The organism is Leifsonia poae, assembly GCF_020009625.1.
Lineage (GTDB): Bacteria > Actinomycetota > Actinomycetes > Actinomycetales > Microbacteriaceae > Leifsonia > Leifsonia poae_A.
Genome location: NZ_JAIHLP010000002.1, coordinates 3714056 through 3827318 on the forward strand (window position 1 = coordinate 3714056; position 113263 = coordinate 3827318).

At 68.4% G+C, this 113263-nt stretch carries 104 protein-coding genes, 1 tRNA gene and 2 pseudogenes (2 of these 107 cut by a window edge); 58 read left to right on the plus strand and 49 right to left on the minus strand.

The genetic code is table 11. The annotated features are described in order from the left end of the window. Positions 1-1475, minus strand: partial view of an aldehyde dehydrogenase family protein gene (locus tag K5L49_RS18350; protein WP_223694981.1) — the 5' portion only. It extends 172 nt beyond the left edge of the window; the window shows 1475 of its 1647 coding nt (coding positions 1-1475); it begins with the start codon at positions 1473-1475; its stop codon lies beyond the left edge, outside the window. On the opposite strand from K5L49_RS18350, the gene K5L49_RS18355 reads away from it, so the two are divergent. Continuing rightward, on the plus strand, positions 1474-3003 hold the full coding sequence (locus K5L49_RS18355; RefSeq protein WP_223694982.1) for a GMC family oxidoreductase: 1530 nt from the start codon (positions 1474-1476) through the stop codon (positions 3001-3003). The two genes, K5L49_RS18350 and K5L49_RS18355, sit on opposite strands and share 2 nt — an antisense overlap. Positions 3004-3022: 19 nt before the next feature. Here the strand turns inward: K5L49_RS18355 and K5L49_RS18360 are convergent, their stop codons facing one another. The 5 genes from K5L49_RS18360 to K5L49_RS18380 form a co-directional block, all read right to left on the minus strand. Next, positions 3023-4201, minus strand: a complete 1179-nt coding sequence (locus K5L49_RS18360) for a multidrug effflux MFS transporter (protein WP_223694983.1) — start codon at positions 4199-4201, stop codon at positions 3023-3025. A 25-nt stretch (positions 4202-4226) separates the two neighbouring features. Further along, positions 4227-5210, minus strand: a complete 984-nt coding sequence (locus K5L49_RS18365) for an alpha/beta hydrolase (protein WP_223694984.1) — start codon at positions 5208-5210, stop codon at positions 4227-4229. 41 nt (positions 5211-5251) lie between these two features. After that, positions 5252-6283, minus strand: coding sequence for an alpha/beta hydrolase fold domain-containing protein (locus K5L49_RS18370; RefSeq protein WP_445158945.1), 1032 nt, complete (start codon positions 6281-6283; stop codon positions 5252-5254). 119 nt (positions 6284-6402) lie between these two features. Then, the gene (locus K5L49_RS18375; RefSeq protein ID WP_223694985.1) at positions 6403-7383 is read right to left on the minus strand and encodes an aldo/keto reductase; all 981 of its coding nucleotides are present in this window, start codon (positions 7381-7383) and stop codon (positions 6403-6405) included. A gap of 30 nt (positions 7384-7413) precedes the next feature. Further along, positions 7414-8523, minus strand: coding sequence for a zinc-binding dehydrogenase (locus K5L49_RS18380; protein ID WP_223694986.1), 1110 nt, complete (start codon positions 8521-8523; stop codon positions 7414-7416). 117 nt (positions 8524-8640) lie between these two features. Between K5L49_RS18380 and K5L49_RS18385 the strand changes: the two genes are divergently transcribed. Beyond that, positions 8641-10071 carry an amidohydrolase gene (locus tag K5L49_RS18385; RefSeq protein WP_223694987.1) on the plus strand — a complete coding sequence of 477 codons (1431 nt, stop codon included), beginning with the start codon at positions 8641-8643 and terminating at the stop codon, positions 10069-10071. A gap of 133 nt (positions 10072-10204) precedes the next feature. On the opposite strand, the gene K5L49_RS18390 is transcribed toward K5L49_RS18385, so the two are convergent. Further along, complete coding sequence (locus K5L49_RS18390) at positions 10205-10945, minus strand: SDR family NAD(P)-dependent oxidoreductase (RefSeq protein WP_223694988.1); 741 nt, start codon at positions 10943-10945, stop codon at positions 10205-10207. Between the two features lie 193 nt (positions 10946-11138). Here K5L49_RS18390 and K5L49_RS18395 point away from each other — a divergent pair. Beyond that, positions 11139-12016, plus strand: a pseudogene (locus tag K5L49_RS18395) (aldo/keto reductase). Between the two features lie 5 nt (positions 12017-12021). Here the strand turns inward: K5L49_RS18395 and K5L49_RS18400 are convergent. Then, positions 12022-12768, minus strand: a complete 747-nt coding sequence (locus K5L49_RS18400) for an alpha/beta fold hydrolase (RefSeq protein WP_223694989.1) — start codon at positions 12766-12768, stop codon at positions 12022-12024. Between the two features lie 156 nt (positions 12769-12924). Between K5L49_RS18400 and K5L49_RS18405 the strand changes: the two genes are divergently transcribed. Further along, on the plus strand, positions 12925-13914 hold the full coding sequence (locus K5L49_RS18405) for a methyltransferase family protein (protein ID WP_223694990.1): 990 nt from the start codon (positions 12925-12927) through the stop codon (positions 13912-13914). A gap of 74 nt (positions 13915-13988) precedes the next feature. On the opposite strand, the gene K5L49_RS18410 is transcribed toward K5L49_RS18405, so the two are convergent. From K5L49_RS18410 to K5L49_RS18430, 5 genes and pseudogenes are all read right to left on the minus strand, one after another. Continuing rightward, the gene (locus tag K5L49_RS18410; protein ID WP_223694991.1) at positions 13989-14582 is read right to left on the minus strand and encodes a TetR/AcrR family transcriptional regulator; all 594 of its coding nucleotides are present in this window, start codon (positions 14580-14582) and stop codon (positions 13989-13991) included. Positions 14583-14728: 146 nt separating this feature from the next. Continuing rightward, positions 14729-16383: pseudogene (locus K5L49_RS18415) on the minus strand (amidohydrolase). Beyond that, the gene (locus K5L49_RS18420) at positions 16383-17228 is read right to left on the minus strand and encodes a molybdenum cofactor biosynthesis F family protein (RefSeq protein WP_223694992.1); all 846 of its coding nucleotides are present in this window, start codon (positions 17226-17228) and stop codon (positions 16383-16385) included. Before K5L49_RS18420 ends, K5L49_RS18415 begins: the two are co-directional and overlap by 1 nt. A gap of 33 nt (positions 17229-17261) precedes the next feature. Next, entirely contained in the window at positions 17262-19247 is a 1986-nt protein-coding gene (locus tag K5L49_RS18425) for a primary-amine oxidase (protein WP_223694993.1), read from the minus strand. 105 nt (positions 19248-19352) lie between these two features. Next, on the minus strand, positions 19353-20834 hold the full coding sequence (locus K5L49_RS18430) for an APC family permease (protein ID WP_223694994.1): 1482 nt from the start codon (positions 20832-20834) through the stop codon (positions 19353-19355). A gap of 189 nt (positions 20835-21023) precedes the next feature. On the opposite strand from K5L49_RS18430, the gene K5L49_RS18435 reads away from it, so the two are divergent. Together K5L49_RS18435 and K5L49_RS18440 are read left to right on the plus strand one after the other, a co-directional pair. Beyond that, positions 21024-21779 carry an SDR family NAD(P)-dependent oxidoreductase gene (locus tag K5L49_RS18435; RefSeq protein ID WP_223694995.1) on the plus strand — a complete coding sequence of 252 codons (756 nt, stop codon included), beginning with the start codon at positions 21024-21026 and terminating at the stop codon, positions 21777-21779. Between the two features lie 23 nt (positions 21780-21802). Then, positions 21803-22603 (plus strand): SDR family NAD(P)-dependent oxidoreductase, encoded by an 801-nt coding sequence (locus K5L49_RS18440; protein ID WP_223694996.1) that lies wholly within the window; start codon positions 21803-21805, stop codon positions 22601-22603. On the opposite strand, the gene K5L49_RS20590 is transcribed toward K5L49_RS18440, so the two are convergent. From K5L49_RS20590 to K5L49_RS18460, 4 genes are all read right to left on the minus strand, one after another. Continuing rightward, on the minus strand, positions 22533-22757 hold the full coding sequence (locus tag K5L49_RS20590; protein WP_308116567.1) for an ATP-binding cassette domain-containing protein: 225 nt from the start codon (positions 22755-22757) through the stop codon (positions 22533-22535). The genes K5L49_RS18440 and K5L49_RS20590 overlap by 71 nt on opposite strands. A gap of 124 nt (positions 22758-22881) precedes the next feature. Further along, positions 22882-23856, minus strand: a complete 975-nt coding sequence (locus tag K5L49_RS18450) for an AraC-like ligand-binding domain-containing protein (RefSeq protein ID WP_223694997.1) — start codon at positions 23854-23856, stop codon at positions 22882-22884. Positions 23857-23961: 105 nt separating this feature from the next. Then, on the minus strand, positions 23962-24684 hold the full coding sequence (locus K5L49_RS18455; RefSeq protein ID WP_223694998.1) for an IclR family transcriptional regulator: 723 nt from the start codon (positions 24682-24684) through the stop codon (positions 23962-23964). 114 nt (positions 24685-24798) lie between these two features. Next, complete coding sequence (locus tag K5L49_RS18460; protein ID WP_223694999.1) at positions 24799-25101, minus strand: DUF1905 domain-containing protein; 303 nt, start codon at positions 25099-25101, stop codon at positions 24799-24801. A 107-nt stretch (positions 25102-25208) separates the two neighbouring features. Between K5L49_RS18460 and K5L49_RS18465 the strand changes: the two genes are divergently transcribed. Further along, positions 25209-25832, plus strand: coding sequence for a hypothetical protein (locus K5L49_RS18465; RefSeq protein WP_223695000.1), 624 nt, complete (start codon positions 25209-25211; stop codon positions 25830-25832). On the opposite strand, the gene K5L49_RS18470 is transcribed toward K5L49_RS18465, so the two are convergent. Together K5L49_RS18470 and K5L49_RS18475 are read right to left on the minus strand one after the other, a co-directional pair. Further along, positions 25826-27289: a lipase maturation factor family protein gene (locus K5L49_RS18470; protein WP_223695001.1), complete on the minus strand. Its 1464-nt coding sequence runs from the start codon at positions 27287-27289 to the stop codon at positions 25826-25828. The two genes, K5L49_RS18465 and K5L49_RS18470, sit on opposite strands and share 7 nt — an antisense overlap. Before the next feature lie 81 nt (positions 27290-27370). Then, the gene (locus tag K5L49_RS18475; RefSeq protein WP_223695335.1) at positions 27371-28093 is read right to left on the minus strand and encodes an endonuclease/exonuclease/phosphatase family protein; all 723 of its coding nucleotides are present in this window, start codon (positions 28091-28093) and stop codon (positions 27371-27373) included. 100 nt (positions 28094-28193) lie between these two features. Here K5L49_RS18475 and ligD point away from each other — a divergent pair, with 100 nt between their 5' ends. Next, the gene (gene ligD / locus K5L49_RS18480; RefSeq protein ID WP_223695002.1) at positions 28194-29216 is read left to right on the plus strand and encodes a non-homologous end-joining DNA ligase; all 1023 of its coding nucleotides are present in this window, start codon (positions 28194-28196) and stop codon (positions 29214-29216) included. A gap of 35 nt (positions 29217-29251) precedes the next feature. Here ligD and K5L49_RS18485 read toward each other — a convergent pair whose 3' ends face one another. Further along, positions 29252-30319, minus strand: a complete 1068-nt coding sequence (locus tag K5L49_RS18485; RefSeq protein ID WP_223695003.1) for an ATP-dependent DNA ligase — start codon at positions 30317-30319, stop codon at positions 29252-29254. 129 nt (positions 30320-30448) lie between these two features. Here K5L49_RS18485 and K5L49_RS18490 point away from each other — a divergent pair, with 129 nt between their 5' ends. After that, complete coding sequence (locus tag K5L49_RS18490) at positions 30449-30901, plus strand: SIP domain-containing protein (protein WP_223695004.1); 453 nt, start codon at positions 30449-30451, stop codon at positions 30899-30901. Positions 30902-30956: 55 nt separating this feature from the next. On the opposite strand, the gene K5L49_RS18495 is transcribed toward K5L49_RS18490, so the two are convergent. The 7 genes from K5L49_RS18495 to K5L49_RS20295 form a co-directional block, all read right to left on the minus strand. Next, positions 30957-31805, minus strand: a complete 849-nt coding sequence (locus tag K5L49_RS18495) for an SDR family NAD(P)-dependent oxidoreductase (RefSeq protein WP_223695005.1) — start codon at positions 31803-31805, stop codon at positions 30957-30959. Further along, complete coding sequence (locus K5L49_RS18500) at positions 31802-32167, minus strand: Fe-S oxidoreductase (RefSeq protein ID WP_223695006.1); 366 nt, start codon at positions 32165-32167, stop codon at positions 31802-31804. Before K5L49_RS18500 ends, K5L49_RS18495 begins: the two co-directional genes overlap by 4 nt. A 4-nt stretch (positions 32168-32171) precedes the next feature. Next, positions 32172-33620, minus strand: a complete 1449-nt coding sequence (locus K5L49_RS18505) for a dihydrolipoyl dehydrogenase family protein (protein ID WP_223695007.1) — start codon at positions 33618-33620, stop codon at positions 32172-32174. 75 nt (positions 33621-33695) lie between these two features. After that, a complete protein-coding gene (locus tag K5L49_RS18510; RefSeq protein WP_223695008.1) occupies positions 33696-34481 on the minus strand; it encodes a crotonase/enoyl-CoA hydratase family protein in 786 nt (261 codons plus the stop codon). A 22-nt stretch (positions 34482-34503) separates the two neighbouring features. After that, the gene (locus K5L49_RS18515) at positions 34504-35427 is read right to left on the minus strand and encodes an arginase family protein (protein WP_223695009.1); all 924 of its coding nucleotides are present in this window, start codon (positions 35425-35427) and stop codon (positions 34504-34506) included. Between the two features lie 166 nt (positions 35428-35593). Next, on the minus strand, positions 35594-36370 hold the full coding sequence (locus K5L49_RS18520) for a PspA/IM30 family protein (protein WP_223695010.1): 777 nt from the start codon (positions 36368-36370) through the stop codon (positions 35594-35596). Between the two features lie 34 nt (positions 36371-36404). After that, positions 36405-38432 (minus strand): TPM domain-containing protein, encoded by a 2028-nt coding sequence (locus K5L49_RS20295; protein WP_263298905.1) that lies wholly within the window; start codon positions 38430-38432, stop codon positions 36405-36407. Positions 38433-38610: 178 nt separating this feature from the next. Between K5L49_RS20295 and K5L49_RS18530 the strand changes: the two genes are divergently transcribed. Next, a complete protein-coding gene (locus K5L49_RS18530) occupies positions 38611-39363 on the plus strand; it encodes a gamma-glutamyl-gamma-aminobutyrate hydrolase family protein (protein WP_223695011.1) in 753 nt (250 codons plus the stop codon). A 126-nt stretch (positions 39364-39489) separates the two neighbouring features. Here K5L49_RS18530 and K5L49_RS18535 read toward each other — a convergent pair whose 3' ends face one another. The 8 genes from K5L49_RS18535 to K5L49_RS18570 all read right to left on the minus strand — a co-directional run bounded on the left by K5L49_RS18535 (position 39490) and on the right by K5L49_RS18570 (position 49014). Continuing rightward, complete coding sequence (locus K5L49_RS18535) at positions 39490-40500, minus strand: N-acetylglucosamine kinase (RefSeq protein WP_223695012.1); 1011 nt, start codon at positions 40498-40500, stop codon at positions 39490-39492. Then, complete coding sequence (locus K5L49_RS20595; RefSeq protein WP_223695013.1) at positions 40488-41759, minus strand: 6-phospho-beta-glucosidase; 1272 nt, start codon at positions 41757-41759, stop codon at positions 40488-40490. The genes K5L49_RS18535 and K5L49_RS20595 overlap by 13 nt, the downstream gene beginning before the upstream one ends. A 3-nt stretch (positions 41760-41762) precedes the next feature. After that, positions 41763-42668 (minus strand): carbohydrate ABC transporter permease, encoded by a 906-nt coding sequence (locus K5L49_RS18545; RefSeq protein WP_223695014.1) that lies wholly within the window; start codon positions 42666-42668, stop codon positions 41763-41765. Beyond that, on the minus strand, positions 42665-43642 hold the full coding sequence (locus K5L49_RS18550) for a carbohydrate ABC transporter permease (RefSeq protein ID WP_223695336.1): 978 nt from the start codon (positions 43640-43642) through the stop codon (positions 42665-42667). Before K5L49_RS18550 ends, K5L49_RS18545 begins: the two co-directional genes overlap by 4 nt. Before the next feature lie 2 nt (positions 43643-43644). Next, positions 43645-44982: an ABC transporter substrate-binding protein gene (locus tag K5L49_RS18555; protein WP_223695015.1), complete on the minus strand. Its 1338-nt coding sequence runs from the start codon at positions 44980-44982 to the stop codon at positions 43645-43647. A gap of 103 nt (positions 44983-45085) precedes the next feature. Continuing rightward, entirely contained in the window at positions 45086-46267 is a 1182-nt protein-coding gene (locus tag K5L49_RS18560; protein WP_223695016.1) for an ROK family transcriptional regulator, read from the minus strand. A 273-nt stretch (positions 46268-46540) separates the two neighbouring features. Continuing rightward, positions 46541-47536 (minus strand): SDR family oxidoreductase, encoded by a 996-nt coding sequence (locus tag K5L49_RS18565; RefSeq protein ID WP_223695017.1) that lies wholly within the window; start codon positions 47534-47536, stop codon positions 46541-46543. Positions 47537-47616: 80 nt separating this feature from the next. Further along, positions 47617-49014 (minus strand): hypothetical protein, encoded by a 1398-nt coding sequence (locus K5L49_RS18570; RefSeq protein ID WP_223695018.1) that lies wholly within the window; start codon positions 49012-49014, stop codon positions 47617-47619. 128 nt (positions 49015-49142) lie between these two features. Between K5L49_RS18570 and msrB the strand changes: the two genes are divergently transcribed. Beyond that, on the plus strand, positions 49143-49604 hold the full coding sequence (gene msrB / locus K5L49_RS18575; RefSeq protein WP_223695019.1) for a peptide-methionine (R)-S-oxide reductase MsrB: 462 nt from the start codon (positions 49143-49145) through the stop codon (positions 49602-49604). Beyond that, positions 49601-50116 carry a peptide-methionine (S)-S-oxide reductase MsrA gene (gene msrA, locus K5L49_RS18580; RefSeq protein ID WP_223695020.1) on the plus strand — a complete coding sequence of 172 codons (516 nt, stop codon included), beginning with the start codon at positions 49601-49603 and terminating at the stop codon, positions 50114-50116. The genes msrB and msrA overlap by 4 nt, the downstream gene beginning before the upstream one ends. 13 nt (positions 50117-50129) lie before the next feature. Here the strand turns inward: msrA and K5L49_RS18585 are convergent, their stop codons facing one another. After that, complete coding sequence (locus K5L49_RS18585; protein WP_223695021.1) at positions 50130-50957, minus strand: DeoR/GlpR family DNA-binding transcription regulator; 828 nt, start codon at positions 50955-50957, stop codon at positions 50130-50132. A gap of 100 nt (positions 50958-51057) precedes the next feature. Here K5L49_RS18585 and melA point away from each other — a divergent pair, with 100 nt between their 5' ends. The 7 genes from melA to K5L49_RS18620 all read left to right on the plus strand — a co-directional run bounded on the left by melA (position 51058) and on the right by K5L49_RS18620 (position 57647). After that, complete coding sequence (gene melA / locus K5L49_RS18590; protein WP_223695022.1) at positions 51058-52374, plus strand: alpha-galactosidase; 1317 nt, start codon at positions 51058-51060, stop codon at positions 52372-52374. Positions 52375-52541: 167 nt separating this feature from the next. Continuing rightward, positions 52542-53438, plus strand: a complete 897-nt coding sequence (locus tag K5L49_RS18595; protein ID WP_308116568.1) for an SIS domain-containing protein — start codon at positions 52542-52544, stop codon at positions 53436-53438. A 34-nt stretch (positions 53439-53472) separates the two neighbouring features. Next, a complete protein-coding gene (locus tag K5L49_RS18600; RefSeq protein ID WP_223695023.1) occupies positions 53473-54789 on the plus strand; it encodes an ABC transporter substrate-binding protein in 1317 nt (438 codons plus the stop codon). Between the two features lie 20 nt (positions 54790-54809). Next, positions 54810-55760, plus strand: coding sequence for a carbohydrate ABC transporter permease (locus K5L49_RS18605; protein ID WP_223695024.1), 951 nt, complete (start codon positions 54810-54812; stop codon positions 55758-55760). Then, a complete protein-coding gene (locus K5L49_RS18610; RefSeq protein WP_223695025.1) occupies positions 55760-56002 on the plus strand; it encodes a hypothetical protein in 243 nt (80 codons plus the stop codon). Before K5L49_RS18605 ends, K5L49_RS18610 begins: the two co-directional genes overlap by 1 nt. Positions 56003-56151: 149 nt before the next feature. Continuing rightward, on the plus strand, positions 56152-56652 hold the full coding sequence (locus K5L49_RS18615; protein ID WP_263298906.1) for a carbohydrate ABC transporter permease: 501 nt from the start codon (positions 56152-56154) through the stop codon (positions 56650-56652). Next, entirely contained in the window at positions 56649-57647 is a 999-nt protein-coding gene (locus tag K5L49_RS18620) for a carbohydrate kinase family protein (protein WP_223695026.1), read from the plus strand. Before K5L49_RS18615 ends, K5L49_RS18620 begins: the two co-directional genes overlap by 4 nt. On the opposite strand, the gene K5L49_RS18625 is transcribed toward K5L49_RS18620, so the two are convergent. Then, positions 57636-58658 (minus strand): aldo/keto reductase, encoded by a 1023-nt coding sequence (locus tag K5L49_RS18625; protein WP_223695027.1) that lies wholly within the window; start codon positions 58656-58658, stop codon positions 57636-57638. The genes K5L49_RS18620 and K5L49_RS18625 overlap by 12 nt on opposite strands. A gap of 116 nt (positions 58659-58774) precedes the next feature. On the opposite strand from K5L49_RS18625, the gene K5L49_RS18630 reads away from it, so the two are divergent. Then, positions 58775-59383 carry a TetR/AcrR family transcriptional regulator gene (locus K5L49_RS18630; RefSeq protein ID WP_223695028.1) on the plus strand — a complete coding sequence of 203 codons (609 nt, stop codon included), beginning with the start codon at positions 58775-58777 and terminating at the stop codon, positions 59381-59383. Between the two features lie 6 nt (positions 59384-59389). Here K5L49_RS18630 and K5L49_RS18635 read toward each other — a convergent pair whose 3' ends face one another. Next, complete coding sequence (locus K5L49_RS18635; RefSeq protein WP_223695029.1) at positions 59390-61711, minus strand: transglycosylase domain-containing protein; 2322 nt, start codon at positions 61709-61711, stop codon at positions 59390-59392. Positions 61712-61929: 218 nt separating this feature from the next. On the opposite strand from K5L49_RS18635, the gene K5L49_RS18640 reads away from it, so the two are divergent. The 8 genes from K5L49_RS18640 to K5L49_RS18675 all read left to right on the plus strand — a co-directional run bounded on the left by K5L49_RS18640 (position 61930) and on the right by K5L49_RS18675 (position 70883). Continuing rightward, the gene (locus tag K5L49_RS18640; RefSeq protein WP_223695030.1) at positions 61930-62625 is read left to right on the plus strand and encodes a phosphatase PAP2 family protein; all 696 of its coding nucleotides are present in this window, start codon (positions 61930-61932) and stop codon (positions 62623-62625) included. Positions 62626-62725: 100 nt separating this feature from the next. Next, a complete protein-coding gene (locus tag K5L49_RS18645) occupies positions 62726-63610 on the plus strand; it encodes a MurR/RpiR family transcriptional regulator (protein ID WP_223695031.1) in 885 nt (294 codons plus the stop codon). A gap of 89 nt (positions 63611-63699) precedes the next feature. Beyond that, positions 63700-65862 carry an outer membrane protein assembly factor BamB family protein gene (locus K5L49_RS18650; RefSeq protein ID WP_223695032.1) on the plus strand — a complete coding sequence of 721 codons (2163 nt, stop codon included), beginning with the start codon at positions 63700-63702 and terminating at the stop codon, positions 65860-65862. After that, positions 65859-66839: a carbohydrate ABC transporter permease gene (locus K5L49_RS18655; protein WP_223695033.1), complete on the plus strand. Its 981-nt coding sequence runs from the start codon at positions 65859-65861 to the stop codon at positions 66837-66839. Before K5L49_RS18650 ends, K5L49_RS18655 begins: the two co-directional genes overlap by 4 nt. After that, positions 66836-67657 carry a carbohydrate ABC transporter permease gene (locus K5L49_RS18660; protein ID WP_223695034.1) on the plus strand — a complete coding sequence of 274 codons (822 nt, stop codon included), beginning with the start codon at positions 66836-66838 and terminating at the stop codon, positions 67655-67657. The genes K5L49_RS18655 and K5L49_RS18660 overlap by 4 nt, the downstream gene beginning before the upstream one ends. Before the next feature lie 100 nt (positions 67658-67757). Then, entirely contained in the window at positions 67758-69056 is a 1299-nt protein-coding gene (locus tag K5L49_RS18665) for an extracellular solute-binding protein (protein ID WP_223695035.1), read from the plus strand. 55 nt (positions 69057-69111) lie between these two features. Further along, positions 69112-70206, plus strand: coding sequence for an ABC transporter ATP-binding protein (locus K5L49_RS18670; protein ID WP_223695036.1), 1095 nt, complete (start codon positions 69112-69114; stop codon positions 70204-70206). Further along, the gene (locus K5L49_RS18675; RefSeq protein WP_223695037.1) at positions 70203-70883 is read left to right on the plus strand and encodes an HAD family hydrolase; all 681 of its coding nucleotides are present in this window, start codon (positions 70203-70205) and stop codon (positions 70881-70883) included. Before K5L49_RS18670 ends, K5L49_RS18675 begins: the two co-directional genes overlap by 4 nt. Here the strand turns inward: K5L49_RS18675 and K5L49_RS18680 are convergent. Next, positions 70862-70937 (minus strand) — tRNA-Arg (locus tag K5L49_RS18680). The genes K5L49_RS18675 and K5L49_RS18680 overlap by 22 nt on opposite strands. A gap of 50 nt (positions 70938-70987) precedes the next feature. Beyond that, a complete protein-coding gene (locus tag K5L49_RS18685; RefSeq protein WP_223695038.1) occupies positions 70988-71617 on the minus strand; it encodes an iron ABC transporter ATP-binding protein in 630 nt (209 codons plus the stop codon). Positions 71618-71785: 168 nt separating this feature from the next. Here K5L49_RS18685 and argS point away from each other — a divergent pair, with 168 nt between their 5' ends. The 8 genes from argS (at position 71786) to prfA (ending at position 83009) form a co-directional block, all read left to right on the plus strand. After that, positions 71786-73474, plus strand: a complete 1689-nt coding sequence (gene argS, locus K5L49_RS18690; RefSeq protein WP_223695039.1) for an arginine--tRNA ligase — start codon at positions 71786-71788, stop codon at positions 73472-73474. 8 nt (positions 73475-73482) lie between these two features. Then, the gene (locus K5L49_RS18695) at positions 73483-74286 is read left to right on the plus strand and encodes an LmeA family phospholipid-binding protein (RefSeq protein WP_223695040.1); all 804 of its coding nucleotides are present in this window, start codon (positions 73483-73485) and stop codon (positions 74284-74286) included. Between the two features lie 182 nt (positions 74287-74468). Further along, positions 74469-75896, plus strand: a complete 1428-nt coding sequence (gene lysA / locus K5L49_RS18700; protein WP_223695041.1) for a diaminopimelate decarboxylase — start codon at positions 74469-74471, stop codon at positions 75894-75896. Then, complete coding sequence (locus K5L49_RS18705; protein WP_223695042.1) at positions 75893-77251, plus strand: homoserine dehydrogenase; 1359 nt, start codon at positions 75893-75895, stop codon at positions 77249-77251. The genes lysA and K5L49_RS18705 overlap by 4 nt, the downstream gene beginning before the upstream one ends. Next, entirely contained in the window at positions 77251-78366 is a 1116-nt protein-coding gene (thrC, locus tag K5L49_RS18710; protein WP_223695043.1) for a threonine synthase, read from the plus strand. The genes K5L49_RS18705 and thrC overlap by 1 nt, the downstream gene beginning before the upstream one ends. After that, entirely contained in the window at positions 78363-79325 is a 963-nt protein-coding gene (thrB, locus tag K5L49_RS18715; protein WP_223695044.1) for a homoserine kinase, read from the plus strand. The genes thrC and thrB overlap by 4 nt, the downstream gene beginning before the upstream one ends. A gap of 256 nt (positions 79326-79581) precedes the next feature. After that, positions 79582-81840, plus strand: a complete 2259-nt coding sequence (rho, locus tag K5L49_RS18720; RefSeq protein ID WP_223695045.1) for a transcription termination factor Rho — start codon at positions 79582-79584, stop codon at positions 81838-81840. Between the two features lie 89 nt (positions 81841-81929). Further along, a complete protein-coding gene (prfA, locus tag K5L49_RS18725) occupies positions 81930-83009 on the plus strand; it encodes a peptide chain release factor 1 (protein ID WP_223695046.1) in 1080 nt (359 codons plus the stop codon). 18 nt (positions 83010-83027) lie between these two features. On the opposite strand, the gene epsC is transcribed toward prfA, so the two are convergent. Both epsC and cysK read right to left on the minus strand, forming a co-directional pair. Further along, the gene (epsC, locus tag K5L49_RS18730) at positions 83028-83600 is read right to left on the minus strand and encodes a serine O-acetyltransferase EpsC (RefSeq protein WP_223695047.1); all 573 of its coding nucleotides are present in this window, start codon (positions 83598-83600) and stop codon (positions 83028-83030) included. Between the two features lie 20 nt (positions 83601-83620). Beyond that, positions 83621-84559, minus strand: coding sequence for a cysteine synthase A (gene cysK / locus K5L49_RS18735; protein ID WP_223695048.1), 939 nt, complete (start codon positions 84557-84559; stop codon positions 83621-83623). Between the two features lie 113 nt (positions 84560-84672). On the opposite strand from cysK, the gene prmC reads away from it, so the two are divergent. Continuing rightward, on the plus strand, positions 84673-85551 hold the full coding sequence (gene prmC, locus K5L49_RS18740; protein ID WP_223695049.1) for a peptide chain release factor N(5)-glutamine methyltransferase: 879 nt from the start codon (positions 84673-84675) through the stop codon (positions 85549-85551). Position 85552: 1 nt separating this feature from the next. On the opposite strand, the gene K5L49_RS18745 is transcribed toward prmC, so the two are convergent. Next, a complete protein-coding gene (locus K5L49_RS18745; protein ID WP_223695050.1) occupies positions 85553-86515 on the minus strand; it encodes a TetR/AcrR family transcriptional regulator in 963 nt (320 codons plus the stop codon). 120 nt (positions 86516-86635) lie between these two features. Here K5L49_RS18745 and K5L49_RS18750 point away from each other — a divergent pair, with 120 nt between their 5' ends. The 3 genes from K5L49_RS18750 (at position 86636) to K5L49_RS18760 (ending at position 90035) form a co-directional block, all read left to right on the plus strand. Continuing rightward, a complete protein-coding gene (locus K5L49_RS18750; RefSeq protein ID WP_223695051.1) occupies positions 86636-87514 on the plus strand; it encodes an ATP-binding cassette domain-containing protein in 879 nt (292 codons plus the stop codon). Continuing rightward, positions 87514-88335, plus strand: a complete 822-nt coding sequence (locus K5L49_RS18755; protein ID WP_223695052.1) for an ABC transporter permease — start codon at positions 87514-87516, stop codon at positions 88333-88335. Before K5L49_RS18750 ends, K5L49_RS18755 begins: the two co-directional genes overlap by 1 nt. Before the next feature lie 275 nt (positions 88336-88610). Continuing rightward, positions 88611-90035, plus strand: a complete 1425-nt coding sequence (locus K5L49_RS18760) for a hypothetical protein (RefSeq protein WP_223695053.1) — start codon at positions 88611-88613, stop codon at positions 90033-90035. Positions 90036-90042: 7 nt separating this feature from the next. On the opposite strand, the gene K5L49_RS18765 is transcribed toward K5L49_RS18760, so the two are convergent. Further along, complete coding sequence (locus K5L49_RS18765) at positions 90043-90669, minus strand: HAD-IA family hydrolase (RefSeq protein WP_223695054.1); 627 nt, start codon at positions 90667-90669, stop codon at positions 90043-90045. A gap of 62 nt (positions 90670-90731) precedes the next feature. On the opposite strand from K5L49_RS18765, the gene K5L49_RS18770 reads away from it, so the two are divergent. The 13 genes from K5L49_RS18770 (at position 90732) to K5L49_RS18830 (ending at position 101635) form a co-directional block, all read left to right on the plus strand. Continuing rightward, positions 90732-91469 carry an L-threonylcarbamoyladenylate synthase gene (locus tag K5L49_RS18770; protein WP_223695055.1) on the plus strand — a complete coding sequence of 246 codons (738 nt, stop codon included), beginning with the start codon at positions 90732-90734 and terminating at the stop codon, positions 91467-91469. Next, positions 91466-92716, plus strand: coding sequence for an MraY family glycosyltransferase (locus tag K5L49_RS18775; RefSeq protein WP_223695056.1), 1251 nt, complete (start codon positions 91466-91468; stop codon positions 92714-92716). The genes K5L49_RS18770 and K5L49_RS18775 overlap by 4 nt, the downstream gene beginning before the upstream one ends. Continuing rightward, complete coding sequence (locus K5L49_RS18780) at positions 92713-93210, plus strand: hypothetical protein (protein ID WP_223695057.1); 498 nt, start codon at positions 92713-92715, stop codon at positions 93208-93210. Before K5L49_RS18775 ends, K5L49_RS18780 begins: the two co-directional genes overlap by 4 nt. Positions 93211-93386: 176 nt before the next feature. Beyond that, positions 93387-94184: a F0F1 ATP synthase subunit A gene (gene atpB, locus K5L49_RS18785; RefSeq protein ID WP_223695058.1), complete on the plus strand. Its 798-nt coding sequence runs from the start codon at positions 93387-93389 to the stop codon at positions 94182-94184. Between the two features lie 48 nt (positions 94185-94232). Beyond that, complete coding sequence (gene atpE, locus K5L49_RS18790) at positions 94233-94457, plus strand: ATP synthase F0 subunit C (RefSeq protein ID WP_055892042.1); 225 nt, start codon at positions 94233-94235, stop codon at positions 94455-94457. A gap of 35 nt (positions 94458-94492) precedes the next feature. Beyond that, on the plus strand, positions 94493-95050 hold the full coding sequence (locus tag K5L49_RS18795; protein WP_223695059.1) for a F0F1 ATP synthase subunit B: 558 nt from the start codon (positions 94493-94495) through the stop codon (positions 95048-95050). After that, positions 95050-95847, plus strand: a complete 798-nt coding sequence (locus tag K5L49_RS18800; protein WP_223695060.1) for a F0F1 ATP synthase subunit delta — start codon at positions 95050-95052, stop codon at positions 95845-95847. The genes K5L49_RS18795 and K5L49_RS18800 overlap by 1 nt, the downstream gene beginning before the upstream one ends. Before the next feature lie 67 nt (positions 95848-95914). Beyond that, a complete protein-coding gene (gene atpA, locus K5L49_RS18805; protein WP_223695061.1) occupies positions 95915-97552 on the plus strand; it encodes a F0F1 ATP synthase subunit alpha in 1638 nt (545 codons plus the stop codon). Between the two features lie 51 nt (positions 97553-97603). Continuing rightward, the gene (locus K5L49_RS18810; protein ID WP_223695062.1) at positions 97604-98503 is read left to right on the plus strand and encodes a F0F1 ATP synthase subunit gamma; all 900 of its coding nucleotides are present in this window, start codon (positions 97604-97606) and stop codon (positions 98501-98503) included. 41 nt (positions 98504-98544) lie between these two features. Continuing rightward, positions 98545-100008: a F0F1 ATP synthase subunit beta gene (gene atpD, locus K5L49_RS18815; RefSeq protein ID WP_223695063.1), complete on the plus strand. Its 1464-nt coding sequence runs from the start codon at positions 98545-98547 to the stop codon at positions 100006-100008. Between the two features lie 2 nt (positions 100009-100010). Next, positions 100011-100271 (plus strand): F0F1 ATP synthase subunit epsilon, encoded by a 261-nt coding sequence (locus K5L49_RS18820; protein WP_223695064.1) that lies wholly within the window; start codon positions 100011-100013, stop codon positions 100269-100271. A 2-nt stretch (positions 100272-100273) separates the two neighbouring features. Further along, positions 100274-100831 carry an AAA family ATPase gene (locus K5L49_RS18825; RefSeq protein WP_223695065.1) on the plus strand — a complete coding sequence of 186 codons (558 nt, stop codon included), beginning with the start codon at positions 100274-100276 and terminating at the stop codon, positions 100829-100831. 120 nt (positions 100832-100951) lie between these two features. Beyond that, positions 100952-101635, plus strand: a complete 684-nt coding sequence (locus tag K5L49_RS18830; RefSeq protein ID WP_308116569.1) for a YaaA family protein — start codon at positions 100952-100954, stop codon at positions 101633-101635. A 431-nt stretch (positions 101636-102066) separates the two neighbouring features. Here K5L49_RS18830 and K5L49_RS18835 read toward each other — a convergent pair whose 3' ends face one another. Further along, entirely contained in the window at positions 102067-102663 is a 597-nt protein-coding gene (locus tag K5L49_RS18835) for a DNA-3-methyladenine glycosylase I (protein ID WP_223695066.1), read from the minus strand. Next, positions 102660-103157 (minus strand): methylated-DNA--[protein]-cysteine S-methyltransferase, encoded by a 498-nt coding sequence (locus K5L49_RS18840; RefSeq protein ID WP_223695067.1) that lies wholly within the window; start codon positions 103155-103157, stop codon positions 102660-102662. Before K5L49_RS18840 ends, K5L49_RS18835 begins: the two co-directional genes overlap by 4 nt. A gap of 166 nt (positions 103158-103323) precedes the next feature. On the opposite strand from K5L49_RS18840, the gene K5L49_RS18845 reads away from it, so the two are divergent. The 4 genes from K5L49_RS18845 to K5L49_RS18860 all read left to right on the plus strand — a co-directional run bounded on the left by K5L49_RS18845 (position 103324) and on the right by K5L49_RS18860 (position 108773). Then, entirely contained in the window at positions 103324-104286 is a 963-nt protein-coding gene (locus tag K5L49_RS18845) for an aldo/keto reductase (RefSeq protein WP_223695068.1), read from the plus strand. 76 nt (positions 104287-104362) lie between these two features. Then, complete coding sequence (locus K5L49_RS18850) at positions 104363-105052, plus strand: TetR/AcrR family transcriptional regulator (protein WP_223695069.1); 690 nt, start codon at positions 104363-104365, stop codon at positions 105050-105052. Between the two features lie 8 nt (positions 105053-105060). Continuing rightward, positions 105061-106794: an ABC transporter ATP-binding protein gene (locus K5L49_RS18855; protein WP_223695070.1), complete on the plus strand. Its 1734-nt coding sequence runs from the start codon at positions 105061-105063 to the stop codon at positions 106792-106794. Then, entirely contained in the window at positions 106791-108773 is a 1983-nt protein-coding gene (locus K5L49_RS18860) for an ABC transporter ATP-binding protein (protein ID WP_308116570.1), read from the plus strand. The genes K5L49_RS18855 and K5L49_RS18860 overlap by 4 nt, the downstream gene beginning before the upstream one ends. A 311-nt stretch (positions 108774-109084) precedes the next feature. Here K5L49_RS18860 and K5L49_RS18865 read toward each other — a convergent pair whose 3' ends face one another. The 3 genes from K5L49_RS18865 to K5L49_RS18875 all read right to left on the minus strand — a co-directional run bounded on the left by K5L49_RS18865 (position 109085) and on the right by K5L49_RS18875 (position 112475). Next, positions 109085-110473, minus strand: a complete 1389-nt coding sequence (locus tag K5L49_RS18865) for an NAD(P)/FAD-dependent oxidoreductase (RefSeq protein ID WP_223695071.1) — start codon at positions 110471-110473, stop codon at positions 109085-109087. A gap of 100 nt (positions 110474-110573) precedes the next feature. Next, positions 110574-111989, minus strand: a complete 1416-nt coding sequence (locus K5L49_RS18870) for an aspartate aminotransferase family protein (RefSeq protein WP_223695072.1) — start codon at positions 111987-111989, stop codon at positions 110574-110576. A 3-nt stretch (positions 111990-111992) separates the two neighbouring features. Then, positions 111993-112475, minus strand: coding sequence for an Lrp/AsnC family transcriptional regulator (locus K5L49_RS18875; RefSeq protein WP_223695073.1), 483 nt, complete (start codon positions 112473-112475; stop codon positions 111993-111995). Between the two features lie 88 nt (positions 112476-112563). Between K5L49_RS18875 and K5L49_RS18880 the strand changes: the two genes are divergently transcribed. After that, on the plus strand, positions 112564-113263 hold the beginning of the coding sequence (locus tag K5L49_RS18880) for a gamma-aminobutyraldehyde dehydrogenase (protein WP_223695074.1). 734 nt of this gene lie beyond the right edge of the window; 700 of the gene's 1434 nt are visible here — the first part of the coding sequence; its start codon is at positions 112564-112566; its stop codon lies beyond the right edge, outside the window.

Genomic DNA, 113263 nt, shown 5'->3' on the forward strand with positions numbered 1-113263 from the left:
CGCTGCGAGGTGGCGATGTCCTTCGTCCAGATGGTGGCGGCGAGACCGTACTCGGTGTCGTTGGCGCGGGCGATCAGCGATTCGAGCTCATCGGTGTCCTCATAGCTCGTCACCGAGAGCACCGGGCCGAAGATCTCGTCGTGCATGATCGTCATCTCGTCCTTGACTCCGGCGAACACCGTCGGCGCGAAGAAGTGGCCGTCGCGGTCGGCGCGCTCGCCACCGGTGATGAGCTCGGCGCCCTGCTGGCGGCCGGCAGCGACCAGACGCTCCACATGCCCGAGGTGCTTGGCCGAGACGAGCGGGCCGAGGTCGACGCCCGCATCCATGCCGTTGCCGAGGCGCAGACCGGCCACCCCGCCGGCGAGTTTCTCGACGAACTCCTGCTCCCGCTTCTTGTCCACATAGAACCGCGTGTACGCGGCGCACACCTGGCCGGAGTTGAGGATGCTGCCGGCGATGTTGCCGCCCACCGCGGCGTCGATGTCCGCATCCGCGGCGATGATCGACGGCGCCTTGCCACCCAGTTCCAGGGTGAGGCGTTTCAGGTTGGAGTCGGCGCTGGCCCGCGTGATGATGCGGCCGACGGCGGTCGAGCCGGTGTATGAGAGGTGGTCCACGTCATTGTGCTCGCTCAGCAGCGCACCGGTCGCACCGTCACCCGTCACGAGATTCACGACACCCGCCGGGATGCCCGCCTCGGCGCACAGCTCGACGAGGCGGATGCTCGTGAGCGGCGTCACCTCCGACGGCTTGATGACGACGGTGTTGCCGGTGGCGAGCGCGGGCGCGAGCTTCCACGCCAGGATCATCAGCGGGAAGTTCCACGGTGTCACCAGGGCGTTCACGCCCACCGGCTCGCGTCGGGTGTAGTGCAGGGTGTCGGGGAACGACACAGGGTTGACGGTGCCCTGGATCTTGGTGACCCAGCCGGCGTAGTAGCGGAAGTGCTCGGCGGCGCCGGTCACGCTGACCATCTTGGAGATGCCGAGCGGCTGACCCTGGTCGCGGGTCTCCAGAGCGGCGAGCTCGTCGTGGTTCTGGTCGATCAGGTCGGCGAGCCGGAAGAGCAGGGCGGCGCGCTGGATCGGGAGCAGGCCCGCCCATTCCGCTGTGCCGAGGGCCGCACGCGCGGCAGCGACGGCGGCATCCACGTCGCTGCGTGACGCCGTGCCCACCTCGGCGATGACCTCCTCGGTCGCGGGGTTCTCCGTGGGGATGGCGCCACCGGAGGCTTCCACCCACTCGCCGTCGATGAACAGTTTCGTCGCCACTTCGTGCTCCTTTGCGTAGCCGGACGGTACCGGGGCGTCGAGAATCGCGGCGTCCCTTCGGCCAGTATCCGTGCGCGCGGCCGTCAGCGTCTTGACCGCGAGGGCACGAGCGTTGACGCTGCGGGCATGGTCGGCTGCGAGTCGTGCCCGGCGGGCAGGGGCTGTGGGAGGGTCGTCACGGAACCGAAAGAGAGAATTCATGACGCGCATCCCTCGCACCGTGATCGTGATCGGCGCGGGCTCGGCCGGCTCCGTCATCGCCCGACGACTCGCCGACGCCGGCGACGAGGTCACCGTGCTCGAGGCCGGCGACGAGGACACCAATCCGGCCATTCACGACCCGAGCCGGATGGGAGAACTCTGGCACAGCCCCGATGACTGGGACTACTTCACGGTGCAGCAGCCGCACGCCGACGACCGTCGGCTGCATCTGCCTCGCGGGAAGGTGCTCGGCGGCTCGCACTCCCTCAATGCAATGATCTGGGTCCGGTGCGCTCCCGCCGACTACGACCACTGGGCCTCGCTCGGCAACGATGGTTGGTCGTGGCGCGATGTGCTGCCGGTCTTCCGCGATATCGAGCGGTTCTCGGGTGGTGCGTCCGAACTGCGGGGCGCCGACGGCCTGCTCGATGTGACCGACGACTACGAACTCGACCCCATCCAATCGTCGATCGTCGCTGCGGCGGTGCAGGAAGGCCTCGAACTCAATCGCGACTACAACGGCGACCACCTCGACGGTGTCTCGCAACAGCAGATCACCGTGCGCGACGGTCGCCGCCTCACCACCTACCTCGCGTACCTGAAACCGGTGCGCGACCGGGTGGACGTGCGGACCGGATGCTGGGTTCACCGCCTTCTCGTGGAGCGCGACGAGAACGGCCCCCGCGTCGTCGGGGTCGAGTTCGAGCAGAACGGCGAGCTCCAGGCGCTGCACGCCGACGAGGTGGTGCTGTGCGCGGGCGCGCTCGATTCACCGCGCATTCTGCTGCGCTCGGGGATCGGGCCGGCGGACGAGCTGACCGAACTCGGCATCGAGCCCGTCGCCGACCTGCCCGGGGTCGGCAGGAACCTGCACGACCACCTGCTCTCACCGGTGATCTTCACCACCGAGCGAGAGATCGGCGGCCCGCACGAGGGCGTCTCGGTGACCCAGGCGCACCTGTTCTGGAAGAGTGATCCCTCCCTCGACCGCCCTGACACGCAACCGATCCTGTTCAGTGTTCCGATGTACCAGGAGGGCATGTCCGGCCCGGCGGACGGCTTCTCGCTCATGGCAGGACTCGTCACGCCGAAGGCGCGCGGCCGAGTCCGGCTCTCGGGCGCGGGCGCGCATGACCCGCTGCTGATCGACCTGGATGCGCTCGGCCACGACGACGATGTCGCTTCGCTGGTCGCATCGGTGCGTCAATGCCGTCGCATCGGCGCCCAGCCGGCGCTGGCCGCCTGGGGTGCGACGGAGCTCTACCCCGGCCCCGCCGTCGGCGATGGCGATGACCTCGTGGACTACGTCCGCTCCACGGCGATCACGTATCACCACCAGGTGGGAACCTGTGCGATGGGGGTGGACGCGCTGGCCGTGGTCGACCCGCGCCTGAGGGTGCACGGTGTGGCGGGGATCCGCGTGGCGGACGCATCGATCATGCCGCGGGTGACCACCGGCAATACGAACGCCCCGTCCGTGCTGATCGGCGAGCGCGCCGCCCGCTTCCTGTTGGCCGACGCCGACTGAGCCATCGACCAGACGTCGCTCAGGCGCGCGCCGGGAGGTGGCGGACCACCAGGACGGCGAGGAGGGCGGAGACGGATGCGGCGATGCCGATCGAGAGGGCCATCGTCAGTGCGGTGGAGCCCCCGATCGAGGCGATCGGCGCCACGATCGGGCCGATCGTGAAGGTGACCGTTCCGAGCACGGCCGCGGCCGTTCCCGCCCGGGCGGAGTGGGCGCCGAGTGCCAATGTCGTGCCGTTCGGCCCGCCGACCCCGACCGCGAACAGGAAGAGGGCAAGGGCGCTGAGCACACCGGGCAGACCCCAGCCGACGATCACCGAAGTGACCAGGAGCAGCGCGGCGACGGCGGTCGCGAGTTGGCCGCCGAGGTACAAGCGTGCCGGGCCGAAGCGCAGCACGAGCACACGGCTGAGTTGGGCGCCGAGCAGATTGGCGACGGCGTTCACAGCGAAGAACAGGCTGAACGCCTGAGGGCTCAGACCGAACTGGTCCTGCAGCACGAAACTCGACATGGAGAGATAGCTGAAGAACGCCACGCCGCCGGCCGCCGCCGCGATCACGATCAGCACGAAGAGCCGGTCGCGGAGGAGCTCACGGAACTGGCGACCGAGCGGGCCGAACCCGGCCGGGTGCCGCTCTGCGGCCGGCAGCGTCTCTCTGAGGCCGGTGCCGGCCAGTATGAGGAGCGCCGCACCGATTCCGGTGAGCACGACGAAGATTCCGCGCCAGTCGAGCACCCGGGCGAGCTGCCCGCCCAGTACGGGCGCCACGATGGGGGCGGATGCGCTGACGAGCGCGAGCAGCGAGAGCATCCGTGAGAGCTCCGCGCCGCTGAACAGATCCCGGGCGACGGCCAACGTGATGACGAGTCCGGCGGCGCCGGCCAACCCCTGGAGCAGGCGGGCGACCAGCAGCACCTCGATCGTCGGCGCGAACGCGCAGGCGAGCGAGAAGACGGTGAAGAGCGCGACGCCGACCAGCAGGGGCCGACGTCGACCGTACCGGTCGCTGAGCGGTCCGGCGACGAGTTGGCCAAGCCCGAGGCCGATCATGCAGACCGACATGGTGGCCTGCGCGAGTGCGTCGCTGGTGTGCAGCGAGGCCGCGAGTTGCGGCAGCTGGGGTAGGTACAGGTCCATCGAGAGCGGACCGAACGCCTCCAGCAGGCCGAGCACGAGGAGGCTGCGTCGCACGCCCATCCCCGGGGCATCGGGATGCGCTCGGTCACGACCCTGGTCGCAGCCCGAGCGTTCGCCGCAGCCAGCTGTCGCGCGCGGCGACGGCCGCCCGCGAGACGATCGCGTCGGGGGAGAAGCCTGAGAACCCGTGGTACGCGCCCGACCAGACGTGCAGCTCGGCCGTGCCGCCGGCCGCCCAGATGCGCTGCGCGTAGGCGATGTCCTCGTCCCGGAAGACCTCCGCCGACCCGACCTCGATGTAGGCCGGCGGGAGCCCGGCGAGGTCGGTGGCGCGGGCCGCTGCCGCGTAGGGCGAGACGGCGTCGGTGAAGCGCATGTCACCCAGGATCGCTGTCCACGCCGTGTCGTTGTTCCTGCGGTTCCAGGCGCCGAAGCCGTCGTACTGCCGGCTGGAGACGGTCTCGTTGCGGTCGTCGAGCATCGGGCAGTTGAGCAGCTGCCCGGCCAGGTGTGGTCCCTGGCGGTCGCGGGCCATCAAGGCGACCGCGGCGGAGAGACCGCCGCCGGCGCTCGCGCCGGAGACGATGATGCGCCCCGGGTCGACGCCGAGTTCCCGAGCATTCTCGGCGAACCAGAGGAGCGCCGCGTAGCAGTCCTCGGCCGCCGCGGTTCCGGGATGCTCGGGCGAGAGCCGGTACTCGACGGCCACGCCGACGATCCCGCGCTCGACGGCCAGCTCGATGAGCTCTCCGGTGCTAAAGAACCGGGTGCCGAGCACCTGACCGCCGCCGTGGATGCCGAGCACCCCGGGTGCGCCGGCGACGTCGTCGAGCGGCCGGATGATCGTGATCGCCACGTCCGGAGCGCCGACCGGCCCCGGAACGAACCGGTTCTCCCAGCGCACCGGCCTGCCCTCAATCTGCGCGTCCAGCGGCGGGATGATCGTGGCGAAGTGCTCGCGGTTCGCCACGATCGTGTCGGCCAGCAGCGGGATGCGCTCCACGAGGTCGAGGAACGAGGCGAGTCCGGGTTCCAGCGCCGGGTCGTACGGAACGGGTTTCAGCGTCATCGCTGTCCTTTCGCGGAGGGATGTCACCCGTGCCGATCCGGTCAGGCCGTCACGGCACGGGGAGTCGGGAGGTCAGAGATCGAGGATGCGGCGCAGCCAGGACGAGCGCGTGGCGAGGGCGGCCTTCGTGATTTCGCTCTCGGGGGCGTAGATGTCGAAGCCGTGGAATCCGCCCGACCACACATGCAGCTCGGCCTGACCGCCGACCGCCCAGATTCGGCTCGCGTACTCGACGTCTTCGTCGCGGAACGTCTCGGAGGCGCCCACCTCGACGAATGCCGGGGGAGGCCGGTGAGGTCACCGGAACGGGTGGGGGAGGCGTAAGACGAGGCCGCGTCGCTGAACGCGAGGTCGTCGCCCAGCACGCATCCCCAGGCCAGCAGATTGGCTTCGCGGGTCCAGGTGCCGAGGCCGGCGTATTGGTGGCTCGACACCGTCGTGTTCGTGTTGTCGAGCATCGGGCACAGCAGGAGCTGGCCCGCGAGCTCGGGACCACGACGATCGCGTGCGAGCAGGGAGACCGCGGCCGAGAAGCCTCCACCGGCGCTCCCGCCCATGACGACGATCCGCGCCGGGTCGATGCCGAGCTCAGCGGCGTGTTCGGACAGCCAGACGAGTCCGGCGTAGCAGTCTTCGACCCCGGCCGGGAAGGGGTCTTCCGGGGCGAGCCGGTATTCGACGTTGACCGCCACGACGCCGAGCTCGGCGACGAGGTCGATCAGGCGGCCGTTCTCCCAACTGCGGTGGCCGACGATCATCCCGCCGCCGTGGATGTTGTACAGCGCGGGCACGCCGGCCGTCGCGCGATCGAGGCCACGCGGACTCAGCACCGTGATCTCGACTGTCGGCGCGCCGGCCGGGCCGGGGATCACCCGTTCCTCGACGTCGATGGGCCGTTCGCCGATGAGGTCGGCAGCGCTCGGGAACATCGTCGCCGCGCCCTCGCGGGCATGGGCCAGTGTCTCGCGACTCAGCGGCGGTTGCGGATTCGCCGCCAGTGCGTCGAGCACGGGGGTGAGCTCGGCCGCGAACGGGACGGGCGTGACGGAACGGGTGTCGGCTGCGATGGTCATGCGTTCTCCTAGCGATGCGGGTGTGGGCGATGCAGGTGTGGGCGATGCAGGTGCGGGCGATGCGGATGCGGGAGATGCGGCTGTGGGCGATGCGGGGATGGGAGGGCGACAGGCCGGGGTCAAGGCCCGGCCGGGTCGACGACGTCACGGTCGACCCAGAACGGCTCGACGCGCGCTCGCAGGGTCTCCGCCCCGATCCGGGAGACGAGGTCGACGGCCTCGAGATTCTGCCGCACCTGCTCCAGACGGCTCGCCCCGAACAGAGTCGTCGTCACCGCCGGGTGCGTCAGGGTGAACGCGACCGCCAGTTGCGCGGGTGTCGTGTCGAATTCGGCGGCGAGAGCGCGCAGGCCCGGAACCGTCTGCACGATGCGCTCGCGCACAGATCCGGGGTCGCGCCCGACCTCGCGCGTCGGCGCGATGTTGCCGGCGAGGATGCCGCCCTCCATCACATCGGAGGCCTGCATCGTGAGCCCCTGCTCGAACAGCCGGGCGAACGGATCGCCGTCGGGGATCGAGCGGCGGGAAACGCTGTACTTGAGCTGGGCGATCTGCGGCCCGGCGACGCCTTCGGCCGCGGCGACATCGAGCAGCGCCTGGATGTTCGCCGCCGACCAGTTGTTCACACCCCACGCCCGGATGAGGCCCGCCTCGGTGAGCGAGGCGAGGTCGAGCACCAGCTCGCGCAGGTCGAGGTCGTCGCGGCGCAGGTCGCCGAGGATCACCAGATCGGCGTAGTCGCTTCCCACCCGGAACAGGGCGTGTTCGAGCTGCGGTCGGAACCCGTCGTCGCCGTACCCTTCCAGCCAGAGCTTCTCCGAGAGCAGGTAGTCTTCGCGCCGGAGGCGGGCCGCACGCACGATCGCCGAGAAGAGCACATCCGTCAGGGGCGGCGGCTGCATGCCGCGCACCCCGTAGACGCCGACGTCGAAGAGGGTGACGCCGTGCTCGGCGGCGAACGACACCATCTCCACGGCGTCGGAGAAGTCCATCCGGTCGTAGGTGTGCCAGGAGCCGAGCGAGAGCACGGAGGCCTCCAGGCCCGAGGTCCCGATCGGCCGGGTGGGTATGCGGGCGGTGCCCGTGGTGCTTGTCGTCATGATGCTGTCCGTCCTGTTCTGGGATGCCGCTCAGGCGAGCCGGGGGTCGATGACGGCCTTGATCTCGCCGAATGTACTCATGGCGGCGACCTTCGCCGAGGCGTGCGAGAGCCCGACGGGTTCGCTGAACAGTTCGTCCCAGGGGAGCCGTCCGGCGAAGCTGCGGAAGAATTCGATCGCCCGGTAGTAGTCGGCGATGTCGCCGTTGAGCGAGCCGACCACGGTCAACTCCTTGCCCATGATGGTGCTGAGGGCGATCGGATCGCCGACCGGGCCTGTGCTGCCGACCACCACGAAGGTGCCGCGCTGGGCGGCCATGGCCACCGCTTCGGGGCCGACGCTCGGCGCTCCGGCGAGGTCGAGGATGAGGTCGGCGCCCTGGCCGTCGGTGAGCTCGAGCACCCGCCGCACGGACTCCTCCGAGCCGTCGGCGATGTCGACGACCGCATCCGCTCCGAACCGCCGGGCCGCGGCGAGTCTGTCGGCCGGTGCGCCGACGGTGATCACGGTGCCCGCGCCGGAGAGGTGGGCGACGGCGGTGGCGAAAATGCCGAGCGCGCCGGATCCCTGCACGACCACGCGCGAACCGGGGCGGACCCCGCCGGCGCGATCGAACGCCCGCAGCACCGTCTTGGCCGCGCATCCCGCCATCGACGCCCAGGTGTCCTTCACCTCGGTGGGGAGGAGCAGCTTGGCGGCGCCGGGAGTGACGTAGGCGTACTCGGCGAGGCCGGCGGTGGCGAACGGCGCAACATCGGAGCGCTGCAAAAAGCCGTAGCCCCGTTTCGAGCAGGCCACCGGCTGCCGAAGCACCGTGCAGCCGAAGCATTCGCCGCACGTCGACTCCGACCAGCCGATGCGGTCGCCGACGTGCAGCGCGCGACCGAGCGCATCCGATGTCCCCTCGCCGAGCGCTACGATCTCGCCGACCATCTCGTGGCCGAGGATCATCGGCAGCATGCCCGGGAAGGTCATCGTGCCGGACCAGATCTCGATGTCGGTTCCGCACAGCGTCGTGCACGTGAGGCGCACAATGGCGGCGCCGGGCTCGACCGTGGTCGGCAGAGGCACCTCCTGCAGGCTGAGCGCTTCGCCGTGGGCCGTGAGGACCGCGGCGCGGGTGGAGAGGGGGATCGTCATTGCATGCTCCGTTTCCGCCGGGCGGGGCTCGCGGATCGTGTCCTCCGTCGACCCCGTCGCCGATGTGGGTTATTCTACATACGTTGACCAAAATAGCGAGCCTCTCGAGGAGGAGACGTGCAGCGATCCAACCGAGACAGTCCCGACCCCAGCGCCGAGCTGGTGCTGCGAGGAGGGACCGTTCTCACGCTCGATGAGGAGGACACCCGCGGCACGGCAATCGCCGTGCGGCACGGTCGCATCCTCCGTGTGGGAAGCGACGCCGATGTGCAGAGCGCGATCGGGCGTCGCACGCGCGTCGTGGAGCTGGGTGGCCGGGCGGTGATCCCGGGCATCAACGACTCGCACCTGCATGCCGCCTGGCTGGGCGCGATGTGGCCGAACACGGTGTTCGGCGAGACGGGGGCCGGAGACGGCGGTCCGGCGAGGAGTGACGCCGACCCGCACGACACGAGTGCGTCGGCGCCTCTCGTCACGACCCACCAGGAGCGGCGGGACGCCATCCTGCGCGCCGGAGAGCTGATCGCCTCGCTCGGCATCACCAGCTACACCGAGCCGGGGATCGGGCCGGGCGAAGACGGCGGTGCGACCGGATGCTTCTCCCAATCGGTGTTCGAGGCTTACGTCGAACTCGAGTCCGAACGTGCGCTCACGGCACGGGTGAACGTGCTCGCCCTCTTCGGCGTGTTGGATGGTCCGAGTACGCTGCACGGATTCACTTCCGGTCTGCGGGCACTCGAACGTGACACCACGCGGCCCACCTGGTTGCGCGTGGCCGGCGTCAAGATCTTCGCCGACGGCATCCCGCCGCTGCGCCAGGCCTGGACCACCCACAGCTACCCGGATGGGAGCACGGGTGACCTGCTGATCGCCGGGCTCGACCGCCAGGAGCGCGAAGACAATCTTCATCGGATGATCCTGGAGGCGAACCGGCTCGGCTATCAGGTCGGCGTGCACGCCACCGGTGATCGGACCATCGATGCGACAGTGGCGGCTGTGGCGGATGCACTGGCGGAGAGTCGCCGGGAGTTGCGGCACTACGTGATCCACGGCGATCTGGTCACGCCGCAGGCGCTGGAGCGGATGGCCGAGCTGGGCATGGGCTGGAACGTGCAGCCGGGCATCGCGGTGAAGACCGCGGCTTGGCTCGGCTCGGTGCTCGGGGAGTCCGTCGCGGCGGCGGCCTGGCCGCTCGAAGCGGCGGCCCGCGCGGGGGTCTCGGTGTCGCTCAGCTCGGATGCGCCGATCCTGGCGCCCGATTGGCGGGTCGGCATCGCTGACGCCGACGCATGGATGGGGCCGGTCCCGGCCGGCGCCAGGGAGCAGCGGATGCTCGCCCTGCTGCGGGGGTATACGACGGCCCCGGCGCGACAGGACGGCGCGGAACCGTGGAAGGGCTCCCTCGAACCGCGGAAGGCGGCCGACCTCTGCGTGCTCGAAGCCGACCCGCTGAACCTGACGCCCGCCGAGCTGCCCGAGGTGGCCATCGACCTCACCGTGGTGGACGGCGAGATCGTCTACGAGCGCCAGCCCGCCTCTCAGCGTTAGCGCTCGCCTGCCTGCCTCTCAGCGTTAGCGCCTGCCTGCCTGCCCGCGCGCACGACGAGGGGTCGCACACGCCGCCTCCCGGTTCGGTCGGCGGGTCGCGGCCCCTCGGTGCCTGCGGGCGCGCGTGCCCGGCTCAGGTGAGCAGCTGGCCGCCGTCCACGGCGAGGCTGGTCCCCGTGATGTGGGCGGCGCCGGGGCCGGCGAGGAACAGCACGGCCGGGGCGATGTCGTCCACTTCTGCCAGGCGGCCGAGCGGGATCCGGGAGGCCCAGGCCGCGCGCTCGGGCGAGCCCTCCGGAATCCCGAGTCGCAGCATCGGGGTGAGCACGGGCCCCGGGGCGACGGCGTTGACCCGAATGCCGCTGCCGGCGAGCTCGATCGCCGCCCAGCGGGTCAGCGAGTCGACGGCCGCCTTGCTCGACTCGTAAGCTCCCATGCCCGGCGTCGGTTGGCGCCCCCCGATCGACGAGATGTTCACGATCGCGCCCCTGGTTCCGGCGGCGATCATGCTGCGGGCGGCGGCCTGGGTGACAGCGAAGGTGCCCAGGATGTTCACGCGCACGATCGCGTCGTAGTCGGCCACCGCGAGGTCGGTGAGTCGCCCGTGCAGTGACAGGATTCCCGCGTTGTTCACGAGCACCTCGAGCGGGCCGTGGTCGGCGGCGATCTGGTCGATGGCGGCAGCCACCGCATCCGGATCGGTGATGTCGAGGGCGATCGCGTCGGCGCCGATCTCGGAGGCGACGTGGGCCACCGCATCGGCGTCGACGTCGGCGAGCACCACGCGGTCGCCGTTTGCGAGGAACGCTTCGGCGATGCCGCGGCCGATGCCGCCGCCTCCGCCGGTGATCAGGATGGTGCGGGGCTCGGTCACGGGGACTCCTTCTTGTCGCTGTGCCCGCCATCGGACACTCAGCGGTATATTATACAAACGTAGAAAATAAAGCGACGATGCGTGCCGGAGGCCAGCCATGACATTCACCGAAACCGTTCCCACGCGCACCCTCGGGCCGGGCGGACCGTCCGTCCCGGTCTTCTCGCTCGGCTCATGGAACACCTGGGACCGTATGGCGTTCGACGATGCTGTCGCCCTCATCCGTCGCGCCCATGAGGTGGGTGCCGCGTTCTTCGACGTCGCGCACTACAACATGGGCCCGCACGCCGAGCAGGCGCGAACCGACATCCACTTCGGGGAGGCGGTGCGCGCCTCGGGGCTCGCCCGCGACGACTACCTCCTGTGCGGAAAGCTCTGGCTGTGGGAGTACCCGCAGACCGGTTTTGCCGACCAGATGGCCACCTCGCTCGATCGGATCGGTGTCGACAGGGCAGACCTCGTCGTCGTGGGCGACTACTTCGGCGAGTTGGATGTGCGCCGCGTCGTCACCGACGTCGCCGCCGAGATCGAGGCCGGCCGGTTCGACGCCTGGGGGTCAACAACTGGACCATCCGCGACACGACACTCGCCCTCGACTTCGCCGAAGTCGAAGGTCTCACCCCGCCCACCTTCGCGCAGCTCAAGTACAGCCTCGTGCGGCGCACCATGGCCGAAGGCGCGTTCTACGGCGAGCTGTTCCGCTCGGAGCGGCTCGCGCTGCAGGCCTCGGATGTGTTCGAAGGAGGCATCCTCGCCGGCAAGCTCGCCCCGCAGCGCAAGATCGGGGCAGATGTGGGCGGCATTCGTGAGCGGATCGTCGCGGCCTATCCCGAGGTCGAACGCATCGCCGCCGCGTGCGGAGCCACGCCCACCCAGCTCGGACTCGCCTTCGCACTCGCCAACCCGGCGACCGCGAACGTGCTCTTCGGGGTGAGTCGCGGTGAACAGCTGGAGGACAACCTCGGCGCCCTCGCTCTGCTCGATCGCGTCGGTGTCCCTGCGCTCCGCGAAGCGACCGCTGCACTCTGGCTCGACGGGCGCCTCGACCCCGGCGGCACCTGGACGCCCTGAGCGGGTCAGGGGCGCGCGAGGAAGGCGAGCGCGGCGGCGCGGAAGCCGGCGCTGTCGAGCGTGCCGCGGTGGTCGCCGGGCACGCGGAGCAGCTCGACGAGAGGGAGATCGGCGGCGAGCGCGTCGATGCCCTCGGTCATCCGGTCGTCCGCGCCGGCGACGAGCAGGGTCGGCACCGCGGGCGGGTTTGCGGCCGGGGTGAACGGCTCCGAGCCGAGGCCCTCCATGAGGTTCGCCAATGATGCGGAATCGAGTCCGGGGGTCCGCAGCATCCCGGTCATCAGGCCGGTGAGGGGGTCGGCCGGGGTGTCGCCGCCGGCGAGCGCGGCACGCAGGGCGGGGATGTCGACGGCGGTGAATGGTTCGAACGGGCTGAGCCCGCCCAGGACGAGCCGGCGCACACGACCGGCGGAGGCGGCGGGAAGCTCCCAAGCGAGTCGCGCACCGAGCGAATAGCCGATCACATCCACCGGGCCCGCGGGCTCGGCCGCCTCGATCGCCGCGAGGATCGCGGTGACGACCGTCGTCGTCGTGCCGGCGGCGGCCGTCTCGATGGCGGGGGAGCCGCCGTGCCCGGGGAGGTCGACCACCAGGGTGCGCCGGCCGGCGGCGGCGAGGCTCCGGGGCCATCCCGTCGCCTCGTAGTCGGCAGATCCCGAGGCGGCGAAGCCGTGCAGCAGGACGACGAGCGGATGTGCGGCGTCGACGCCGTTGTGGCCGGCTGTGCGAGTGGCGAGGGCGGGGCGGGTCATTGTGGTCTCCTTCGACGCGGGCGACGTGGGCGACGCCGCGCCCGATGCGTCGGACTGGTCGCCGTCCCGTTTTTTGTCTATGGTAGTAGAAAATAACCCTGACATCGCCGTCCGGGGTTCCACCGACGGCGGCACCACGACAGAAAGAGCGTGAAAGTGACCACGACCCGTTCCGCCACCCCCGCCGCGATCGTCGACCTCGCAATCGGCTTCATGGGCGCCAAGCAACTGTTCGCCGCAAGCCGCGTCGGCCTGTTCTCCGCTCTCGCCGACGGCCCGCTCCCGGTCGCCGGTCTCGCCGCCGCCACCGGGGTCCCCGAACGCCAACTGCGCATCCTCGCCGACAGCATGGCCGCCCAGGGGCTGCTCGAGCGCACGGGAGGCGAGTATTCACTCACCGTGGACAGTGCCGCCTACCTCACCGGCGACCGCGCCGAACTCGACCTCGCGCCATTCCTCGCGTTCCTCAACGCGACGAGCTACCCCCAGTGGCTCGGCTACGACAGGACCGTCGACACCGACGAGCCCGGGACCCTCGACCTCGACGAGGCCGGCTGGGCAGACTTTCTCGCCGGAGTGATGACCTACAACGAGCTGCACGCCTCGATGCTCGCGCAGAACTTCGACTTCACGCCGTACCGCAGTGCGCTCGACCTGGGCGGACTCAGCCCGGCGTTCGCCGTCAATGGGATGCGGGCCAACCCGTCACTGAAGACCCGCTTCGTCTTCGACCCCGAGATGACAGCGTCGGTGGAGCAGGCCGTCGCCGCGGCCGGACTCGCCGATCGCGCGAGCGTCGAGGGTGCGGCCACCGCCACCGCCGAGCCACGGGGCGAACACGACCTCGTGCTGGTGAACCATGTCATCCACCGCTTCGGCGCGGCTGAGAACCGCGGCATCTTCGAGCACGCCCGCGCGGCCGCCGTCGACGGCGCGACGCTCGTCGTGCTCGACTTCTTCCTCGACGACGACGCCGAACAGCGTGCCATCGACGCCATGCACGCGGGGGAGTACTACAACATCGACGGAACCGTCGTCTACCCGGAGTCGGTCGTGCGCGACTGGCTCACGGCGACGGGCTGGACTCCGACGCGCACGGTATCCCTGCCCGGCAGCCCGCGCATCCTCCTGGCCACCGCCTCCTGACCATCCACCCGCACGAACATTTGTGCCAGATGTCGACTCTGCCCCGCTGAGGGCCGACATTTGGCACAAATGTTTCAGGGGGTGGCGAGGCGGGTGAGGAAGTCTTCGAGCTGTGCGCGGAGCAGCGTCGGTGTCGAGCGCTGCGGGGCGATGAGGCTCATGATCGTGGAGCCGACGTTCATCAGCACGATCTCGTCGACCAATTGCTCGTCGGGCGTCGCGGTCACGATGTCGCCGGCGGCGCGGCCGTCGGCGATGTAGGTGGCGAGCCCCTCGCGCCAGGAGTCCAGGTGGGCGAGGTAGGCACTGTGCAGTTCTTCGTTGGAGACGGCGCGTTCCCAGAAGGTGAGCAGCACACGACCGGCCGTCACCGCATCCGGCTCGAGCGGCGCCGTTGCGAGGATGACCGCGCGCAGGGCTTCGAGCCCCTTCTTATCGCCGACGGCGGCAGCCACATGCTCGCCCATCATGCCGAGCGCACGCTCGTACGTTCCCTGGATGATCTCGTCTTTGCCGGGGAAGTAGTGTTTGAGGGCCCCGTTGGCGAAGCCTGCTTCCGTGGCGATCTCGCGCATCGTCGCCGCCTCGAGGCCGCCCTTGACGATCAGCCCCCAGGTCACGTCGATGATGTCGCTGCGGCGCTGATCGTGGTCGATCACCTTGGGCATCTCTTCCCCCTCGGCCGACGGCCGCCGACGGCGGCGCACAAGTCGTCTACAAGTGTAGGGCAACGTCGTCGGGTTGCCGTGGCCGGTGCTCTGCGACGCGCCGACCGTGAACACCGACCCTGAGAACGTCAGGAGCGAGGAACCGGCTAGGAGCGTTCGAAGACCTTCCGCCCGGCGAACCAGGTCTGGTCGACCCGGATGCGCGCCAGCCCGTTCTCGGGGGTGGAGTACGGGTCGCGGTCGAGCACCACGAAGTCGGCGGATTTGCCCGGCTCCAGCGACCCGGTCACCTCGCTGAGACCCATCGCGCGGGCGGCGTTGATCGTGAACACCTCGATCGCTTCGGCGAGGGTGATGGCCTGCTCCCGCCCGAGGGTTCCCGGGCGCAACCCCGACGGGTCTGCGCGGGTCACGAGCCCCTGAATACCCTCCCACGCGTTCGGTGTCTCGCTCACCGGCCAGTCCGATCCGCCGGCGACGAGGGCGCCGGAGTCGATCAGCGAGCGGTTCGGCTGCAGGCCGGCGACCTCTGCGGCGGGCCGCACAGTGCTGAGTGCGTCCGCGATCACACCCGGGAACCAGAGGAAAGGGGAGATATCGGCCGACACCCGAGCGCGGCGAAGCGGGGGAGGTCGCTCGGGTGGATGAACTGGCCGTGGGCGATCTGGTAGAGCGGCTCTGCGTGTCCCTCGGTCCGCACTGTCTCGACGGCGTCGAGCACCATCCGCACGGCCGCGTCGCCGGAGCAGTGGATCTTGGCCGAGATACCGAGCCCGGCGGTGTGGCGCAGCCAGCCGAGGAGTTCTTCGGCCGGCATCGTCGTGGCGCCGTGGAAGTGGGCGCCGTGGGCCTCGGAGGGCAGATACGGGTCGAGGAACGCGCCGCTGTGGGCGGGCGGGGTGCCGTCGAGGAAGATCTTGATGAAGTCAGGTCGGTGATGGTCGCTCCGCAGCTCGTCCCGGTGGGCGATCAGCTGGTCGCCGAGTTCGGTGTAGCCGAAGATCTGGTCGTTGACGGTCATGCTCGAGACGACCCAGGAGTGCAGCTCGCCGCGGTCGTCGAGCGCTCTGAGAGCGCGCATCGCATCGAGCGAGATCGCCGCATCCTGGAACGCAGTGATGCCGTAGCTGTGCGCGATCTCGATGCCCCGAGCGGATGCGGCCTGGTGCTGTTCCGGCGTGAGGCGCGTGGCCGGTTGGGCCACCGCCTCGACCAGCAGACCGGCCGCTTCGAGCAGCACGCCGCTGGGTTCGCCCGTGTCAGGGTCGCGCACGATCACCCCTGATTCCGGGTTTGGCGTGGCCGCGGTGATTCCCGCTTCCTCGAGTGCGCGGGAGCTGACCCAGCGGTTGTGGTGGCTGTCGTCGGTGAGGAGCACCGGCCGTCCGCCTGCCGCGGCGTCGAGCCCGTGGCGGGCCGAGGCGTGGCTGAGTTCGTCGAGCAGGCCGGTTCCCCAGCTGCTGCCGACAATCCATTCGTTCGGCCCTCTGCCGGCGGCGGCGACGCGGACGGCCTCGAGGATCTCGGCCGTGCCGGCTCCGCTCGAGAAGGTCAGCTCGAAAAGGTCGGCCTTGCCGGCGTGCGCGTGGTGGTTGTGCACATCGACGAAGCCGGGGAGCACGGATGCGCCGCCCAGGTCGAGCACGGTCGTCGCCGGCCCCCGGTGGTGTTCGAGCTCGGCGGCCGATCCGAGGGCGAGGATGCGTCCCTCGCGCACCGCCAGAGCGTCCTGCACCGAGCGGGTCGGGTCGATCGGGCGGATCCGTGCGTTCGTCAACAGCAGGTCGGCGAACTCGACCATCAGACGGCGGGGTCGTACGGGTCGGGGTGCACTGTGGTGCTGATCAGGCGGCCGTAGGCGCCGAAGGTGAAGTGGGTGGGAACGGTCCCGGTCTCGTCGAGACCGAACAGCGCACCGTGCGAGCGGATGGAGCGCACATTGCGGTGGTCGGCGATCGTCACCGAGGCGCAGGGGATGACCTTCTCGCGCCAGGCGAAGAGGTAGATGCCGGGGCGGATCTCCCATACCGAGTTCTCGTCCGTGTCGGCGAGGCCTTTCTCGGGGCCGGCGAGGCACTGCCAGGTGTACCACTGCGGGCTGAGGTAGATGTGCTCGTAGGCGTGCACCGGGCTGTAGACCCACATGACGCGTCGGCCGATGAGCGCCCTGGTCCGGGCGGGCTCGACGCCGGTCGTCTCGATCCCTTCGATGCGCGAGGGGACGAACAGCTGGCGCACGGCGGTCGTGCCGGGCAGCAGGTCGCCGATGGCCTGCACGACCGAGAGTGCCCGTCCGGCGGTGAGGTCGAGCACGACGGTCACGGCCTCGACGGGGTTGCTCTCGTGGTGGAACTGCACGAAGTAGAGCCCGGTGTCGACGAGGAATGCTTCGTAGTCGTCGGCGCCCGCGGAGGCGGGAAGCGGATCCGTGGCACCCGGCTGGTACGACCACTCGACGCGGCTCTCGGCGAAGGTGTGCGCGATCCGGGTGCCGCGCTCGTCGACGAGGGTGACCGTGCGGCCGGTCAGGTCGCTGCTGTGCGGCGCCTTGTTGGCGTCGAAGCCCGGTGCCAGGCCGTCGAGCGGCAGCCAGGTCGAAGTGTCAGAGAGGGTGGGTGCGGCGTACTCGCCGGTGTTGGCGGTCATGGTTCTCCGTTCGGGGTGCTGGTCTCGCGGCGGTCAGTGGGTGCAGGTGCAGGCGTCGTCGGCGCCGCCGCAGCAGGCGGAGGCGGCGGCGCCGTCCGGCAGGTCGAGCGCCGGGTTGCGGTCGAGGAACCCGTATGGCTTGAACAGGAAGCCGGAGTAGTCGACCGGCATGATCGGCCAGTCCTCCGGTCGCGGGATGTGGGTCGGGCCGAACACGTGCCACAGCACGATGTCGGTCTCGTCGAGCGAGCGGTCCGCGGCGGTCCACGCCGGGATGCCTGCACCGCCGGCGTGCGCATTCGGGTAGTCGCCGGCGGGGAACCGTTCGGCGGGGTCGAACGCGGTCGCCCACAGGTGCTTGGTGGCGAAAGTGGCACGCCCGAACACGGTCGACTCGGGCTGCGCCATGAGCGTCGCGCTCGGCTGCGGCACCAGGTGGAACGCGGTAGGTTTGCCCACCGCGTTGCGTCGGTCGGCGCTGGTGACCTCCCACACCCGGGCCTTCGTCGCATCCGCGAGCCGCCCGGTCTCGGATTCGCGGCGCAGCGGGGTGGTCTGCCAGGTGAAGGCGTTTCCGTGCGGATTGTCCTCGCCGATCGGGATGCCGACGACGTCGACTTCCGCCAGCGAGTTGCGTTCGCCGTCGATCGCCACGTCGAGGCGTGCGCAGAACAGATGCTGGTGCACGGGGGCGAACAGTCCGGGGGCGATCTCGGTGGCGTGCGGGTCGATCGACCCGGGGGCGCCCGCGCCGGCGAAGACGATGCCGGTGGCTTTCGCCTCGACCTGGATCGTGCCGTCCAGGTAGAAGTACCAGAAGAATCCGTAGTCGTAGTTGCCGATGGTGGAGAAGTACGACACGACGAGGCGGCGGGAGCGGCGCACTTCCGCTTTGCCGTTCAGATCGGTGTGCTTCCAGAGGATCCCGTAGTCCTCCTCGTGCATGCACACGACCTGCGGGATGGTCACCGGGTTGCCGTGGTCGTCGGCGACGACCCCGTCGAAGTAGTGGATGACGCCCAGGCAGTCGCAGCCGAGGGTGAGACTGTTCGCGTTCTTGCCGAGCAGGTATTCACCGGCGTCGAAGTAGCTGATCCAGAACCGGGTCGGCGTCGTGTCGCCGTAGGGCACCACCATCTCGGGCACGGAGGCGCGGGCGAGCACCGATCGGTCCTCGTCGCCGTCGCGGAACGTCACCTGGTTCAGCACCAGCCCTTCGCGGGCATTGAACCCGACGCGGAACTTCCAGTTCTCCCACTCCACGGCCTGCCCGTCGACGCGGAAGCTCGGGCCTTCGGGTTGGGTGATCTCGATCGGTTTGAGGCTCGTGCGGGCCGGGCCGACGGTGGCCGCGTCGTAGTTGCCGTCGAGGGCGGGAACCGGGGTGTCGCCCTCGTCTTCGACCCGGATGACCTCGGCGCGGGTGAGGTCGATGTGAACGATGAGACCTTCGACCGGATGCGACCAGGGCGAGTCGTCCGGGCTCGACCGCAGAAAGGTGAGCGATCGGATGACCCGGCGGCCCACCTCGTCGGCCCGGTTGAAGTGTCCGGGCGCGAGCGGCGCGCAGAAGGCGAGCTCAGCGCGGTCGGCGAGGCCGCGGCGTTCCATCGCGGCCCGCCACTGCGGCGAGGCTTTCGCGATCTGCTCGGCCTGCTGGTACTCCTCGAGCAGGTACTGGGGTTGCCCGTACGGCGCCGTGCCGGTTGCGAGCTCGGTCGTGCCGACCACCGCATCCGAGGTCACCGAGACCACCACTTCGGCGCAGACCCCCGTCGCGGTATCGAGCACCACGAACAGGATGCATCGCTCGATCGCGTCGCCCGGCCGGAACGCCGTGACGGCCTCCTTGGTCGGTTCCACCGGCAGCACCGACGGAAACCGGGTCGTCGCCGTGACGTACCCGGCACCCTGCAGGATGCGGCGCCCGCGGGCGATCTCGTCAGCCGTGAGGGCGTCGAGGGGGTGGGTGACGCTGGTCGGCGCGGTCACCGTGCTGGTGTGGTGGTGCTCAGACATGAACATCTTTCTCGTGGTGGTCTGTTCAGTATCCCGGTGCCGTCGGCGGGGCACTTGTCTGGCAGCGAGCAGGTGTTGACCGGAAGCGAAGTGTCCGGTCGATGCCTACCCGAGGGTTTTGACGTGGCTGTCTTCTTCGCCGGCGGTCGGGGCGTCGAAGCTCTCCAGGTCGTGGTCGAGGCCGGCATAGACCGCTGGCTTGCGCTTGCGCAGGTAGGCGCCGTATCCGACGCCGCCGACCAGGGCGACGACGAGCAGCAGCGGGAGCAGGTTGACCGCCAACGCGTCCGAGCCGGCCACGATGTTGAAGTTGAAGATCGCCAGGATCACGATCGAGAGCAGCCCGACGAATCCGATGCCCGGCGCGACGAAGGTGCTCCACCAACGCGGGTCGTTCGCCCGGCGGAAGTGCACGATGATCGAGATCGCCGCCAGCGCCTGCAGCACGAGGATGCACAGGGTGCCGAAGCCGATCATGCTCGGCACGAGCGACGAGATCGGGTCGAGCCCGGAGAGGGCGAACAGCCCGGCGACGACGGCGGCGAACACGGCCTGCACGATGCCTGCGACCTGCGGTGCGCCGTTGGCCCGGGTCTTGGCGAGGGCGCGGGGGAGCACGCCGGCGCGCCCGAGCGAGAAGAGGTAGCGGGTGGCGGAGTTGTGGAAGGCGAGCATCGCGGCGAACAGGCTCACCAGCAACAGGATCATCATGATGTCGGTCATCGCCGTGCCGAGGTACTTCTGCGAGAGGCTGAACACCAGGTCGCCGTTGGCCAGGTGCTCGGTCGCCACCTTCTGGGCCTGCTCGACTCCCGTGGCGCTGACGACCGCCCAGGTGGTGAACCCGAGGATGAAGGCGATGCTGCAGATCGCCACATACGTGGCCCGCGGAATGGTGCGCAGCGGGGTCCGCGCCTCCTCGCTGAACAGTGCGGTCGCTTCGAAACCGAGGAAGCCGGTGGCGGCCAGCAGGAGCCCGATCGGCAGCGAGCCCGAGAACAGCGCCTGCAGGCTGAACGCCTCGATGCGGAAGCCGGTCTGGAACAGCACCGAGAAGTCGAACACCAGCAGGATGAGCGTCTCCAGCACCAGCGAGACGCCGAGGATCTTCGAGCTGAAGTCCACCCCCTGCCGGGCGAGGATGAACGACACGATGATCGACAGCAGACCCCACACGTACCAGTGCAGGTTGAAGCCGGTGAGGTCGGCGATCACTGTCTGCATGAAGAAGCCGCTGGTGCCGATCGTGCCGACGACGAAGAAGTTGTAGCCGATCGTGGCGATGAAGCCGGCGACCAGGCCACCGGTGCGGCCGAGGCCTTTCACGACGAACGCGTAGAAGCCGCCGGCGTTCACCAGCTGCTTTGACATCTGCGCGTAGCCGACCGCGAACAACAGCAGGATGATCGCGACGATCAGGAACGACATCGGGGTGCCGCCGCCGTTGCCGAGTGCGATCGCCAGGGAGGCGACGACGACGACACCGGTCAGCGGTGCGACGGCGGCGAGAACGAGGAACACGATCCCGGCGACGCCGAGCGCGTTCTTGCGCAGCTGTCCTGCGGTGGGGGGAGTGGCTTGCGACACATCAGCTCCTTTGCTGGGCTGGTCACGATCGGACAGTCGGATTCGACCTTTGACGGAAGTCTGCTTGCTCCCGAGGTGCCTGGCCTTGCCGATCTCAGCACGGGACTTGGCCGCGAGCGCAGAGACGTTCCGCGGCGCCGTCGCGGGAGGGCAGGATTGCCTCACCCGTTTCCCCCAGAGAGGTCGTTCATGGAGCTGAGGCTCAGCACCGCTGTCGCCGTCGTCACCGGCGCGGCTTCCGGCATCGGCCGCGCCTGCGCCCGGGCTCTGATCGGCGAGGGTGCGCGGGTGGGGTTGATCGACCGGGACGAGGCCGCCGGCTCCGCGCTCGCCGAAGAACTGGGCCCGGACGCCCTCTTCGTCGCCGCCGACGTCACCGACGAGGGCGGGATGCGCTCCGCCGTCGACACCATCGCCCGCCGGTTCGACGGTCTCGACATCGTCGTGGGCTGCGCCGGCATCTCGGGGCCGTTCGGGCGACCGGTGGACGAGATCGCCCTCGCCGATTGGAACGCCGTCCTCGCGGTCAATGTCACCGGGCCGTTTCTGATCGTCAAGCACGCCCTGCGGCATCTGCGCCGGTCGTCGATGCCGGCGGTCGTGCTGCTCGCCTCCGACTCGAGCTTCGTCGCGGCACCGGGCATGGTGCCCTACAACGCCTCGAAGGGCGCCGTGCTGCAGCTCACCCGGGCACTCTCGGTCGACCTCGCCATCGACGGTGTGCGGGTCAACTGCGTCTGCCCGTCGGTCGTCGACACCCCGATGGCGCGAGCCGATCTCGGCATCGGGCCCAACGGTTTCGCGGCGGCCGACTTCCCGGTGCAGACGCCGGATGAGGTCGCCCGGCACGTGCTGTATCTCGCTTCGCCCGCATCCCGCCCGGTCAACGGCCAGGCGCTCGTCTCTGACTTCGGGTATCTCGCCCGGTCGTCCTTCCCCGCCTGACCCCCACCCAGAAAGCAGGTCCCGTGTCCGTCACCGGAGCATCCGTCGCAGGCAAAGTCGTCGTCATCACCGGGGGAGGCACCGGCATCGGTGCCGCCACCGCCCGCCGGTACGCCGCGGAGGGCGCACGCGTCGTCCTCGTCGGCCGCCGTGCGGCGCCGATCGAGGCGGTGGCCGCCGAGACCCGCGGTCTGGCGATCGTGGCCGACGCGAGCGTGCGTACGGACGCCGAGGCGGCCGTCCGACGCGTCGTCACCGAGCTCGGACGCATCGACGTCGTGGTCGCCAACGCCGGTGGACACGGCCTCGCGACGGTGCTCGACACCGACGACGACGCGTGGGAGCTCGCGTTTCGTACGAACGTCACGACGGCGTTCGTGCTGGCCCGGGCGGCCCTGCCCCAGTTGATCGAATCCCACGGCCAGATCGTCGTCGTGTCGTCGCTCGCCGGCCTGTTCGCCGGCCCGGGCGTGGCCGGATACACGGTGGGCAAGCACGCGCTCATCGGCCTCACCCGCACCCTGGCCCGCGACTACGGTCGCTTCGGCGTGCGGGTCAACGCGGTCTGCCCCGGCTGGGTGCAGACTCCGATGGCGGACGAGGAGATGGACGAGTTCGCGCGCAGCGCCGGCCTCGACAGTCGCGAACGCGGCTACGAGATCGTCACCGCCGATGTGCCACTCGGCCGCCCGGCACAGCCCGAAGAGATCGCCGCCGTCATCCGCTTCCTCGGTTCGAATGAGTCGTCGTACATCACCGGTGCCACCATCGTCGCCGACGGAGGCGCGCACATCGTCGATGTGCCCACCATCCCGCTCGCCTGAGGCTGATCGTTCCGCTGCTCGGCGCGACGATGCCCGACACCGACTCCAGCCGACTCATCTTGCCGGCGCCGTTCGGGCCTACGAGGGCGGTGATCCGCCCCGGTTCGACGCGGAGGCTGACGTCGCTGATCACCGGGCCCGCCCCCCGGCTCACCGTGACCTCTTCGAGGACGAGCGCGCTGACAGCATCTCCGTTTCACCCATATGGGCCCTTATGACGGCCGGATCGGCGCACGGCCTCGCCGTCACCGACACCCGACGGGGGTTGGGCCTGAGGATTAGGCGGCGCGGCCGGCGGCGCGCACGTCGCTCGGCGACTCGGCGTAGGCCGCCTTGAACACGCGACTGAAGTGGGCTGCATCCACGAAACCCCAGCGGGCCGCGATCGCCGCGACAGGACGGTCGGCGTAGAGCGGGTTCAGCAGGTCGCGGCGGCATCGTTCCAGCCGCCGGGCGCGGATCCAGGAGGAGACGGTCGTCCCCTGTTCGCGGAAGAGCCCGTGCAGATGCCGCGTGGAGATGAAGTGGGCGGAGGCGATCTGCGTCGGCCCCAGGTCGGTGGAGGCGAGGTTGGCGTCGATGTAGCCCCGGATGCGCTGCATCAGCGCCTGGTGCGAGCTCGCCGGGCCGCGGTTCACGTCGAGCTCGTTCGCGAACATGGTCGTCACGAGGTCGAGGGCGCTGTGAGCGAGGCGGGTGCCGGTGGTGCCGGAGAGCTGTTCGAGGTTACCGACGAGTTGGGCCAGGAAGGGCACGATGATGCTGCCGACCCCGGTCTTGCCACTCATCCGCACTGCGGTGAGCTGCGCCACGACCTCCGGCGGAAGGTCGATGAGATGCTTCGGGAACATCACGACCATCGTGCGGAAGTCGTCGTCGAACACGAGCGTGTACGGCCGGTGCGTGTCGTAGACGGCGAGATCTCCGGGTTGGAGAACCGCCTCGCGATCGTCCTGGATGAGCATGCCGGTGCCGGCGAGCATCAGACTGAGCTTGAAATAGTGACGGTCGGCCCGCGCGATGAGTTCGGGGGTGCGCTCCACGACGTGCTGCGCCGCATTCACCTCCGACACGTGCACATCGTCGGCGCTGGCCGAGCGGATCCGTCCCCAGAACGGGTCGGGATGCGAGCTCGTCACGTGCAGGGGCACGAAGGACTCCGACACCGCGGTGCGGAACTCGCTGAAGTTCCGGGCGATGGACGTAGTCACAGGGCTGGAGCCGCTGAGCTGCGGGGGAGAACTGCTGAGCACGGGGTCACCTCACTCGGTTCGCGACGACACTGTATACGATCCGTGATACGGACCATATCACCTGTGCACGCAAACGGCGCAGTCCACCCTCGCGCCGGGACGCCTCTAGTCGAGGTCGCGGGCGATCGTCGAGACCGCCGCGCGCAGGCGTGCGCCGATCGCCACCGCATCGTGCTCGCTCGCCACGTAGACCACGGCGATCGCCGCCACCGGCTGGCCTGCGACGGTCAGGGGCACCGCAACCGACGCGAGCCCCGGAATCACCTCGTCGTGGCTGGTGGCGTACCCCCGCACCCGTGCTTCGGCCGCCTCGGCGCGGGGATGCTCGCCGCCGAGGTCGCGCCACTGCGCCTCGCTCAAGACCGACTGGATCGCGATGCCGGGTGCGCCCGAAGCCAGCGGATGCCGGGTTCCCGGCCGCTGGACGAGCACGGCGTGCGCATGGCTCGGCTCAACGCTCACGAGCGTCACGACGTCGTGCCGGTCGAGCACGGTGAGGAAGGCGGTCATCGTCAGCTCATTGGCGACCGCGGTCAGCGTGGGCAGGGCGGCCGCCTGCAGATCGCGCGACACCGACCGGGCGAGCGCGGCCAGCCGCGGACCCAATTGCAGTGCCCCGCCGGCGTCGCGGACGACGAGCCCGTGGTCTTCGAGGGTGCGCAGGATGCGGTACGCGATCGAACGGTGCACCCCGAGCGCTGCCGACACGGCCGCGATGCTCATCGGTTCCTCCGCTTCGGCGAGGATCTCGAGCATCCGGATCCCGCGTGCGAGCGTTTGCGAATGGGGCGTGCTGCCGCCGTCGGGGGTGTCGGATGCGGCGGCCATGCAGCCATTCTGGCGCATCCGCTCGCCGAGCCGTTCGCGACGGCGGGGTGGATGCTGATGTCGGCGTCGATGCCGACACCCGCGTCGACGCTGACACCGGCTGTGCGCGGCCGGCTACAGCATCGTCTCGATGCCGACCCGCACCACATCCCCGAGTCCGACGCCCTCTTTCGTGCGCACGGATCCTTTGATGGCGACAATGTACGCGCCGTCGGCCGACTCCGGGAAGATCGATGTCGACCAGCGCGAACCGCCGAGGGTCACCATCACTTTCACCGAGCCGAATCCGGCCGGCGGATGCGGACGGTCGTGGATCTCCTCCGACACGTCCTGAGGCAGCCGGGCGAACACCCACAGATCTCTGCGTGCCTCCCAACGCCATAGCTCTGCCTCGAATTCGTACCGGATGCCAGCCATGCGTCCACTCTGCCCCATTCCGACGATCCCGTCTCCCCTCCGCTATTGTCGGCAAGAATGGATGCAGGGCGGCGCCGTTCCCCGTCGCCCCGTTCGCGAGGAGACGGATGCGCTGGCCGAACTGGTTCCGACGGCGCCCCGCCGCGCCCCGGGTGCGCCCGTTCGACGAGAACGCTCTCGACGAGCCGGCCCCGGTCACCGTCGACCAATCCGTGGATGAGGGGATGCTGCTGGCCGACTACGCCACGCGCATGGCGGTGAAGAACCACATCGTCGTCGACACCATCCAGGATGGCAACGACTTCGACCCCTCCCGCCACACCGCGCAGGCTGCCGCGATGCTGCACGAGCTCGCCGACGAGCAGATCCAGGCCGCCGCACGCGCGGCGGAGACCTGGCGGGCCGTCGCCGGGCGCGGGGGCGATGCGAGGCATCCCCACGACTACCGCGATGTCGACGGCGGCAACCTCCGGCATCGGGAGGCGGCCGCGATCGAGCTCGCGGCAGCGCTGCGAGAACGCGCGGCCAGCGAACCAGAGCTCCTCGCCATCGTCGAGCGCGCCCGGCAGGACGCGTGGGATGAGGTCGGCCAGGCCATCGAAGCCTCTCTCGACGCCTTCTCGGGCGCGGAGGCGCTCAAGGCGAACTACGAGGCCGAGCGTCCCGCCCGGCTCAAGCTCCTCATCCTGCGGGATCTCGCCCGCCTCGAGGACGAGCGCGGCGGCTACTGAGCGTCGTGCCGCCCGACGCCCCCGGCGGGGAGGGTGATCGGCGGCACCAGCGTTCCGGCCTCGGTGCGATGCCAGTGGTCGCCGCTCGCGCGCTTCTCCGCCCGCGTCGTGAAGCGGTAGTGGAACAGCCGGGCCCGCACAGCTCGCGGGCGCGAGCCCTCGAACGGATCGGAGCGCAGAAGCCGCAGGGTCGGGGCGTCCCCTTCGAGCAGTCGCACCAGGAAGACCTCGAACCAGCGCGTGTCCCGCGAGCCCAGGGCGAGAAACCACATGAGCCAGTCGAGGCGCAGATGGTAGGGCGCGAACTGTCGCGGCCGGAGCCGCACATCCCCGGGTTTGCCCTTGAACGGGTACTCGCGCCAGAGGGCGTCGGGCGAGCGCGGGTCATCCAGCGTCCCCTCGACGATGACCTCGTCCCGGTGCTTCGTCACGCTGCCGAACGCCCCGTAGGCGTTGACGAGGTGCCAGCGATTGAAGCTGGCGTTCATCAGCTGGGTGGGCGAGAACAGATTGGCGAGCGGACGCCAGGAGAGCACGATCAGCAGGATGCTCGCCGCCACCGCCACGACGCCGAACCAGGGCGGCACGTCGACCGCGCCGACGCCGCCCACCGGCGTGCCGAAGACCGTCGACAGCACGGGGTCGCTGACGGCCGAGAACGCCAGCACGATCGTGATCGCATTCAGCCAGGCGAAGTTTCCGGTGGCCACGAGCCAGAGCTGTGTCAGGATGACGACGGCGGCCGCCGCGCTCGCCACCGGCTGCGGGGCGAAGAGCAGCCAGGGAACGATGAGCTGCGCGACATGATTGCCGAGCACCTCGACCCGATGCCACCAGTGGGGCAGCAGATGGGCCATGCGGCTCAACGGGTTCGGCATCGGCTGCGTCTCGTGGTGGTAGAAGAGCGCGGTGAGATCGCGCCAGGAACGGTCCCCGCGCATCTTGATCATCCCCGCCCCGAATTCGAGCCGGAACACGAGCCAGCGCAGCAGGAAGACGATCGTCAGCGGCGGTGCCGTGTCGTGCGCACCGAGAAAGGCGACGGTGAAGCCGGCCTCGACCAGCAGGCTCTCCCAGCCGAACGCGTAGAACGTCTGCCCGACGTTCACGAGAGAGAGCCCGAACAGCCAGACGGTCAGGAACACGGCCACGAGCGCCCACGACGGCAGCAGTTGCGGGATGCCGACCACGAGCGTCGCCGACAGCCCGGCGCCCGCCCATGCCACGGTCAGCAGCATCCTGTCGCTGTAGTGCCGGCGGAAGATCGTGGGCTGGCGCCGTCCGTAGGCGGTCTCAAGAAAGCGACGCACCGGGAGCAGGCCATGCTCACCGAGCAGCGCCGGGAACTGGTTCACCGCCGAGACGAAAGCCACGAGGAACAGAGCGGCGACGCCTCGCTGCAGCACTTCGCGGGCGATCGTGTAGTCGCCGCCCGCGAGCCAGCCGAACACGTTCATTCCGCACCGCCCGCCTCGAAACGGCTCAACACTACGCCGCAGTGGGCGGCCAAGCGGATCGGATGCGGGTGCCGAGGCGCCTCAGGCGGCGAGCTGGGCGTCCAGACTGATGGCGCGGTGGTCCGAGGCGCCGGCCGGGAGCACATCGACGTGATCGATGTCGAACCCGGTCGAGGTGACGAAGTCGAAGTAGCCGGTGAAGAACTTGTAGCGCAGATAGGTCGGCTCGGTGCTGCGCATGAGCGCGTATCCGGTGGTGGTGAGCCGTCGTTCCAGACCGCGGATGAACCAGGGGTAGTTGAAGTCGCCCACCATCACAGCGGGGATGTCCTCGGCGAGCGAGCGCATCCCGGCGTGCGCTGCGGCGATCTGTTTGCGGCGCAATGAGTTGGAGGCCGTCAGCGGGGCGGCGTGGAAGGAGCCGACGAGAACGTCTTCGCTCGTCTCACGATCGTGCAGATACACAGCGAGCAGGCGCTCGTGGGCCGGGGCGAGCACCCGGTCGTGCACCGATTTCTGGATCGCGAACACGCGAGTCTCGAGGATGTCGTAACGGCTCTCGCGCACGTAGATCGCCAGCCCGAGACGGTTGGCCTTGGTGGCATCGGCGAGGATCAGGTGGTGCAGCCGTTCGGGGAGGGCCTCCGCGTCGCACTCCTGCAGGCACAGCGCGTCGACATCGTGTGCGACAGCGATGTCGGCGAGCTCATGACCGGCGGCGTGCTTTCGCAGGTTGTAGCTGACGATTCTCAGTGGGATCCCTCTTCTCGCGCATCCGCACGGTGAGCGCGGATGCGACAACATTCTGGCCCAGAAACGGTCGAAAGCGAGCGTCGACGGGGTATCGCACACGGAATTCACACGAGAGCCATCCCCCGGAAACCGCGGCGAGTACGGTGGACGCATGGCAGGCGAAGCAGTTGTCATCACCGTCCCCGGGCCCCACGGCGACCGCGAGGTTCGTCTGACGAGCCCCGGTCGCGTGCTCTGGCCAGAGCTCGGTATCACGAAACTCGACCTCGCGAACTACCTCGTCGCCGTCGGCGACGCATTCGTGCGCGCCAACGGGGACCGCCCGGTTTCGCTGCAACGCTTCCCCGGCGGGATCGACGGCGAGCAGTTCTTCTCCAAGAACCCGCCGCGCGGTGCTCCCGAGTTCGTGCGCTCGGTCATGGTGGTCTATCCGAGCGCGAGAACCCACCCGCAACTCGTCGTGGACGAGCCGGCGGCCGCCGTCTGGGCCGTGCAGATGAACACCGTCGTGTTCCACCCGTGGCCCTCGCGCGCGGAGAACTCGGACAACCCCGATCAATTGAGGATCGACCTCGACCCGCAGCCGGGAACCGACTTCGACGACGCCATCCCGGCGGCGATCGAATTGCGGGCGGTGCTCGCCGAGGCCGGACTCGACGCCTTCGTCAAAACGTCGGGCAACCGGGGCCTGCACGTCTTCGCGCCGATCGAGCCGACGCACGAGTTCCTCGACGTTCGGCACGCGGTCATCGCCGCCGCTCGTGAACTCGAACGACGGATGCCGAACGAGGTCACCACCGCGTGGTGGAAGGAGGAGCGCGGCGAACGCATCTTCGTCGACTTCAACCAGGCGAACCGCGATCGCACGATGGCCGGGGCGTACAGTCCGCGCGCGCTGGCCCACGCGCCTGTCTCCACCCCGCTCACCTGGGATGAGCTCGAGTCGGCCGATCCGCGGGAGCACACCATTCTGACCGTGCCCGATCGCCTGGCCTCGGTCGGCGACGCCTGGGCGTCATTCGACGACGAGCCGGGGCGTATCGACACCCTGCTCGCCTGGTGGCAGCGCGACAGCGAGTCCGGGCTCGGGGAGCTCCCGTTTCCGCCCGACTATCCCAAGATGCCCGGGGAGCCGCCCCGCGTGCAGCCGAGCCGGGCGAGAAAGGCGCACTGAACCGCGCGAGCGCACGAGCGCATCCCGTTCGCCGTTCAGCCGAGCACCGCGGCGAGGTCGTACGCGATCGGACGATCGAGCTGCTCGAAGGTGCATGAGGCGGCCTCGCGGTCCGGGCGCCAGCGCTCGAACTGGGCCGTGTGGCGAAAACGCATCCCCTCCATCTGGTCGTAGCGCACCTCGAGCACGCGCTCGGGCCGTAGACGCACGAACGAGACGTCTTTGCCGGCGGAGAACCGGCTGCGTTCGGTCTCTCCGGTGACCGCCTTCCCAGACTCGTCGCGGTCGACCAGGGGCTCCAGCTCGTCGATCAGCTCGAGGCGCCGCGCATCGCTGAATGCGGAGACTCCGCCGATGTTGCGGAGCGCGCCGTCGGCGTCGAAGAGGCCGAGCAGCACCGACCCGACACCTCGGCCGCTGGTGTGGATGCGGTAGCCGAGCGCCACGACATCGGCCGTGCGATGGTGTTTGATCTTCAGCATCGTGCGTTTGTTCGGCGTGTACGGGAAGGCGAGCGGCTTGGCGACCACGCCGTCGAGCCCGGCGCCCTCGAACTCGATGAGCCAGCGTCGGGCGAGCTCCACATCTGTCGTGGTGCGGGTGAGCCGGAGCGGCTCTGGTAGCTTTCCGGCGAACTTCTCCAGCACGGCGCGGCGCTCGGCGAAAGGGCGATCGAGCAACGATTCGTCCCCGAGCGCGAGCAGGTCGAAGGCGATGAACATCGCCGGTGTCTGCTCGGCGAGAAGCGCCACCCGCCTGGCGGCCGGGTGGATGCGCTGCGAGAGGGCCTCCCAGTCGAGGTGCTGGGTTCCGACCGGTCCGGTGGGCACGACGATCTCGCCATCGAGCACGCAGGCTGACGGCAGGAGACGTTGGAAGGCGGAGATGAGTTCCGGGAAGTAGCGGGTGAGCATTTTGGAGCCGCGACTGCCGATCTCGACGGAATCGACGGTGCTCCCGGAGCCGTCGGCATAGACGATGGCGCGGAATCCGTCCCACTTGGGCTCGTAGCTGAGGCCGCCCTCCGCGGAGTCGGGGGAGGGGACCGCGGCAACGGCTTTGGCGAGCATGGGTGCGATCGGGTTCTCCGCCGTCGGATTCATAGCACGATCATGCCCTTGTCGCGCCGCTGAGGGAAGGCGCGGTCGGGAGAGTTCAGACGTTTCCGGGCGGCTGGGCATCCGCCCGGAACGCATCGAGGTTAGGTAAGGCTCGCCTATACTGGAGAAGCCATGTATCGACCAGAGCACGCGACTCACACCGCGACCACCGCCCACCACGACGACCGGGTGCAGTTCCTCATCGTCGGGGATGAGTCGTCGCTGCCGGAGCTCGAAGCGGAGCTGGCGCTGCTGCCGTTGTGTGCGCGGGGCCGGGTCTTCGTCGAGGTCGAGCATCCCGAAGATGCTGTCGCCCTGGCGATTCCGATGCGCATGACCATCACCTGGTTGGCGCGCTCGCGCCGCAGCGGGCGCCCGGGCACCGGCGAGTTGTGCGCGAAAGGCGAAGCGGCGACCCGTGCTGTGCGGGCGTGGACGGCCGAGATGCTGTGCGACGGCCCCGGGGAGACGCGCGCGATCATCTCCGGCGGGTTCGCTCTCGTGTCGGAGATCCGCGAGCATCTGGCGATCGAGGTCGGCATGTCGAACGAGGCCGTCACGGTCGCGTCCTCGGTCTCGCACTAGCCTTCCTGCTGCCGCGACGAGGGGCGCATTCCCGCGATGAGGGGCGCCGCCGGGGTCAGACGCCCACGATCTCGGCGCTGACGTTCCAGAGGTCGCGCCCCAATTGCGCGTTCTTGGCCTGGTGACGCATTACACCGTTGGCGCGGAGGCGGTCGAAGTAGGTTCCGCTCGGCGCACCGACCGGGCTGTCGGTTGCGAGCATCACAAGGGGCGCGGCACCGCGGTCGACGCCGATGCCGTAGCCTCCCCGGGTGACTGCCGAACCGAAACGGATCAGCGGGGAGGACAGGCCGAAGTTCGTGGCGATCGTTCCCGGATGGAACGAGAACGCGTCGATCCCGGTTCCGGTGAGGCGTTCGGCGAGTTCGCGGATGAAGAGGATCGTGGCGAGCTTCGCGGTTCCGTACGCGCGCCAGCCGCCCATCCAGGGGCGTTGGGCGAAGTCGAGGTCGTCGAGGCGCAGCCGGCCGAACCGGTTGGCGACGCTCGCGGTTGACACCACGCGCACCGGATGGCCGGCTTCGGCGGTGCTTTCGAGGCGCGGCAGCAGCAGTTTGGTGAGCAGGAATGGCGCCAGATGGTTGGTCTGGATGGTCCGTTCGTGGCCGTCGACCGTGATCTCGCGTTTGGCGTAGAGGCCGCCCGCGTTGTTGGCGAGCACATCGATCCGCTCGTAGCGTTGCAGCAGGGCATCGGCCAGCGCGTGCACATCGGCCAATCGTTCGAAGTCGGCGAGGAACGGGGTGCCGCCGACCCGTTCTGCGACCGCCCGCGTGCGCTCGGGGTTGCGGCCGACGATGGCGATCTCGTTGCCCTGCGCGGCGAGCTGCTCGGCCGCGACGACGCCGATGCCGGAACTCGCACCGGTGAGGACGATCGTGCGGGGTGTCGACTGGCCGCTCACAGGTAGCCGCCCTTCTCGAGACCGGCTTCGATCTCGAATCGATTCTTCAACGGGTCGCGTCCGGCGACGAGGTAGAGCAGGGGGAAGAGCATGCCATAACGCTGCCACTGCCGTTTGTGGATCGCCTCGTGCTCCAGCACGTCATCGGTGACGTTCTGCGCCGTGAGGTAGCAGCCACCGACGCACGAACCGCCGCGGCCGAAAGTGCGGGGCGGCATGCCCCGGAACACGAAGAGGCCCTGCCGGCGTTCGACGCGGCCGGTGCTCCAGAGGAAGCCCCAGACCAGTCCGACCGCTGTCGCATAGAGGTAGCCCAGCCAACTGATCGGCGAATCGAGCACGAGCTGTTTGATCGCGCGCATCCGTCTACTCCTTCGGCCGGCCGTACGTCTCGAGCAGACGCAACCAGACTTCGCTGATCGTGGGGTAGGAGGGAACCGCATGCCAGAGGCGGGCGATCGGCACCTCGCCGACGATCGCCACGGTGGCCGAGTGCAGCAGCTCGGCGACGTCTTGGCCCACGAACGTCACGCCGAGCAGCACTCCGCGATCTTCGTCGACGACCATGCGCGCCTGACCGGTGTAATTGTCGGCGGTGACGCTCGCACCGGCCACCTGCCCGATGGCGTAGTCGACGACGCGGATGCGGTGCCCGGCCTTCTCGGCCGCGGCGGCGGTCAGCCCCACCGACGCGACCTCGGGGTCGGTGAACGTCACCTGGGGAACCGCCCGATGGTCGGCCGTGGCGACGAAAGCCCCCCACGGAGCGAGGGAGACCTCGCGGCCGTCGGCTCGCGCGGCGATCGCGTCGCCCGCCGCTCGCGCCTGGTACTTGCCCTGGTGGGTGAGCAGCGCCCGGTGGTTGACGTCGCCGACGGCGTAGAGCCAGCCGCCCTCGACGGGTTCGCCGTTGTCGCGCAGCACCCGCAGGCTGTCGTCGACCGGGAGCCAGGCCCCGCCTTCCAGGCCGAACCGCTCGAGCCCGAGGTCGCCGGTGTGCGGGATGCGGCCGGTCGCGACGAGGAGCTCGTCCGATTCGACGATGGTGCCGTCGTCGAGACGCAGCCGGAAACCGTTCCCCTCTGTGCGCTCCACTGCGGTCGGTGAGACATCGAGATGCACGGTGACGCCGAGCGCGCGCAGCGAGTCGTTCACCAGCTCGCCGGCGAACGGCTCGCTGCCGCCGAGGAGTGCGCCGCGCGCGATCAGATGCACATCTGTGCCGAAACCGGCGTACGCCGTCGCCATCTCGACGCCGACCACTCCGCCCCCGAGGATCGCCAGCGAGAGGGGCACCCGCTGCACGCTCGTGGCGTCGCGGCTCGTCCAGGGGCGGCTTTCGCGCAGTCCCGGGATGTCGGGAAGCAGCGCAGCCGAGCCCGTGCAGACCGCGACCGCCTGCGTGGCCGTGAGAACGGTGACCGTGCCGTCGTCGGCGGTGACGGTGACCTCGCGAGGGGCGGTGAGCACGCCGTGACCGCGCACGAGATCGATGCCGGCGCCGTTCAGCCAGGCGACCTGGCCGTCGTCCTTCCAATTGCTCGTCATGCCGTCGCGCCGCGTCAGCACCGCCTCGACGTCGAGGGGGCCGGTGATGGCCTCGCGGACCCCGCCGACCCGCTCGGCCGCGCGGAGCAGCGCCCCGCTGCGCAGCAGCGCCTTGGACGGCATGCACGCCCAATACGAGCATTCGCCGCCGACCAGTTCCGCTTCGACGATGACGGTGCGCAGGCCGCCTTGGACGGCGCGATCGGCCACATTCTCGCCGACGGCTCCCGCGCCGATCACGATGACGTCGTACTCGGTGCTTATCATGTTCACTCCGGTCGGGGTCGGGGTCGGGGTCGGGGTCGTGGGCGTGTGCGTGTGCGTGGGATCGGCGACCGCCGGTCAGCGGCCGACAAACTCGGCTTCCGCGCGGGCGAGGAAGGCCTGCATGCCGATCCGGGCATCTTCGCTGGTGGCGAGGCGGACGAGCGCCGGCTGCAACCCCGCTTCGGCCGCGGCGTCTCCATCGCGCACCGCGCGTCGTGCGTTGGTGAGCGTGGCCTGAACGGCGAGCGGCGCCTGAGCGGCGATGCGCTGAGCGATGGCGAGTGCCCGGTCGAACTGATCGCCGTCGTCGACGACCTCCTGCACGAGCCCGATGCGCCAGGCCTCCGCGGCGTCGAAGAGATCGCCGGTGAGCATCCACCGCATGGCGTTGCCCCAGCCGACCGCGCGGGGGAATCTCAGGGTGGCGCCGCCGAACGGAAGGATGCCACGGGTGACCTCGATCTGCCCGAACCGGGTGGAGCGTGCCGCGACCGCGACATCGCTGGCCAGGATGAGCTCGATGCCGAGGGTCAGGCACAGGCCCTGAACCGCGATGACGACGGGCTTGCTGAGCTGCTCGCCCGAGACCTGCCACGGATTGATCCCGCCCTCGGGAGCGAAGGTCAGCCCGTCGGCCCCGATGCGCGGCCCGAGGTCGGCGAGATCGAGACCGGCGGTGAAATGCTCGCCGATCGCGTGCACCAGACCCACGCGCAACGCGGGGTCGCGCTCCAGCTCGCCGTAAGCCGCGGCCAGCAGGCTGAGCAGCTCGAAATCGGCGGCGTTGCGCTTCTCGGGGCGGTTGATGCCGATGAGCAGGATGTGGCCGCGACGTTCGGTGACGATCTTGGGTTCGGTCATGTCTCCCAAGCTACCTCGGGCCTCAGAGCGCGTCATCGGTTGCGCGTGGATCTGAGGAGAGATGACGTGCCGAGCCCGTTGGGGAGGAGCCCTCCGGCGCGGTCAGCGGCGCGGTGAGCGAGCCGAGGATGCGCAGGATGACGGGCATATCCTGTTCCGCAGCCTCCACCGATTCCGGCGCGAACTCGGTGATGCCGGCCCCGGCGAACTCGAACCGCGAGCGCAGCGCGCGAACGGCGGCGACCAAGAGTTCCGGCTGCACGCCGAACGGTTCGGGCGAGCCGACACCGTCGATCGTCGCCGGGTCGAGCACGTCGAGATCGATGTGCAGGTAGACCGCGGAGGCGCCGGTCGACTCGACGGCCGCCACCAGTTCGGCGGGATCGGCGAACGTGTCGGCGGCGAGGAGCCGCACACCGTTGCTCTCGATGTACTCGCTCTCGCCGTCGTCGAGCGAACGGGTTCCTGCGAGCACCAGCTGTGCGGGAGTCAGAACGGCCGCCCCGGTCGATGCGAGCTGTTCCGGGCCCTCGCCGAGCAGGGCGCGCGCGACCATGCCGTGGAACGCGCCCGACGGGGAGGAGGCCACGTCGTTGAGGTCGGCGTGGGCGTCGAACCAGACGAGTGCGACGCTGCCGGGCTCGCGGCCGGCGACCACATGCTGGATGCTGGCGAGGTCGGCACCGCAGTCGCCGCCGATGGTGATGACGGGTTCGTCGAGCACGGTCAGCTCGGCCAGAACGGCGTCGCGAACGGTGGCGAGCGCAGAGAACCGGTGCACGCCCGTTCCGAGAGAGTCGCCCGCGGAAGCCGGAATCGCGACCGTCGTCGTGGCCGATGCGGGGAGGTCGCCACGGATGGCTTCGGCACCGTCTATCAAACGCATGGCGCGGGAGGAGCCGGAGCCCTGCCACTGCGGAACGACGAGGAAAGCGGCGCCGGTCATCCGATACTCCTGCTCATCGCCGGCCCAGGATGCGGTGCTTCGCGCAGCGTCTCTGTCGTCATATCGCCATCCAACCTCTTCGAGGGCTGCCGTTCGCCGATTCCCAGCCAAGACGCAAGCGGCGGGGGAGCGGAGACCACCTCCGCCACCCCGCCGCCGGGAACGTCTACTGACCCGGCGTGTACGGAGCCGAGGGCGTCGCCTCGGCGGTCACAGCCGGCTGGGCCGGGGCGCCGCCGGTCTTGAGCGCGGCGAGCCGGGCCTCGACCTCTGTCATCTCACCCAGGTCGTCGAGCTGATTGAACTGGGCATCCAGGCTGGAGGCGGCGAGCTCGGACGCTCCGCGCACCTTCGCCTCCTCGCGCCGGATCTTGTCTTCGAATCGACCGACCTCGCTCGTGGGGTCGAGGATGTCGACGCTCTTGACCGCATCCATCACCTGTGACTGGGCCTGCGCGCTCTTGGCCCGCGCGATCAGCTCGGACCGCTTGCTCTTGAGCTGCTCGAGCTTGGTCTTCATGCCGTTCAGCCCGGACTTGAGCTTGTCGACGATCTCGGTCTGCGAGGCGATCTGCGGCTCGGCCGCCTTCGCCTCATTTTCGGAGGAGATCTGCCGTTGGAGAGCCACCTTGGCCAGGTTGTCGAACTTGTCGGCGTCGGCGGCGTCACCGCTTGCACGATACGTATCGGCCTGCTTGCTGGCGGCCAACGCCTTCTGGCCCCACTCGGAGGCGGCTTCGACATCTTCGCGGTGATCGTCTTCGAGCAGCCGGAGGTTGCCGATGGTCTCTGCGATCGCGCTTTCGGCGTCCGCGATGTTGTTGGTGAAGTCGCGGACCATCTGGTCCAGCATCTTCTCGGGGTCTTCCGCCTGATCGATGAGCGCGTTGACATTCGCCTTCATCAGCTGCGCGATCCGGCCGAAAATCGACTGTTTGGTCATGGTGCTTCCTTTCGCTTGTGGCCCCCCACGAGGCCTAGAACCGTCCACCTCCGCGACGGGAGCGGGTGCCGCCTCCGCCGAAGCTTCCAGGGCTGAAGCCGCCGCTACCGCCGCTGCTGCCACCCGGCCGGCTTCCGCCGGCCCGGCCGCCGCCCCCGGAGGACCGCCCACCGCCGCTGAGCACCGAGTTGATCAGGATGCCGCCGAGGATGGCGCCCATCGCCCCGTTGCCGCCCCCACCACCGGTTCCGCCGCCACCGAAGAGGCCGCCGAGTCCGGGGTCGGTCGTCTGGAAGCCGCCGACGTCCTGCTGGGCGAGCCGGGTCGCCTCGTCTGCGAGCTGGTCGGCGCGTTGGGCCTGCGCGAGCGCCGTGACCGGGTCGCCGGCCGCTGCGGCCTCGGCCTGCACCACGAGACGGCCGGCCTCGGCGAGCCGGGTGCGTGCCTCCGGCCCGACGGCGCCGCGTCGGGCCGTGATGAAGTCTTCACAGGCGGAGACCCGGCTCTTCGCCGACAGCAGGGTCTGCTGCAGCGAGGCGACCGCGCGCTGGGCCTGCTGGCGCGCATCCCGAACCCCCTGCAGCACGCCATCGATGCTCTGATTGGCGGCCTCCAGCCGCTGCGCGATCTCGAGCGGGTTGACCTTGCCGGCGGCCATCTTGCTCTTCACATCGCCGAGGGTCTGCTCGGTGCCGGCGACCGCGGCGCCGATGGCGCCCTGCGGGTCGTCGGCGGCCGCGAGTGAACGCGCCTCGGCGAGATCGCTCTCCAGCTCGGCGATGGTGGAGTCGATGGTCTGCTGCGTGGTGCCGAGGTCGCTGCCGAGCCGGTCGACCGCATCCAGGAGCAGTGTCGCCTGGTCGACCGACTCCTCGGCCGCCCGAACCCCGACCGCGGCGGCGCTCGACTCGCCGGCATCGCTGTTCTGCTTCGCGGCGGTGAGAGCGGTGGAGACGAAGGCGAGCCGTTCGGCGGCCTGGGTGATGTTGTCGTGCACTGTGGCGAGCGAAGCATCGGTGTAACGCTCCGACAGGGAGGCGAGGGCGGCCGTGGAGGAGGCGATCCTCGCCTGGACGGCATCCGCGGCGGTCTGCACCTCGGCCGTCGCCTGGGGAATACGCTTCTCGAGCGACCGCAGCTCGTCGAACGCCGCCGCCTGCTTGTCGAGCGCTTCATTGGCGGCACCGCACAGCAGCACGATCTGCACGTTCCAGTCGCGCGTCTCCTGCTCGGTGTCCGGTTCGGAGTCGTCGAGCTTCTGCTTGAGTTTGAACGCGTCGCCGAGCTGCGCCTTCGCCGCGTCGAGGGCGGCCTGGAACGGGACGACCGACTCCGCCCCGTATTGGGCGGTGGCGAAGCCGAGCTCCTCCTCGCTGGTGCGCACGGCGTCGTCGGTCTGCACCAGGGCCGACCCGGCGCGCCTCTCGAGGTCTTTGATCGGCAGCGCCTGCAATTCGCTCTGCGGCGTGGTCGGCCGGCCGGCCGCCGCTTTCTTCTTCGACCGGCTGCGGACGAGGAAGAAGATCACGGCGGCGATCACGACGAGGGCGATCACGATGAACCAGATCAGACCACCGCTGCCGCCACCGCCTGTGGCGTCGCCGAGACCGGTGGCGGCCGCCAGCGCGGCGCCTGTCCAATCGCCGGCTTTCAGCTTGGGGGCGATGTCGTTGGTCTCGATCTGACCGAGTTTGGTGTCGCTGACCGGCCCCTCCGAGTCGCCGGAGAGGTAGAAGGCGCGCCCGTCCGTCGCGACGGCGAGCAGATACTGCGTCGGACCGAGATTGTTGTTGGCCGCCGTCTGGTTCGCCCAGTCGGCCGCATCCGTCGGATTCGTGAACCGGTCGACGTAGACGACGTAGAGGTCGATGTTGTGGTCTCGCGAGAGCTGCTTCGATGCTTTCTCGATCGACTTCATGCCGTCAGTGCCGACGACTCCGGCCTGGTCGACTACATGTCCGCTGCCGAGGTCGACGGGGCTCTGTGCGCTCGCAACCGTCGCCGTGCCCGCGACAAGCCCGATGGCCAGCAGCACCCCACCCAGAATTCGTGCTCCGCGCATCCGCTCACTCTCTCGAGTCCACTCGTACTGTGCAGAGTCTATTGGGGCGACGTTCTGCGGCGCCAGAGTCTGGGAAGCAGCTGAAGAAAAGATCTGTTTCATCCTGTTACGCGTGGGATGCGCCGGGCCGGAGCGGCCGTCGAGAATGGGGGAGGCCCGCACGAAGAGAGGAGACCCGATGAGCGGTCAGCACCCGTCACGGTCGCTCGCCGTCGTCGAGGTCATCCGGTTCCGTGGACACGACCGGGCCTACCACGACTATGTGCAGGTTCTCGTCGGTGCGGCCATCGCCGAGGCGGAGCGTCAGGGTTGGGCGGTCATCCGGCTCGCCGCCGACCAGGGCGAGGATGCGCTTCTCGCGCGCACCGAGGACGCCGACGCCATTCTCCTGATGGGCGGCGAAGACATCGCGCCCGCCTTCTACGGCGGCATCGCCGGGTATGACGGCGAGAGCCGGCACCTCGAAGCCGCCGACGCCGCCCAGATCGCGCTAGCCCGCCGGGCGATCGCCCGAGAGACACCGCTTCTCGGCATCTGCCGGGGTCTGCAGATCGTGAACGTGGCACTGGGCGGGACGCTCATCCAGCATCTGGGGGAGCAGAGCATCCACAAGAACCACGGCGTGCCGGTGCGCGAGGTCATGGCGACGCATCCGGTGCGTCTCGCGGCCGGGAGCCTGGTCGCCGGCCTCCTCGGCGGCGCTACTGTCGATGTGCAGAGCGCGCACCACCAGGCGGTCGACCGGGTGGGCGCGGGGCTCGTGGTCACCGGGCGTGCGCCGGACGGACATGTCGAGGCGGTCGAGCACGAGAGCGCCCCGGTGTTGGCGGTGCAGTGGCATCCGGAAGACCCGGGCGCCCCCGCGGGGCAGCTGGAGGCGCTCATCGCCTCCCTCGACCGCGTCGCCACCCCCCTCTCGTTCGCCGCCTAACACCCCCACCCCCTCCACCCCCTCACTCTTCGCCGAATCATTTGCCACAAATGTCGCCCCTGACGGAGTCAGAGACGACATTTGTGGCAAATGTTTGGCGCGAGGGTGGGGCGGAAAGCGGCTGAGTCAGCGGAGGGTGAGGGCGGAGCGGCGGGAGGCGAGGCTGCTGCGGGCGCTGTCGAGGGCGGATTGGCCGGCCGCGGCCCCCTCGAGCGCGAGCAGACCGGCACCGAGGATCGGCGCGGCGGTGACGAGCTCGATGTGAGCCAGCGGCGCGCGGCGGGCCAGCTCCCGTTCGATCCCGGCGAGCAGCCGTTCGTCGCGCGCGCCGATCACGCCGCCGCCGAGCACGACCGGCACGCGTCGGCCGAGGAGCTCGAGGCGGCGCAGTGTGGTGGCGGCGAAGGCGACGATCTCGTCGGCCTGGCGGTCGACGAGCGAGCCGGCCACCGCATCCCCGGCCCGCGCGGCGTCGAAGACGGCCGGGCTGATCCGGGCGAGGTCCGAGTTCGGGAGCGAGCCGAAGTGCAACGCTTCGATCACGGCCTGGATCGAGTCGAGGCCGAAGACCGCGGGGATGGCGAACGCGAGCGTCGTCTCCTGCCCGCGCCCGTCGACCGCGCGCGCGGCGTGCCAGAGGGCCTGCTCGCCGAGGTGCCAGCCGCCACCCCAATCGCCTGAGATCATGCCGAGCGAGGGATAGCGCACGACCGCGCCGTCACTACGGACACCGACGCAGTTGATGCCGGTGCCGCAGACGACCGCCACCGCATCCGGCTCGTCGGTGCCGGCGCGCAGCAGGGCGAACAGATCGTTGTCGACGATCGCATCCGCCCAGGCGTACCCGGCGATTGCCGCCCGGAACGCGGCGACCTCGGCAGGCAGGTCGAGGCCGGAGAGGTAGATGTTGGCCTGGGCGATCGGGGCGCCGCCGGTCTGCCGCAGGATCTCGGCGATCAGGTCGTCGATCAGCCTGGCCGCCTCGCCCATGCCGATGATGTGCGGGCTGGAGGTGGTGCCGCGGGCGCTCGCCACGACGGAGCCGTCGAGGTCGAGCGCCACCGCATCGGTCTTGGAGCCGCCGCCGTCGACCGCTATCACGATCGGGCGATGGCCGTCGGCGGTCACTTCGCCCACGCGAGGTGCTCGCGGTTGCCCGCGATCAGCAGATCGGTGAGCTTCTCGGCCCGGTCGAACTGCCCGACGAGGGGATGCGCCATCATCGCGCGGAGGACGCGCTCGCGCCCACCGTGCACGGCGGCGTCGAGGGCGAGCCGCTCGTAGCCGGCGACGTGGGAGATCAATCCCCGGATGTCGTCGGCGACCGGTTCGATCGGCAGCGCCGTGACACCGGAGGCGCCGACGACCGCGGGAACCTCGATCACATGATCGTCCGGCAGGAACGGCAGCGAACCGTTGTTGCGCAGGTTCACGACCTGGGTGTCGCCGCGGTCGCTGCGGAGCGAAGCGATCAGGTCGACGGCGGCCTCCGAGTAGAAGGCGCCACCGCGCTTGGCGAGCGCGTCTGGCTTGGTGTCGACGGCGGGGTCGGCGTAGAGCTCGAGCAGCGCGTGCTCCACCTCCTGCACAGCCTGGGCACGGGTGGGTGAGCCGAGCTGTTCACGGAGCACCTGGTCGTGTGCGTAGTAATAGCGCAGGTAGTACGAGGGCACATTGCCGAGCATCGTGATGAGCGAGGGCGGCAGCTCGATCTCGTCGGCGAGCTCGCCGAGGCGGGTGTCGATGAGGGCGGGCAGCGCGTCGCGCGTTCCGTCCGCATCCGTCACGTAGGCCGCCCGCTCCCAGGTGAGGTGGTTGAGGCCGACGTGGCCGAGCGTGATGGCCGTGTGGTCGACGCCGAGGAGGTTGGCGAAGCGGCGCTGGAAGCCGATGGCCACATTGCAGAGCCCGACCGCGCGGTGACCCTCCTGCAGCAGTGCGCGCGTGACGATGCCGACCGGGTTCGTGAAGTCGACGATCCACGCGTCCGGCTTCGCGTGCTTGCGCACGGTCTCGGCCACTCGGAGGACGACCGGAACGGTGCGCAACGCCTTGGCGAATCCGCCCGGTCCCGTGGTCTCCTGGCCGATGCAGCCGCACTCGTGCGGGAACGTCTCGTCGCCGTGACGGGCGGCCTGGCCGCCCACCCGCAGCTGGATGAGCACGGCGTCGGCATCCGCGACGCCGGCCACCAGGTCGCCGGTCGGCACGATGCGGCCGGTGTGCCCGGCGGCGCGGAACATCCGCTCGCTCATCCCGCCGACCAGGCGCAGTCGCTCCGGGTCGGTGTCGACGAGCCACAGCTCTTCGATGGGGAGAACGTCTCGCATCCGGGCGAACCCGTCGATGAGTTCGGGAGTGTAGGTGGAGCCTCCACCGACAACAGCAAGTTTCACTGATCAGCCTTTCACGCCTGTGAGTGTGATGCCCTCGACGAATACGCGTTGGGCGAAGAAGAAGATGAGGACCACGGGGATGGTGACGAGCATGGTCATCGCCATGGTCAGCCCCCAATCGGTGCCGTGCACGCCGCGGAACGACGCGAGGCCGTATGCGACAGGCCATGACGACGGGTTCTCCGAGGTGTAGAGCAGGGGGCCGTAGTAGTCGTTCCACGAGTTGAAGAACATGAAGATGGCCGTTGCCGCGATGCCGGGTTTGGCCATGGGGAGCACGACCCGCCAGAGCACACCGAATTCGCCGTTGCCGTCGATGCGTGCAGCATCCGCGTACTCGCTCGGGATGGTCAGGAAGAATTGGCGCAGCAGGAAGATCGAGAACGCGTCGCCGAGCAGGTTCGGCAGGATGAGCGGCCACAGCGTTCCGGTGAGGTTCAGTTGCGACCACATCACGTAGATCGGTATGGCTGTGACCTGCGGGGGCAGCAGCATCGCGATGATGATCACGGTGAAGAGCACGTTCGCGCCGCGGAACTTGATCTTGGCGAGGGCGTAGGCCGCCGGCACGCTGGAGATCAGCATGAACAGCGTCGCGAGGATCGCGTAGATCGCCGAGTTGCCGAACCACTGCAGCAGCGGAACCGTCGTGAACACCTTGACGTAGTTGTCCCAGGCGAACGGCTGGGGCCATAGCGAGGCGGTGAGCGTTTGCTCGCTCGACATGACCGAGGTGAGGAACACGAAGACGATCGGCGCGATGAACAGGATGGCCAGCACGATGAGCACGGCATGCTCGGCGATCCAGGCGAGGATGCGCCGGGTGCGCACCGAGCGCGGGCTGGGGATGCGGCGCTTCGGCAGGGCCGGGGGCGCCGCTTGCTCGGGCGCGAGGGTGGCGGAGGTCATTGTGCGCCTTCCGGGGTGAACGCCTTGAAGCGGCGGAGCAGGAGGATGAGGATCACAGCGGCCACGACGAAGAGCAGCACGGCCAGGGCAGAGGCGTAGCCGAGCTGGTAGGTGCCGAAGCCGCGCACGTACAGCCATTGCGTGTAGGTGAGCAGCGAGCCGTCGGGGTAGCCGAGATTGTTGCTGATGCCTTCGCCGATGACCGCTTTGCCGCTGGCGACCCCGGAGGCGACGGCCGCCTCGGTGAAGTATTGGATCGCCGCGATCACACCGGTGACGACCGAGAACAGCAGCACGGGCGCGATGCTCGGCAGGGTCACGTACCGCGCCTTCTGCACTCCGTTGGCGCCGTCGAGCGATGCTGCCTCGTACTGTTCCTTCGACACATCGAGCAGGGCGGCGAGGAAGATGATCATGATGTCGCCCATGACCCAGACGCCCAGCAGCACCAGTGACGGCTTCGACCAGGCGGGGTCGTTGAACCAGAGCGGACCCTGGATGCCGAAGAACTTCAGGATCTGGTTCACCGGCCCGGTGCCCGGGTTGAACAGGAAGACGAACGCCACGACGCTGGCAACGGGTGGCACGAGCGCGGGCAGGTAGAACACGGTGCGCCAGAAACCGGATGCGGTCTTCGCCCGGGTGAGCAGCCCTGCCACCAGCAGGGCGAAGACGATCTTCACCGGCACCCAGATGACCACGAACCACAGCGTGTTGAGGGTCGCGTTCCACACATTCGGGTCTTGGGTGAACAGGTACTCGTAGTTGCGGAGGCCGATCCACTGCGGTGCGGACACGAGGTCGAACCGGGTGAAGGAGTAGTAGACGGAGGCGATCAGCGGGTAGACGAAGAAGATCGCGAGGCCGAGGAGGGCCGGCGCCAGCAGCGCCAGCGTCACCAGCTTCCGTCTGGTGCGGGCCCGCGAGGGGCGGACGGCGACCGCCCGCCCCTCGCGTACAGCAGTGCTCGTCATCGTCACGGACCGGTGGTGAGGGCGAGCGCGTCGTTGATCTGCTTGTCGACGCTCTTCAGGCCGGCCTGGAGGTCAACGCCCTGGCTCTGGTACTTGTTCCAGAAGTCCTGGAACGACTGCTGGTAGCCGGCGCCGAGCGGGCTGGCCGGGGTCGTGGCGACGTTCTTGTTCGTGGCGATGTCGAGGAAGGTGCGGTACTGGTCAGAGACCTCGAGCTTCGGAGACGTGAGCGCGTCGGCCGTCGTCGGCACATTCTTGAGGCCGTTGGCCAGCTTGACCACCGCATCCGTGTCGGTCGTCAGGTATTTGAGCAGCGCCCAGGCGAGCTCCGGGTGCTGCGAGCCCTTCGAGATGCCGATGATGTTACCGGTCAGGTAGCCGCCGCCGTACAACTCGGTGTGGTCGTCCGCCGTCGGGAAGGGCGCGGTGCCGTAGTTCAGCTTCTTGGCCTGGTCGGCGATGAAGGCGGTGCGGTACTCGCCGTCCAGGTTCATCGCCACCTGGCCGGTCTGGAAGGCATTGCCGGCCGAAAACTCCTGACCGAGCCCCGAGGTGAACTTGTTCAGCTTGTCCCAGCCGATCTTGTCGACGTAGGCCTTCTGCCAGGTCATGAGCTCGCTCCAGCCGGGGCTGGAGCTGATCGCGCTCGTGCCGTCGGCTTTCAGCCAGTCGGCGCCCGCGGCGGGGCCGTAGTGGGATGCCGCGTTCTCGTACCAGCCCATCGTGGGGTTGAAGCCGAGGGTCTTGATGGAGCCGTCGGCGTTGTAGGTGGTGAGCTTGTCGGCCATCGACTCCAGCTCGGAGAGCGTCTTCGGCGGCGCGGTGAAGCCGGCCGCCTTCAACAGATCTTTGTTGAAGTACAGGCCGTAGACGTCGGCGAGCATCGGCATCGCGCAGCGGGTGCCCTTGAACTCGGTGTACGACTTCACCGTCGGCGAGAACTGGCTCATGTCGACGCCGTCGCGGTCGATGACCTTGTTGAGGCTGCGGAACGCGCCATTGGAGCAGAAGTTGCCCACGATGTCGGTGGAGTACGACAGTCCGACGTCGACCTTGCTGCCGGTGGCGATGGCCTTCTGCAGCTTCTCGTCGTCTTGGCCCGAGTGCACCTGCACCGTGACCTTCGGGTACTTCTTCTCGAAGTCGTCGACGACCGACTGCACGACGCCGGCCTCGCGGTCGGAGAAGAAGTGCCAGAACGAGACGGTGCCGGAGAGCTCCTTGGGGGTGGTCGACTCGAATGTGGCGCCGCTGCCTCCGCCGGAACAGCCGGCGAGGGTCAGGGCCGCGGCCGCGGTGAGCGCGACAGCGGTGATGATGCGATGGGGGCGGTGTTTCACGGTGGGTTCCTCACTGATTCCGATGCGTGATGGTGCTGTTGGCTAGGGGAGACGAAAAACTGTGGTGCCGGGATGGTTCTGGTGGAGCCGTGCAGGATGCCCGCTAGGCGGAGATCCTGGACACTTCGGCGAAGAGCGCGGTGCGCACTTCGGTGAGCAGATGTTCGCGGGCGCCCCGTAGCACGGGATGCACGGGAACACCGGTGGTGACGACCTTCGACGAGCCCCACGCTTTGCGCAGCTGCTCGCCGACGAGCTCGGCCAGGCGTTCGCCGCCCGCGCTGCCGGTCGGGCCGCCGAGCACGACGAGCTCCGGGTCGAGGAGCGCGAGGACGGGGATGACGCCGACGGCGACCCGAGGGGCCAGCTCGGCGAGCAGGGCCTCCCGTTCGGGCGCTGTCGGCACGGCGTCGATCAGCGCTGCGTATCCGCGGCCGCGCATCCCGAGCCCGCGGGCCAGGCGGGCGACGGTCGGACCGCCGATGAGATCTTGCAGGTCGTCGGCTGCGGGGTCGAGTTCGGCGGCGTTGCGCGGGATCGGCAGGTAGCCGATCTCGCCCGCGCCCCCGGACGCCCCACGGTGGACGGAGCCGCCCTGGTCGACCGAGAGGCCGAGGCCGTCACCCATCCAGAGCAGGGCGAAACCGCCCGTGTCGCGCCCCGCACCGTCGGTGCGTTCGGCGATGGCGGCGAGGTTCACGTCGTTGTCGATGTGCACCGAGAGGCCGAGGGCGTCTTCGAGATGCTTGCGGATGCCCTTCTTCGGCCAGCCGGGAAGCGTCTCGATGAAGCTCAGTTCGTCGGTGCGCGGGTCGAGCGCTCCCTGCACGCCGATGCAGACCGCCGAGACGGTCGCGGTGGCGATGCCCGCCGCCTCGCAGGCGGCGTCGATCGCCGAGCGCACATCGGCGGCGGGGGAGCGATCGCGGGCCGTGCGGGCCAGCGGGGTCGTGGCGATGGGATGCTCGTGGCCGCTCGCGTCGACCACCGTCGAACGCATCTCGTGATAGTCGATGTCGATGGCGACACCGAGCATCCGGTCGGTGCGCACGGCGTAGCTGGCGGCGTTGGGGCCGCGGCCGCCGGAGACTTCGCCGACCGCGTGGATCAGTCCGGCGTTCTCGAGGCGGGAGACCATCTGGGCGGCGGTCGGTTTCGAGAGGCCGGAGAGCTCGCCGATCCGCGAGCGGGTGAGGACCCCGTGTTCGAGCAGCAGGGAGAGGGCGGTGCGGTCATTGGTCTCACGCAGCCAGGAGGGGGTTCCCGGAACCGGTTTCGGCACCATATCGCGCATCCCTTCGTTGGAACGATCCTGCTGCCCGAATGTATCAGGAAAGTTTCTTAATAGTAAAGCCTGTGTTTCTTGGTCGCACTTTCGGCGTCGTCGGAGGCGTGCTCGGCGCTGCTCACGACGGAGCGAGAACGGGCACGACGGAGCGAACTGAGTGTCGACACGGGTCGACGGGTCGACCTCAAGCGGGACGGGCGGCCGCCGATCGGGCAGGTTCGGCGCCGCTCAGCCGTCGCCGCTCAGGCGCAGGCGCTCAACCGAAGGCGCTCAACCGAACGTGCGTGCCCGGTCGGCGAGGTGGTCGAAGGCGGCGTCGAGGTCGCGATCGACCCGCTGGCGCGACGGATCGGCCAGGAACCACTCCACGATCTCCCCGGCACCGTGCGCGAACGGAACCCGGGCCTGGAACTCGGGGACGAGCGCCTTGACCTTGGTGTTGTCGAAGATCATCGAGTGGGCTTTGTCGCCGAGCAGGCCCGGTCCGAGGTCGGGCACGATGGCGGCGATGGACTCGGAGGCGATGTGCACGAGGTCGGCCTCGACGCCGAGCCCTTCGGCCAGATAGCAGTAGATCTGGTCCCAGGTGGGGGACTCGTCGGAGGTGACGTGGAACGCCTCGCCGACGGCCTCCGGGCGGCCGAGCAAGCCCACGAACGCGACAGCGAAGTCGGTGTTGTGGGTGATCGTCCAGAGGCTGGAGCCGTCGCCGTGCACGATGACCGGTGCGCCGCGACGCATCCTGTCGAGGTCTGTCCAACCGCCGCTCGTGGGGATCAGCGTGCGGTCGTAGGTGTGGGAGGGGCGAACGATCGTCACCGGGAAGCCGCGTTCCCGGTAGGCCTCGACGAGGAGGTCCTCGCAGGCGATCTTGTCGCGGGAGTACTGCCAGAAGGGGTTGCGAAGCGGGGTCGACTCGGTCACGGGCAGCCGGGACGGCGGTGTCTGGTAAGCGGAGGCGGAGCTGATGAAGACGTACTGTCCGACGCGGCCCTCGAAGAGGCCGAGATCGGTGCGGATGTGCTCGGGCGTGAAGGCGAGGAACTCGGCCGCGACATCGAAGCTGCGCTCGCCGAGCACCGCGTGCACGCTCTCCGGGTCACGGATATCGGCGTGGAGCACCTCGACCTCGGGCGGCAGCGGGCGGGTGGTCGAGGTTCCGCGGTTGATCACGGTCACCTCGTGGCCCTGCTGCAGCGCGCGGTCGACGCACGCCGAGCTGATGACCCCCGTGCCGCCGATGAAGAGTGTGCGTGTCGCTGCCATCCCAAGCTCCTTCGATCGTCCCCGCGGGTTCTCAGCGTAGCGAGCGGAGGGGCCCGTTCGGCAGTCCGAGATCGTCCGCTCTAGCGGACGGGTCGCAGCGTGGAGGCCGCGAACGATCCGACGACGGCGGTGAGAGCAGCGGCCTTGGCGGCGGCGTTCGCACGGGGCACGATACCGAGGTCGCCGGCGGGGAGCTCGTCCAGTCTCCGTCTCAGCCGCCGGAACGCGTCGATCTGGCGTTCGGCGAGCGCCGGGTCCACGATGTCGCCCAGCCCCGGATGCTGGCGCACCAGCAGGTAGTCGGGGGCTGTGACGAGTGCGACCGTCGGGATCCGCCGCTCGTGCATCGGCTCGCCTTCGCCGAAGTGGATGAGCGCGCTCGGCCGGGAAACCCGCACCGTGCTGCCGTCGGCGTCCGGCCACTCCTGCCTGACCAGCTCGGCCAGCTCGGCGGTGTCGGCATAGAGCAGCTCGGGTATCGTCGCCCCGCTCGCCGGGTCCCGCGCTCCGAGATGCTCGATGGCGAGTGCGCCGACGGCGTGGGTTCCATCGCGCCAGAGCGGGAAATGCGTCTCGAGCCACCCGCTCGTCGCCTGCCCGTGCCGACTGACGGCCGGGATGCGCAGATGACCGCTGGTGAGCACCAGGACCGTCGTGCGCCGCGGCGGATTCTGCAGCAGGTCGCGGGCGATCTCGGTCAGGCCGAGATGCCCGTTCTCCTCCACCGCGTTCGTCCCGTCGCTGTGGCTCACGGCCAACACCGATTCGTGGGCCGACACGGTCCCGGCCACGACAGCCCAGATCGTCTCGGTCTGCACCCCCGGCACGAGCTCCGCCGGCAGGGTCAGGGTCGCCTCGCCGCCGTCGAGGACCGTCCGCGCGGCGGCGCCGGAGACGAAGACCGCGGGGAGGTCCTGGTACGGCAGCGTGAACGGGATGTACTGCTCGGCGGCCTCGTCGTCGCTCAGCCCCCGCCAGGCGAAGACGACCGCAGCGACCCCGGCCGTCCTCGCGCGACGCAGGCCGAGCGAGGCGAGAGTCGTGGGGATGAGCGGGTTGCGCATCCCTCCCCACGGGCGGGCGCGATCCCAGCTGCCGATGAAGTGCCGCGCGTCGATCGTGCGATCGACGACCTCGACGACGGCGATGGCGCCGGTGGCCCGTTTCCATCGGGGGAGCGGGCCGCGCAGCCTCACCAGACGCCCGCTCACGCCATCGACCCCGGTGGTGCCCGAGTACGGCACGACCGACGCGATCGGAACGGGTTGGCCGTCGACGGTCAGCGCGGTGTTCTCCGGCTCGTCCCAGCGGGTGAACTCGTGTGCGTCGCGCCGCACCTCCATTCCCAGGGCGGTCCACTGGGCGGCCACCCGGTCGATGAGCTCGTCGTGCGCGGCCGTTCCGGTGAGCCGCGCCCCGGCGCGCACCAGCTCGTCCAGCTCGGTTCGGATGCGGAGGGTGCGATCGGAAGGGGTCACAGGGCGATTATCGTCGCCCGCGCGTTGTCAGCAAGTGTGCAGGCGACCGCGGAACTTAATGCCGGTCGAACACGTTTCATCCCTGTGAAGGCTCCGCAGCCAGCGGTGCAGATCCGTCAGGAGGACACGTGTCAACCGAATATCAGAAGACGACCGAAGCGGTGTCGCAGTTGACGCCGCAGCAGTTCGCCGTGACCCAGGAGGCGGCGACCGAGCCGGCCTTCCGCAACGAGTTCTGGAACGCCGAGGAGGCGGGGATCTACGTGGACATCGTCTCGGGCGAGCCGCTGTTCGCCTCGGTCGACAAGTACGACAGCCGGTCGGGGTGGCCGAGTTTCACCGCGCCGATCGACAAAGCGAACATCATCGAGAAGAAGGACCGCAGCTGGGGGATGCCCCGGGTGGAGGTGCGTTCCTCGCATGGCGACAGCCACCTGGGGCACCTGTTCACCGACGGCCCGGCCGAGGCCGGCGGGCTGCGCTATTGCATCAACTCGGCCGCACTCCGGTTCATCCCGCTCGCCGACCTCGAAACGGCCGGCTACGGGGAGTACCGTCAATTGTTCGACACTGAGGAGACGACACGATGACCACCACCGAGAAGGCGATCCTGGCCGGCGGCTGCTTCTGGGGGGTGCAAGACCTCATCCGCAAGCGGCCGGGCGTGCTCGACACCCGCGTCGGATACTCCGGCGGCGACGTGCCGAACGCCACCTACCGCAACCACGGCACCCATGCCGAGGCGATTGAGATCGTCTTCGACCCGGAGCAGATCAGCTACCGCGACCTGCTCGAGTTCTTCTTCCAGATCCACGATCCGAGCACGAAGAACCGGCAGGGCAACGATGTCGGCACCAGCTATCGCTCGGCGATCTTCTACGAGAACGACGAGCAGAAGCGTGTGGCGGAAGACACCATCGCCGATGTCGACGCCTCGGGGCTCTGGCCGGGCCCGGTCGTGACCGAGGTGGCGCCTGCCGGAGCGTTCTGGGAGGCGGAGCCGGAGCACCAGGACTACCTGGAGCGCTACCCGGCCGGGTACACCTGCCACTACGTGCGCCCGGGGTGGAAGCTGCCCCGGCGCGCCGAGGTGACCAGCTAGGCGTCGTTCCCCGTCAGTTCGGGCGCGCGCCGACCTCGACGACGACGACCTCGACACCGGCGGCCCGGATGCGCTGCAGTTCGTCGGCATCCGCAGTGCTATCGGTGATGAGCATCCCGATCTCGTCGAGGGGTGCGCATTGGGCGAGCGCGACGCGGCCGATCTTTGACCCGTCGGCCACGACGACGGCGCGCTGGGCTTTGGCGACCATCGCGTGATTGGTTCTTGCCTCGGTCTCGTCGTGCGTGGTGACACCCTCGGCCGCGGTGATGCCGTCGGCGCCGAGGATGGCCGTTCCGACGTTCACGGAGTTGAAGGTGCTCTCGGCGAGTGCGCCCACCAGTTCGAGTGATTGGGGTCGGAGGAACCCGCCGGTCATGACGACGCGCACCCCGGGGAAGGCGGCGAGCAGCCCGGCGATGGTGAGGGAGTTCGTGACGACGGCGATGTCGCGATGAGAGGCCAACTCTCGGGCGACGCCGGCCGTCGTGGTGCCGCCGCAGAGCGCGATGACGTACCGTTCGGCGGGGAGACGCTCGACCATCTCTCGCGCGATGGCGCGCTTCGCCGCCTGAAACCGGGTGTCGCGCAGCGCGACGGGAAGCTCGCGGCCGCGATCCACGGCAGAGGCGCCGCCGTGGGTGCGTAGCAGCAGGTTCTGCGCGGCGAGATCGGAGAGGTCGCGGCGGGCGGTCGCGGCGGAGATCGTGAGCGTTTCGGACAGCTCGGCGAGGCTGATGCTGCCGCGCTCGGACACGAGATCGAGGATGGCGACCATCCGTTTCGCGCGTCGACCGGAGGTGACGTGGGCGAGGAGGGTCTCCGTCGCGGGAGCAACCATCGTCGGTCCTTTCGATGAATCGATCATTGATTATGATCACTTTTGCGTCATTTCGCTCATTCTATTGCGCGAAATACGAAGAGCGTCAGATGATCTCCCCATGTCTCAGATCGTATTCCTCGGCGCGGGAAGCGTCGTCTTCACCCGACAGTTGCTCGCCGACCTCTTCCGTTTCGACGACCTGCCCACCCTCCGGATCGTGCTCCACGACATCGACGCCGAGCGGCTCGAGGTGGCGCGGGGCACAGCCGAACAGGTGGCGGCGCGCTTCGGCCGCACGGCGGAGATCGTGGCGACGCTCGACCGCCGCGAAGCGCTCCGCGGCGCCCGATTCGTGATCGACATGATCCAGGTGGGCGGCATCGACGCCACCCGCAAAGATCTGGAGATCCCGGCGGCGGCGGGCCTGCGACAGACCATCGGCGACACGACCGGTGTCGGAGGCGTATTCCGTGCCCTGCGCACGTTCCCCGTCCTGAGCGGCATCGCCGCCGATATGAAGGAACTCTGCCCGGACGCCTGGTTCCTGAACTACACGAACCCGATGGCGATGAACGTCTGGTGGATGTCGGTCGTCGCACCCGAGCTCAAAACCATCGGCCTCTGCCACAGCGTCTACTGGACGGTGCACGACCTGTGCGAGCTGATCGGTGTGCCGATGGAGGGCACCCACTACCGGGCGGGGGGAGTGAACCACCAGGCCTGGCTCACCGAATGGTCGCGCGAAGGCAAGGACCTCTATCCCCTCCTGCGCGAGAAGATCGACCGGGATCCGGAGCTGCTGCGCCGGGTGAGGGCGGAGATATTCCGGCGCATCGGGTTCTACCCGACCGAGACTAGCGAGCATTCCTCCGAATACCTCTCCTGGTTCCTCCGGTCCGAGGAACAGATCGCGGAGTTCCGCCTGCGCCCGCTCGAATACCTCGGCATCTCGGAGGAGAACGTCGCCGAGTTCGAGCGCGCCAAAGCCGCGCTGGCCGCCGGCGAGCCGTTGGAGCTGGAGGAGGGCGCCGCCGAGTACGCGCCGCAGGTCATCCACTCGATCCTCACCGGAACCGAGCGGATCATTCACGCGAACGTCGTGAACCGCGGCCTCATCGACAACCTGCCCGAGGGGGCAGTGGTCGAGGTACCGAGCATCGTGGACGCCGACGGCGTGCATCCACTGCCGTTCGGGGACGTCCCTTCGGCCGGGGCTGCGCTCAACCGCACCTACCTGTCCGTGGCCGCGCTCACGGTCGAGGCCGCGCGAACAGGCGACCCCGAGCTGGTGCGACGGGCTGTGCTGCTCGACCCGAATGCGAGCTCCTCGCTCACCCCGGAACAGATCTGGGCGCTCTGCGACGAGCTCACCCGTGCGCACGCCGCGCTGCTCCCGATTGCGCTCGGCGGCCTGCTGGAGCCGGGCCGTAGCTGACGGTCGTCGGCCCGCAGTCGATAGATGTCGTATCGATGTCGCTGTAACAAACAATCACAACAAATGAGCGAAATCGACAATTTTGTTGTCAAACGCTCATTGCACACCAATGATGAGTCCAACGCCGGGCGCAGTGCGCACGGCCCATCCGACCGACAGGAACTCCCGTGACACTGATCGCCCGCACGCTGACCGCCCGCGAGATCGACAGCCAGCCCGCCACATGGGCCCGAGCCCTCGCCGGCTCGACCGAGCGGGCGAGGGAGCTCCTCGCTCTGCCCGGTGCGCGGGTGCTCGTGATCGGCTGCGGAACCTCCGCCTACCTCGCGGAGTCGTTCGCGGTCTTGCGGGAGCGTGCCGGGCTCGGCGAGACCGATGCGGCGTACGCGTCGGAGCCGTGGCCGTGGCGAGGCTACGACGCGGTCATCGCGCTCAGTCGTTCCGGCACCACCACCGAGGTCGTCGCGGCCCTGGAAGCGCTGCCGGAGGGGGTGCGGGTCATCGCGGTGACCGGCGTCGCCGACTCGCCGGTTGCCGAGCGTGCGGACGACGTGCTGCTGCTCGACTTCGCCGACGAAGAGTCGGTCGTGCAAACCCGGTTCCCGACGACGTTCCTCGTGCTGGCCCGTGCGGCTCTCGGTGAAGACGTGAGCGGCCTGCCCGCCCAGGCCGAGGCCGCTCTCGACGCCCCGGTCGGAATCGACGTCGCGGCATTCACCCACTTCGTCTACTTGGGCAGCGGATGGACATACGGGCTCGCCCAGGAAGCCGCGCTCAAGATCCGTGAAGCCGCCCAGGCCTGGGCCGAATCGTACCCGCAGCTGGACTACCGGCACGGCCCGCTCGCGGTGGCCGACACCCGTTCCCTCGTGTGGATCTTCGCTGAGGCGGATGCCGGGCTGATCGGCGACATCGAGGCCACCGGCGCCAGCGTGATCGCCGGAACGCACGACCCCCTGGTCGAACTCGTCCTCGCACAACGCCTGGCCGTTGCGATCGCCGAACAGCGCGGGCTCGACCCCGACCGCCCGCGCAACCTGACCCGCTCGATCGTCCTCAGCTGACCCGAGCCCAGCCGCACCGAGAGAGGAACCAACGATGACCACTCCACTCCGCAGACGGGCGCTTCGCACGTCCGTCGTCCTGTCCGCCGCCCTGGCGGTGACCACCCTGGCCGGCTGCAGTGGCTCCCAGGGGGCCACGACCCTCGACACCAAGGCCGCGGTGCAGATCCAGGTCTGGTCCGGGCAGTCCGATGCCGCCGAGAAGGTGATCGAGGGCCTGGCGAAAGAGTTCGAGAAGGCGCATCCCAACGTCACGGTGAACCTGTCACCGGGCGCATCCTCGACCGACCAGCTGCTGCAGAAGCTCTCCGCCGGGTTCGCCGGCAACCAATACCCCGACATGTCATACGCGTTCGGATCCTGGGCGGGACAGCTGGAGGCGTCCGGTCGCACGCTCGACATCTCGAGCGAGGTGAAGAAGCCGGAGGTGAAGTGGGACGAGTTCACCGCGGCCGCCCGCGGAACCGCCCAGCCGACCGGCACCAAAGTGATCGGATTCCCGGCCGTGGTCGACAACATCGGTCTGCTCTACAACAAGACGCTGTTCGACAAGGCGGGGCTCGCCTATCCGACGGCCGACTGGACCTGGGATGACTTCCGTCAGGCGGCGAAGAAGCTGACGGACTCGGCCAACCACATCTACGGGTACGGATACTCCGTCTCCGGCAGCGAGGAGACGACCTGGCAGTTCTGGCCGCACCTGTGGCAGAACGGCGGCGCGATCCAGTCGGAGAACGGAAAGACGGCGGAGTTCGCCTCGCCCGAGGGTGACAGTGCGCTCTCCTTCCTGCGGTCGATGGCCGTCGACGACAAGAGCGTGTACCTCGATCAGACCGACACCAAGTTCGGTCAGCTGTTCGTCAGCAACCGGATCGGGATGATCACCTCGGGACCGTGGCAGCTCTCCGATCTGAAGACCGGCGGGACGAGCTACGGCGTGGTGCAGCTTCCCGGCACGAACGGCGACCACCAGACCGTGTCGGGCCCGGACATCTGGGCGCTGTTCGACCACAAGGACAAGAACCGTGCGTACTGGGCGACCCAGTTCGCCCAGTGGCTGACCTCGGCCGAACAGGACGAACGGTTCAATGTCGCGATCGGCAACCTTCCGCTCCGGACGTCGGAAGCGTCGTCCGACGCGGTGGCGCAGGAGGCGAAGCAGTACCCGGGATACGACGTCTTCGTCGCGAACTCGAAGAACGTCAAGCAGACACGGCCGACGACGAAGGGCTACGCCTCCCTGTCCGTCGCGATCGGGAAGGCGATCTCGTCGGTGCTGCAGGGGCAGGGGGAGCCGAAAGCCGCACTCGAGCAGGCGGCGAAGACCGCCGACGCCGAGATGACCAAGTAGGGGTGGGCGAGGAGGCCACCATGGCAGACACCACCGCACGCCTGGCCGGCCGCCCGGCCACCCCGAAGGCGGCCGGGCCCGGCCGGGTGCGGCGACGGCAGGGGATGCTCTCGGCGCTCACCGGGTGGGGATTCGTCGCTCCGGCCACGATCATCATTCTGGGACTGTCGATCTTCCCGGCGCTCTGGGCGTTCGTGCTCTCGTTCCAGAGCTGGGACGGGTTCAGCCAGGCCACCTGGGTCGGCGGCGAGAACTACTCGCAGCTGATGAGCGATGCGGACTTCGGCAACGCCGTGTGGAACACGGTGGGCTTCACCCTGCTGTTCGTTCCCGCTTCGGTGCTGCTCGGACTGTTCCTCGCGGTGGCGCTGAACCGCCGCATCCGCTGGATGGGGTTCTACCGCACGGCGATCTTCGTTCCGTTCGTGGCGTCGGCGGCGTCGACGGGCATCCTGTCGACGTATCTCTTCAGTCCGCAGTTCGGGCTGGTCAACAACGTGCTGCGGGTGCTGCACCTGCCGCAGCAGGGATGGCTGGACGACCCGCACCAGGCCATGCTGGTCATCGCGATCATGTCGCTGTGGGGATCGGCGGCGTTCACCACCGTGATCTACCTGGCTGCATTGCAGGATGTGCCGGCCGACCTCATCGAGGCGGCCCGCATCGACGGGGCCAATCGGTGGCAGACGTTCTGGCGGATCGTCTGGCCCCAGCTGGCCCCGGTGACCGTCTTCGTGACCATCTGGCAGACGATCCAGGCGATCCAGCTGTTCGACCTCGTCTACACGACGACGAGGGGCGGGCCGCTGGACGCGACGAAGACGATCGTCTACTTCCTTTACGACAAAGCGTTCCACTCGCTGCAGTTCGGGTACGGATCGGCGGCAGCGTACGTGCTGTTCGCCGCCACGCTGCTCGTCACGATCTTCGTCGTCGTCTACTCGCGGCGGAAAGGCTCGGAGGCTTTCTGATGTCGAACAGTGTTCTCGCCGAGGTGGTGACCTCCTCGGAGCAGGTGGCGCAGCGCAGCGCGGTGGAGGGCCGGAATCGCAAACGCTCGCTGAGCGGCTGGCATTTCGTGCTGTTCCCGATCGCGGTGCTGTTCCTCGTGCCGTTCCTGCAGATGGCGCTCGCCTCGTTCTCGCCGGCGAAAGAGCTCGTTGCCTTCCCCCGCCGTTCATCCCGTCCCATTTCACGATCGACGGCTATCTGAAGCTGTTCGGCCAGACCGACATCCTGCTCTGGCTCGGCAACACGGTCATCGTCTCGGGGACCGCGATCGTCTCCAACCTCGTCCTGTGCTCGCTGGCCGGGTACGGGTTCGCCCGGCTCAAGTTCGCCGGGCGCAACGTCGGGTTCCTGATGATTCTCGCCACCATCATGATCCCGACCCAGCTGCTGATGATCCCCACCTACATCCTGTTCGCCAATCTGGGGCTGCTGAACGGGCTCGGGGCGGCGATCGTGCCCTGGCTGGCGACGGCGTTCGGCATCTTCCTGATGCGGCAGTTCTTCCTCTCCCTTCCGGTCGAGTTGGAGGAGGCGGGTGCGATCGACGGCTGTAACCGTTGGCAGGTCTTCTTCCGGATCGTGCTCCCGCTGGCGCGTCCGGCTTTGGCTACGCTGGCGATCTTCACCCTGCTCGGCGCCTGGAACGATCTGGTCTGGCCGCTCATCGCGATCAACAACCAGCAGGCGTTCACGTTGCAGCTGGGGATTGCGAACTTCCAGGGCGCGCACCAGACGGACTGGAGCCTGATCATGGCGGGCAACGTCATCGCGACGCTGCCGCTCATCCTGTTCTTCTTGTTCGCGCAGCGCCAGTTCATCGCAACGATGACCTTCTCCGGGCTCAAAGGATGACGGATGTCGAGGTTCTCGTCGTGGGAGACGCGAACCCCGATCTCGTGCTCAGCGGCGACACGGTTCCGCGGTTCGGCCAGGCGGAGCAGCTGCTCGACGGCGCCGAGCTGCTGCTTGGCGGCAGCGCGGCGATCGTCGCCGCCGGGCTGGCCAGGCTGGGGGTGGGCGCGGCCCTGGTCTCGGTCGTCGGCTCGGATCGGTTCGGCAGCGAAGTGCTCGACCGATTGCGCGAGCGCGACGTGGATCTCTCCGCTGTCGCCGTGCGCGACGGGGTGCCGACCGGACTCTCGGTGATCCTGTCTCAACCGCACGACCGGGCGATTCTCACGCTGCCCGGCACGATCCCGCTTCTCGACCCGGATGCGGTGCGCTCAGCCGTCGACCGCCTGCGCCCGCGCCATGTGCACATCGCCTCGTATTTCCTTCAGCCTTCGCTGGCCGCCGGCCTCCCCGGTCTCTTCGATGGGTTGGCCGCGGCAGGGGTGACGACGAGCCTCGACACGAACTGGGACCCTGCCGAGCGGTGGGAGGGCCTGGAGGAGGTGCTTCGGCGGGTCACCGTGTTCCTTCCCAATCGCGAGGAGGCGCTGGCGATAGCGGGGCGGATCCTGGGGCGTCCGACCGTCGATGTGGATGAGGCCGGGGCGCTGCTCTCCTCCCTCGGCTGCCGTGTCGTCGTGAAATCCGGAGCCGAGGGTGCGGTCGCCTACCAGGCGGGGGAGCGTGTGGCCGATGCCGCCGGCCTGCTCCTCGAGGTGGTGGACACGACGGGGGCCGGGGACAGCTTCGACGCCGGGTACCTCGCGGCGACCCTCCGTGCCGGAGGGGCCGAAGCCGAGACCGAGGCTGGGCGCCTGCGCTGGGCAGCGGTGGCCGGATCCCTCTCCGTCCGGGGGCGCGGGGGAACGCAGCGACAGGCCACGAGGGCCGAGGTGCTCGCCCTGACCGCCCCGGGTTCGGAAGCGCTGACGATCACCGCAGCCTCAGCCGGCTGACCGCTGCGCGAGCGGACGTCGCCGCCGGTCGAGCTCCTGCAGCGACGGCGGAACAAAGGCCTGGTCGAGGGTGCCGACATCGGTACCGGGCGGCACGATCGCGTCGATCCGGTCGAGGAGCTCGTCGGAGAGCGCCACGTCGAGCCCCGCGAGGAGGTCGTCGAACTGCGCCATCGTGCGGGCACCGAGCAGCGCGCTCGTCACTCCGGGATGCGCGATCGCGAACGCCATGGCGAGATGCGTCATCGGCAGCCCGGCCTCTTCCGCGAGCGGGATCAGCTGCTCCACCACATCCAGGCGCTGCTCGTTGCGGAACGCGGTGTTGAAGGTGGCGCGGATCACATCGGTGTCCTGCCCTCGGCGCACCCGGCCGGTGAGCATCCCCTGGCCGAGCGGTCCCCAGACGAGAACGCCCATCCCGTACCGCTGGGCGACGGGGAGGACTTCGCGCTCGATGCCCCGGTTCAGGATCGAGTACGGCGGTTGCTCGGTGCGCAGCCGCTCCAGGCCGCGACGCTCGGCCGCCCAGTGTGCTTCGACGAGGTCCGAGGCCGGGAGCATCGAGGTGCCGAACGCGCGGATCTTGCCGCTGCGGACGAGGTCCGTCAGCACGGAGAGCGTCTCTTCGATGTCTGTCGAGGGGTCTGGGCGTTGGAGCTGGTACAGGTCGATGTGGTCGGTTTGGAGGCGGCGCAGCGAGTTCTCGACCGCGGTCACGATCCACCGCCGTGAGGCGCCGCCCTGGTTCGGGTCTGTGCCCATCGGCATCCCACCCTTCGTAGCGAGGACGACGTCGTCGCGGCGGCCCCGCAGGGCCCGGCCGACGACATCCTCCGAGTCGCCGTACCGGTCGGCGGTGTCGATGAGGTTGATTCCGGCGTCGAGGGCTTTGTGGATGATCCTGGCGGAGTCGTCGGGGTCGGGGTTTCCGACCTGGGTGGAGAACATGAGGGCGCCGAGCGCGTACGGGCTGACCTTGATGCCGGTTCTGCCGAGGGGTCGATACTGCATGGTCGGTCTCCTGTCGCTGTTCACCGTGCCGTGCGGCGTGGCGATGACGTATGCTGTCGAAACGGAACGTCTTTCCGGAACTATACGGAAAAGCTTTCCGTTAAACAAGGAGGGTCATGGAATCGGTCGAGACGAACCCCACGACCGCACCGTCGGGGGGAAGCGGGGGCGGGCAGCGTCGCCGTCGCTCCGACGCGCAACGCAACGTGGTCGCCCTGCTCGACGCGGCCAAGAGCGTGTTCGCCCGCACCGGTGTCGACGCGCCGGCGAAAGAGATCACCGATCTCGCCGGAGTCGGGGTCGGAACCCTCTACCGGCACTTTCCGCGCCGGTCCGATCTGATCCTGGCCGTGATGCAGCACGAGATCGATGCTTGCGCCGGAGCGGCCGCGACGCTCAGCAGCGAACACGACCCCTGGGATGCGCTCACGCTGTGGATCGGGCGGCTCACGGCTCTCGTCGGAACCAAACAGGGCCTGGCGTCGGCGCTCCACTCGGGCGACCCTGCCTTCGACGATCTGCCGCGATCGATCATGGAACAACTGGAGCCGGCGCTCGGCGCGCTCCTCGACGCGGCGAGGGCCGATGGCTCGGTGAAGGCGGAGATCGCACCGGCCGAGGTCGTGCTCACCGTCGCCCTGCTGTGCCAACCTGTGCGGGGCGAGACCCCCACGTTCACCGAGCGGATGATCCGCATCTTCGTCGAGGGGCTGCGCTCCCGGTAGCCGTACCTACTGGTTCTGGTTCTGGTTCTGATTCGGCGCCGTGGTCGGTGGGATCGCCGGCCCGGTCGGCGCGGCCGGAGCGCTCGGTGCGGGGCTCGCGGGCGCCTGCGTCGTGCTCGGTGCCGGCGTTGACGGTGTCGACGGGTTCGAATACGAGTTGCTGCCGTAGACCATCGACGACGGAGGCGCGGGGAAGGCGGTTCCGGGATAGGTGGCATCCAGTGCGGCGAGGATCGGCTTGTCGATGGAGAACTTCACATCGCCGCCGTCGATCCCCTGGAAGTACTGGGAGCGCAACGCGACGTGTCCGGAGACGTTGCCGACCCACAGGGCGTTGGTCGCGGTCGTCGTCGACGTGACGAGCCAGTTCTGCTCCGAGTTGTCGGTGGTGCCGGTTTTGCCCATGATGTCGCTGCCGTCGAAGGGATTGGCGGTGGTCGCGGTGCCGTTCGTCATCACGTGGCGCAGCGCGTAGACCACGCCGTCTGCGATCTGCGGTGTGATCGCCTGGGTGCAGGTGCTCGCCGGGACAGCGTGATCCTTGCCGTCGGAGGTGACGACACGGTCGATGGCGATCGGCGTGCACACCTTTCCGCCGTTCGCGATGCCGGCATACGCCGTGGCCATCGTCAGCGGTGAGACCTCGTTGACCCCGAGGATCATCGACGGGATGAGCTGCCACGGCTCCGACGGCGACGCCGTGTGCACCAGGAGGCTCTGGGCGGCGGAGGAGATGTTGCACAGGTCGAGTTGTGTCGCCATATCGGCGAACGCGGTGTTGACGGAGGCCTCCGTGGCCTCGAGCACGCTCATGTTGCCGGTCTCCGTGCTCTCGTCGTTCTGCACATCCCAGCCCTGCTGGCCGATGTCGGTGCACGAGGCGGGGAAGTCGGAGAACGAGAACTCGTGCTGGCTCGCGTTGACGATCTCGTTCAGCGAATGGCCCGCCTCCAGCCAGGCGACCAGGTCGAACGCCTTGAACGAGGAGCCGGTCTGGAAGCCGCCCGACCCGCCGTAGTCGTAGTCGGTGGAATAGTTGATCGCCGTCGCGCCAGCCGGTGGTGTCGCACTGTCGTCGAACGGCCGGTTCTGCACCATGTTGAGGATGCGGCCCGAGCCGGGTTGCATCGACACATCCGCCGCCCCGAGATCGAGGTCGGGGTCGGTCGACGGGATGTACGCGCTCAGGGAGGTCTGGGCCGTGTTCTGCATGTCGAGGTTGAGGGTGGTGTACACCTTGAGGCCGCCGGTGCGGAAGAAGGCCGCCCGGTCGTCGGCGGTCGCACCGAACGCCTTGTCGTTCAGGATGACGTCTTGAACGTAGTCGCAGAAGAACCCGGCGTCGGAGGCGCTGGCGCTCTGGCAGCCGGAGGGCACCGGGGTGATGGTGGGCGTGATCGGTGCGGCGACCGCCGCCTTGTACTGCTGGTCAGTGATCTTCTTCGTGGTGAGCATGCGCTTCAGCACATAGTCGCGGCGCGCGAGCGTCTCTTTGAAGTGGTTCGCCGCGTTGTTTCCGGGGTTGTCCGCGGCCGATTGGTCGAGTCGGAGGTTCGACGGGTCGTTCAGGATGGCGACCAGCGTGGCCGACTCGTCGAGCGTGAGCTTGTCCGAGTCCACACCGAAGTAGTACTGTGCGGCGGCCTGCACGCCGTAGACCTGGCCGCCGAAGCCGACGATGTTCAGATAGCCGACGAGGATCTGCTGCTTGCTGTACGACTTGTCGAGCCCGATCGCGTACCGCAGTTCGCGGATCTTCCGCGCCAGGGTCGGGCCGGCGACATCGTCGTAGCAGCTCTGGTACGCCTTCTCCTGCGCCTCGTAGACCGCCTTGGCGGCGTTCGGGTTCACCGTCATCGTCTCGCAGCGCTGCACGAGCACGTTCTTGACGTACTGCTGCGTGATCGAGGAGCCGCCCTGGGTGTCGCCGCCGGCGGAATTCTCCACGAGGGCGCGGATGGTGCCGGAGACGTCGATGCCGCCCTCGTTGTAGAAGTTCGGGTCTTCGGTGGCCAGCAGCGCATCCCCGAGCACACCGGGGATCTGGGCGGCCGTCACGTCCACGCGGTTCTGGTCGTAGAACGTGGCGATCGGCACGGGCTGACCGCCCTTCGTCGCGTAGAACGTCGTCGTCTGGTCGAGCGGCTGGATCTTCAGGTAGCTGGGCAGGCCGTTGAACGCCTCGGCACCGGCCGAGGCCGACAGGCTGGTCATCGCGATCGACGGCGTGACGCCGACCGCGACGAGGATCGCCGCCACCACGCATCCCCCCACGAACGCGGCCCACGCGCCGACCAACTCCCCGACCTTCATACGGCGAACGCGCACACGGAACCTCTCTTGACATCAACGGGCCCGCCGAGTCTTGACCGCCCGGCTCTGAGAATCGTCGGAATCGCATGAGTGTTTCGTGAGACGGCGGCCGAACCCGCGCTCCGCGGCGGGGACGGGACCTGGAACCGTCGGCCGACGGCGTCTGAGCGTTCTCGCACGATTCGGCGGCGCTCAGCGGGCCGTATTCAGATCGGTGCGATTGGATGAGCGCCGTGTCTCCGTCTCACCGCACCCGCCGCGCCCAGCCGCCCCTCCTCGCCGCCCCGCGCCGCTGGGGCTGGTGGGCGGCGATCCTGTTCGTCGCCGTGTTCGCGATCGGCTTCGTGTTCCGGCTCGTCCCCGGTTCGTCGCAGTACGCCGTCGACGAGGCGCTGAACCGCGCGGCGACCCCGTTCGCCGACTCCGTGGCGCTCGCGCTGGACGTGCTCGACCGGCCGACGGTGGTGCTGGTCATCCTCGCGGTCGTCTTCGTCGTGGTCGGGTTCGCCGCCTCCTGGTGGCGCGCCCTCGGCGTCTGCGCCGTCACCGGACTGGGCTGGCTGACGTGTCTCGTGGTCAAGACTGTGGTGGCCCAGCCGCGGCCGCCGATGACCGGCCTGGCGCATCCGCTCGACGTGAGCCCAGCGACCCTCAGTTACCCGAGCGGGCACGTCGTGTTCGCCGTCTGTCTGGGCGTCGCCCTGGTGGCGGTCTGCCCGCGCGGCATCGCCCGCACCGGGGTGCTGATGCTGGCGATCGTCTTCGTGGCCGTCGTCGCCTGGTCGCGCCTCTACGTGGGGGTGCACTATCCGACCGACGTCATCGGTGCGGTGCTGAACGGGGTCGCCGGGTCGGTGCTCTTCCTCGGCCTGTGGAACCTCGTGGTGCGTCGGGTGACCCGTGCGCGTGGGCCGCAGACGACACCCTGACTGAAATCGGATTTCATCGTCCAATCGGCAATGAAACGATCATCCGCCGTTAACCTCGGCGTCGTCGGGCGGTTCATCCCGCCTCGGTAGCGTCGCGGTCGTGACACAGAATTCCACTCTCGCCGCCCCGCTGAAATCGGATGCCGGCACCCCGGTCACCGAGCGCATCCGGGCCAGCCTCACGGCGCTCTCGCCCGCCGAACGACGCGTCGCCGACGCGGTGCTCGCCGACCCGGCCGCCGTCATCCACCTCTCGGTGACCGAACTCGCGACGCTGGCCGAAGCCTCCGCTGCCACCGTCATCCGGCTCTGCGCCACCCTGGGGTTGCGCGGCTACCAGGATCTGAAGATCATGCTGGCCCGCGAATCCATCCCGGCCGACCGGCAGGTGCTCGGCGCGATCCGCGACGGCGATGGAACAGGCGACGTCGTCGCGAAAGTGCTCGGCGGCACCGCGCTCGCCCTCCAGCAGGTCGTCGCGGCCGTCGATGTGAACGCCGTCGCCCGGATCGTGGACGCGCTGCTCGCGGCCCGGCGCGTGAGCTTAGGCGCGGTCGGAACCTCGGCCCCACTCGCGCAAGACATCGCCTACCGGCTGACGACCATCGGCATCGATGCCTCCTTCGTCGCCGATGTGCACGCGCAGCATGTCGCCGCCCGCATGCTCCTCCCCGCCGATGTGTTCTTCGCGGTCAGCCACACCGGCTCCACCTTCGAGACGCTCGCCACCGCGAAGGCCGCCCGCTCGGCCGGAGCGACCGTGATCGCCCTCACCAGTTTCGCCAGCTCCCCGCTCACGGAGGTGGCCGACCTCATCCTCGTCGCCGGCAGCCCCGAGACGGCCTACCGCGTGGAGGCGATGGTGAGCCGCATCGTGCACCTCACCCTGCTCGACGCGATCTTCGTCGCCCTCACGATGCGCAGCGCGACCAGCGGCGCATACCAGAACGTGACCGCCGATGTGCTCGTCGAGCACCGCGTCTGAGTCACCGACCGCCTCCCCGCCCCCGATCACCGACCCCCGGCCCCATCACCGACCCCGCCCCGCCCCCGATCAAGACAGGAACCATTCCCGTGCACGGATACGTCGTCACCGACACCGAAACCAGCGAGACCGCGCCCCGGGGCATCCCCGGCATCGCCGTGAGCAACGGCACCGACGTCGTCGAGACCGATGACCAGGGCCGCTTCGAACTCCCCGACACCGGCCGCTTCGTCACCCTCACCCGCCCGACCGGGTTCACCGCAGACCCCTGGTGGGTGCGCGCGACGGCGGGGGAGATCCGTTTCACGCTGACGCCGCAGGAGCAACCGCTGCCCTACTCGTTCGCCCACCTGACCGACACGCATATGACGGTGCCGGCCGATCATCCCGCCTTCGACCCGGCGCTCCTGGAAGCGTTCGGGCTGTACCGCGAGGGGAGCCTGCCGCAGCAGATCGTCGACTTCCTGGCGGAGCTGCCCCGGCGCGAACCGCAGGTGCGCAGCGTCATGATCACCGGTGACCTGGTCGACCACGGTCGCCCGGCCGAGTATGAGCTCTACACGGAGGCACTCGCGACGAGTCCGCTTCCCGTCCACGTCATCCCCGGAAACCACGACCACATGACCGACGAGCACGGGATGTTCGTCAGCCGCAACAACTACCTCACCAACGCGGGGACCGTGGAGAATTACGAGCGCTTCGTCGGACCGCGCTGGTACTCGTTCGACGTGGCCGGACTGCACGTCGTGGCGATGGACTGGCACAGCCACGAGCTCGGCATCGACCACGATGAGCAGAACGCCTGGCTTCGCAACGACCTCGCCCGCCGCACCCCCGGATCGCCCTGGATCCTGCTCTTCCACGACCAGCCGAACGCCTCGCTCCTCGACCACGTGCCGTGGCAGCCGATCGCCGCGTTCTCCGGTCACTGGCACACCTCCCGCGTCGTGGAAGTCGACGGAGCGCTGCACGTCAACAGCCCCACCACCTTCTTCGCCAGCCTCGACTACAGTCCGCCTGCCTTCCGGGTCATCACCTGGGACGGGGAGACGATCGGTCTGCGAACCGAGACCGTCCTCGTGCGCGAGAGCCCCGTCGAGCTCGACGATGTCTCCACCGCCACCTTCTCCAGCGCCCCGGCGCGGCGGTCGGCGGATGCGGTGCTCTGGCGCTCGCCGCTTGTCGGCGCCTCCCACCGGCAGTCGGTGCTCGTGGACGGCGACCTCGTCGTCGCCGGATCGCAGATCGAGGATCGCGCCGCCGGCACGGTCGAAGCGTTCGATCTGGCCTCGGGGGAGCGTGTGTGGCGGGCCGACACCCGGTCGGCCGTGAAGACCACACCCGTCGTCTCCGGTGGCCTGGTGATCGCCGCCGAAGTGAGTGGCGACGTGACCGCCTACGACCGCGCGACCGGCGAGTTCGCCTGGCGCGTCGACTCGAGCGACCCGCTCCGCCGGTTCGCCTGGGGTGGCCCGGCGACCGCGAACGGCCTGGTCTACCTGGGCGACCAGAGCGACCTTCGCGCCATCGACGCCGCCCGCGGCGCGGTTGTGTGGCGTCGCGACGACCTCTCGCCCCACCACAACCTGGTCAACCACTCGACGCCGTTGATCGTCGGCGACCTGCTGGTCATGGGCTTCTGGCCGACTCCGCAGCATCCGGTCGGCCTCGACGCCCGCACGGGGGAATCCGTCTGGGCGGGCGCGCCCGTGCCCGATGAGGTCTCGTTCGAGGCGATGAAGCAGCTGCTCATCATGGGCACGGCCGTGCACGACCCGCAGCGCGACCTCGTGCTCATGCCCGCGTTCGGACACTCCGCCGCGGTCGAGCGCGCGACCGGCCGTGTCGTCTGGGCCACCGCGCACCGCGGCGGCTTCAGCCCGTCCGCTCCGGTCGTCACCGCGGCCGGCTATGTGGCGACGAGCGCGGGCGTCGGCCTGCAGGTGCTGGAGCCGGAGACCGGCGAGATCCTGCGGGAGATCGCGGTCGAGGGAGATGCGCCCTTCCCGATGTCCTCCTACACGAAGACGCCGCATCCGGTCGTCTCGGCGCCGCTCTCGGCCGACGGGACGCTGCTGCTCAGCGGCCTCGACGGCGTGATCCGCCGCCTCGACCCCGCCAGCGGCGCCGAGGTCGGGCGAGCTCAGCTGCACGCCCCGATCGCCTCCACGCTGACCGAGGCGGGGGAGCTGTTCGTCGGGGTCGGCACCGATGGCGGCGTGTTCGCCGTGTCGCGGAGCGTCGCCTCATGAGTCGTCTCATCGACGCGGAGGAGGCCACGGGTCCCCAGGCCCTCCCGACGACCGCACGGGCCGAGGCCGGTGCCGCCGTCACCGACCGCGAGGCCGCGCGCGCCGCCTCACGCCGCCGCCCGAAGCCGATCGTTCCGATCCTCATGCTCGCGCCGGCCGTGCTCGGCATCGCGATCTTCGTGCTGATCCCGGCCCTGCTCGCGCTCGTCGCCAGCTTCTTCAGCATCCCGCTCGGCGGGGGAGCGTGGGGATGGGTCGGCTTCGGCAACTTCGCGAAAGTGCTCGGCGACCCGACCGTGCAGAAATCGATCGTCAACACGCTCGTCTACGCGGCCATCACGATCGTACCGAGCCTGGTCATCGGGCTCGTGCTGGCCCTCCTGGCCGACAGCATCGTGCACGGACGGGCACTGGTGCGCACCATCCTGTTCCTGCCGATGACGGCGAACCTCGTCGCGATGGCGGTGGTGTTCCGGTGGATCTTCGCCTACCAGGGAGGCTTCGCCAACCAGCTCCTCGGGCTCGTCGGTCTCGGCCCGGTCAACTGGCTGGGCGACACCCACACCTCGCTGCTCACTGTCGCGATCGTCGGCATCTGGCGCTCCGCCTCGTTCACCATGATGATCTTCTTCGCCGGTCTCGCCACGATCCCGACGTCGATCGGCGAAGCGACGGCCTCCGAAGGAATCCGCGGCTGGACCAAGCTCACGAGAGTGACCCTGCCGATGATGAAGCCGACCGTCGCGTTCGCCACGGTCATCACCATCCTCGGCTCTGTGCAGGTCTTCGACACGATCAACGTGATGACCCAGGGCGGACCGCAGAACTCCAGCGAGACGCTGCTCCTCACCACCTGGCGCTACGGTTTCGGCTATTTCGACCTGGGCAGCGCCTCGGCGCTCTCCCTGCTCCTCCTGCTCGCACTCGTCGGCGTGGGCATCCTGCAGCGCCGCTTCCTCACCGGGGGACAGAAATGAGAACACTCGTCGTCGTCGGCAAATGGGTGCTGCTCACCCTCGCCCTGCTGATCTCGCTCTTCCCCTTCTACTGGATGCTGCGGACCGCCATTGCCCCGGCCGATGAAGTGTTCTTCAGCGGAATCTCCCTGTTCCCCGCCGATGCGACGCTGGCGAACTTCGGCAGGGCCTGGGAGAAAGCGCACCTCGCGACCGCCATCCCGGTCGGCGTCCTGGTGACCGCCGCCATCCTGGCGCTGCAGCTGATCACCTGCATCCCCGCCGCCTATGTGCTCGCCAAGGTGCGGATGCGCGGCACCGGCACCGTTCTCGCGATCGTGCTCGGCTGCCTCCTCATCCCCAGCCAGGTGACCCTCATCCCGACATTCATCGGCGTGAACCTGGCCGGGCTCGGGGACTCCATCCCCGGACTCATCCTGCCGTTCCTCACCAGCGCGTTCGGTATCTACCTGCTGCGGCAGCAGATGATGTCGATCCCCGACTCCCTGCTCGAAGCGGCGCGCACCGACGGTCTCGGCCACTGGCGCACCCTGCGCACGGTGATCATCCCCATGGCCGGCCCCGGAATCGCGGCGTTCAGCGTCTTCAGCGTGTTCGTGCACTGGAACGAATACCTCTGGCCCCTGCTCATCGCCCGCAGCCCGGGCATCGCAACACCGCCGCTGGCACTGTCCGTCTTCCAGCAGGCGGACATCGGCTACGACTACTCCGCGCTCGCCGCCGGGGCCGCCATCGTGACCGCACCCGTCGTGATCCTGTTCCTGGTGGCGCAGCGTCGCTTCGTGCAGGGCATGAGCGGGGCCGAGATCCCCGGCTGAGACCCCCGGCAGAGATCCGGCAGAGACCCCTGACCCGTCGTCCACCACGCACCGCCTATCCTCACCCATCACGCACCGCCCACCCTGAAGGAGTACCCCCATGTCCCCACGTCGATCCCGACTCGCCGTCGGCGCCCTCGCTCTCGGCTCCGCCCTCCTGCTGAGCGGCTGCGCCGCCGGCGCGAACGCCGACCAGCAACCGACAGTTGCCGCCGCCGCCGACATCGCCAGCTGCAACCCGGCCAAGACCACCATCAATGCGGTCTTCGGCCAGCAGGCGACAGGCGCGATGACCGTCGCGTCGGCCGCCCTGGAGAAGAAGTACCCGGGCCTCACCATCAACGCCACCCCGCAGCAGACCACCTCGTACGACGACCTCACCAAGACCGTCGTCGGTGACATCGCGGTCGGCAAACGTCCCGACCTGGTGATGACCGGCCTTGGGCAGCTCCGCTTCTGGGTCGACACGTACAAGCCCGCCACGATCGACCCGGCGAAGCTCGAGCCGACGTACCAGAAGCAGTTCCTCTCCGCCGGCACGATCGACGGCAAGGTCTACCTGGCTCCGTCCCAGATCTCGGCGCCCGTGCTGCTGGTGAACGAAGACCTCGCTTCGTCCGCCGGGGTGGACGCCTCCTCGATCAAGACCCCGGAAGATCTGGTCGCCGCGGCCGCGGCCGTCACAGCCAAGACGGGGGCGCCTTCGGTGTCGGTGAGCACCGACGCGCTGCCCGACTGGTTCAGCCAGGCGTTCGTGCAGGGCGCGGGCGGCACCTTCGTGAAGAAGGACGGCACGCCCGGTTTCGGCGACGCCACCGGCATCAAGGCGCTGTCGATCTGGCAGGACCTCAAGAAGAAGAACCTCGAGCTCGGCGTCGGCTTCCAGGACGCGACCGCCGCCTTCATCGGGGGCAAGGTGGCGTTCATGGTGGCCACCACCTCGCTCATCGCCTCGATTCAGAAGGGCGTCGGATCGCACTTCGCCTGGACACCGGTCGACCTGCCGAGTGTCGACGGGAAAGACGGCGCCCTTCCGGCCGGCGGCAACGGTTGGGTCGTGCTGAGCAAGGACGCCTGCGCGGCGGCGTTCTCCACTGCTCTCGTCTCGCAGCTGCTGGCCAAGGATGCGGTGCTCAAGGCGTCCGGAACGGCATACAGCTACATCCCGGTCGACTCCGCGGCCGCTCAGGAGCTTCTCGGCAGCAGCTCGGCGACCCCGCAGCTCACCTACGCCTGGAGCTATGACAAGAGCCTCACCCCCTGGGGCGGGTTCGCCGGCGCCAAGACCGTGCAGGTGAACGATGCGATCCGCACGATGGCACAGCAGCTGCAGTCGGGGGCCGACACAACCTCGACGGTCAAATCTGCCGTCAGCAGCATCGATTCGATCGTCAAGTAGCCGATTCCGCGGCCCTGTCGGCGCTCGCAGATCAACGAAGGAAGAACGAGAGACAATGGCATCCATCGATGTGATCGGGCTGCGCAAGAGCTTCGGCTCCGTGGCCGCCCTCGACGGCGTCGACCTGCGGATCGAGGATGGCGAGAATGTCGCCATCCTCGGTCCGAGCGGGTCGGGCAAATCCACGATGCTCCGCATCATCGCCGGGCTGGAGGACGCCGACGCCGGCAGTGTGCTGTTCGACGGCCGGCCGCAGGAGGGGATCCCGCCCCACAAGCGCGATGCGGCTATCGTTTTCCAGCATTTCGCCCTCTATCCGCACTTGTCGTCGCTGGAGAACATCACTCTCGGCCTGCGGCACGGGATCGGACTGTCGAAGACCGAGGCCACCTCCCGCGCCCGGTCGATCGCCGGTCGCATGCAGGTCGAGCACCTTCTCGACCGCAAACCGAAGCAGATGTCGGGCGGTCAGCGCCAGCGCATCGCCCTGGCCCGGGCGCTCGCCCGGCGCAGCGGCATCGTGCTGCTCGACGAGCCGCTGTCCGGGCTGGACGCACAGCTGCACGCCGTGCTCCGCCTGGAGATCGCCTCGCTGCTGCGCTCGGTCGGGGCCACGGGGATCAACGTGACCCACGATCAGCTCGACGCGATGGCGATGGCCGACCGGATCGCCGTGATCCGCGGCGGAGTCATCGAGCAGGTCGGCACGCCGGATGAGCTGTACGCGGTGCCGCAGTCCCTGTTCGTCGCCGGCTTCATCGGCACGCCGCCGATGAACCTGCTCCGGGTGGCCGACGACGGAACATGCGCCTTCGGCGGCGGGTTCGACGGTGGTCTGACCCTGGGCGTGCGCGCGGAGGAGCTGGAGCTGGCGCCGCTCACTGCGTTCGACGCGCATCCGGATGCGGCGTGGACGGTCTCGGGCGAGGTGGCCCTGATCGAGCCGACCGGAAAGGATCGGGTCGTGCATCTGGTGACGGGAGAGGGTGAGACGGTGGCACTGCGGTGCTCCGTCGCGAAATCACCGCGCGTCGGCGAACGGGTTGCCGTGCGCTGCGCGGCCGCCTCGGTGCACGTCTACGATTCGGCCACCGGTGCGCGTCTCGGTGCCGCGACCGAGCTCGGCGTCCGCAGGGCGGCGATCGCGTGAGCGGTCGCGCCGTCGTCCTGTTCGACTGGAACGGAACGGTCGTCCTCGACCGGGAACGTGCCAGGGACGCCCTCAACGGGGTGCTCGGCGCCCGCCGGCTTCCGCGGCTCAGCGAGGAAGGCTTCCGCCGGCGGTTCCGCCTGCCGATGGCCGAGATGTTCGAAGAGCTCGGCGTTCGCACCGACTCGACGGACGCGGCGGAGGCCGAATGGAACTCGGCGATGGCCGCCGCCCCGGCCGGGCTGCGGCGCGGCGCGATCCCGGGGCTGGAGGCGCTCGCGGGTGCGGGGGTCCGACTCGGCGTGATCTCCGCCGCCCATCTCGACGCGGTCGCGGCCGACCAGCACGCCCACGGCCTCACCGGGATGTGGTCGAGCGTCGACGCGCCCGTCATCGACAAGCTCGCTGTCCTTCAGCGCCGCCGCGGTTCGGAGACCGTCGCCGCCTACGTCGGCGACACTGTGTACGACATCGAGTGCGCCCGCGAGGCCGGTTACCTGGCCGTCGGGGTCCGAGGCGGCTACACCGCCTCGGCGCTGCTCACCGCGGCGGGAGCGGATGCGCTGATCGACGGAATCGACGAGATCGCGGCCCTGATCGGTGCGGCGTCGATGCAGGCTTCGGCGCCGATGCAGCGCGAAGGACTGCCGATATATGGTGCCCCCAGTAGGATTTGAACCTACGGCCTTCTGCTCCGGAGGCAGACGCTCTATCCCCTGAGCTATGGGGGCCAGGAGTGCCCGTCTAGGCTAGCATCCCCGCGCGGGTGGTTCGTGCCCGGTCAGCTCTTCGGCAGGTTGGCGAGCACGTTCTGCATCAGCGGTGCCGGGTCTCCGGGTTCGGAGAATGCGGTCGAGGTGGCGACGATCCAGTACGAGCCGGTGAAGATCTGCACCTCGCCGGCGGTGCCGGGTTTGAAGTATCCTTCGACCGCCGGCGGAACGCCGTAGGTGGGAACGGGCTGGCTGGTCGTGACGGCCGCGTTCTTCAGCCCCTCCATGGCGCTCGCGGGCGGCTTGGCCACGGCGATCTCGATCGTCTCGCCGCTGGTCTGGTTGAGCCACGCGCAGGTGGTGCCTTTCCAGTCGGCGACCTGCTGCTCCAACGTGCTGGCTTTCGGGGCGTAGCCGGGGTCCGTGCCGAAGTTCGGGTTGAAGGCGTAGAGCTGGTCGGGGGTGATCACCTGGTCGCACGGGATCGCCAGCGGGGTCGGGGGATCGCTGGGCGTCGGCGTCGGTGTCGGGGTCGTGTTCGTACCGCCGCCGGTGGTCGCCGTGGCCGACGGCGTCGCGGTCGGTTTCGTCGATCCGCTGCCGCCGACGCATCCGCTCAGCAGCATCGCGCCGGCGAGCACGAGGGTGACAGCCCCGACGGTGCGGGCGGAAGCGCGGACGGGTGTCGGTTCGAGCATGCTGGGCTTTCCTTACGGCGGTTTCTGGGCGGATGCGCGAAGCAGAGGGTGAAGAGGCTTCGGCGCGCGTCGCTTGCGACCTTATCAAGCGGTGACCGGCGCTACCCGTGCGCCGGGGCGTTCGATGCGGAACCGTTGCCGCGGAACGCCCCGGTAGAATCGGTGATCGTGACTCCCGCTGACCTTTCCGCCGCCCTGCTCACCATCGTGACCTCGGTCGTCGACCGGCGCCGAGCCGCGGGTGCCGACCTCGACGGTGTGACCGTGACGATCGACGATGTCCCGATCGAGCGGCCGAAGAACCGCGACCACGGCGATTGGGCCTCCAATGTCGCCATGCGTCTCGCCAAGCGCATCGGCGCCAATCCGCGCGAGCTGGCGGCCGAGATCGCCGAGGGCGCCTCCGCCATCGACGGCGTCGCCTCCGCCGAGGTGGCAGGCCCGGGGTTCCTCAACTTCCGGCTCGACGCCGCCGCCGCCGGTCAGCTGGCCAAGACCATCGTGGAGGCCGGCGAGGAGTACGGGCGCGGCACGATCTACGACGGTCTCACAGTCAACCTCGAGTTCGTCTCCGCCAACCCCACCGGACCCATCCACATGGGCGGTGTGCGCTGGGCGGCCGTCGGTGACAGTCTCGCGCGCATCCTGCAGGCCGAGGGCGCGGATGTGACCCGCGAGTACTACTTCAACGACCACGGTTCGCAGATCGACCGGTTCGCCCGCAGCCTGGTCGCCGCACACCGGGGTGAGCCGACCCCGGAGGACGGCTACGGCGGAGCGTACATCGGCGACATCGCCGCCGAGGTGGTCGAACGGTTCGACGGCGACATCGACGCCCTGTCGCGTGAAGCGCAGCAGGAGGTCTTCCGCTCGCTCGGAACCGAGCTCATGTTCGCCGAGATCAAAGAGAAGCTGCACAGCTTCGGCGTCGACTTCGACGTGTTCTTCCACGAGGATTCGCTGCACGAGTCCGGAGCGGTCGAGCGGGCGATCGAGCGGCTGCGTGAGCAGGGGCACATCTTCGAGGAAGACGGAGCCGTCTGGCTGCGCACCACGACCTTCGGCGACGACCGCGACCGGGTGATCATCCGCTCGAACGGCGAACCCGCTTACATCTCGGGCGATCTCGGCTACTACCTCAACAAGCGGGAGCGCGGGTTCGAGCAGAACCTCATCATGCTCGGTGCCGATCATCACGGCTACGTCGGCCGGTTGATGGCCGCTGTCGAGGCTTTCGGCGATGTTCCCAACGTGAACCTGCAGATTCTGATCGGCCAGATGGTCAATCTGGTACGTGACGGCGAGCCGGTGAAGATGTCCAAGCGCGCCGGCACCATCGTGACCCTCGACGACCTCGTGGATGCGGTGGGTGTCGACGCCGGGCGGTATGCGCTCGTGCGCTCCTCCAGCGACTCGCAGCTCGACATCGACCTCGACCTGTTGAGCAAGCGCAGCAACGAGAACCCCGTCTACTACGTGCAGTACGCGCACGCCAGAACCCGCTCGGTCGAGGCGAACGCGGCGAAGGCCGGCGTCGACCGCAGCGTGTTCCGTCCGGAGCTGTTGACGCACGAGACCGAATCGGCCCTGCTCGGCGGCCTCCAGGAGTTCCCGCGGGTCGTCGCACAGGCGGCCGAACTGCGCGAACCGCACCGGGTCGCCCGCTACATCGAAGAGCTGGCCGGTCTCTATCACGCCTGGTACGGCGTGCGCGACGGGTCGACCAGGGTGCTCCCGCACGGCGAGGAGCCGATCACCGATCTGCACCGCACCCGGCTGTGGTTGAACGACGCCACCGGCCAGGTCATCCGCAACGGTCTCGGACTCGTCGGGGTCTCCGCGCCCGACCGCATGTGAGCCGCCGGATGAGCGCGCCGATCGCCTCGCCGCCCACCCCTCCGACGGAGACGGTGTCGTCACTCCCGCCGCGCACGCGTCGGCGGTGGCTGCGCATCCTGCTCTGGATCGTCATTCCGGTGCTGGTGCTCATCGTGCTGTTCGCGATCGCCGACGGCATCGTGCGGTCATACGCCGAGGGTCGGGTCGCGTCGGAGATCGAGAAGAGTCTGCCGAGCGATGTCTCCGGCGACGTCAGCGTTCACATCGGCGGGCTCTCGGTGATCCAGCAGTACCTCGGCGGCTCTTTCGAGCGGGTGGAACTGGATGCACCCGAGCTCACCGTGCAGGGGGCACCGCTCGGCGCCTCGATCGTCGCCACGGGTGTCCCGGCCGATTTCAGCAAACCCGTCTCGCGCATCGACGGCACACTGCGCATCTCCCCGTCATCTCTGAACAAGCTGGTCACCGTCCCGGGTGTCACCGGTGATCTGTCGTTCGGCACGGGTGTGCTGAAATACGACGGCACCGCCGATTTGCTCGGTCTGCCCATCGGTTACCAGGTGAGCGTCGCCCCGGAGGCGGCGGAGACGACGGTGCTGCTGAAACCGGTGGATGCGAAGATCACCACCGGCTCCGGCGCCATCGACCTCTCCACACTGGTGGCAGCGTTGACCGACCGCGGACCGCTTCCGGTGTGCGTCGCGCAGTACCTTCCGAAAGGTGTGGGCGTGAACACGATCGACATCGCCCCGGCCGAGGCCGCGGTGCACCTCGACGCGAAGGATTTCGTGCTCGACGAGGCGACGCTGCGCAGCAAGGGCAGCTGCTGACCGGTCGCGGCCCGGCGTCTGCGGCCCGGCGTAACGGAGTCGAACCCGTCTGCGAACCTCGCTAGAATCTCCGTACCGCGCGCTTCGACGCGTGCGCCGTTTTCTCTGTCGGCTTCAGGGGCCAATCCGGGTCCGCTCGCCCCGAGAGACCCCCACTCGTTTCGTCCCGTGAGGTTTTCCCTGTGGCCCCGAATCTTCTCGCCCCCGACTGGCTCGCCGAGCCGGCGGATGCCAACGCCCTTTCGCCCGCGCTCTGGTCGCGCACTGTTCATCGGGAGGGCGCCGATCTCGTGGTCGGCGGCGTGACCGCCGCCTCCCTCGCCGAGCGATTCGGAACGCCGCTCTACGTCGTCGACGAGCAGGATGTTCGAGACCGCGCGGCCGAGGTGCACGCCGCGTTCCTCGCCGCGTTCGAGCGCGTCGGTTCCCGCGCGAAGGTCTACTACGCCGGCAAGGCGTTCCTCAGCATCGAGGTCGCCCGGTGGATGGCCGAGGCCGGTCTCAACATCGACGTGTGCAGCGGCGGCGAGCTTGCCGTCGCCCTGGCGGCGGGAGTCGACCCGGCCCGGCTCGGCTTCCACGGTAACAACAAGTCGCTCGCCGAGATCGACCGCGCTGTCGCGGCCGGCGTCGGCGCGATCATCATCGACAGCGTGCAGGAGATCGACCGAGTGGCCGAGGCGTCCGCCCGGCACGGTCGCACTCAGCGCGTGCGGCTGCGGGTCAACAGCGGCGTGCACGCCCACACCCACGCCTTCCTCGCCACCGCCCACGAGGACCAGAAGTTCGGCATCGGTCTCGCCGACGCCCCGGCCGCGGTCGAGCGCATCCGCGGTGCCGGCTCCCTCGAGTTCCTCGGCCTGCACTGCCACATCGGTTCGCAGATCTTCGGGGCCGACGGGTTCGCGGAATCGGCGGCACGACTGCTGGCCGTGCACCAACAGCTGCTGGCCGCGGGCGATGTGCCCGAATTGAACCTGGGCGGCGGGTTCGGGATCGCGTACACCACGGCCGACGACCCGTCTCCGATCGGCGAGCTCGCCACGCGAATCGCTCAGACGGTCGCCGATGGATGCGCCGAGCTCGGAATCCCTGTGCCGGTCGTCGCCTTCGAGCCGGGCCGCACCATCATCGGCGCCGCCGGGCTCACCCTCTACACGGTCGGAACCACAAAAGATGTCGAGGTGAGTATCGGCGACGACGGCGAGACCGCCGTGCGGCGCTATGTGAGCATCGACGGCGGCATGAGCGACAACGCCCGCACGGCCCTCTACGGTGCCGACTATTCCGCGCGCATCGCCGACCGTCTGAGCGATGCGCCTCCCGCGCTCGTCCGCGTGGCCGGCAAGCACTGCGAGAGCGGCGACATCGTGGTCGACGCGGACTATCTCCCGGGCGATGTCGCACCCGGCGATCTTCTCGCAGTGCCCGCGACCGGCGCATACTGCTGGTCGTTGTCGAGCAACTACAACTATGTGGGCCGTCCGGCCGTCGTCGCCGTGCGCGACGGCGAAGCGCGGGTGATCGTCCGCGGCGAGACCGAGGCCGATCTGCTGGCGCGCGACACCGCATACCAACCGGTTCCCACCGTCGAAGGAGTCAACGCATGATCGAGTACCGCAGCCTGCGGGTGGCCCTGCTCGGCGCCGGCTCCGTCGGCTCCCAGGTGGCGCGACTTCTGCTGGAACAAGGCGAGGAGCTCGCCTCCCGGGTGGGCGCGAGCCTCGAGCTCGTCGGAATCGCCGTGCGCGACGTCGACGCCCAGCGCGATGTCGACCTGCCGCGCGAGCTGTTCACCACCGACGCCTCCACGCTCATCCTGGGCGCTGACATCGTCGTCGAGCTGATGGGCGGCATCGAGCCGGCTCGCGAGTACGTGCTGCAGGCGCTCAACTCGGGGGCGGATGTGGTCACCGGCAACAAGGCGCTGCTCGCCACCCACGGTCCCGAGCTGTTCGAGGCGGCCGAGCAGGTGGGCGCCCAGCTCTACTATGAGGCGGCGGTCGGCGGGGCCATCCCGATCATCCGCCCGCTGCGCGACAGCCTGGCCGGCGATCGGGTGAACCTCATCCTGGGAATCGTCAACGGCACCACCAACTTCGTGCTCGACCGCATGGATGTGAACGGCGAGACCCTCGAAGATGCGCTGGCCACCGCCACCGAGCGTGGGTACGCCGAAGCCGACCCCACCGCCGACATCGGCGGCTACGACGCCGCGCAGAAGGCCGCCATTCTGGCGAGCCTCGCGTTCCACACCACTGTTCCACTGGAGTCGGTGTACCGCGAAGGCATCACCGGCGTCACCAAAGCCCAGGTGGACGCGGCCCGCGAGGGCGGTTCCGTGATCAAGCTCCTCGCGATCTGCGAGCGGATCACCGATTCCGAGACCGGGGACGAGGGCGTGTCCGCCCGCGTGTACCCGGCTCTGATCAGCCGGGACCACCCGCTGGCAGCAGTGCACGGCGCCCACAACGCTGTGTTCGTCCAGGCGGGCGCCGCGGGCGACCTGATGTTCTACGGGGCGGGCGCCGGGGGAGTGGAGACAGCTTCCGCGGTGCTCGGCGATCTCGTCTCGGCCGCGCGCCGCCACGTCGTCGGCGGCCCCGGCGTCGCCGAGTCGACGCACGCGAAACTCCCGGTGCTCGACATCGGCCGGGTGGTCACCCGCTACCAGATCACATTGGAGGTCGCCGATCAGCCCGGCGTGCTGGCCTCGGTCGCGCGCATCCTGAGCGACGGCGGGGTCAGCGTGGAGACCGTTCAGCAGTCGGTCGCGACGGCCACAGGCCCCGTTCCGCTGGTGGGAGGCGAGACGCCGGTTCTCTCGCACACCGCCCCCACCGCTACCCTGGTAATCGGCACCCACGAAGCCGAGGAGGCCGCCTTGGCGGCCACCGTCGAGGCGCTGGCCGCCAGTCACGTGGTGACAGCAATCTCATCCGTTCTCCGAGTCGAAGGATCGTAATGTCGGAAAAGCCGAACAGTCGTCAGTGGCGGGGCGTCCTGCGTGAATACGCGGACCGTCTGAACATCAGCGAGGCCACGCCGATCGTCACGCTCGGCGAGGGCGGAACGCCCCTGCTGCCCGCGCCGGCGCTCTCCGCGCGCACCGGGGCCAAGGTCTTCGTGAAGTTCGAGGGGATGAACCCCACCGGTTCGTTCAAAGACCGCGGCATGACCATGGCGATCTCCAAGGCCGTCGAGCACGGCGCGAAGGCCGTCATCTGCGCCTCCACCGGGAACACCTCGGCCTCGGCCGCCGCCTACGCGACGCACGCCGGCATCCAGGCCGTCGTCCTCGTACCCGAAGGCAAGATCGCGATGGGCAAGCTCAGCCAGGCGATCGCGCACAATGCGCAGCTGCTGCAGGTGCAGGGCAACTTCGATGACTGCCTCGACATCGCCCGCGACCTCGCGACGAACTACCCGGTGCACCTCGTCAACTCGGTGAACCCCGATCGCATCGAAGGTCAGAAGACGGCCGCTTTCGAGGTCGTCGAGGTGCTGGGCGACGCACCCGACTTCCACATCGTGCCGGTCGGAAACGCTGGGAACTACACGGCGTACCACCGCGGATACACCGAGGAGCTGCAGCGCGGTGAGTCCACGAAGCTGCCCCGGATGTTCGGCTTCCAGGCCGCCGGCAGCGCGCCGATCGTGCTCGGCCACCCGGTCAAAAACCCCGAGACGGTCGCCTCCGCCATCCGCATCGGCAACCCGGCGTCGTGGGAGCTCGCCCTGAACGCGCGCGACGACAGCGACGGCTACTTCGGCGCCATCGACGACAAGACGATCCTGGAGGCTCAGCGCATCCTCTCCGCCGAGGTCGGCATCTTCGTCGAGCCCGCCTCCGCGATCAGCGTGGCCGGCCTGCTCGAGCGTTCGGCCGCCGGTGTCATCCCGGCCGGTGCGACCGTCGTCCTCACGGTCACCGGTCACGGCCTGAAAGACCCGCAGTGGGCCCTCCGCAACGCCGACGGCTCGGATGTGCAGCCCACCGTCGTGCCGGTCGACATCCCCACCATCGCCGAGGTCCTCGGGCTCAGCGCCGCGGCCGAAGCCGCCGGAGCCGGGGCGTGACCCAGCCGGCCGTCGACCTGAGCGGTCGCTCGGTCACGGTCAAAGTCCCGGCGACGAGCGCGAACCTGGGGCCGGGTTTCGACACGCTCGGGCTCGCGCTCGCCCTGTACGACGAGCTGCGCGTCTCGGTGCGGGATGCGCCTGGAGCGACCGTCGAGGTGATCGGCGTCGGCGCGGGCGAGGTCCCGACCGACGAGAGCAACCTCGTCGTCCGTGCGATCGCGCACACCTTCCAGGCCGTCGGCGTTCCGATGCCGGGACTCGACCTCGTGGCGAAGAACACCATCCCGCACGGGCGCGGCATGGGCTCCTCCGGCGCGGCGATCGTCTCCGGCATCATGGCGGCCAAAGGTCTGCTCGAGGGCGTCGTGGAGATCGACTCCCAGGGCCTCCTCGCCCTCGCCAACGACATGGAGGGCCACCCGGACAATGTGGCGCCCGCCCTGTTCGGCGGCCTCACCATCGCCTGGGTGACCCCGGAGGGTCCACGGTTCAAGAAGCTCATCGTGCACCGGGGCGTCTCGCCGCTGGTGTTCGTTCCCGAGCATGTGATGTCGACGGCGCTCGCCCGCAGTCTGCAGCCGCAGTCGGTGCCCCACGAGGATGCTGTCTTCAACGTCTCCCGCTCGGCGCTGCTCGTCGCTGCCCTCATCCAGAGCCCCGAACTGCTGCACGCCGCCACCGAGGACAAGCTCCACCAGAGCTACCGTGCCTCGGCCATGCCGGAGACCCACCGGCTGATCACGCTGCTGAGGGAGAACGGCTTCGCCGCCGTCGTCTCCGGAGCCGGTCCCTCGATCCTCGTCCTGTGCAGCGACCCGGGCCAGCGGCTCGCCGCCGCCGAGCTCGTCGCCCAGAAGGCGGAGACCCGGTGGCAACCTCTGATGCTCGCCGTCGATTTCAAGGGTGCGACCGTCACCCCGGCGTCGGCGCAACAGTCGGACACACCGGCCGCGTAGCGTCGAGAACGACCGCGCAAAGGTGATAAACTGCAGCTGCACCCGCAAGAAACCGCGTCACGAGCGAATCTGATCTTCGGGTGATTTCTAGCAATCATGCCGTCACTCCTACCTGCGTACCCGATCCCTGATCGAGTACCGGCGTCGAGCGGATCAGAACGCATCGCGCCAGTGGCTTCACGCACAGGGCAGTTCATGTGACGCGCGCTCCAGACGACTGCGAAAGTCGCACGTCGGAGGAAAGGAATCCTCTTCAGTGACTGATGTCAATCTCCACGCCGGGGGCGTGGACACCAGCGAACTGATGTCCCTCAGAGTGGCGGAGCTGCAAGCTCTCGCCGCCGAGTTGGGCATCCAGGGCGCCAACAAGCTTCGCAAGGGCGAGCTCGTGGAGGCTGTCTCCACGGCGCAGGCCCAGGCGGCGGGCGCCACTGCCGGCGACCGGCTGCCCGAGGCCGAGACGCACCCCGCCGAGCAGGCGGCCGAGCAGGTCGTTCTCGAGCCGCTCATCGCCGAGCCGGTCTCGGCCGAGCCGCTTGTGGGCGACTCTCTGCTTCCCGAGCCGGTCTCCCCGCCCGTGACGTCGCGCAAGCGTGCGCCGCGCCGCGCCAGCAGCGCCGACGCTCTCGGCGTCCCCGCCGCCACCCACCTCAACGCCGGCGCCACCGGCGTCGACTCCCTCATCCCGGATGTCGATGCGCTGCTCGACTCGGCTCTCGCCTCCCGTGAGTCGGCCGCCCGCCAGTCGGCCCCGGCGACGGAAGACGCTCCGGCGTCGGACGATGCTGCGTCGCAGGGCCAGAACGGCCAGGGCCAGAACGGCCAGAAGGCCGAGTCCGGTCAGCGCAACGGTCGTCGTCGCGGCGGTCGCGCGCAGAGCGAACAGCCCGAACAGCCCGAGCAGGCCGAGCAGGCCGCCGATGCGTCGTCGGAGAAGTCCGACGCACCCGCCGACGATGCGCAGGGCGAGCAGAATGGCGAACAGGGCCAGCAGCGTCAGGGCCGTGGTCGCAATCGCAACCGCAACAAGAACAACAATGGCGGGCAGAACGCCGACCAGCCTCAGCAGGGTCAGCAGCCCGCGCAGAACCAGGGCGGCCAGAACCGCGAGCAGGCGGAGCGCGAGCAGAGCGAGCGCGAACAGGGCGGCAAGCAGGGCCAGAACGGCCAGCAGAACCGCAACGCGCAGCAGCAGAACCGCAACGGTCAGCAGGAGAGCGCGCAGGCGCAGTCCGACGCCGACCGTTCCGGTCGCAGCCGTTACCGCGACCGCAAGCGTCGCGGCGGTGTCGCGGGCGATGAGTTCGAGCCCGAGATCGCCGACGACGATGTGCTGATCCCGGTCGCCGGCATCCTGGATGTGCTCGACAACTACGCGTTCGTGCGCACCTCCGGCTACCTCCCGGGCTCCAACGACGTCTACGTCTCCCTCGGCCAGGTCAAGAAGTACAACCTGCGCAAGGGCGACGCCGTCGTCGGTGCCATCCGCCAGCCGCGCGAGGGCGAGAACAACAGCCGCCAGAAGTACAACGCGATCGTCAAGGTCGACTCGATCAACGGCCAGACCGTCGATGAGGCGGCCAGCCGCGTCGAGTTCGGCAAGCTCACCCCGCTCTACCCGCAGGAGCGCCTGCGCCTGGAGACCGAGCCCGGCAAGCTGACCCAGCGCATCATCGACCTGGTCGCCCCGATCGGCAAGGGCCAGCGCGGCCTGATCGTGGCGCCCCCGAAGGCCGGCAAGACCATCGTGATGCAGCAGATCGCCAACGCGATCACCACGAACAACCCCGAGGTGCACCTCATGGTCGTTCTGGTCGACGAGCGTCCCGAAGAGGTCACCGACATGCAGCGCACGGTGAAGGGCGAGGTCATCGCCTCGACCTTCGACCGTCCCGCCGAAGACCACACCACGGTCGCCGAGCTCGCCATCGAGCGCGCGAAGCGTCTGGTGGAGCTCGGCCACGACGTCGTCGTGCTCCTCGACTCGATCACCCGTCTGGGGCGCGCGTACAACCTCGCCGCTCCCGCCTCCGGCCGCATCCTCTCCGGTGGTGTCGACGCCTCGGCCCTGTACCCGCCCAAGCGGTTCTTCGGTGCTGCCCGCAATATCGAGCACGGTGGATCGCTCACGATCCTCGCCTCGGCGCTGGTGGAGACCGGATCCAAGATGGACGAGGTCATCTTCGAGGAATTCAAGGGCACCGGCAACATGGAGCTCCGCCTGTCGCGCCAGCTGGCCGACAAGCGCATCTTCCCGGCCGTGGATGTGAACGCATCCGGAACCCGGCGCGAAGAGATGCTGATGGGGGCCGACGAGGTCAAGATCACCTGGAAGCTGCGCCGCGCCCTCGCCGGGCTCGACCAGCAGCAGGCGCTCGAGATCGTGCTCGGCCGTCTCAAGGAGACCACGAGCAACGTCGAGTTCCTGATGCAGGTGCAGAAGTCGATGCCCGCGGCCCCGGTCAACGGCCACGGCACGGCGCACTCGCACACCAACGAGCACGACCACCGCTAGCTGAATCAGTGCCCGTCCCCGTCGGTTCCGCCGATCGGGGCGGGCACTTTCGCTTGTCCGGAACCGGCAACTGATGAAAGAAGAGTGAGATGTTCGAATCGGTGAACACTCTGATCGCCGAGCACGACGACCTGCAGGAGCAGCTGGCCGACCCCGAGCTGCACGGTGATCCCGTGCGCTCCAAGAAGGTCAACCGCCGCTATGCGGAGCTCAGTCGCATCGTCGCCGCGTACCACCACTGGAAGCAGCTCGAAGACGACCTCGCGGCCGCCAAAGAGCTGGCCGCCGAAGACGAGGCGTTCGCAGAAGAGGTGCCCGGGCTCGAGTCCGAGCTCGCCGAGTCGGGAGAGAAGCTGCGCCGGCTGCTCATCCCGCGCGACGAGAACGACAGCCGCGACGTCATCATGGAGATCAAGATGGGGGAGGGCGGTGCGGAGTCCGCGCTGTTCGCCGCCGATCTGCTGCGCATGTACCTCCACTACGCCGAGTCGAAGAAGTGGAAGACCGAGATCCTGGAGCAGACATCCAGCGACCTCGGTGGCATCAAAGATGTGCAGCTCGCCATCAAGGGCAACTCCTCCGACCCGGCCGAGGGCGTATGGGCGCACCTCAAGTACGAAGGCGGCGTGCACCGCGTTCAGCGTGTGCCGGCCACGGAGTCGCAAGGACGCATCCACACCTCGGCGGCCGGTGTGCTCGTCTTCCCCGAGGTCGACGAGCCCGAAGAGGTCGAGATCAGTCCGAACGATCTGAAGATCGACGTCTACCGGTCGAGCGGCCCCGGCGGTCAGTCGGTGAACACGACCGACTCGGCCGTGCGCATCACCCACCTTCCGACCGGCATCGTCGTCGCCATGCAGAACGAGAAGAGCCAGCTGCAGAACCGTGAGGCCGGGATGCGCGTGCTTCGCGCCCGCGTCCTCGCCCGCCAGCAGGAGGAGATCGACGCGGCGGCCTCGGCGGTGCGCAAGAGCCAGATCCGCACGATGGACCGCTCCGAGCGCATCCGCACCTACAACTTCCCCGAGAACCGCATCGCCGACCACCGCACCGGCTACAAGGCGTACAACCTCGACGCCGTGATGAACGGCGCTCTGGAGCCCGTCATCGAGTCGTGCATCCTCGCCGACGAGGAGTCCCGCCTCGCCGACCTCGGCTCCGACGACTGACCCAGGCGCTCGACGGGCTCAGATGTAAAGGGCGGGGTCGAGCCAGTCGTCGCCGGGGATCTGCTCGTGGCCGGTGCGAGGACGGGCCCGGGCGGGAACACCCGTGAGCACCGAGTCGGCCGGGGCATCGTGGATGACGACGGCGTTCGCGCCGATCACGCTGCGCGCGCCGATGGTGATCGAGCCGAGGACCTTGGCTCCGGCGCCGACCGTGACGCCGTTCTGAATCGTCGGGTGCCGTTTGCCGCGCCCGCTGCCCTTCCCACCGAGTGTCACCCCGTGGTAAACCATCACGTCGTCGCCGACCCAGGTGGTCTCGCCGACGACGACGCCCATCCCGTGGTCGATGAAGAACCGGCGACCGATCGTGGCGCCGGGGTGGATCTCGATTCCCGTGAGGAAGCGCGCGAACTGCGAGACGAAGCGGGCCGGCGTCTTGAGGCCGGCCCGCCACATCCGGTGGGCGATGCGGTACCACCACACGGCGTGCAGACCCGAGTATGCGACGGCGATCTCGAAGCCGCTCCGCGCGGCAGGATCGTGCCGGCGCGCGTTCGCGATGTCTTCGCGCATTCGGGAGTAGAACGCCATAGGGATGCTGGGTCTGCCGGTCAGTCGAGCAGGTCGGCCCAGAGAGCGGTCGAGATGTAGCGCTCACCGGTGTCGGCGACGATGACCACGATCGTCTTGCCCGCGTTCTCGGGCCGTTTCGCCACCTCGAGGGCGGCCCAGACGGTCGCGCCCGACGAGATGCCGGCGAGGATGCCCTCTTCGCTCGCAAGGCGTTTCGCCGTCTCGATCGCGTCGTCGAACGAGGCGTCGATCACCTCGTCGTAGACCCCGGTGTCGAGCACCTCCGGGACGAAGTTGGCGCCGATGCCCTGGATCTTGTGCGGTCCGGGCTTGCCCCCGTTGAGGATGGGGGAGTCGATCGGCTCCACGGCGATGACCTGCACGCCGGGCTTGCGCTCCTTGAGCACCTGGCCGACGCCCGTGATGGTGCCGCCTGTGCCGATCCCGGCCACGAAGATGTCCACCTCGCCGGCGGTGTCGTCCCAGATCTCCTCAGCCGTCGTGGCGCGGTGGATCGCCGGGTTGGCCTCGTTGGCGAACTGCTGGGCCCAGACGGCGTTGTCGGTCGAGGCGACGAGCTCTTTGGCCTTCTCGACCGCGCCGCGCATCCCGTCGGGGCCGGGGGTGAGCACGATCTCGGCGCCGAACGCGCGCAGCAGAACGCGACGCTCTTTGCTCATGGTCTCGGGCATCGTCAGGATGACCTTGTATCCGCGGGCCGCACCGACCATCGCGAGCGCGATGCCGGTGTTCCCGCTCGTGCCCTCGACGATGGTGCCGCCCGGGCGCAACGCACCGGACTTCTCGGCGGCGTCGATGATCGCCACACCGATACGGTCTTTCACGCTGCCGGCCGGGTTGTAGAACTCCAGCTTCGCGAGCACGGTGGCTCCGAGGCCCTCGGTGAGGTGGTTGAGCTTGACGAGCGGCGTTCGTCCGACCGCTTCGGCGATGTTCTCGTAGATCTGACCTGTCATGGCCTCTTCCTTGTGGCGCGCGAATGGGAGATGGAGCGTCACCACTCTAATCTTCACGCGGTGTGCGGGGTGCTGTGTGACGCCGCCGGACTTGCCGCTAGGCTCGACGCGCGATGACCCCACCCGACTTCCCCCCCGCCTCCGTCAGCGATCTCCTCGACGAGACGGTCGGCGTGCTCAGGCGCGCCGGCGTCCCCGACCCGGAGGTGGATGCCGAGCTGTTGCTCGGGCATGTCCTCGGCGAAGGGCGGGGACGCATCCAGGCGCTGGCGCTGATGGGGTCCCCGGTGTCCGAGGATGTCGTGGCGCGGCTGCGAGTGCTGGTCGAGCGGCGGGCCGCGCGCGAACCGCTGCAGCACATCACGGGGCGGGCGCCGTTCCGTTCCCTCGACCTCGCGGTCGGCCCCGGCGTGTTCGTTCCTCGGCCGGAGACCGAGCAGGTCGTGCAGTTCGCGATCGACGCCCTGCGTGCCGTTCCCGGACCCGAACCGATCGGGGTTGATCTCGGCACCGGGAGCGGCGCCATCGCCCTCGCGATGGCGACCGAGGTGCCGCACGCCCGCATCCTCGCCGTGGAGAACTCGCCCGAGGCGTTCGTCTGGGCTCGTCGCAACGTCGCCGAGTCGGGCGCGGAGAACGCGCGGGTCGTCTTCGGCGACCTCGCCGACGCGCTGCCCGAGCTCGATGGGCAGGTGGATGTGGTGATCTCGAACCCGCCGTACATCCCGGCGGCGGCCGTTCCCCGCGACCCCGAGGTGCGTCTCTTCGACCCGCCCGCCGCGCTCTACGGCGGCGAGGACGGGCTCGATGTGGTGCGTGTCCTTTCGCACGTCGCCCGCCGCCTGCTGCACCCGGGCGGCACACTGGTGCTGGAGCACGGTGAGCTGCAGGGCGAGCAGATCCGGGGCATCCTCACGGCTGACGGCTGGCGCGCGGCGGCCACTCACCGCGACCTGACCACGCGGGACCGCACGACGACGGCCGTGCGCTGATCTAGCCTTTCGCGGCGGCTTTCGCGGACTTCTCTGCTTTCTCTACCGCTTTCGTGCGCCGCTCGATCGCCTTCGCGATCGCTTCGCGCTCCCGTTTGCGGGCTTCGCGGAGCCGGCCTTCGATCTCCCGGCGGGCTTTCGCCGCCTCCCGCACGGCCTTGTCGTACGGCACCGGTTCCGGGCGGGGGACGGCGGCGACGATGGGTTCTCCGGTGCGGCGCGCGTCGACGTAGCGCTGAACCCCGTCGAGGATGCGCTCCAGGCCGAACGCGTAGTCGTCCTGGTCGTCGTCTCCCTCGGAATCGGTGTACACGCCCGACCTCACCAGGGGGCCGAGGTAGGGGAACCGCTCGTCGGTGACCAGCTCGGCGAGCGCCGTCGTGAACGCCTCGCCGGTGCGGCGCTGCGCGCCCTCCGCCTCCCGGGAGCGCTGGACATCCCGCTCGACGACCCCGAACGCGCGGGCGAACGAGCTGAGCAGCAGAACCGTCGACATCTTCTCCGGGCCGGTGAGCGGGAGGTCTTTCATGATGCGCAGCCCCCAGTCGAGGACGGCGAGGTTGTTGGGTGTGAGCGGCATGCCCGGAATCGGGATGTCGGGGAACCACGGATGCTCGCGCATCACGTCGATCGTCGTCGCCGTCCAGCGCCGCAGCCCGTCACGCCATTCGCCGTCTTCCTCCTCGGGGGGGATGGGGACGGCGCACACCGTGTCCTGCATGAGCAGCAGCACATCGTCTTTGCTCGTCACGTAGCGATAGAGCGACATCGTCGTGAAGCCGAGGGTGGTGGCGATCTTGCTCATGGACACCGCGGCGAGCCCTTCGTCGTCGGCGATCTGGATCGCGGTGTCGACGATCCTCTCGATGCTGAGCTCGCGTTTGGGGCCGCGCTGCGGCCGCTCGGCGACTCCCCAGCTGAGTGCGACGGCGCGGGGGAGGACATCTTCAACGTCGTCGGTCATGGTGCTGCCCTTTCCGGCCGGTTTGTTGACACCCATCTTAGAACTGTGTATTACTTAAACGAAATCGTATGCAGCATAAACAGTTTGCGACGTACACATCATGAAGAAAGGGAACCCATCATGGCCACGAACGCCATCGAGGTCACCGACCTCCGAAAATCGTTCGGCGACGAACGAGTCCTCGATGGAATCGACCTGCACGTGCAGGCCGGAACCGTCTTCGCATTGCTCGGGCCGAACGGTGCGGGCAAGACGACGCTCATCAACATCCTCGCCACACTGGTGACGCCCGACTCGGGCAGCGCGAGCGTCGCCGGGTACGACGTCGTCGCCGAGCGTGAGGGTGTGAAACGCTCGATCAGCCTCACCGGGCAATCAGCCGCCGTCGACGAGGTGCTCACCGGCGAGGAGAACCTGCGCATGATGGCGCGACTCTCCGGCTACACGCCCGCCGCTGCCCGACTTCGCGCCGCCGAACTCATCGGCCGCTTCGACCTCTCCGATGCCGCCCGCAAGCGGGTCAAGACGTATTCCGGCGGTATGCGCCGCCGACTCGACCTCGCGATCAGCCTGGTGGCCACGCCGCCGGTCATCTTCCTCGACGAACCGACGACAGGACTCGACACCCGCAGCAGGCAGACCCTCTGGACGATGATCCTCGCCCTCGCGTCGCAGGGAATCACGATCTTCCTCACCACGCAATACCTGGAAGAGGCGGACCAACTCGCCGATCGCATCGCGGTCATCGACCACGGTCTCGTCGTCGCCGAGGGCACAGCGGCGGAGCTCAAGGCGCGCGTCGGCGGCGAGGTCGTGGAATTGCGCGACGCGAACGACGAGATCGTGCGCGAACTCCCCACCGACGGCACCGTGCACGGGCTGCGCGACGCCATCGACACACTCGACGCGGCGGCCGTGCCGGGATCGAGCGTCAGCATCCGCAAACCGAGCATGGACGATGTGTTCCTTGCTCTCACCGAACTGGAGGTCACCCGCTGATGACGACCGCACTCCTTCCCGATCGCCTCCCGGCCGCGGCATCCGCCCCCGCCGACCGAACCGTCTCCGGTCTCACGAGCACCGTCGTCTTCATCGGCCGCAGCCTGCGCCACACGCTGCGCAACACCGAGGCCCTCACAATGGCCGTCGTGCTACCGGTGATGCTCATGCTGCTGTTCACCTACGTGTTCGGCGGCGCGCTCGACGCGAAAGGCGGGTATGTGAACTACGTCGTGCCCGGGATCATCCTGCTCTGCGCCGGCTTCGGCTCCTCGAGCACCGCGGTCGACGTGGCCGAGGACATGACCAACGGGATCGTCGATCGGTTCCGCACTATGCCGCTCCGCGCGAACGGGGTGATCACCGGTCATGTCGTCGCGAGTCTCGTTCGCAACCTCATCGCCACCGGGGTGGTGATCGGCGTCGCCCTCGCCGTCGGGTTCCGACCCACCGCCAACCCGGTCGAGTGGCTCGGCGCCCTCGGGATCATCGCATTGTTCATTCTGGCGATCACCTGGCTCTACGCCGCCATCGGATTGGCGGCCCGCACGCCCTCCGCCGCGAGCAGCTACGGTTTCGCCCTCCTGTTCCTGCCGTACCTCTCCAGCGCTTTCGTCCCACCGGAGACGATGCCGAGCTGGTTGCAGTGGATCGCCGACAACCAGCCGATCACGCCGATCATCGAAACGATCCGCGGGCTCCTGCTCGGCACCGACAGCGGCGACCGGCCGCTGTGGGCGCTCGGCTGGTGCCTGGTGATCATCGTCGGAGCGTACGTCTGGGCCGCGATCCTCTTCCGTCGCAAAGCCGCCCGCCGCTGACGCCCCCTCCGCCGTCCCCGTCGCCCCGGCCGCATCATTTGTGCCGAATGTCGACTCCCGCACGCTGAGAGCCGACATTCGGCACAAATGATGCGGCAGGGGCGCGGAGAGTCTGAGGGGATCAGTAGGTCGTGGGGTGGTATTCGAATGCGAACGCGGAGCGGAGGGTGCCACGCTGCAGGAGCGGGGCCCGCGTGAGGAGGTTCGCTGTGCCGGTGCTCAGAACAGAAGCTGCTTCCGGCACGCCTGTCAGACCCTGGACGGCGATACGGCCGATGCTCGCGGCGGTCCGCTCGCTGGCGGGCCGGCACCCGGCTCCTGTGCTGGCCTCTTTCACCGTCGTCTGCGCCCTGGCCTGGGCACTGGTCGCCTGGCTCCGTCTTCCCGCGATCGCACGGGACACGCTCTGGGCGGAAGACGGCCGCACCTTTCTTCAGGCCGCGGGCGCACACGGATTGCTGAACACCCTGTTCGTGCCGTATGCCGGCTATCTGCACCTCGTTCCGCGCATCCTCGCCGGGCTCGTCGTGCTTCTGCCGGTCGACGCGTGGGCGATCGGGATGACCGCCGGCTCCTGCCTCGTCGCCGGCTTCCTCGCTGCGGTCGTCTTCGTGTGCGCACGGGACATCGTGCCCTGGCTGCCCGCGCGGCTTCTCGTCGCTTCGCTGACGGTGCTCGCGCCGCTGGCCCCGCGCGAGGTGCTCGGGAATGCGGCCAATGTGCACTCCCTGTTCCTTTGGGCGCTGCTCTGGATGCTGCTGTACCGCCCGCGGACGCAACGCGGCGCCGTAGCGCTCGGCGTGATCGCCCTGGTCGCGTCCTTCACCGAGATCCAGTCGCTGCTCCTGCTTCCGCTGTTAGTGCTTCGTCCGCGGGAACCGCTGCGGTGGATCGTGCGCGCCGGGCTGCTTCTCGGGCTGTTCGTTCAGGTCGTCGTCACGCTGGCGTGGCCGCGCGCGCATCCGGGGAACCCGCCGGTGCCGTTGCTCTCCGAACTGTACGGGTATCTGATCAACGCGGTCACGCCGCTCGCCGTGCCGCAGACGTCGATCGGTCCGCTGATCGCCGCCTGGGGGCCGGCGGTCGGTCTCGTGATCCTGGTCGCATTGACGCCGGCCGTCATCTTCGCCGTGATGCGTGGGCGGCGGGAGCGGCGTTTCGCCGTCGTTGCGCTGGTCGCCGGATCGCTCGTCTGCGTCTTCGTGGATCTCACGACGAACCCCAACAGCTTCTACGATTACGCGTCGATGACCCAGGACGAGCTGCGGACCGTGTGGCTGATGCGCTACGGAGTGGTGCCGTCGATGATGCTCGCCGCGACGGTGCCGATCGCCGCCTCCCTCGCCTGGGAGCGTCGAGCCCAGGCCAAACGAGCCCCGGCCAAACGAGCCCAGGCCAAACGAGCCCCGGTCAAACGAGTCCCGGGCAGTCGAGCCCCGAGAAGACTTGGATCGGGCGCGTCGCTGCCGGGCGCCCTCGCGGTTTCATCGTGCCTGCTGCTTGCGGTCCTGCTGCTCGCCCAGGTCGGTCCGCAGCCGACGCGACGATCGGGAGGCCCGGCCTGGCAGCCGCAGGTCACGGCGGCGCGTTCCGAGTGCATCCGGGAGCCGGAGCTCGACTCGGTCGTGCTGCGCGAAACGCTCGGGTGGCACGTTGTGGTCGACTGTTCCCGGTTGTCGCCGCTCGCCGACCCCGACTGATCCCGCCTCAGCGGTCGGCGAAGGCGTGCACGGCGGCGAGCAGGGCGTCGGTGTCGAAACTGCCGTCGTCGCGCTTCGTGAAATGGTAGGCGTGCATCCCGGCGTCGCGGGCGCCCTCGACGTTCTCGAGGGAGTCGTCGAACAGGATGGCGTCGCCGGCCGGAACACCGAACCGGCCGAGCGCTCGCGTGTAGATGCGCCGTTCGGGTTTGCGTGCGCCGAGCACGGCGGAGACGAGGTCGTTCCCCTGCAGCACGCCCACGATCTCCGGAGTGAGCACCGGAAGCGAGTCTTTGAACGGGATGGGGTTGTTCGACAGCAGAGACACGGTTCCCAATCGCGATGCTTCGTGCAGCGCCGCGATGGAACCCGGGATGGCGGTCATGGCGGCCTTCCGGGCCTGCTGCCACTGGCCGAGTGTGAGGCGGGCACCTGTCACGTCGGCGAAGACGTCGAGGTACTCCTCGCTCGTGGCGTACTCGCCGATCTCGGCGGCGCGCTCGTGTCCGCCGGCCCACCAGGTGGAGGCGAGGTGGTACTGGCTCACACCGCTCAACGTCGCGAGCATCGGCAGGCGCTTGTGGAAGTCGTAGTCGTAGAGGGTCTTGTCGCAGTCGAAGAAGTAGACATCCATCGACTCCAGTATCGACCACAGCGCAGGGAACAACCCGATGGCTCAACTATCATTGTGGCGACATGTCTCCCATCTACGACTGCTCTGTCGACTCCGAACTCCTCTCCGGCATGAGGCTGGCCCGCGCCGCCATCGGCCGGGGCGAGCTCGTCGTGATCCCCACCGACACGGTTTACGGCGTCGCTGCGGATGCGTTCAACCCGGCTGCCGTGCAACGTCTGCTCGACGCGAAGGGGCGCGGCCGCCAGTCGCCGCCACCGGTGCTGATCCCCGGCATCCCCACGCTCGCCGCGCTCGCTGAGGTCGTGCCGCAGGCCGTCACCGATCTCGTGCAGGCGTTCTGGCCTGGGGGTCTCACCGTCGTCCTCCCCGCCCAGCCGTCGCTGGTGTGGGACCTGGGGGAGACCCGCGGAACCGTCGCCCTTCGCATGCCGAGCGATACGGTCGCGCTTGAGCTTCTCTCCGAGACCGGACCTCTCGCCGTCTCGTCCGCCAATCTCACCGGTCGTCCGGCCGCGCGTACCGCGGCCGAGGCCGAGGGGATGCTCGGCTCCTCGGTCGAGGTCTACCTCGAAGGCGGGGAGGCCGGCGGCGCGTACGACCGCGTCGACGACCGCGACTCCTCCTCCACCATCGTCGATGCGACGGCGTTGGCCGCGGGCACCGGACTGTTGCGGATCCTGCGCCACGGCGTCATCTCCGAGGAGCGCATCCGTGCGATCGTCGGAGACCAGCTGGCCACGGCCGACACGACGGAGCCGGCCGACACGACCGGGCAAGCCTCGGACGCCCCGCTGTGACCCTCCTTCTCGCACTGGCGCTGATCTCGGCGGTGATCACCTTCGGGATGTCCCTGGTGGTATACAAGGTGAGCCTGCGCTACCGGCTCTACCCGAAGATCCGCGAGCGAGACGTGCACACCACCCCGACGCCGCGGCTGGGCGGGATTGCGATGTTCCTCGGCATCCTCGTCGCCTTCGGAGTCGCCTATCTCTTGTCGAGCCAATTCGGCGTGCTCGCTCTGATCTTCACCGATTCGGGGCCGATCCTCGCCATCCTGGGCGCCTCCCTGCTGATCGTGGTGATCGGCGTCGCCGACGACGTCTGGGATCTCGACTGGGTGACGAAGCTGGCCGGCCAGTTCGTCGCCGCGGGGCTCGTGGCCTGGCTCGGCGTGCAGATCTACTCGCTGCCGATCGCCGGCCTCACCGTCGGCTCTCCGGTGATGAGCATCCTGATCACGCTGTTCGCCATCGTGCTGGTGATGAACGCCATCAACTTCATCGACGGGCTCGACGGGCTCGTGGCGGGTGTCGCGCTGATCGCGAACGGTGCGTTCCTCGTCTACACCTATCTGCTGCAGCGGGAGATCAGTCCGCAGAACTACTTCAGCCTGGCCGGAGTGATCGCGGCCATCCTCGTCGGCGCTTGTGCCGGGTTCCTGCCGCTCAACTGGCATCCGGCCAAGATGTTCATGGGGGATGCGGGTGCCCTGCTGATCGGACTTCTCATGGCGACGTCGGCGATCTCCGTCACCGGAACAATCAACCCCGAGGCCCTGTCGACGCTCGGAAAGTCGTCGCTCGTGCCCGCCTTCATCCCGATCATCCTGCCGTTCGCCGTGCTGATCGTGCCGTTGCTCGACTTCGGACTCGCCGTCATCCGCCGGCTGCGGGCGGGCAAGTCGCCGTTCAGCGCCGACCGCAAGCACCTGCACCACCGCCTGCTCGACATGGGCCACAGTCACCTGCACGCCGTGCTGATCTTCTACGCCTGGACGGCGGTGCTGTCCATCGGCTGCCTGCTGTTCTTCTTCGATCCGTACTGGATGGCGATCGTCTTCGTGGCCATCGGCCTCGTCGTGTGCACCGCGTTCACCCTCGCTCCGCTCAGCCGCCGCAAGGTCACCGAGGCCGCCGCGGAGCTCGCGCCGGCCGGCACCGCGGAGGCGGACGCCACCGCCCGCTTCGACCAGCTCGACGTCGCGAGCGAGAACCCGCCCGATGCGACCCCTCAGACCGCCCACGCCCCCAAGGAGATCCGATGACCGACCACGAGAGCGATACGCCTTCGGCCGGCCAGAGCGGCACACCTGTCGCACAGCCGAGTTCGACCCCAGTCTTCAAGGATGTGCTCAAGTACGGGGCGCTTCTCGCCCTCATCATCGCGGTGGTCGGCGCCGTGCTCGGGGGAGTGTTCGCCGGATGGGTCGGTGTGACGAGTGCGCTGATCGGCACGGTCATGGCGGTCGTCTTCCTCGGCATCACGGCGCTGAGCATCCTGATCGCCAACCGGTTCGTCGGCAGCGAACTCTTCGTCGGACTGTTCTTCGGCATCGTGCTCGGCGGGTGGCTGCTCAAGTTCGTGCTGTTCATCGTGCTGGCCGTCGTGCTCAAGGGCCAGCCCTGGATCAACCCGGTCGTGCTGTTCCTCAGCCTGATCGCCGGGGTGATCGGGTCGCTCGTCGTCGACATGATCGTGGTCTTCCGATCACGCATTCCGTATGTCAGCGATCCCAAGCAGCCCGCTGGCGACCGGTGAGCCGTATCCGATTCGTTACCCTGCGAAAACTCTTGTAGAGTTGGAGAAGTTCCCCCACCCAGCACTCGCTCGAATGAGGTTATTCGTCGAGGAAATGCAGGGTGTTCACATGTTCGTCGTCGCGAGAGCTGATGCTCGACGCCCCGAAACAGGAGATAGCGCTGTTAGCTAACGCTGTGAACCTGCTGGTCCAGACCGCAAGCTCCGATGGTGGCAGCTTCCACGGTCCGTCGATCGATGAGTTCTTTCCCCCCGTCATTTTTTCCATCGGTGGCTTCGAGGTCAACCGGATCATGGTCATCCGCTTCATCGCGGTGTTGGCCATCGTCCTGATCTTCTGGCTCGGCACCCGGCGCATGAAGATCGTCCCCGGACGCTTCCAGTCGATCGTAGAGATGGGGCTCGACTTCGTTCGGGTCAACATCGCAGAAGATCTCCTCGGCAAGAAGGACGGCCGTCGCTTCCTTCCGTTGCTGACGACGATCTTCTTCATGGTGCTGTTCATGAACCTCACGGGCATCATCCCGTTCCTGAACATCGCGGGAACCTCGGTGATCGGCGTGCCGCTCGTGCTCGCGGTCGTCGCGTACATCACCTTCATCTACGCCGGCATCAAGAAGAGTCCGGGCAACTTCTTCAAGAACGCTCTCTTCCCGCCCGGTGTGCCCAAAGGCCTCTACATCATCGTGACGCCGATCGAGTTCATCTCGACCTTCGTGCTGCGCCCGGTCACGCTGACGCTCCGTCTCCTGATGAACATGGTCGTCGGTCACCTCCTGCTCGTGCTGTTCTTCAGCGCGACCTCGTTCTTCCTCTTCACCGCGGGGAGCTGGTGGTCGCTCTTCGGAGTCGGCACGATGGCGTTCGGTCTCGCGTTCACCCTGTTCGAAATCCTGGTGGCTGTCCTCCAGGCTTACGTCTTCGCACTGCTCACGGCTGTCTACGTGCAGCTCGCAGTCGCCGAGGAACACTAATCGAGCCGCGCGACCGCGCGGCTCACATCACGGAAGGAAACACATAACGTGGACATCGCTGCTATCTCCGGCAACATTGCCACCGTTGGATACGGCCTCGCCGCCATCGGCCCCGCCATCGGCGTGGGTATCGTCGTCGGCAAGACCATCGAGGGTGTGGCCCGTCAGCCCGAACTCGCCGGTCGTCTCCAGGTTCTGATGTACATCGGTATCGCGTTCACCGAGGCCCTGGCCTTCATCGGTATCGCCACCTACTTCATCTTCACCTCCTAATAGTCCTCTTTATCTCTCTTCAGTAAGGAGGAACGATGCTCAACGGTGTGGTTATCGCCGCAGCGGCAGCTGAGCAGCGCAACCCGCTCATTCCCGAGTGGTACGACATCGTCGGTTCGCTGATCTGCTTCCTCATCATCCTGTTCTTCTTCTGGAAGCTCGTGCTTCCGCGCATGAAGAAGCTGCTGGATGAGCGCGCCGAGGCGATCGAAGGAAACATCGCCAAGGCCGACGAGGCACAGCACAAGGCGGAGGCGCTCCTCGAGGAGTACACCGCCCAGCTCGCCGACGCGCGCAGCGAAGCGGCGAAGATCCGCGAGCAGGCTCGGACCGACGGTCAGAAGATCGTCGCCGAAGCCAAGGAGAACGCCACGGCGGAAGCCGCGCGCGTCACCTCGAACGCCCAGACCCAGATCGAGGCCGAGCGTCAGGCGGCCGTCGTGTCGCTGCGTGGCGAGGTCGGATCCCTGGCGATCGACCTGGCCTCCGGTGTGGTCGGCGAAGCGCTCAACGATGACAATAAGTCGCAGGCCATCGTCGACCGGTTCCTGGCCGACCTCGAGGCCAGCGAGAAGGCAGGGTCGAGCAAGTAATGGGAAGCGCCACCAGAGAAGCATTGGCCCGGTCCGTGTCGGCTCTCGCCGCCCAGGGGACCAAGGCCGATCTGGCGACGGCTGAAGACCTGTTCGCCGCAGGACGAGTCGTCGCCGACTCCGCCCAGCTCCGTGCGGTCGTCAGCGACCCGTCGGCCGACCCGAAGGGCAAGGCCGCACTGGTCTCGCAGGTCTTCGGTCCGCAGCTGTCCGCTCCGGCGGTCGAGCTGCTGGTCGCGATCGCTGGGCAGCGCTGGTCGAACCAGACCGATCTGCTCGCTGCGATCGAAGAACTGGGCATCCGTGCCATTGCGCAGTCGGCGCCCGTGGGCACCGACATCGCGTCGGAGCTGTTCACGTTCGGAGGTGCCGTGACCTCCAACGCGGATCTCGAACTCGCGCTGCGCAGCAAGCTGGCCGACCCCGCCGCCAAGGGTGCGCTGGTCGACCGGCTGCTCGCCGGCAAGGCCTCGGACCAGACCGCCGCCATCGTGCGCCAGCTGGTGCTGCAGCCCCGCGGCCGCAGCATCCGCGAGGGTCTGCGCGAAGCGGCCCGTGTCGTCGCCGCCCAATCCGATCTCACCATCGCGACCGTCTACACCGCCAAGCCGCTCCCGGCCGACCAGCTGGAGCGTCTCGGGGCCGGGCTCGCGAAGAAGTACGGAGCGAAACTGAAGATCAACCAGATCGTCGACACCGCCGTGATGGGCGGACTGCGGGTGCAGATCGGCGACGACGTGATCGACGGCAGCATCGCCTCGCGCATCAACGATTTACGACTTCAGTTGGCGGGCTGACCGAGAGGTCTCCGCCCCACTTCAGGCATCCAGGGACTGTCAAGTCCCGCACAGATAGGGAACAACGATGGCAGAACTAACGATCAGCCCCGATGAGATTCGGAATGCGCTGAAGGACTTCGTCTCCAACTACGAGCCGAGCAAGGCCGAGACCACCGAGGTCGGTCACGTGATCGACGCGTCCGACGGCATCGCGCACGTCGAGGGGCTCCCGGGCGTCATGGCGAACGAGCTGATCCGCTTCTCGAACGGTGTCGCGGGCCTGGCCCAGAACCTCGACGAGAACGAGATCGGCGTCGTCATCCTCGGCGAGTTCGACGGCATCGTCGAAGGCATGGAGGTGACCCGCACCGGCGAGGTCCTCTCGGTGCCCGTCGGCGACGGCTACCTCGGCCGCGTCGTCGACCCGCTCGGCAACCCGATCGACGGTCTCGGCGAGATCGCCACCGAGGGTCGTCGCGAGCTCGAGCTCCAGGCTCCCGGTGTCATGCAGCGCAAGAGCGTGCACGAGCCCCTGCAGACCGGCATCAAGGCCATCGACGCCATGATCCCGGTCGGCCGCGGCCAGCGCCAGCTGATCATCGGCGACCGTCAGACCGGTAAGACGGCCATCGCGATCGACACGATCATCAACCAGAAGGCCAACTGGGAATCGGGCGACACCAACAAACAGGTGCGATGCATCTACGTCGCCATCGGCCAGAAGGGCTCGACCATCGCCTCGGTGAAGGGCGCCCTCGAAGACGCCGGCGCGATGGAGTACACCACCATCGTCGCCGCCCCGGCCTCTGACCCGGCCGGCTTCAAGTACCTCGCCCCCTACACCGGATCGGCCATCGGCCAGCACTGGATGTACGGCGGCAAGCACGTCCTCATCATCTTCGATGACCTGTCGAAGCAGGCAGAGGCCTACCGCGCCGTTTCGCTGCTGCTGCGTCGTCCGCCGGGACGCGAGGCGTACCCCGGCGACGTCTTCTACCTGCACTCCCGTCTGCTGGAGCGTTGCGCCAAGCTTTCCGATGAGCTGGGCGCCGGCTCGATGACCGGCCTGCCGATCATCGAGACCAAGGCGAACGACGTCTCGGCGTACATCCCGACCAACGTGATCTCGATCACCGACGGCCAGATCTTCCTGCAGTCCGACCTGTTCAACTCGAACCAGCGCCCGGCGGTCGACGTCGGTATCTCGGTGTCCCGGGTCGGCGGCGACGCTCAGGTGAAGTCGATCAAGAAGGTCTCCGGCACGCTCAAGCTCGAGCTCGCCCAGTACCGCTCCCTCGAGGCGTTCGCGATGTTCGCCTCCGACCTGGATGCGGCCAGCCGCCGCCAGCTCGCCCGCGGTGCGCGTCTGACCGAGCTGCTCAAGCAGCCGCAGTACTCGCCGTTCCCGGTGGAAGACCAGGTCGTCTCGATCTGGGCCGGCACCAACGGCAAGCTCGACGAGGTTCCGGTCGAAGACGTGCTGCGCTTCGAATCCGAGCTGCTCGACCACCTGCGTCGCAACTCCGACGTGCTCGACGTGCTGCGCGAGACGAACCTGCTCTCCGACGAGACTGTCGAGAAGCTCGAAGCCGAGGTCGAGAAGTTCAAGCTCGAGTTCCAGACCGGCGAGGGCAAGCCGCTCGCCTCGGTCGGGCGCGAGGAGTTCGAGGCGATCGCGCAGGAAGACGTCAACCAGGAGCGCATCGTCAAGGCGAAGCGCTGAGCCGGCGTCGTCAGACGATCCGACACCAGCATTTAGTTACGTAGGAGAGACATGGGAGCGCAACTTCGGGTCTACCGGCAGAAGATCAAGTCTGCCCAGACGACCAAGAAGATCACTCGGGCCATGGAGCTGATCTCCGCCTCACGCATCCAGAAGGCGCAGGCGCGAGTCGCCGCATCCACGCCGTACGCCCGCGCCATCACGCGCGCCGTATCGGCGGTTGCGACGTACTCGAACGTCGAGCACGTTCTCACGACCGAGCCGGAGAAGATCGAGCGCGCTGCGATCGTCATCTTCTCCTCGGACCGTGGCCTCGCCGGCGCGTTCAACACGAATGTGCTCAAAGAGTCGGAGCGGCTTGCCGAGCTGCTCCGGAGCCAGGGCAAGGATGTCGTCTACTTCCTGATCGGGCGCAAGGCGAGCGGATACTTCAGTTTCCGCCGTCGCGCGTTCGAGCGGGTGTGGACGGGTGGAACGGATGCTCCGCAGTTCGAGCAGGCCAAGGAGATCGGCGACGCGATTCTCGAGTCGTTCCTCCGTGACTCCGCCGACGGCGGTGTCGACGAGATCCACGTGATCTACAACCGCTTCGTGAGTATGCTCACGCAGGAGCCGCAGGTGATCCGTCTGCTGCCGCTCGAGGTCGTGGAGGGTCTCGAGGCGCCGGCGGACAACCAGGTGCTTCCGCTCTACGAGTTCGAGCCCGATGTCGAGACCGTTCTCGACTCGCTGCTCCCGGTGTACATCGAGAGCCGCATCTTCAACGCCATGCTGCAGTCGGCCGCCTCCAAGCATGCCGCCACGCAGAAGGCGATGAAGTCGGCCAGCGACAATGCCGACAAGCTCATCACCGATTACACCCGGCTGGCGAACAATGCCCGCCAGTCCGAGATCACCCAGCAGATTTCCGAGATCGTCGGCGGTGCGGACGCACTGAGCTCCGCCAAGTGACCGGGCTGACACACGTTTAGTAGAACGAGAAGAGAAGACACATGACTACCGCAACCGCCGAGGCCCAGGCTTCGACCGCGCAGCCTGCGGGCGTTGGGCGTATCGCCCGCGTCACGGGCCCGGTCGTCGACATCGAGTTCCCGCACGACTCGATCCCGGGCATCTACAACGCCCTGAAGACCACGATCACGATCGGGAAGAACTCCACCGAGATCACCCTCGAGGTCGCCCAGCACCTCGGTGACGACCTCGTTCGTGCCATCGCGCTGAAGCCGACCGACGGTCTGGTGCGCGGCGGCGAGGTGCGCGACACCGGTGGCCCCATCACGGTTCCCGTCGGCGACGTCACCAAGGGCAAGGTGTTCAACGTCACCGGTGACGTGCTGAACGGCGAGCCGGGCGAGAAGATCGAGATCACCGAACGCTGGGGCATCCACCGCGAGCCCCCGAAGTTCGACCAGCTCGAGTCGAAGACCCAGCTCTTCGAGACCGGCATCAAGGTCATCGACCTCCTCACCCCCTACGTGCAGGGTGGAAAGATCGGACTCTTCGGTGGCGCCGGTGTCGGCAAGACCGTGCTCATCCAGGAGATGATCCAGCGCGTCGCGCAGGACCACGGTGGTGTCTCGGTGTTCGCCGGTGTCGGCGAGCGCACCCGTGAAGGCAACGACCTCATCCACGAGATGGAGGAGGCGGGCGTCTTCGACAAGACGGCCCTCGTGTTCGGCCAGATGGATGAGCCGCCGGGAACGCGTCTGCGCGTCGCCCTGTCGGCCCTGACCATGGCGGAGTACTTCCGCGATGTGCAGAAGCAGGATGTGCTGCTCTTCATCGACAACATCTTCCGCTTCACCCAGGCCGGCTCCGAGGTCTCGACCCTGCTGGGTCGCATGCCCTCCGCGGTGGGCTACCAGCCGAACCTCGCCGACGAGATGGGTGTTCTGCAGGAGCGCATCACCTCGACCCGCGGTCACTCGATCACCTCGCTGCAGGCGATCTACGTTCCCGCCGACGACTACACCGATCCGGCGCCGGCGACCACGTTCGCCCACCTCGACGCCACCACCGAGCTCTCGCGTGAGATCGCGTCGAAGGGTCTGTACCCGGCCGTCGACCCGCTGACCTCCACGTCGCGCATCCTCGACCCCCGCTACTTGGGCGAGGACCACTACCGCGTCGCCACCACGGTCAAGCAGATCCTGCAGAAGAACAAGGAACTGCAGGAGATCATCGCCATCCTCGGTGTCGACGAGCTCTCCGAAGAGGACAAGATCACGGTGTCGCGTGCGCGCCGCATCCAGCAGTTCCTCTCGCAGAACACCTACATGGCCAAGAAGTTCACGGGCGTCGAGGGTTCGACCGTTCCGCTGAAGGACACCATCGAGTCGTTCGACGCGATCGCCAAGGGCGAGTTCGACCACGTGGCCGAGCAGGCGTTCTTCAACGTCGGCCCGATCACCGACGTCGAAGAGAAGTGGGCTCAGATCCAGAAGGAGAACGGCTAACAATGGCTGTCCTCAATGTCAGCGTCGTCGCCGCCGACCACGAAGTGTGGTCGGGCGAGGCGAGCATGGTCGTCGCGAAGACGGTCGAGGGTGAGATCGGTATCCTCCCCGGCCACGAACCGCTGCTGGCCATCCTCGCCTCCGGCGAGGTGCGCCTGACCCTGAACGGCGGCGAGTCGATCAAGGCCCAGGCCGACGAAGGCTTCCTCTCCGTGGAGAACAACACCGTCACGATCGTGGCGCGTCAGGCCGAGCTGGTCTGATCGTGGCCGAGTCGGCAGTTCCCCTCGACCGTCAGTTCGGTGACGTTCGCGTACCTGTGCTGATCGCAATGGCGGGGCTCCCCGGCTCGGGAAAGTCGACGCTCGCTGAGATCATCGGCGCGCGTCTCGGTGCCACGACGGTCTCGGTCGACCCGATCGAGGCGTCGATCCTCCGTGCGGGGATCGACGCCGATCAGCCGACCGGTCTCGCCGCCTACCTGGTGGCCGAGACGATGGCCGAGCAGGTGCTGCAGTCCGGGCACTCGGTGATCGTGGATGCGGTCAACGCGGTCGAGCCTGCACGCCTGCAATGGCGTGACCTCGCGGCGCGCTCCGACGTGAAGCTCCGCGTGATCGAGGTCGTCTGCTCCGACGAGGAGCTGCACAACGACAGGCTCGCCAAGCGCAGTCCGTTGCTGAGTGCGTACGCGGTCGAGCAGAGCATCGAGGAGTACTCCGACTGGAAGGGCGTGTGCGCGGCGATGCCGCGGATCACCCTGGACACGGTGGCCCCGCTCGGCGAGAACGTCGAGATCGCGCTGGCCTTCCTGGAGGGCTAGCGTGCTCATCCTGCTGCCGCCCTCCGAGACCAAACGGACCGGGGAGCGGGGGCTCCGCTCGCCGTCGGCGAGCTCGGGTTCGCCGCACTGACCCCGGTGCGCCGCGCTGTGCTTCGTGCGGTGGCCTCTCTGTCACGCGATCGTGAGGCGAGCATCCGGGCGCTCAAACTCGGCCCGAAACAGGCGGCGGAGGTGGACCGCAACCGGGAGATCCCGAAGGCGCCGACGATGCCCGCGATCGAGCGGTACACCGGTGTTCTCTACGATGCGCTGGATCCCGGCTCCTTGTCGGTGGATGCGCGTGCCTTCGCCCACACCGCTGTCGCTGTGCATTCCGCGCTCCTCGGTCTCGTAGCCGCGGACGACCTCATCCCGGCGTATCGACTCTCGTTCGACTCGCGGCTGTCGCTGGACAAGGATGTGCCCACCCTGAAGAAGCGGTGGGCTCCGGCGGTCGGCAAAGTGCTCGCGGCACGCCCAGGCCTCATCCTGGATCTGCGCTCCGAGGGGTATGCGGCCCTCGGGCCGGCTCCGCTGCGCGAGCATGTGCACTACGTCCGTGTGCTCGCGAGGGATGCGGGCGGCGCGGTGCGCGCACTGAACCATTTCAACAAGCAGGCGAAGGGGTTGTTCGCCCGCGCGCTCATCGAAGCCGGTGGCGATCTCTCGACGACGGACGAGCTTCTCAGCTGGGCTCGGGGCGAGGGCTACGACCTCACCCTCGCCGCCGACGGCCGGGAGCTGGAGCTCGTCGTGCCGGAGGTCGTGGGGGAGCCGGGCACGCTGATGGCTGTGCTGCGCTGAACGGCGCGCCGACGCATCCACAGCCCCCGAATTGGGCACGCGCCGGGCGGTGCAGAAGTGCATTTCTGCCGGCGGATCTGTGGTGTGTCACAGAAAAGTGAGATATGCTCACACTCAGGTGAAGCTCAATCACAGCTTCGTATCGGGCAATGCGAGCCGGAGGAGGAGCAATCAGCCGAGGTGGGTTAGGCGCTCGCGTTCCGCGAGGTGCTCAGCCCCGCCGATCTGTCGGGCCGACGTCGTGGTAACCCGGTGTGGATTCGTTCCTGCCGACCTCGAGCACACGGATACGCGAGATCGTATATCAACTCCGCCTGCGGTCGGGCACGTGCGGGGGCGATTTCGTGAGCGAGAATCCGAGTGCTGGAATCGAGTGCCATCGTCGGCCCGACCCCCTTGGACGTCGCGCGGATGCGCGAAAGGGAACGTGCTCACCTCTCGGTTCGATTGGTCTCAGTGGCGCGGAAGCACCCTTCGAAATGGTCATCGACCATGCCGGTGGCTTGCATCAGCGCGTACATGGTGGTGGGGCCGACGAAGCGGAACCCGTTTCGGCGCAGCTCCTTGCTGAGCGCGGTGGACTCCGCCGTCACCGCGGGAACATCGGCCCAGGCTGTCGGCCGCGCCGACGTGGCGCTGTCGGGTGCGAAACTCCACATCAGCTCGCTGAGGGAGCCGTCGAGGGCGAGCGCGGCGCGGGCGTTGCCGATCGTCGCCTCGATCTTGCCGCGGTGGCGGATGATGCGCGCATCTTGAAGGAGGCGCTCGACATCGGTCTCGGTCAGCGCGGCAACCCGTTCGGGGTCGAACCCGAGGAACACCTCGCGGAAGGCGGGCCGGCGGCGCAGGATCGTGATCCACGACAGGCCGGCCTGAAACCCTTCGAGGCACATCTTCTCGTAGAGGGCGCGGGAATCGCGCTGTTCGTGGCCCCACTCCTCGTCGTGGTATCGCCGGTACTCCGGGTCGTTGGCCGACCAGGAGCAGCGGGCGAGCCCGTCGTCGCCGATGATGACTGCCTCGTTCATGCGGCCAGCATGATCCCTTCGTGCGAGAGGAGCCACAGCTTGGTGGGGATGCCTTCGCCCCCGCTGTAGCCGGTGATCTTGCCGTTCGATCCGAGCACCCGGTGGCAGCCGATGATGATCGGGATCGGATTCGCGCCGACCGCTCCGCCGATGGCGCGACCCGAGCCCGGGCGGCCAATCTCGAGCCCAAGCTCACCGTAGGTGGCGAGGTGACCGAACTCGAGTCGCGCCAGCTGCTCCCATACGGCACGGCGGAAGGGGGTGCCGGCCGGGTTCACGGGGAGGTCGAACTGCTTGCGGTCGCCGGCGAAATACTCCGTGAGTTGTCGTTCGGTGAGATCGAGCACCGGAGTGCTGCGTTCGGGATGTTCCTCGAGCGGCAGGTGCCCGCTGCGTTCGATCGAGAGGGAGGTGACGCCCTGGCCGTCGCTGGTGATCTCGAGCCGGCCGAGCGGGCTCTGCATGCGCGTGAGGTAGGCGAACGAAGTGCTCATGGATCGACTCTAGGGGGTGCCTCAGACGCGCGCTCGCGGAAATCGGACACGGGGGAGAACGCTCCCGATCGGTGGCCTGTGGAGGAGTGGGCGCGAGCGCCCTGAGCGCCCATCGTGAGCGCTCGGGGCGCCCGTCCTGAGTGCCGGAGCGAAATAGACTTCAGGCATGGCAGACATCGATTACCGCACTCTCGGACCGTCTGGGCTCGTCGTCTCGACGATCGGCCTCGGCTGCAACAACTTCGGGCGGGCGGGCACCGCTTCCGAGTCGCAGGCGGGAACGGATGCCGTCATCGGAGCGGCGATCGACGCCGGGGTCACCTTTTTCGACACCGCGGACATCTACGGTGCCGAGCGCGGCCTGTCGGAGACTCTGATGGGCAACTCGCTGGCCGGCAAACGCGACACCATCGTGCTGGCGACCAAGTTCGGCATGGACATGGCGGGCGCCAATGGTCCCGACTGGGGCGCGCGCGGCTCCCGGCGGTACATCCGGCTCGCCGTCGAGGCTTCGCTGCGCCGGCTGCAGACCGATTGGATCGACCTTTACCAGCTGCACCATCCCGACCCGTTCACGCCGATCGAGGAGACGCTGTCGACCCTCGACGATCTGATCTCGGAAGGGAAGATCCGCTACATCGGTCACTCGAACCTCGCCGGCTGGCAGATCGCCGAAGCGGAGTTCACAGCCGAACTGCACGGGCATCCGAAGTTCGTCTCGGCGCAGAACGAGTACAGCCTGATCGTGCGCGACGCAGAGAAGGAGGTGCTTCCGGCCGTCAACCGATACGGTCTGGGATTCCTGCCGTTCTTCCCGCTCTACAACGGGCTGTTCACCGGCAAGTTCACGCGAGAGGGTGGCCCGGCCGACAGCCGGATCATGATGATCCGCAAGCACCTGCTCGACGACGCCCCCTGGGGAGCGATCGAGCGGTACCAGGCCTTCTGCGACGAGCGCGGCGTCACCATGCTGCAGGCGACGTTCGCCTGGCTGCTCGCCCAGCCCGGGCTCACGAGCGTCATCGCGGGTGCCACCCGGCCGGAGCAGATCGTGCAGAATGCCGAAGCTGCGACCGCCTGGCGGCCCACCCCGGAAGACATCGCCGCCATCACCTCGTTCTTCTCCTGACCGCCGCCTTCTGTTCGCTGGGAGCGAACGGTCTGACAATTGTGAGTGAGCACTCACTCCGCGTAGGATCTCCTCTGTGGACGAGACGGATGGCGTGACCGGCCCGGAGCCGCTGAGGCGCGCCCAGCCGCTGTCGGTGGAAGACCGCCAGGCGATGATCATCGACGCCGTCATCCCGCTGCTCATCGAACACGGGCGGGGTGTCACCTCCAAACAGATCGCAGAGGCGGCCGGCATCGCCGAAGGCACGATCTTCCGCGCGTTCGGTGACAAAGAGACACTCGTGCAGGCTGCGATCGAGAAGTACCTCGACCCGGAACCGTTGCGCGATTCCCTGCGCGCGATCGACCCGGCGCTCCCGCTGGAAAACAAAGTGCGAGCGATCGTCTATCTGATGCGGGAACGATTCCAGAGCGTGATGCGGATCATGGCGGTCATCGGACCGCAGCGCCCGCCGCTGGCTCAGGGACGAGCGGAGTACTCACAGATCGTCGCCGTCATCCTCGAACCGGAAGCCGGCCGGCTCAACTGGTCGACGGAGCGCACGGCGTCCATCCTGCGCCTGATCAGCTTCGCCTCGGCTTTCCCCGCTCTCAACGAGGGCGCCGACTTCAGCTCCGACGAACTGGCCGACATCGTCCTCCTGGGCATCGCCGGCCGCTCAGCCGACCTGGCCGCTGGACTCGCCGCCGACCCCTCCGCACCGACCGGCCTGACGCCGGTGGATGCGGTATCCCCCACCGCAGAACCCTTCCCGGCGCCGTAGGAGGCCCCATGCTACTCAAACTGCTCGGCCGATTCCTGCGGCCGCACTGGCCGCTCCTGGTCGGTGTCGTACTGTTCCAGCTCGCGCAATCTCTGCTCTCGCTCTGGCTGCCGACGCTGAACGCCGACATCACCGACAACGGCATCGCGAAGGGTGACACCGGCCACATCATGGTCGTGGGCGCCGGGATGCTCGGGGTCACGCTCGTTCAGGTCGCCTGCTCGATCACCGCGGTGTACTTCGGGGCGAAGGTCGCAATGCGGGTCGGCCGCGACCTGCGCAGTTCGATCTTCCAGAAGGTCGGCGAGTTCTCGGAGCGCGAGGTGTCGAAGTTCGGCGCCCCCTCCCTGATCACCCGCAATACGAACGATGTGCAACAGGTGCAGATGCTTGTGCTGATGACCTGCACCCTGCTGGTCTCCGCACCGATCCTCGCCATCGGCGGCATCATCCTGGCGATGCAACAGGATCTGGAGCTCTCCTGGCTGATCGCGGTGAGCGTGCCGATCCTGCTGGTGGCCGTCGGTCTCATCATCACCCGGATGGTTCCGCTGTTCCGCAAGATGCAGGAGCGCATCGACCGGGTCAACCGGGTGCTGCGCGAGCAGCTCACCGGCATTCGTGTCGTGCGCGCCTTCGTGCGGGAGGACATCGAGTCGAAGCGCTTCAAGAAGGCCAACGAAGACGTCACCGACACCGCGCTGAAGGCTGGGCGGCTGTTCGCCTTGATGTTCCCGATCGTGATGCTGGTGCTCAACGTGTCGAGCGTCGCCGTGATCTGGTTCGGCGGCTTCCGCGTGCAGGACGGCTCGATGCAGATCGGAACGCTCACCGCCTTCCTGCAATACCTCATGCAGATCCTGATGGCCGTGATGATGGCCACCTTCATGGCGGTCCTCGTGCCGCGCGCCGCCGTGTGCGCCGACCGTATCGCGGAGGTGCTGGGAACAGCGTCGTCGGTGCGTATCGCCGACGACCCCATCACCACGCTCGATGCGCAGGGCACGCTCGAATTCGTCGACGTGGGCTTCACTTACCCGGGCGCTGAGCAGCCGGTGCTGAGCGACATCACCTTCCTGGCCAGACCGGGACAGACGACGGCGATCATCGGCAGCACCGGAAGCGGGAAGACCACGCTGATCAATCTGATCCCACGCCTGTTCGACGCCACAAGCGGCATCGTGCTGGTCGACGGTGTGGATGTCGCCGAACTCGACCCGGACCTGCTCTGGTCGCGCATCGGGCTCATCCCGCAGAAGCCGTACCTGTTCTCGGGAACGGTGGCGAGCAATCTGCGCTACGGCAAACCCGATGCGACCGACGACGAACTCTGGCAGGCACTGGAGATCGCCCAGGCGAAAGACTTCGTGCTGGCGATGGCCGAGCAGCTCGACGCGCCGATCGCCCAGGGAGGCACCAACGTCTCGGGTGGCCAGCGGCAGCGCCTCGCCATCGCGCGGGCGCTGGTGAAACGCCCCGAGATCTACGTCTTCGACGACTCGTTCTCGGCGCTCGACACGGCGACGGATGCGCGCCTGCGGGCCGCGCTCGCCCGCTCGGTCTCCGACGCCACGATGATCGTCGTCGCTCAGCGCGTCTCCACCATCGTCGACGCCGATCAGATCGTCGTGATCGAGGACGGCCGCGTCGTCGGCCGTGGCACCCACGATGAACTCCTGAACACCAACGAGACGTACGCCGAGATCGTCTCGTCTCAGCTCACCGCGGAGGAGGCAGCATGAGCGACAACACCGACACCGAGGAACGCCCGCCCGCCCGCCCGCCGCAGCGGCGCGGCCCGGGCGGGGGTGGTCCGTTCGGCGGCATGCAGGGACCGGTCGAGAAGTCGCTGAACTTCGGGCCGTCGGCCAAACGTCTCGCGGGGCGGTTGAAGCCCGAGGCCTGGGGCATCGTGTTCGTCACCGCGCTCGCGGTGGTGAGCGTCTTCTTCGCCGTTCTCGGCCCGAAGCTGCTCGGCAATGCGATCAACCTGGTCTTCGCCGGCGCCCTCTCCACGCAGTTCCCGAAGGGGGAGACGCAGGCGCAGGTGATCGCCGGATTGCGCGCGACACACAAGACGCAATACGCAGACCTGCTCTCGGGAACGACGTTCACCCCGGGCGCCGGCATCGACTTCACCGCCGTCGGCTCCGTGCTCATGTGGGTTCTTGCGCTCTACATCGCCTCGTCGCTGTTCAGCTACCTGCAGGCGTATGTGCTGAACGGCATCACGCAGCGCACGGTCTATCGGCTGCGTGAAGAGGTCGAGGCCAAGGTGCACCGCCTCCCGCTCAAGTACTTCGACGGCATGCAGCGCGGCGAGCTCCTGAGCCGCGTCACCAACGACATCGACAACATCTCGCAGACGCTCCAGCAGTCGATGAGCCAGCTGCTCACGTCGTTGCTGACCGTCGTCGGTGTCGTCGTCATGATGTTCGTGGTGTCGCCGCTGCTTGCGGTGATCGCGTTGGTCACCATCCCGTTGACCCTGCTCATCACGACGGTGATCGCCAAACGCTCGCAGAAGCTGTTCGTTGCGCAGTGGAAGCACACCGGCGAGCTGAACGGCCAGATCGAGGAGGCGTTCACCGGTCACGCCCTGGTGAAGGTCTTCGGCCGTCACCGCGAGGTCGAGGAGCAGTTCCGGCTGAAGAACGAAGAGATGTACCAGGCGAGCTTCGGGGCGCAGTTCATCTCGGGCATCATCATGCCGGCCATGATGTTCGTCGGAAACCTCATGTACGTCGTGATCGCGGTCGTCGGCGGTCTGCAGGTGGCCAGCGGTGCGATGCAGCTCGGAGACGTGACCGCGTTCATCCAGTACTCGCGTCAGTTCACCCAGCCGCTCACGCAGCTCGGTTCGATGGCCAACCTGCTGCAGTCGGGCGTCGCCTCCGCCGAGCGTGTGTTCGAGCTGCTGGATGCGGAGGAGCAGTCGGCCGACCCGGCCGAACCCGAGAGCCCGACGGGCACGAAGGGCCGCCTCGCGTTCGAGGACGTCTCGTTCCGCTACAGCGACGACAAGCCGCTCATCGACGACCTCTCCCTGGTGGCACAACCGGGTCAGACCGTGGCGATCGTCGGTCCGACGGGCGCAGGAAAGACCACGTTGGTCAACCTGATGATGCGGTTCTACGAACTCGACTCGGGGCGCATCACCCTCGACGGGGTCGATATCGCCTCGATGACCCGCCGCGATCTGCGCAGCCGGATGGGGATGGTCCTGCAGGACACGTGGTTGTTCAACGGCACCATCCGAGAGAACATCGCGTATGGTCGGCCGGATGCGACCGAGGAGGAGATCCTCGCCGCTGCCAAAGCCACCTATGTCGACCGGTTCGTGCACTCCCTGCCCGACGGCTACGACACGGTGCTCGACGATGAGGGCGGCAACGTCTCTGCGGGCGAGAAGCAGCTGCTCACCATCGCACGGGCGTTCCTCGCCCGGCCGAGCGTGCTCATCCTCGACGAGGCGACGAGCTCGGTCGACACGCGCACCGAGGTGCTGGTGCAGAAGGCGATGGCAGCGCTGCGCAGCGACCGCACGTCGTTCGTGATCGCGCACCGGTTGTCGACCATCCGGGATGCGGACCTCATCCTCGTCATGGAGGCCGGCAGCATCGTCGAGCAGGGCACGCACGCCCAGCTGCTCGCCGCCGGTGGCGCGTACTACACCCTCTACAACGCGCAGTTCGCCGCAGCCATTTCGGACGAGGTCTAACCGGTCGCGTCCCAACCTCCTGAATTCAGGAGAAACAGCATCCCGCCGACCGCTGGCACCTGAATTCAGGAGAAACAGCATCCCGCCAACCGCTGGCACCTGAATTCAGGAGAAACAGCATCCCGCCAACCGCTGGCACCTGAATTCAGGAGAAACAGCATCCCGCCAACCGCTGGCACCTGAATTCAGGTGCCAGCGGTCGCGCTGCGCCCGAAGCTCCTGACTACAGGTGCCTCCTGACTACAGGTGCTTCCTGACTACAGGTGCTTCCTGACTACAGGTGCTTCCTGACGACAGAGGCCGGAGTTGGGTCAGTGACCGGTGAGTGGGGCGAGCAGCCGGGCGGCGAGGGAGGGCCGGCCGGTCAGGCGTTCCTCCAGGTCGGCGGCCTCCGCACCGAGCAGGCCGGCGTTGGAACCGGCGAAACGTAGCGGTTCCGGCTCCCAGCGAGGGGAGCGGTGGCCGACCCAGGGCAGCCCGGTCAACGGCGTGCGCTTCCCGGCGAGCAGATCCGCGAGTGTGCGCCCGGCGAGGTTCGTTGTGCTGAGCCCATCGCCGACGTAGCCGCCGGCCCAGGCCTCGCGCCGCGCGGCGTCGAGGCCCACGCTGGCATGCCAGTCGCGGGGCACACCGAGGGGACCGCCCCAGTGGTGGGTGATGCGGGCGCCCGCGGCAGCGGGAAAGAGGTCGACGAGGGCGCGACCCAGGTGCTCGCGCACGCGGGGGACGCGGTCGTACTCCGGGCGGATCGCGCTGGCGAGATGGTAGCGTGCCCCGCGGCCGCCGAACGCGAAACGGTTGTCGGCGGTGCGCTGCCCGTAGATGAGCAGATGCCGGAAGTCGGTGAAGGTGTGCCCGTGCTCGAGGCCGATCGCCTCCCAGATCTCCTCGCTGAGCGGCTCGGTGGCGATCATCAGCGAGTAGAGCGGCAGGATGCGCCGACCGACTTGCGGAATCGCCGACCCGTAGCCCTCCGTGGCGTTGACGACCGTGCCGGCCCGCACCGTCCGCGTGACGCCGCCCGCGACGGCGGTGACGACGCCCTGCTCCCAGGAGAGCACTTCGGTCTTCTCGAAGATGGTCGCCCCGCGACGCTCGACGGCGCGGGCGAGGCCGCGCACCAGCTTGCCGGGGTGGATGCGCGCGCAGTCGGGCGTGAACGTGGCGGCCACCGCATCCCGCGCCCCGAACCGGCTTCGCACCGTCTCGGTTCCCAGCAGCGAGACGCGGTCGACGCCGAACCGCTCGGATTCGGCGAACTCGGCGCGCGCCCCCTCAAGCTGCACCCGGGAGCGGGCGAAGGCGACGGTGCCGCCGCGCACGTAGTCGCAGTCGATCCCTTCTGCCTCGGCCGCGCGGCCGACCTCGCCGACGGTGTCGATCATGGCCTGGCGCTGCGTCACCGCTGCATCGAACCCATAGCGGGCTTCGAGCGCGCTGGCGGACAGCGGGAAGAGGGCGGAGCACCAGCCGCCGTTGCGGCCGGAGGCGCCGAACCCGGCGATCTCCTTCTCGAGCACCGCGATGGACAGTGTGGGGTCAGCCTCCTGCAGGTAGTACGCCGTCCACAGCCCGGTGAGGCCGCCACCGACGATCGCGACATCGACGTCGACGTCTTCGGTGAGTCCCGGCCGAGCCGGGTACCCGTCTTCCGCCTCAGCGATCGATTCGAACCAGAACCCGACCCGTTCGTATCCCATCCCTGCGTATCCGTTCGTTCGAAGCAGTCGAGTCCGCGCTCGAACCGGAACGATGTTCTCCGGTGATCGAGCGCGGACTCGTGTGCGTGTGTGCTGGTGGTCAGAGGTGGTTGGAAGCCTCGGTGAGAACGGATTCGAGGATCTGGCGGATCTCGACGAACTCGTCGGGGCCGATCGTGAGCGGTGGGGCGAGCTGCACGACGGGGTCGCCGCGGTCGTCGGCGCGGCAGTACAGGCCGGCATCGAAGAGCGCTTTGGAGAGGAACCCGCGCAGCAGACGCTCGGACTCGTCGTCGTCGAACGTCTCCTTCGTCGTCTTGTCTTTCACCAGCTCGATGCCGAAGAAGTACCCGTCGCCGCGCACATCACCGACGATCGGCAGTGTGAGCAGCTTTTCGAGCTCGGCGCGGAACAGCGGCGAGTTCTCGCGCACACGCTCGTTGAGCTTCTCTTCCTCGAAGATGTCGAGGTTGTCGAGCGCGACCGCGGCCGAGACGGGGTGACCGCCGAAGGTGTAGCCGTGGTAGAACGACGTGTTCCCGTGCTTGAACGGCTCGTACAGCTTGTCGCTGATGATCGTCGCGCCGATGGGGGAGTATCCGCTCGTCATGCCCTTCGCGCAGGTAATCATGTCGGGCACGTAGCCGTACTCATCACAGGCGAACATGTGGCCGATGCGACCGAAGGCGCAGATGACCTCGTCGCTGACCATGAGCACGTCGTACTTGTCGCAGATCTCGCGCACGCGCTGGAAGTACCCGGGGGGAGGCGGGAAGCAGCCGCCCGAGTTCTGCACAGGCTCGAGGAAGATCGCGGCGACGGTCTCGGGGCCTTCGAACTGGATCATCTCTTCGATGCGGTTGGCCGCCCACACGCCGAACGCCTCGACGTCGTCGGTGGGGGCGCCCATCTCGCCGGCGCGGTAGAAGTTGGTGTTCGGCACGCGGAAGCCACCGGGCGTCAGCGGCTCGAACATCTCCTTCATCGCGGGGATGCCGGTGATCGCGAGCGCACCCTGCGGGGTGCCGTGGTAGGCGACGGCACGAGAGAGCACCTTGTGCTTGGTGGGGCGCCCCTGCAGCTTCCAGTAGTACTTTGCGAGCTTGAACGCGGTCTCGACCGCCTCGCCGCCGCCGGTGGAGAAGAAGACACGGTTCAGGTCACCGGGTGCGTAGTGGGCGAGCCGGTCGGCCAGTTCGATCGCGTTCGGGTGCGCGTACGACCAGATCGGGAAGAATGCGAGCTCCTCAGCCTGCTTCGCCGCCGTCTGGGCGAGACGCTTGCGGCCGTGGCCGGCGTTCACCACGAACAGGCCGGAGAGACCGTCGATGTACTTGCGGCCGCGGGAATCCCAGATGTGGTGACCCTCACCCTTGGTGATGATCGGAACGCCCGCGCCGTCTTCCATGACGGACTGGCGGGCGAAGTGCATCCACAGATGGTCCTTGGCCTTGGCTTGGAGATCGGCCTCGGTCGCATCCGAGAGAGCCGAGGGAGTGTCCGTTGTGATTGTCATTTCTTATCGTGTTCCCCAGTTGTAGAACTGTTTGTGGAGTTTGAGATAGACGAACGTCTCGGTCGAAAGCACACCGTCGAGCGTTCGAATCTCGGAGTTGAGCATCGTGATCAGGTCGAGGTCGTTCTCGCAGACCACTTCGGCGAGGATGTCGTAGGTTCCCGCCGTGAGGACCACGTAGTCGACGGCGGGCATGGCGGCCAGACGATCGGCCACCTCCCGGGTGTCGCCGGTCACACGGATGCCGATCATCGCCTGGCGGTAGAAGCCCAGTTGCATCGGATCGGTGACGGCCACGATCTGCATCACGCCCGACTCGGTCAGCTTCTGCACGCGCTGGCGCACAGCGGCCTCGCTGAGACCGACGGCTTTGCCGATCTCCGCGTACGACCGTCGACCGTCGACCTGCAATTGCTCGATGATCGCCTTGGAGACGTCATCGATCTGTACAGGCTTGGCCGGGTTCGTTGCCCGAGGGGTGCTCATGGAGCGATTCTGTCAGTGAGAACCGGACCCTGCAAGCGAATCCGCAGGATTCTGTCGTTTTTGCTATCGAAATCAGTAGACTCGCGGCATGACCACGCCTGAACTCCGTAATTTCGTCAATGGCGCCTCCGTCGACTCGCGCGCGACGGAGCGCATCCAGCTCGTCGACCCGGCGACCGAGGAGGTCTACGCGACCTCCCCGGTCTCCACGTCCGAAGATGTGGCCGACGCCTATACCGCCGCCCGGAATGCCTTCGAGGAGTGGGGGGAAACCACGCCGGGCGAACGCCAGCTCGCGCTGTTCCGCATCGCGGACGCCATGGAGGCCCGGGCGGAAGAGTTCGCCGACGCCGAGTCGCAGGACACCGGTAAGCCCCGCTCCACTCTGGTGGACGACGAGATCCTGCTCTCGGTCGATCAGATCCGCTTCTTCGCCGGCGCCGCTCGCAATCTGGAGGGCCGGTCGGCGGGCGAGTACATGAAAGACCACACGTCCTTCATCCGCCGCGAGCCGATCGGTGTCGTCGGCCAGGTGACCCCCTGGAACTATCCGCTCAACATGGCGGTGTGGAAGTTCGCACCGGCGCTCGCCGCCGGCAACACCACGGTGCTCAAGCCGTCGGACACTACGCCGCTGTCGACGCTGCTGCTGGCCGAGGTGGCGGCCGAGTTCCTGCCCGCCGGTGTGCTCAATGTCGTCACGGGCGATCGCACGACGGGCGCGGCGATGACAGATGACCCGATCCCGCAGATGATCTCGATCACCGGCTCGGTACGGGCCGGTATGG

What these genes read in the sequence shown, in the direction of transcription:
- K5L49_RS18370 (WP_445158945.1), bottom strand. Translation starts at nt 6,283, where the DNA reads ATGACCATCGCAGCCGACACCCGTTCCGTCACGCCCGTCCCGTTCGCG.
- K5L49_RS18625 (WP_223695027.1), bottom strand. Translation starts at nt 58,658, where the DNA reads ATGCAGTATCGACCCCTCGGCAGAACCGGCATCAAGGTCAGCCCGTAC.
- K5L49_RS18630 (WP_223695028.1), top strand. Translation starts at nt 58,775, where the DNA reads ATGGAATCGGTCGAGACGAACCCCACGACCGCACCGTCGGGGGGAAGC.
- K5L49_RS18845 (WP_223695068.1), top strand. Translation starts at nt 103,324, where the DNA reads ATGGCAGACATCGATTACCGCACTCTCGGACCGTCTGGGCTCGTCGTC.
- K5L49_RS18855 (WP_223695070.1), top strand. Translation starts at nt 105,061, where the DNA reads ATGCTACTCAAACTGCTCGGCCGATTCCTGCGGCCGCACTGGCCGCTC.
- K5L49_RS18670 (WP_223695036.1), top strand. Translation starts at nt 69,112, where the DNA reads ATGGCATCCATCGATGTGATCGGGCTGCGCAAGAGCTTCGGCTCCGTG.
- K5L49_RS18560 (WP_223695016.1), bottom strand. Translation starts at nt 46,267, where the DNA reads ATGGTGCCGAAACCGGTTCCGGGAACCCCCTCCTGGCTGCGTGAGACC.
- K5L49_RS18870 (WP_223695072.1), bottom strand. Translation starts at nt 111,989, where the DNA reads ATGACAATCACAACGGACACTCCCTCGGCTCTCTCGGATGCGACCGAG.
- K5L49_RS18685 (WP_223695038.1), bottom strand. Translation starts at nt 71,617, where the DNA reads ATGCTCGAACCGACACCCGTCCGCGCTTCCGCCCGCACCGTCGGGGCT.
- K5L49_RS18835 (WP_223695066.1), bottom strand. Translation starts at nt 102,663, where the DNA reads ATGAACGAGGCAGTCATCATCGGCGACGACGGGCTCGCCCGCTGCTCC.
- K5L49_RS18810 (WP_223695062.1), top strand. Translation starts at nt 97,604, where the DNA reads ATGGGAGCGCAACTTCGGGTCTACCGGCAGAAGATCAAGTCTGCCCAG.
- epsC (WP_223695047.1), bottom strand. Translation starts at nt 83,600, where the DNA reads ATGGCGTTCTACTCCCGAATGCGCGAAGACATCGCGAACGCGCGCCGG.
- K5L49_RS18475 (WP_223695335.1), bottom strand. Translation starts at nt 28,093, where the DNA reads ATGTTGTCGCATCCGCGCTCACCGTGCGGATGCGCGAGAAGAGGGATC.
- K5L49_RS18665 (WP_223695035.1), top strand. Translation starts at nt 67,758, where the DNA reads ATGTCCCCACGTCGATCCCGACTCGCCGTCGGCGCCCTCGCTCTCGGC.
- K5L49_RS18705 (WP_223695042.1), top strand. Translation starts at nt 75,893, where the DNA reads ATGATCGAGTACCGCAGCCTGCGGGTGGCCCTGCTCGGCGCCGGCTCC.
- K5L49_RS18755 (WP_223695052.1), top strand. Translation starts at nt 87,514, where the DNA reads ATGACGACCGCACTCCTTCCCGATCGCCTCCCGGCCGCGGCATCCGCC.
- K5L49_RS18875 (WP_223695073.1), bottom strand. Translation starts at nt 112,475, where the DNA reads ATGAGCACCCCTCGGGCAACGAACCCGGCCAAGCCTGTACAGATCGAT.
- prfA (WP_223695046.1), top strand. Translation starts at nt 81,930, where the DNA reads ATGTTCGAATCGGTGAACACTCTGATCGCCGAGCACGACGACCTGCAG.
- msrA (WP_223695020.1), top strand. Translation starts at nt 49,601, where the DNA reads ATGACCACCACCGAGAAGGCGATCCTGGCCGGCGGCTGCTTCTGGGGG.
- K5L49_RS20295 (WP_263298905.1), bottom strand. Translation starts at nt 38,432, where the DNA reads ATGCGCGGAGCACGAATTCTGGGTGGGGTGCTGCTGGCCATCGGGCTT.
- K5L49_RS18750 (WP_223695051.1), top strand. Translation starts at nt 86,636, where the DNA reads ATGGCCACGAACGCCATCGAGGTCACCGACCTCCGAAAATCGTTCGGC.
- K5L49_RS18365 (WP_223694984.1), bottom strand. Translation starts at nt 5,210, where the DNA reads ATGACGCTGAAACCCGTTCCGTACGACCCGGCGCTGGAACCCGGACTC.
- K5L49_RS18770 (WP_223695055.1), top strand. Translation starts at nt 90,732, where the DNA reads ATGTCTCCCATCTACGACTGCTCTGTCGACTCCGAACTCCTCTCCGGC.
- K5L49_RS18380 (WP_223694986.1), bottom strand. Translation starts at nt 8,523, where the DNA reads ATGACGATCCCCCTCTCCACCCGCGCCGCGGTCCTCACGGCCCACGGC.
- K5L49_RS18520 (WP_223695010.1), bottom strand. Translation starts at nt 36,370, where the DNA reads ATGACCAAACAGTCGATTTTCGGCCGGATCGCGCAGCTGATGAAGGCG.
- K5L49_RS18435 (WP_223694995.1), top strand. Translation starts at nt 21,024, where the DNA reads ATGGAGCTGAGGCTCAGCACCGCTGTCGCCGTCGTCACCGGCGCGGCT.
- K5L49_RS18470 (WP_223695001.1), bottom strand. Translation starts at nt 27,289, where the DNA reads ATGAACGTGTTCGGCTGGCTCGCGGGCGGCGACTACACGATCGCCCGC.
- K5L49_RS18585 (WP_223695021.1), bottom strand. Translation starts at nt 50,957, where the DNA reads ATGGTTGCTCCCGCGACGGAGACCCTCCTCGCCCACGTCACCTCCGGT.
- K5L49_RS18550 (WP_223695336.1), bottom strand. Translation starts at nt 43,642, where the DNA reads ATGACGAGCACTGCTGTACGCGAGGGGCGGGCGGTCGCCGTCCGCCCC.
- K5L49_RS18425 (WP_223694993.1), bottom strand. Translation starts at nt 19,247, where the DNA reads ATGTCTGAGCACCACCACACCAGCACGGTGACCGCGCCGACCAGCGTC.
- K5L49_RS18800 (WP_223695060.1), top strand. Translation starts at nt 95,050, where the DNA reads ATGGGAAGCGCCACCAGAGAAGCATTGGCCCGGTCCGTGTCGGCTCTC.
- K5L49_RS18605 (WP_223695024.1), top strand. Translation starts at nt 54,810, where the DNA reads ATGGCAGACACCACCGCACGCCTGGCCGGCCGCCCGGCCACCCCGAAG.
- K5L49_RS18355 (WP_223694982.1), top strand. Translation starts at nt 1,474, where the DNA reads ATGACGCGCATCCCTCGCACCGTGATCGTGATCGGCGCGGGCTCGGCC.
- K5L49_RS18860 (WP_308116570.1), top strand. Translation starts at nt 106,791, where the DNA reads ATGAGCGACAACACCGACACCGAGGAACGCCCGCCCGCCCGCCCGCCG.
- K5L49_RS18490 (WP_223695004.1), top strand. Translation starts at nt 30,449, where the DNA reads ATGTATCGACCAGAGCACGCGACTCACACCGCGACCACCGCCCACCAC.
- K5L49_RS18610 (WP_223695025.1), top strand. Translation starts at nt 55,760, where the DNA reads ATGTCGAACAGTGTTCTCGCCGAGGTGGTGACCTCCTCGGAGCAGGTG.
- K5L49_RS18620 (WP_223695026.1), top strand. Translation starts at nt 56,649, where the DNA reads ATGACGGATGTCGAGGTTCTCGTCGTGGGAGACGCGAACCCCGATCTC.
- K5L49_RS18505 (WP_223695007.1), bottom strand. Translation starts at nt 33,620, where the DNA reads ATGATAAGCACCGAGTACGACGTCATCGTGATCGGCGCGGGAGCCGTC.
- prmC (WP_223695049.1), top strand. Translation starts at nt 84,673, where the DNA reads ATGACCCCACCCGACTTCCCCCCCGCCTCCGTCAGCGATCTCCTCGAC.
- cysK (WP_223695048.1), bottom strand. Translation starts at nt 84,559, where the DNA reads ATGACAGGTCAGATCTACGAGAACATCGCCGAAGCGGTCGGACGAACG.
- K5L49_RS18465 (WP_223695000.1), top strand. Translation starts at nt 25,209, where the DNA reads ATGCGCTGGCCGAACTGGTTCCGACGGCGCCCCGCCGCGCCCCGGGTG.
- K5L49_RS18765 (WP_223695054.1), bottom strand. Translation starts at nt 90,669, where the DNA reads ATGGATGTCTACTTCTTCGACTGCGACAAGACCCTCTACGACTACGAC.
- K5L49_RS18375 (WP_223694985.1), bottom strand. Translation starts at nt 7,383, where the DNA reads ATGACGACAAGCACCACGGGCACCGCCCGCATACCCACCCGGCCGATC.
- thrC (WP_223695043.1), top strand. Translation starts at nt 77,251, where the DNA reads ATGTCGGAAAAGCCGAACAGTCGTCAGTGGCGGGGCGTCCTGCGTGAA.
- K5L49_RS18420 (WP_223694992.1), bottom strand. Translation starts at nt 17,228, where the DNA reads ATGACCGCCAACACCGGCGAGTACGCCGCACCCACCCTCTCTGACACT.
- K5L49_RS18485 (WP_223695003.1), bottom strand. Translation starts at nt 30,319, where the DNA reads ATGAATCCGACGGCGGAGAACCCGATCGCACCCATGCTCGCCAAAGCC.
- K5L49_RS18510 (WP_223695008.1), bottom strand. Translation starts at nt 34,481, where the DNA reads ATGACCGAACCCAAGATCGTCACCGAACGTCGCGGCCACATCCTGCTC.
- K5L49_RS18530 (WP_223695011.1), top strand. Translation starts at nt 38,611, where the DNA reads ATGAGCGGTCAGCACCCGTCACGGTCGCTCGCCGTCGTCGAGGTCATC.
- melA (WP_223695022.1), top strand. Translation starts at nt 51,058, where the DNA reads ATGTCTCAGATCGTATTCCTCGGCGCGGGAAGCGTCGTCTTCACCCGA.
- K5L49_RS18400 (WP_223694989.1), bottom strand. Translation starts at nt 12,768, where the DNA reads ATGACCCGCCCCGCCCTCGCCACTCGCACAGCCGGCCACAACGGCGTC.
- K5L49_RS18600 (WP_223695023.1), top strand. Translation starts at nt 53,473, where the DNA reads ATGACCACTCCACTCCGCAGACGGGCGCTTCGCACGTCCGTCGTCCTG.
- ligD (WP_223695002.1), top strand. Translation starts at nt 28,194, where the DNA reads ATGGCAGGCGAAGCAGTTGTCATCACCGTCCCCGGGCCCCACGGCGAC.
- K5L49_RS18820 (WP_223695064.1), top strand. Translation starts at nt 100,011, where the DNA reads ATGGCTGTCCTCAATGTCAGCGTCGTCGCCGCCGACCACGAAGTGTGG.
- K5L49_RS18515 (WP_223695009.1), bottom strand. Translation starts at nt 35,427, where the DNA reads ATGACCGGCGCCGCTTTCCTCGTCGTTCCGCAGTGGCAGGGCTCCGGC.
- K5L49_RS18545 (WP_223695014.1), bottom strand. Translation starts at nt 42,668, where the DNA reads ATGACCTCCGCCACCCTCGCGCCCGAGCAAGCGGCGCCCCCGGCCCTG.
- K5L49_RS18360 (WP_223694983.1), bottom strand. Translation starts at nt 4,201, where the DNA reads ATGGGCGTGCGACGCAGCCTCCTCGTGCTCGGCCTGCTGGAGGCGTTC.
- K5L49_RS18460 (WP_223694999.1), bottom strand. Translation starts at nt 25,101, where the DNA reads ATGGCTGGCATCCGGTACGAATTCGAGGCAGAGCTATGGCGTTGGGAG.
- K5L49_RS18660 (WP_223695034.1), top strand. Translation starts at nt 66,836, where the DNA reads ATGAGAACACTCGTCGTCGTCGGCAAATGGGTGCTGCTCACCCTCGCC.
- K5L49_RS18565 (WP_223695017.1), bottom strand. Translation starts at nt 47,536, where the DNA reads ATGGCAGCGACACGCACACTCTTCATCGGCGGCACGGGGGTCATCAGC.
- K5L49_RS18500 (WP_223695006.1), bottom strand. Translation starts at nt 32,167, where the DNA reads ATGCGCGCGATCAAACAGCTCGTGCTCGATTCGCCGATCAGTTGGCTG.
- K5L49_RS18840 (WP_223695067.1), bottom strand. Translation starts at nt 103,157, where the DNA reads ATGAGCACTTCGTTCGCCTACCTCACGCGCATGCAGAGCCCGCTCGGC.
- K5L49_RS18745 (WP_223695050.1), bottom strand. Translation starts at nt 86,515, where the DNA reads ATGACCGACGACGTTGAAGATGTCCTCCCCCGCGCCGTCGCACTCAGC.
- K5L49_RS18615 (WP_263298906.1), top strand. Translation starts at nt 56,152, where the DNA reads ATGATTCTCGCCACCATCATGATCCCGACCCAGCTGCTGATGATCCCC.
- K5L49_RS18410 (WP_223694991.1), bottom strand. Translation starts at nt 14,582, where the DNA reads ATGCCCAAGGTGATCGACCACGATCAGCGCCGCAGCGACATCATCGAC.
- K5L49_RS18655 (WP_223695033.1), top strand. Translation starts at nt 65,859, where the DNA reads ATGAGTCGTCTCATCGACGCGGAGGAGGCCACGGGTCCCCAGGCCCTC.
- K5L49_RS18455 (WP_223694998.1), bottom strand. Translation starts at nt 24,684, where the DNA reads ATGGCCGCCGCATCCGACACCCCCGACGGCGGCAGCACGCCCCATTCG.
- K5L49_RS18795 (WP_223695059.1), top strand. Translation starts at nt 94,493, where the DNA reads ATGCTCAACGGTGTGGTTATCGCCGCAGCGGCAGCTGAGCAGCGCAAC.
- K5L49_RS18760 (WP_223695053.1), top strand. Translation starts at nt 88,611, where the DNA reads ATGCTCGCGGCGGTCCGCTCGCTGGCGGGCCGGCACCCGGCTCCTGTG.
- K5L49_RS18865 (WP_223695071.1), bottom strand. Translation starts at nt 110,473, where the DNA reads ATGGGATACGAACGGGTCGGGTTCTGGTTCGAATCGATCGCTGAGGCG.
- K5L49_RS18780 (WP_223695057.1), top strand. Translation starts at nt 92,713, where the DNA reads ATGACCGACCACGAGAGCGATACGCCTTCGGCCGGCCAGAGCGGCACA.
- K5L49_RS18695 (WP_223695040.1), top strand. Translation starts at nt 73,483, where the DNA reads ATGAGCGCGCCGATCGCCTCGCCGCCCACCCCTCCGACGGAGACGGTG.
- atpA (WP_223695061.1), top strand. Translation starts at nt 95,915, where the DNA reads ATGGCAGAACTAACGATCAGCCCCGATGAGATTCGGAATGCGCTGAAG.
- atpD (WP_223695063.1), top strand. Translation starts at nt 98,545, where the DNA reads ATGACTACCGCAACCGCCGAGGCCCAGGCTTCGACCGCGCAGCCTGCG.